The organism is Xanthomonas sp. LMG 12459, from assembly GCF_009192905.1.
Classification (GTDB): Bacteria; Pseudomonadota; Gammaproteobacteria; order Xanthomonadales; family Xanthomonadaceae; genus Xanthomonas_A; species Xanthomonas_A sontii.
This window is the reverse complement of sequence record NZ_NSGT01000014.1, coordinates 1-88,578: the sequence shown is the minus strand read 5'-3', so window position 1 is coordinate 88,578 and position 88,578 is coordinate 1. Positions and strand designations below refer to the sequence as shown.

At 69.6% G+C, this 88,578-nt stretch carries 73 protein-coding genes and 3 pseudogenes; 19 read left to right on the top strand and 57 right to left on the bottom strand.

Translation table 11 applies throughout. The annotated features are described in order from the left end of the window. Nucleotides 1-274: 274 nt before the first annotated feature. From CEK65_RS03280 to CEK65_RS03260, 5 genes are all read right to left on the bottom strand, one after another. Entirely contained in the window at nt 275-1,789 is a 1,515-nt protein-coding gene (locus tag CEK65_RS03280) for a hybrid sensor histidine kinase/response regulator (RefSeq protein ID WP_043094740.1), read from the bottom strand. A 6-nt stretch (nt 1,790-1,795) separates the two neighbouring features. Beyond that, a complete protein-coding gene (locus CEK65_RS03275) occupies nt 1,796-2,236 on the bottom strand; it encodes a response regulator (protein WP_010343137.1) in 441 nt (146 codons plus the stop codon). Beyond that, nucleotides 2,233-4,044, bottom strand: a complete 1,812-nt coding sequence (locus CEK65_RS03270) for an ATP-binding protein (protein ID WP_152180761.1) — start codon at nt 4,042-4,044, stop codon at nt 2,233-2,235. Before CEK65_RS03270 ends, CEK65_RS03275 begins: the two co-directional genes overlap by 4 nt. Nucleotides 4,045-4,243: 199 nt before the next feature. Then, complete coding sequence (locus tag CEK65_RS03265) at nt 4,244-4,588, bottom strand: hypothetical protein (RefSeq protein ID WP_226975011.1); 345 nt, start codon at nt 4,586-4,588, stop codon at nt 4,244-4,246. Between the two features lie 186 nt (nt 4,589-4,774). Beyond that, entirely contained in the window at nt 4,775-5,191 is a 417-nt protein-coding gene (locus CEK65_RS03260) for a BON domain-containing protein (RefSeq protein WP_152180760.1), read from the bottom strand. A 144-nt stretch (nt 5,192-5,335) separates the two neighbouring features. Between CEK65_RS03260 and CEK65_RS03255 the strand changes: the two genes are divergently transcribed. After that, nucleotides 5,336-6,376, top strand: coding sequence for an oxidoreductase (locus tag CEK65_RS03255; protein WP_152180759.1), 1,041 nt, complete (start codon nt 5,336-5,338; stop codon nt 6,374-6,376). Between the two features lie 10 nt (nt 6,377-6,386). On the opposite strand, the gene gnd is transcribed toward CEK65_RS03255, so the two are convergent. Continuing rightward, complete coding sequence (gene gnd, locus CEK65_RS03250; protein ID WP_148829914.1) at nt 6,387-7,331, bottom strand: phosphogluconate dehydrogenase (NAD(+)-dependent, decarboxylating); 945 nt, start codon at nt 7,329-7,331, stop codon at nt 6,387-6,389. A gap of 69 nt (nt 7,332-7,400) precedes the next feature. Beyond that, nucleotides 7,401-8,711, bottom strand: a complete 1,311-nt coding sequence (locus CEK65_RS03245) for a hypothetical protein (RefSeq protein WP_152180758.1) — start codon at nt 8,709-8,711, stop codon at nt 7,401-7,403. Nucleotides 8,712-8,895: 184 nt separating this feature from the next. Between CEK65_RS03245 and CEK65_RS03240 the strand changes: the two genes are divergently transcribed. Then, nucleotides 8,896-9,786 (top strand): TIGR01777 family oxidoreductase, encoded by an 891-nt coding sequence (locus CEK65_RS03240; RefSeq protein WP_152180757.1) that lies wholly within the window; start codon nt 8,896-8,898, stop codon nt 9,784-9,786. A 138-nt stretch (nt 9,787-9,924) separates the two neighbouring features. Here the strand turns inward: CEK65_RS03240 and CEK65_RS03235 are convergent, their stop codons facing one another. The 6 genes from CEK65_RS03235 to CEK65_RS03210 all read right to left on the bottom strand — a co-directional run bounded on the left by CEK65_RS03235 (nt 9,925) and on the right by CEK65_RS03210 (nt 15,983). Further along, nucleotides 9,925-10,293 (bottom strand): glycine zipper 2TM domain-containing protein, encoded by a 369-nt coding sequence (locus CEK65_RS03235; RefSeq protein WP_026143726.1) that lies wholly within the window; start codon nt 10,291-10,293, stop codon nt 9,925-9,927. 131 nt (nt 10,294-10,424) lie between these two features. Continuing rightward, nucleotides 10,425-11,159 (bottom strand): DUF2242 domain-containing protein, encoded by a 735-nt coding sequence (locus tag CEK65_RS03230; RefSeq protein WP_043094730.1) that lies wholly within the window; start codon nt 11,157-11,159, stop codon nt 10,425-10,427. A 124-nt stretch (nt 11,160-11,283) separates the two neighbouring features. After that, nucleotides 11,284-12,333 (bottom strand): DNA methyltransferase, encoded by a 1,050-nt coding sequence (locus CEK65_RS03225; protein ID WP_152180756.1) that lies wholly within the window; start codon nt 12,331-12,333, stop codon nt 11,284-11,286. Beyond that, nucleotides 12,326-13,432 carry a hypothetical protein gene (locus CEK65_RS03220; protein ID WP_152180755.1) on the bottom strand — a complete coding sequence of 369 codons (1,107 nt, stop codon included), beginning with the start codon at nt 13,430-13,432 and terminating at the stop codon, nt 12,326-12,328. The genes CEK65_RS03225 and CEK65_RS03220 overlap by 8 nt, the downstream gene beginning before the upstream one ends. A 9-nt stretch (nt 13,433-13,441) precedes the next feature. Continuing rightward, on the bottom strand, nt 13,442-14,866 hold the full coding sequence (locus CEK65_RS03215; RefSeq protein ID WP_152180754.1) for a nicotinate phosphoribosyltransferase: 1,425 nt from the start codon (nt 14,864-14,866) through the stop codon (nt 13,442-13,444). Between the two features lie 61 nt (nt 14,867-14,927). Beyond that, nucleotides 14,928-15,983 carry a bifunctional nicotinamide-nucleotide adenylyltransferase/Nudix hydroxylase gene (locus CEK65_RS03210; RefSeq protein ID WP_048492386.1) on the bottom strand — a complete coding sequence of 352 codons (1,056 nt, stop codon included), beginning with the start codon at nt 15,981-15,983 and terminating at the stop codon, nt 14,928-14,930. A gap of 283 nt (nt 15,984-16,266) precedes the next feature. Here CEK65_RS03210 and CEK65_RS03205 point away from each other — a divergent pair, with 283 nt between their 5' ends. Both CEK65_RS03205 and CEK65_RS03200 read left to right on the top strand, forming a co-directional pair. Further along, nucleotides 16,267-17,265: an arabinogalactan endo-1,4-beta-galactosidase gene (locus CEK65_RS03205; RefSeq protein ID WP_152180753.1), complete on the top strand. Its 999-nt coding sequence runs from the start codon at nt 16,267-16,269 to the stop codon at nt 17,263-17,265. Between the two features lie 86 nt (nt 17,266-17,351). Then, the gene (locus tag CEK65_RS03200; protein ID WP_152180752.1) at nt 17,352-18,233 is read left to right on the top strand and encodes an endonuclease/exonuclease/phosphatase family protein; all 882 of its coding nucleotides are present in this window, start codon (nt 17,352-17,354) and stop codon (nt 18,231-18,233) included. A 453-nt stretch (nt 18,234-18,686) separates the two neighbouring features. Here the strand turns inward: CEK65_RS03200 and CEK65_RS03195 are convergent, their stop codons facing one another. Then, entirely contained in the window at nt 18,687-19,586 is a 900-nt protein-coding gene (locus CEK65_RS03195; protein WP_152180751.1) for a LysR substrate-binding domain-containing protein, read from the bottom strand. A gap of 86 nt (nt 19,587-19,672) precedes the next feature. Between CEK65_RS03195 and CEK65_RS03190 the strand changes: the two genes are divergently transcribed. Beyond that, complete coding sequence (locus CEK65_RS03190) at nt 19,673-20,416, top strand: sulfite exporter TauE/SafE family protein (RefSeq protein ID WP_026144221.1); 744 nt, start codon at nt 19,673-19,675, stop codon at nt 20,414-20,416. A 188-nt stretch (nt 20,417-20,604) separates the two neighbouring features. Here the strand turns inward: CEK65_RS03190 and CEK65_RS03185 are convergent, their stop codons facing one another. The 4 genes from CEK65_RS03185 to CEK65_RS03170 form a co-directional block, all read right to left on the bottom strand. Beyond that, nucleotides 20,605-22,782: a carboxy terminal-processing peptidase gene (locus CEK65_RS03185; RefSeq protein ID WP_017908122.1), complete on the bottom strand. Its 2,178-nt coding sequence runs from the start codon at nt 22,780-22,782 to the stop codon at nt 20,605-20,607. Nucleotides 22,783-22,999: 217 nt separating this feature from the next. Then, nucleotides 23,000-24,010, bottom strand: a complete 1,011-nt coding sequence (lipA, locus tag CEK65_RS03180; protein ID WP_026144004.1) for a lipoyl synthase — start codon at nt 24,008-24,010, stop codon at nt 23,000-23,002. A 22-nt stretch (nt 24,011-24,032) separates the two neighbouring features. Next, a complete protein-coding gene (lipB, locus tag CEK65_RS03175; RefSeq protein ID WP_152180750.1) occupies nt 24,033-24,740 on the bottom strand; it encodes a lipoyl(octanoyl) transferase LipB in 708 nt (235 codons plus the stop codon). Next, entirely contained in the window at nt 24,728-25,006 is a 279-nt protein-coding gene (locus tag CEK65_RS03170) for a YbeD family protein (RefSeq protein ID WP_017908125.1), read from the bottom strand. Before CEK65_RS03170 ends, lipB begins: the two co-directional genes overlap by 13 nt. A 355-nt stretch (nt 25,007-25,361) precedes the next feature. Between CEK65_RS03170 and CEK65_RS03165 the strand changes: the two genes are divergently transcribed. Further along, a complete protein-coding gene (locus CEK65_RS03165; protein WP_152180749.1) occupies nt 25,362-26,417 on the top strand; it encodes a lipid A deacylase LpxR family protein in 1,056 nt (351 codons plus the stop codon). A gap of 157 nt (nt 26,418-26,574) precedes the next feature. Here CEK65_RS03165 and CEK65_RS03160 read toward each other — a convergent pair whose 3' ends face one another. The 14 genes from CEK65_RS03160 to CEK65_RS03095 form a co-directional block, all read right to left on the bottom strand. Beyond that, a complete protein-coding gene (locus CEK65_RS03160) occupies nt 26,575-27,786 on the bottom strand; it encodes a D-alanyl-D-alanine carboxypeptidase family protein (protein WP_017913472.1) in 1,212 nt (403 codons plus the stop codon). 149 nt (nt 27,787-27,935) lie between these two features. Beyond that, a complete protein-coding gene (locus CEK65_RS03155; RefSeq protein WP_152180748.1) occupies nt 27,936-29,420 on the bottom strand; it encodes a septal ring lytic transglycosylase RlpA family protein in 1,485 nt (494 codons plus the stop codon). Further along, nucleotides 29,417-30,553: a lytic murein transglycosylase B gene (gene mltB, locus CEK65_RS03150; RefSeq protein ID WP_152180747.1), complete on the bottom strand. Its 1,137-nt coding sequence runs from the start codon at nt 30,551-30,553 to the stop codon at nt 29,417-29,419. Before mltB ends, CEK65_RS03155 begins: the two co-directional genes overlap by 4 nt. Before the next feature lie 196 nt (nt 30,554-30,749). Further along, a complete protein-coding gene (locus CEK65_RS03145) occupies nt 30,750-32,141 on the bottom strand; it encodes an NAD-dependent succinate-semialdehyde dehydrogenase (protein WP_152180746.1) in 1,392 nt (463 codons plus the stop codon). Nucleotides 32,142-32,205: 64 nt separating this feature from the next. Further along, entirely contained in the window at nt 32,206-33,612 is a 1,407-nt protein-coding gene (locus tag CEK65_RS03140; protein WP_152180745.1) for an NAD(P)(+) transhydrogenase (Re/Si-specific) subunit beta, read from the bottom strand. A 4-nt stretch (nt 33,613-33,616) separates the two neighbouring features. Next, entirely contained in the window at nt 33,617-33,931 is a 315-nt protein-coding gene (locus tag CEK65_RS03135) for an NAD(P) transhydrogenase subunit alpha (protein WP_152180744.1), read from the bottom strand. A 3-nt stretch (nt 33,932-33,934) separates the two neighbouring features. Then, on the bottom strand, nt 33,935-35,074 hold the full coding sequence (locus CEK65_RS03130; RefSeq protein ID WP_152180743.1) for an NAD(P) transhydrogenase subunit alpha: 1,140 nt from the start codon (nt 35,072-35,074) through the stop codon (nt 33,935-33,937). Nucleotides 35,075-35,347: 273 nt separating this feature from the next. Beyond that, nucleotides 35,348-36,778 (bottom strand): glycosyl hydrolase family 28 protein, encoded by a 1,431-nt coding sequence (locus tag CEK65_RS03125; protein WP_226980459.1) that lies wholly within the window; start codon nt 36,776-36,778, stop codon nt 35,348-35,350. After that, nucleotides 36,775-38,115 carry an AcvB/VirJ family lysyl-phosphatidylglycerol hydrolase gene (locus tag CEK65_RS03120; RefSeq protein ID WP_152180742.1) on the bottom strand — a complete coding sequence of 447 codons (1,341 nt, stop codon included), beginning with the start codon at nt 38,113-38,115 and terminating at the stop codon, nt 36,775-36,777. Before CEK65_RS03120 ends, CEK65_RS03125 begins: the two co-directional genes overlap by 4 nt. Nucleotides 38,116-38,440: 325 nt before the next feature. Then, complete coding sequence (gene rodA / locus CEK65_RS03115) at nt 38,441-39,547, bottom strand: rod shape-determining protein RodA (RefSeq protein ID WP_017907587.1); 1,107 nt, start codon at nt 39,545-39,547, stop codon at nt 38,441-38,443. Then, nucleotides 39,544-41,604 (bottom strand): penicillin-binding protein 2, encoded by a 2,061-nt coding sequence (mrdA, locus tag CEK65_RS03110; RefSeq protein WP_152180741.1) that lies wholly within the window; start codon nt 41,602-41,604, stop codon nt 39,544-39,546. The genes rodA and mrdA overlap by 4 nt, the downstream gene beginning before the upstream one ends. Before the next feature lies 1 nt (nt 41,605). After that, nucleotides 41,606-42,091: a rod shape-determining protein MreD gene (mreD, locus tag CEK65_RS03105; protein ID WP_152180740.1), complete on the bottom strand. Its 486-nt coding sequence runs from the start codon at nt 42,089-42,091 to the stop codon at nt 41,606-41,608. After that, nucleotides 42,088-43,191, bottom strand: a complete 1,104-nt coding sequence (mreC, locus tag CEK65_RS03100) for a rod shape-determining protein MreC (protein ID WP_148829359.1) — start codon at nt 43,189-43,191, stop codon at nt 42,088-42,090. Before mreC ends, mreD begins: the two co-directional genes overlap by 4 nt. A 170-nt stretch (nt 43,192-43,361) precedes the next feature. Then, entirely contained in the window at nt 43,362-44,408 is a 1,047-nt protein-coding gene (locus tag CEK65_RS03095; RefSeq protein WP_010343692.1) for a rod shape-determining protein, read from the bottom strand. Between the two features lie 260 nt (nt 44,409-44,668). Between CEK65_RS03095 and CEK65_RS03090 the strand changes: the two genes are divergently transcribed. From CEK65_RS03090 to CEK65_RS03075, 4 genes are all read left to right on the top strand, one after another. Further along, nucleotides 44,669-45,601: a carbohydrate kinase family protein gene (locus CEK65_RS03090; RefSeq protein WP_017911561.1), complete on the top strand. Its 933-nt coding sequence runs from the start codon at nt 44,669-44,671 to the stop codon at nt 45,599-45,601. Between the two features lie 505 nt (nt 45,602-46,106). After that, entirely contained in the window at nt 46,107-46,619 is a 513-nt protein-coding gene (locus CEK65_RS03085) for a hypothetical protein (protein WP_152180764.1), read from the top strand. A 49-nt stretch (nt 46,620-46,668) separates the two neighbouring features. Next, nucleotides 46,669-48,414 carry an XVIPCD domain-containing protein gene (locus CEK65_RS03080; RefSeq protein ID WP_152180739.1) on the top strand — a complete coding sequence of 582 codons (1,746 nt, stop codon included), beginning with the start codon at nt 46,669-46,671 and terminating at the stop codon, nt 48,412-48,414. A 308-nt stretch (nt 48,415-48,722) separates the two neighbouring features. Continuing rightward, the gene (locus CEK65_RS03075; protein ID WP_193314676.1) at nt 48,723-50,705 is read left to right on the top strand and encodes a sigma-54-dependent Fis family transcriptional regulator; all 1,983 of its coding nucleotides are present in this window, start codon (nt 48,723-48,725) and stop codon (nt 50,703-50,705) included. A gap of 444 nt (nt 50,706-51,149) precedes the next feature. Here CEK65_RS03075 and CEK65_RS03070 read toward each other — a convergent pair whose 3' ends face one another. From CEK65_RS03070 to ubiE, 13 genes and pseudogenes are all read right to left on the bottom strand, one after another. After that, nucleotides 51,150-53,546 carry a TonB-dependent receptor gene (locus CEK65_RS03070; RefSeq protein WP_017912441.1) on the bottom strand — a complete coding sequence of 799 codons (2,397 nt, stop codon included), beginning with the start codon at nt 53,544-53,546 and terminating at the stop codon, nt 51,150-51,152. 17 nt (nt 53,547-53,563) lie between these two features. After that, nucleotides 53,564-54,673, bottom strand: coding sequence for an S-(hydroxymethyl)glutathione dehydrogenase/class III alcohol dehydrogenase (locus tag CEK65_RS03065; RefSeq protein ID WP_043094692.1), 1,110 nt, complete (start codon nt 54,671-54,673; stop codon nt 53,564-53,566). 53 nt (nt 54,674-54,726) lie between these two features. Beyond that, on the bottom strand, nt 54,727-55,746 hold the full coding sequence (locus tag CEK65_RS03060; RefSeq protein WP_152180737.1) for a beta-propeller fold lactonase family protein: 1,020 nt from the start codon (nt 55,744-55,746) through the stop codon (nt 54,727-54,729). Next, complete coding sequence (locus CEK65_RS03055) at nt 55,743-56,318, bottom strand: c-type cytochrome (RefSeq protein WP_152180736.1); 576 nt, start codon at nt 56,316-56,318, stop codon at nt 55,743-55,745. The genes CEK65_RS03060 and CEK65_RS03055 overlap by 4 nt, the downstream gene beginning before the upstream one ends. Nucleotides 56,319-56,395: 77 nt before the next feature. Continuing rightward, nucleotides 56,396-58,060: pseudogene (locus tag CEK65_RS03050) on the bottom strand (quinoprotein dehydrogenase-associated putative ABC transporter substrate-binding protein); the annotation flags it as partial. Nucleotides 58,061-58,140: 80 nt separating this feature from the next. Then, nucleotides 58,141-60,159, bottom strand: coding sequence for a methanol/ethanol family PQQ-dependent dehydrogenase (locus tag CEK65_RS03040; RefSeq protein ID WP_152180733.1), 2,019 nt, complete (start codon nt 60,157-60,159; stop codon nt 58,141-58,143). A gap of 405 nt (nt 60,160-60,564) precedes the next feature. Further along, complete coding sequence (locus CEK65_RS03035) at nt 60,565-61,203, bottom strand: HAD family hydrolase (protein ID WP_017914832.1); 639 nt, start codon at nt 61,201-61,203, stop codon at nt 60,565-60,567. Nucleotides 61,204-61,208: 5 nt separating this feature from the next. After that, on the bottom strand, nt 61,209-61,928 hold the full coding sequence (locus CEK65_RS03030; protein ID WP_017910020.1) for a hypothetical protein: 720 nt from the start codon (nt 61,926-61,928) through the stop codon (nt 61,209-61,211). After that, nucleotides 61,925-62,944, bottom strand: coding sequence for an alpha/beta fold hydrolase (locus CEK65_RS03025; RefSeq protein WP_152180732.1), 1,020 nt, complete (start codon nt 62,942-62,944; stop codon nt 61,925-61,927). Before CEK65_RS03025 ends, CEK65_RS03030 begins: the two co-directional genes overlap by 4 nt. A 33-nt stretch (nt 62,945-62,977) precedes the next feature. Beyond that, on the bottom strand, nt 62,978-63,328 hold the full coding sequence (locus CEK65_RS03020) for a cupin domain-containing protein (RefSeq protein ID WP_152180731.1): 351 nt from the start codon (nt 63,326-63,328) through the stop codon (nt 62,978-62,980). 419 nt (nt 63,329-63,747) lie between these two features. Next, nucleotides 63,748-65,688 carry a M1 family metallopeptidase gene (locus CEK65_RS03015; protein WP_152180730.1) on the bottom strand — a complete coding sequence of 647 codons (1,941 nt, stop codon included), beginning with the start codon at nt 65,686-65,688 and terminating at the stop codon, nt 63,748-63,750. 134 nt (nt 65,689-65,822) lie between these two features. Further along, a pseudogene (locus CEK65_RS21115) lies at nt 65,823-65,942 on the bottom strand (class I SAM-dependent methyltransferase); the annotation flags it as partial. A 417-nt stretch (nt 65,943-66,359) separates the two neighbouring features. Beyond that, nucleotides 66,360-67,121: a bifunctional demethylmenaquinone methyltransferase/2-methoxy-6-polyprenyl-1,4-benzoquinol methylase UbiE gene (gene ubiE, locus CEK65_RS03005; protein ID WP_017910016.1), complete on the bottom strand. Its 762-nt coding sequence runs from the start codon at nt 67,119-67,121 to the stop codon at nt 66,360-66,362. Nucleotides 67,122-67,234: 113 nt separating this feature from the next. Between ubiE and CEK65_RS03000 the strand changes: the two genes are divergently transcribed. The 3 genes from CEK65_RS03000 to CEK65_RS02990 all read left to right on the top strand — a co-directional run bounded on the left by CEK65_RS03000 (nt 67,235) and on the right by CEK65_RS02990 (nt 70,520). Continuing rightward, nucleotides 67,235-67,690, top strand: coding sequence for a nucleoside deaminase (locus tag CEK65_RS03000; protein WP_010341927.1), 456 nt, complete (start codon nt 67,235-67,237; stop codon nt 67,688-67,690). 211 nt (nt 67,691-67,901) lie between these two features. Continuing rightward, nucleotides 67,902-69,089 (top strand): heparan-alpha-glucosaminide N-acetyltransferase domain-containing protein, encoded by a 1,188-nt coding sequence (locus tag CEK65_RS02995; RefSeq protein WP_152180729.1) that lies wholly within the window; start codon nt 67,902-67,904, stop codon nt 69,087-69,089. A 66-nt stretch (nt 69,090-69,155) separates the two neighbouring features. Next, nucleotides 69,156-70,520, top strand: coding sequence for a DUF2252 family protein (locus tag CEK65_RS02990; protein WP_152180728.1), 1,365 nt, complete (start codon nt 69,156-69,158; stop codon nt 70,518-70,520). Nucleotides 70,521-71,250: 730 nt separating this feature from the next. Here CEK65_RS02990 and hslU read toward each other — a convergent pair. From hslU to CEK65_RS02940, 9 genes and pseudogenes are all read right to left on the bottom strand, one after another. Next, nucleotides 71,251-72,615 (bottom strand): ATP-dependent protease ATPase subunit HslU, encoded by a 1,365-nt coding sequence (gene hslU / locus CEK65_RS02980; RefSeq protein ID WP_152180727.1) that lies wholly within the window; start codon nt 72,613-72,615, stop codon nt 71,251-71,253. A gap of 113 nt (nt 72,616-72,728) precedes the next feature. Further along, nucleotides 72,729-73,280 carry an ATP-dependent protease subunit HslV gene (gene hslV / locus CEK65_RS02975; protein ID WP_010341232.1) on the bottom strand — a complete coding sequence of 184 codons (552 nt, stop codon included), beginning with the start codon at nt 73,278-73,280 and terminating at the stop codon, nt 72,729-72,731. Between the two features lie 48 nt (nt 73,281-73,328). Then, complete coding sequence (locus tag CEK65_RS02970; protein ID WP_152180726.1) at nt 73,329-73,538, bottom strand: DUF3079 domain-containing protein; 210 nt, start codon at nt 73,536-73,538, stop codon at nt 73,329-73,331. Between the two features lie 89 nt (nt 73,539-73,627). After that, a pseudogene (gene xerC / locus CEK65_RS02965) lies at nt 73,628-74,488 on the bottom strand (tyrosine recombinase XerC); the annotation flags it as partial. A 125-nt stretch (nt 74,489-74,613) separates the two neighbouring features. Continuing rightward, the gene (locus tag CEK65_RS02960; RefSeq protein ID WP_152180725.1) at nt 74,614-75,279 is read right to left on the bottom strand and encodes a DUF484 family protein; all 666 of its coding nucleotides are present in this window, start codon (nt 75,277-75,279) and stop codon (nt 74,614-74,616) included. Then, the gene (dapF, locus tag CEK65_RS02955) at nt 75,276-76,133 is read right to left on the bottom strand and encodes a diaminopimelate epimerase (protein ID WP_152180724.1); all 858 of its coding nucleotides are present in this window, start codon (nt 76,131-76,133) and stop codon (nt 75,276-75,278) included. Before dapF ends, CEK65_RS02960 begins: the two co-directional genes overlap by 4 nt. Then, nucleotides 76,126-76,377 (bottom strand): lipoprotein, encoded by a 252-nt coding sequence (locus CEK65_RS02950; protein WP_017914634.1) that lies wholly within the window; start codon nt 76,375-76,377, stop codon nt 76,126-76,128. Before CEK65_RS02950 ends, dapF begins: the two co-directional genes overlap by 8 nt. 61 nt (nt 76,378-76,438) lie before the next feature. Further along, complete coding sequence (locus tag CEK65_RS02945; protein ID WP_017910007.1) at nt 76,439-76,819, bottom strand: YbaN family protein; 381 nt, start codon at nt 76,817-76,819, stop codon at nt 76,439-76,441. Nucleotides 76,820-77,345: 526 nt separating this feature from the next. Continuing rightward, a complete protein-coding gene (locus CEK65_RS02940) occupies nt 77,346-79,436 on the bottom strand; it encodes a S9 family peptidase (RefSeq protein WP_193314675.1) in 2,091 nt (696 codons plus the stop codon). Between the two features lie 457 nt (nt 79,437-79,893). On the opposite strand from CEK65_RS02940, the gene CEK65_RS02935 reads away from it, so the two are divergent. Together CEK65_RS02935 and CEK65_RS02930 are read left to right on the top strand one after the other, a co-directional pair. After that, nucleotides 79,894-81,105, top strand: a complete 1,212-nt coding sequence (locus CEK65_RS02935; RefSeq protein ID WP_152180722.1) for a pyridoxal phosphate-dependent aminotransferase — start codon at nt 79,894-79,896, stop codon at nt 81,103-81,105. A gap of 39 nt (nt 81,106-81,144) precedes the next feature. Beyond that, nucleotides 81,145-81,627, top strand: a complete 483-nt coding sequence (locus CEK65_RS02930; RefSeq protein ID WP_226980457.1) for a GNAT family N-acetyltransferase — start codon at nt 81,145-81,147, stop codon at nt 81,625-81,627. 157 nt (nt 81,628-81,784) lie between these two features. On the opposite strand, the gene CEK65_RS02925 is transcribed toward CEK65_RS02930, so the two are convergent. Together CEK65_RS02925 and CEK65_RS02920 are read right to left on the bottom strand one after the other, a co-directional pair. Further along, entirely contained in the window at nt 81,785-83,890 is a 2,106-nt protein-coding gene (locus CEK65_RS02925; RefSeq protein WP_152180720.1) for a prolyl oligopeptidase family serine peptidase, read from the bottom strand. Between the two features lie 67 nt (nt 83,891-83,957). Next, the gene (locus CEK65_RS02920; RefSeq protein ID WP_017912049.1) at nt 83,958-84,257 is read right to left on the bottom strand and encodes a hypothetical protein; all 300 of its coding nucleotides are present in this window, start codon (nt 84,255-84,257) and stop codon (nt 83,958-83,960) included. A gap of 167 nt (nt 84,258-84,424) precedes the next feature. Between CEK65_RS02920 and CEK65_RS02915 the strand changes: the two genes are divergently transcribed. Further along, the gene (locus CEK65_RS02915; protein WP_223875579.1) at nt 84,425-84,970 is read left to right on the top strand and encodes a lipocalin family protein; all 546 of its coding nucleotides are present in this window, start codon (nt 84,425-84,427) and stop codon (nt 84,968-84,970) included. A 243-nt stretch (nt 84,971-85,213) separates the two neighbouring features. Next, on the top strand, nt 85,214-85,630 hold the full coding sequence (locus CEK65_RS02910; RefSeq protein ID WP_017907669.1) for a helix-turn-helix domain-containing protein: 417 nt from the start codon (nt 85,214-85,216) through the stop codon (nt 85,628-85,630). Nucleotides 85,631-85,727: 97 nt separating this feature from the next. On the opposite strand, the gene CEK65_RS02905 is transcribed toward CEK65_RS02910, so the two are convergent. Continuing rightward, a complete protein-coding gene (locus CEK65_RS02905) occupies nt 85,728-86,699 on the bottom strand; it encodes a YafY family protein (protein ID WP_010341069.1) in 972 nt (323 codons plus the stop codon). A 180-nt stretch (nt 86,700-86,879) separates the two neighbouring features. Between CEK65_RS02905 and CEK65_RS02900 the strand changes: the two genes are divergently transcribed. Continuing rightward, entirely contained in the window at nt 86,880-87,674 is a 795-nt protein-coding gene (locus tag CEK65_RS02900) for a DUF481 domain-containing protein (protein WP_152180719.1), read from the top strand. Between the two features lie 411 nt (nt 87,675-88,085). Continuing rightward, nucleotides 88,086-88,511, top strand: coding sequence for an ester cyclase (locus CEK65_RS02895; protein ID WP_152180718.1), 426 nt, complete (start codon nt 88,086-88,088; stop codon nt 88,509-88,511). Nucleotides 88,512-88,578: the final 67 nt, after the last annotated feature.

Here is an 88,578-nt window from a genome sequence, read left to right as displayed (position 1 = left end):
TGGGGAATCGGGAATGGGGGAATCGGAACAGCCGGATCGCGGAGCTTGCGCTGAGACATGATGGCCGCTGAGGCCTCAATCCGTTGCCCTTGCGTTCCAAGATGCACTTATCGGATCCGGTGAGCTTTGCCTCTCTCGGTGACTCCAGATAAACGAGTCACGTCATCGCGCAGCTTGCGCTGTAGATACGGTCGCCATGCAGCAATGAGCATCGGCTTTGGCTTTGGCTTTTGCCTTTCCCATTCCCGATTCCCCTATCCCCGTTCCCAGCGCCTCAACCACTCTCAAGGGCATGCGCCACCGCGCGGAACACGCGCTGCATTTCCAGCGGCTTGCGCAGGACGTGCACGGCGATGTCGGCGGGGAAGTGGTCGCGCTCCAGGGTGGTGCCGGTGTCCTCAAGGACGATCGCCGGGCCCTGGTAGCCCAGGTCCTGCAGCGCCAGCAGCAGGCGTACCGCCGACAGCAGGATGATGTCGCTGTCGACGATCACCAGGTCCGGCAGGCCGTGTTCCTCGACGTCGCGCAGCGCGGCGGCGCCGTCGGACGCCAACTGCGGACGGTAGCCCTGGCTGGACAGCGCATTGCCGAGCAGCGACAACCGCGTGGCCTCGCCGTCGACGAGGAGCACGCGCTGGCCCTTGCCCATCGGCAGCGACGGCTCCGGCTCGAACGACGGCACCGGCGCGCGCAGCGGGATCAGCAATTCGAAGCAAGTGCCCTGGCCCGGCGTGCTGTCCACGCCGATCCGGCCGCCGTAGCTCTCGACGATGCGCTTGCACGAGATCAGGCCCAGGCCGGTACCGTCCGGCTTGGTGGTGAAGAAGGGACTGAACAGCCGCGCCTGGGTCTCCGCATCCATGCCCATGCCGCTGTCGCGGACCAGGATGCGCACCTGCTCGCTGCCGTCGGCGCCGATCGCCGGCGCCGCCGAGAAGCTCAGCTGGCCGCCATCGGGCATGGCCTGGATGGCGTTGAGGCCGAGGTTGAGCAGGCACTGCTGCAGTTCGGTGTAGTTGGCTTCGATCGACAGCGCCGGATCGGCCACGTCCGCCTGCAGCGTCACCCGCTCCGGCAGGCTGCTCTTGAGCAGCATCTGCACCGCCTGGAACAGCTCGGCGATGCGCACCGGCTCGCTGGGCGTGCGCGAGCCGCGCACGAACGACAGCATCGACTCGGCCATCTCGTGGCCGCGCCGGCCGCACTCGGCGATGACGTCGGCCAGGTGCCGCAGTTGCGGATCGTCGCTGCGCCCGACGATCAGTTCCGGCACGATCAGCAGCGGCTGCAGGATGTTGCGCAGGTCGTGGCTGAGCCCGGCGGCGAGCAGGGCCAGGCTCTCCAGCCGCTGCGCGCGCATGAGTTCGCGCTCCACCCGCTGCCGCTCGCGCTCGGTGCGGGCCTCGCGGATCGCCCGCGCCACCGCCGACGGCAGGCGGGTCGGGTTGTGCTTGATGATGTAGTCGTTGGCGCCGTCGCGCAGCGCCTCCACCGCGGTCTCCTCGCCGATGGTGCCGGAGACGAAGATGAAGGGCACGGCGTTGCCGTCCTCGCGCACCACCCGCAGCGCCTCGTGCCCGGAGAACCCGGGCATGCTCAGGTCCGACAGCACGATGTCCGGGGCGAACTCGCCCAGCGCCTCGCGCAGGGTCGGCTCGCTTTCCACGCGGCGGAAGGTCGCCTCCAGGCCGGCGTCCAGCAACTGGTCGGACAGCAGCTCGGCATCCTCCGGCGAATCCTCGACCATGAGGATCCGGATCGGGCCAAGCCTGGGGCCGGTGGTGGGCATGCGCGCTTACTCTTTGTCCGGCGCCTGGTTGATCAGCGCCCAGAAGGTGCCCAGGGTCTTCACCGCGGTGAAGAACTGGTCCACGTCCACCGGCTTGACCACATACGCGTTCACGCCCAGGTCCCAGCTGCGGGCCAGGTCGCTTTCCTCGCGCGAGGACGACAGGATCACCACCGGCAGGCGCTTGAGCGACTCCTCGCTGCGCACCAGCTTGAGCACTTCCAGGCCGTCCATGCGCGGCATCTTGATGTCCAGCAGCAGCACCGCCGGCAGGCCTTCCTCGCGGTCGGCATAGGCGCCGCGGCGCAGCAGGTAGTCCATCGCCTCCACGCCGTCCTCGACGTGCACGATGGGATTGGCCAGACGCGCGTCGCGCAACGCATCCACCGCCATTTCGGCATCGGCGGGGCTGTCTTCGGCAAGCAGGATGGTGCGGATGGCGGTCATGCGATGAACTCGGTAGTGGGCGCTTCGGGCGCCGGGGGCAAGACGAAATGGAAGGTGGCGCCCTGGTCGGGGGCGGACTCGGCCCAGATATGGCCGCCATGGCGGGTCAGCACGCGGCGCACGCTGGCAAGGCCGATACCGGTGCCGGAATATTCGCTGGCCTTGTGCAGGCGCTGGAACACGCCGAACAGCTTGGCCGCATAGGTCATGTCGAAGCCTGCGCCATTGTCGCGCACGCTGAAGTGATGGCTTCCGTCCGGCTGCACCTGGTAGCCGACCTCGATCTGCGCGACCTCGCGCTTGGCGCTGTACTTGACCGCATTGCCGAGCAGGTTCAGCCACAGCTGGCGCATCATGTTCTCGTCGGCGACCAGGATCGGCAACGGCGCGATGCTCCATTCGATGCGATGCCCGCTGTCGCCATGGTCGGACTGGTAGTTGGCGTCGAGCACCGAACGCGTCTCCGCCACCAGCGACTGCATGTCCACCGCCTGCAGGCGCAGCGCACTGCGGCCCAGGCGCGAGTACACCAGCAGGTCGTCGATCAGCGAGGCCATGCGCCGCGCCGAGGTGCCGATCACCTCCAGGTAGTGCCGGCTCTTCTCGTCGGCGCCATCGCCCAGGTGCCGCACCAGCTTGTCGGCGAAGCCGGCCACGTGGCGCAGCGGCGCGCGCAGATCGTGCGAGACCGAGTAGCTGAACGCCTCCAGTTCGCGATTGACTTCGGACACCTGCTCGACCTTGCCCTCCAGCTGCCGGTTCAGCTCCTGGATGCGCTGTTGCGCGGTTTTCTGCAGGGTGATGTCGCTGACCGTCATCAAGACCACTTCGTCCTCGCTGTCCGGCAGCGGCATGCGCCGCGCATTCAGCAGCATGGTCCTTGGTACGCCGTCCGCGCCAAGTTGTTCGTGCTCGAAATCCCACAATTCGCGTCCGCGCAGCAGCACGTCGGCCAAGCGCTGCACGATCACCGGATCCTGCCAGACGCCGTCGCCGACGTCGGCGAGCAGCTTCGGCGGATCCGCCAGGTCCATGCCGTACAGTTCGGCGAAGGCGGTGTTGTGCATCAGCATCCGCTGCCCGTTGTCGAGCAGCACGATCGGCTCGCGCACGGTCTGCAGCACCGCCGCGGCGCGGCCGTTGGCGCGCAGCATGTGGCGCTCGGCATCCAGGCGCCGGCCGATCTGCCGTTGCAACAGCCAGATCACCAGGCCCAGCAACAACAGCTGCACCACCAGCGAGGTCCAGCTCATCATCGAGGCGAGCATGCGGCGCTGCTCGGCGTCGGCGGTCCGCTCGCTCAGCAGTTCGTCCTCGCGCCGCTGCAGCTCGGCGATCAGGCCGCGCACTGGATTGTCGGCGGTCATGTCCTGGATCAGCGCGCGGATCCGCTCCGGATCGCGGGTCTGCGCGATCCGCTCGGCGATCAGGCCGCGTCGCTCCAGCGTGCTCTGCAGGCGGCCGACGCGGATCTGCTGGTCCGGGTTGTCGCGGGTCAGCTCGGCCAGGTGCGCCAGCGTCGGCTGCATCGACTTGCGCGCCTGCTGCAGGCGCGCGGTCAGGATCGGCGACTGCACGCCGTGCGACATCGCCATTGCCGCCGACTCCATGTCGCGCATGTCCGCTTCCATCGCGTTCAAGGTGGCGGTCACTTCCTGGCTGTGGCCGACCCAGTCCGCCGCACGCAGGGTGCTGGCATTCATCTGCCGCAGCAGCAGCGAGGGCAGGATGACGATCAGGACGACGGCCAGCGCCAGCAACGGCAGCCGCCAGCGGTCCCAAGCATCGTGTTTGGCGATGGTCTGCATAGCTGGTGCGTCAAAAGAAGGAACGGCTGCGGCCATCGCGGGCGCGCATTGTCGCCCATCTTCCCCGGCAGCAGATGAATTGTTCAGCGAAAGCGCGGCACCCCGATCGCGGTACCTGCAAGGACTCTATCCCAGGCCGCGCGCACGACGACACGGGCGGCCTGCGGCCACCCGCGGGAGCGCCATGCGCGCGCCGCGCTCAGGGCCGGCGCGCCGGGGGCGGAATGGAACCGGCGGTGGCGCCGATCAGGGTCCAGGCCGGCATGCCGGCGCGGACCAGCAGGAAATCGGCGTGGCTGCGCAGGCGCCGGCGCTCGGATTGGCTCAGGCCCTGATCCAGTTCCTGCATCAGCACGGAGAACGCCGGCCAGAACCCGGTGTCGTCGTGAAACGTGGTCAACAGCATGCTCAACTGCGCTTCCAGCCGGCGCACCGCCGGCAGCAGCAGTGACGGCTGCGCGCCATGGCCGGACAACGCGGCGCCCAGCGCCTCGGCAGCCGCGGCCGCGTGCCCCGCAGCCGGGTGGGGTTGGGTCTCCAACATCGCGCGTGATCCGTTGACGAACATGAAGGCATGATGTCTGAGCGGGTGTCAATGCGACGCGAAATGCGATTTCCGTCGCGAATTTGCCCCCCAAAAAAAAACGCACCCCGCAGGGTGCGTCGCAGACCGGCTGTCGCGGGTGGGGCGCCTCGTCGCATCCCCACCCGCGGCGGCGGATCGCAATGCTTACTTCTTGGCGGCGGCGCTGACCTTCAGGTCGGCCGCATCCACCTTCTTGACCCCGTCGATCTTCTTGGCGACCGCCACGGCCTTGTCCTTCTCGGCCTTGGTCGCGACCGCGCCGGACAGCTTGACCGTCCCGTTGACGGTGTCGACCTTGATCTCGGTGCCCGACACGTTCTTGGTGGCCAGCAGATCGGCCTTCACCTTGGTGGTGATCCAGGTGTCGGTGACCGGCTCCTTGGAGTCGTGGCGAGTCGTGTCATGGGCCATGGTGTCGTGCTGCATCGTGTCCTGCTGGCCCATGGTGCCGTGCTCCTTGGCGCTGGTGGCCTGGCCGGCTGCGAACGCCTGGCCCGCGCCGAACGCGAAACCGGCCACCAGGGTGGCGCCAAGCAGGGTGCGTGCATTGATCGTCTTCATTGTGTCTTCCTCCGCTGAATGTGCGCGCAGTCTCCGCCAGGCCGTCGTACAGGCGGCGTGACCGAAGAATCGCCGCAGCGTGAATGCGCAATCCGCCCACGCAGCCCAGGCGATACTGGCGTCCCGCCGCTGCTGCCTGCGCCCATGTCCGACTTCAATCTCGCCCTGCTCGGCTTCGGCTACGTCGGCCGCACCTTCCATGCGCCGCTGATCGCACACACGCCCGGCCTGCACCTGCACACCGTGGTCTCGCGCCAGGCCGAGGCCGTGAACGCGGTCTGGCCGCAGGCGCGCGTGGTCGCCGAGGCGGCGCAGGCCTTCGCCGATCCGCAGATCGATGCGGTGGTGATCGCCACGCCCAACCAGACCCACGCGCCGTTGGCGCTGGCCGCCCTGGCCCAGGGCAAGCACGTGCTGGTGGACAAGCCATTCACCCTGGACGTGGCCGAAGCGCAACAGGTACTCGACCAGGCGCAGCGCGCCGACCGCATCGTCAGCGTGTTCCAGAACCGACGCTGGGACGGCGACTTCCTCGGCGTGCGCGCCTTGCTGGAGGCCGGCACGCTTGGCGAGATCGCCGAGTTCCATTCGCACTTCGACCGCCACCGTCCGCAGGTCGGCGACCGCTGGCGCGAGCACGCACTCCCCGGCTCTGGGCTGTGGTTCGACCTGGGGCCGCATCTGCTCGATCAGGCCCTGCAACTGTTCGGGCAGCCGCAATCGCTGCAGGCCGATCTGGCGCTGCAGCGCCCCGGCGCGCAGACCGTGGATTACGTGCATGCGGTGCTGCACTATCCGCGGCTGCGAGTGGTGCTGCATGCCGGCTCGCTGGTCGCTGCCAACGGCCTGCGCTTCGCGCTCCACGGCAGCGGCGGCAGCTACGTCAAGCACGGCCTGGACACGCAGGAAGCGCAGTTGCGCGCGGGCGTCGCGCCGGGCGCACCCGGCTGGGGCGAGGATCCCCTGCCCGGCCAATTGCGCCTGGTCGGCGCCGACGGCACGCACGCCGTCCAGACCCTGCCCGCGCCGCGTGGCGATTACCGCGACTGCTATGCGGCCTTTCGCGAGGCGATCGCAGGTCGCGCGCCTGCGCCGGTGGATGCGGCGCAGGCGCTGGCGGTGATGCGGCTGCTGGAGGCAGGCGTGCGCAGCGCCGCCTCCGGCTGCAGCGTCACGCTGGACTGAGCGCCGGGCCTCAGGCCGGGCGCGTACCGCCCGGCGCGGGCGCGTCGCCGCCCTCGTGCTTGATCGCATGGCCGCCGAACTGGTTGCGCATCGCCGCCAGCAACTTGTCGGCGAACGAATCGTCGTCGCGCGAGCGCAGCCGCTCCAGCAGCGAGAGGGTGATCACCGGCGCCGGCACGTCCAGGTCGATCGCCTCGGCCACGGTCCAGCGGCCCTCGCCGGAGTCCTGGACGAACGGCGCGATGCCGGCCAGGGTCGGATTCTCGCCCAGCGCATCGGCGCACAGGTCCAGCAGCCACGAACGCACCACGCTGCCCTGGCGCCAGACCTCGGCCACCTGGTGCAGATCCAGTGCGAATTCCTGCTTGCGCCCCATCAGCGCGAAGCCCTCGGCATAGGCCTGCATCATCCCGTACTCGATGCCGTTGTGGACCATCTTGGTGAAGTGGCCGGCACCGCTGGGGCCGACGTGTCCCCAACCGGCATCGGCGGCCGGCGCCAGGGTCGCGAACACGTCGTGCAAGCGCTGCACCGCGGCGGTGTCGCCGCCGATCATCAGGCTGTAGCCCTCGCGCAGGCCCCACACGCCGCCGCTGGTGCCGCAGTCGACATAGGCGATGCCGTGGGCAGCGAGTTCGCCGGCGCGGCGCATCGAATCCTTGTAGTAGGAATTGCCGCCGTCGATCACCACGTCGCCCTTGCCGAGCAACGGCAGCAACGCCGCCAGGGTGTCGTCGACGACCTTGCCGGCCGGCACCATCAGCCACACCGCGCGCGGTGCCGGCAGCGCCGCGATCAGCGCGGCCATGCTGTCGACCGCGTCGACCCCGCGCTGCTGCGCCGCGCTGCGCGCGGCCTCGCCCAGGTCGAAACCGACCACGCGATGCCCGCCGCGCACCAGCCGCTCGGCCATGTTGGCGCCCATCCGGCCCAAGCCTACAAGTCCCAGTTCCATGCGTCGTTCCCGGTTCGAAAAAAGGAGGGTTAGGGTCTCACGAAGCGGCGATGCCGACGTGACGCGCAGCTAAGGCACCGATGCGGCGGCAGGTGCCGGCGGCGGCGTTTGCGCACAGTCGTGCAGTTGCAGGTCGCGCCAGCGCTGGTACAGCGTGGTGTGCAGGTTATGCAGGGTCAGCTCGATCGCGAACGGCGTGCGCGGATTGCGATCCAGCAGCCGCACCACGTGATACCCGATCGGCTTGACGCCCTTGGGATGCACGTAGACCGCGAAGCCCCGGTAGAACGGATCGTCGAGCAACGCGTCGAGTTGCGCGAGCACCGCCTGCTGCGCCGGATCCAGGCGTGCGCGCAGTGCCGGGTCGCGCTCATACAGCAGGCGCTCGAAGCGTTCGCGGCCCGGGCCGCGCAGCGCCCGCGCCAGCTCCCAGATGCGGCGGTTCTGAGCGTCGTAGTAGGCGAAGCCACCGTGCGCACGCAAGGCCGTGGCGGCCTCGGCGCTGACCGCGGCGACCACGAAGTTCTCGGCCTGGTTGTTGATGTCGTCGAGGTAGCGGCGCTCGAACACGTGCACGATGTAGCCAGGCGCACCGAGGAAGGCGGCGCGGCCGCGCTGCGCGGTCCTGGCCGCCTTGCCGTCGGCGAAGAACTCGCCGGCATGCGCGCCGAGCAGGATGCTGTCGGTGTCGTGCAGGGTCAGGAAGGTGCCGATCGACAGCTCGTCGGCGCTGAACGCACGATCGAACGCCGCGTCGCCATACAGTTCGCGCTGTGTGGCCAGTTGCGCGATCTGCCGGCCGACGCCGCATTCCGAACGCACATGGCCGCTGTAGAACGCCTCGATCGCCTGCGCATTGCTGCCTGACGGGCGATAGCCGCGGCCGAAGCTGCGGAAGCGTTCCCAGCCCTGCGCCTGCGCGCCGCGCAGGCCGAAGCCGATCCAGCCAAGTTGCAGCGCCGAGAAGCGATAGCCGGGATTGTCCTGCAGGCGTGCGACAGCGCGCGTGGTGGCCGCCCCCAGTTGCAGGAAGTAGCCGCACTGCGTGGCCGGCGTGTCCAGCAAGGCACGCAAGGCCTGCTGCCGTTGCGCGTCGTTCCAGGCCGCGGGCAAGGCCGCCTGCAGATCGCCGTGCGCCTGCGCCTCGGCCAGCGAACCGCGTTCGCAGGGTGCGCCGGCGGCGATCTGCGGCTGCGCCGCGCTGGTCGTGCCGATGCGCCAACCGAGCCGCTCCAGCAGTGCGGCCAGGCAAGCCGCGCTGGCCTGGTCGGCCGGCGCCGGTGCGGCCGTGGCCGCGGCACTGGCCAGCAGCGCGGCCAGCAGCAGACCGACGCCGCGGCGAAGCCGCGGCGGGCAAGCGAACCTCGATGGTCGGATCATGGAGCGGACATCGCGAACAGGAGCTTCCGTTGGCCACGTGGCGGCGGCGCCCGCGCAGCGTGCCGCCTCGCCCGTGCAGGCGTCGCGAAACACAGCGCCGCGGCACCGACACCCCCGGCGTTCACTCTTCCGCCATGCCCGGCGCACCTACACTGCGGCTCCCTTGGCGCAAGCGATCCCCTGCATGCACGTGCTCGTTACCGGAGGCACCGGATTCATCGGCCGCGCGCTGTGCCCGGCCCTGCTCGACGCCGGGCACCGGGTCAGCGTGCTGACCCGCGACCCCGCACGCGCGGCGCGCCTGTTGCCGGCGGTGCAGGTGCTGGACGATCTGCAGCGCGCCGCACCGGCCGATGCGGTGATCAATCTCGCCGGCGAACCGCTGACCGAAGGCCGCTGGAGCGCCACCCGCAAGCGCCGCTTCCGCACCTCGCGCATCGGCACCACCCGCGACCTGCTCGACTGGATGAGCGGACTCGACGCCGCGCAGCGCCCGGGCTGCCTGATCTCCGGCTCGGCGATCGGCTACTACGGCGACCGCGGCGACGAGGTCCTGGACGAAACCAGCACGCCGGGCGACGACTTTGCCGCCCAGCTCTGCCGCGACTGGGAAGCCGAAGCGCTGCGCGCGCAGGACCTGGGCGTGCGCACCAGTCTGGTCCGCACCGGCGTGGTGCTGGGCCGCGACGGCGGCGCGCTGGCGCGGATGCTGCTGCCGTTCCGCTTCGGCATGGGCGGGCGCATGGGCGATGGCCGCCAGTGGATGAGCTGGATCCACCGCGACGATCAGGTCGGACTGCTGCTGTGGCTGCTGCAGGAAGGCGGCGAGGGCGCCTACGACGCCACCGCACCGGCGCCGGCGACCAATGCCACGTTCGCGCAGCAACTCGCCGCCACCCTGCATCGTCCGGCGCTGCTGCCGATGCCGGCGGCGGCGCTGCGCCTGGGCTTCGGCGAGATGGCCGAGCTGTTGCTGGGCAGCCAGCGCGTGCTGCCGACACGTGCGCAACGCGAGGGTTATGTGTTCCGGTATCCGGAACTGGACGCGGCGCTGCGCGATCTGCTCGCCGATTGAGCCGCCGCGGCGCCGAATCGCGCAACGTCGCAACCGGCACCGCAAAAAAACGCCCCGGCGGAGGCCTCCGCCGGGGCGTGCTGCGTCAGGCTGTCAGGTCGGCGTCAGGCACCGACCAACACGATGCAGTCGCGCGACTCAATAACGCTTGCAGACGGTCTCGACCACGCGATTGCCATTGGCCTGCTGACGCTGGCCCTGGATGTAGCGGCCGGTGGCGCCGCCGGCGACCGCGCCACCAACGGTGGCCAGCTTGCGGCCATCGCCCTTGCCGATCTGGTTGCCCAGCAGGCCGCCGATCGCCGCACCCGCCAGGGTGCCGCCGATGCGGTCGGGATCGGTGCTGTTCTTGCGCACCGCGACCTTCTTGCAGTGCACGCGGGTGCCGTCGCTGAAGCGGCGGCCGGCGTCCTCGGGACCGTAGTGACGCTGCGCTTCGGCCAGCGGCGCGGCGGCCGTGGCGATGGCGAGGACGGAAAGACACAAGGCGGATTTGAGAGTGTTCATGCTGATTGCTCCTGGGTGGCGGAGTCGATGCACAAGCACCGCGCTCTCGACGGGCGCCACCTTCTCACCGGATTCGCGAATGGTTCGTGAAGCGAAATCGGCCGCATTCAGCTTGTGTAGCAACGCCTGAATCAGTCGGCGCCGCCGGGCTCGCCGCTCGGAGGCGCGGTCGCGACGGGCGGCTGCGCCGCAGTGGCCGCCGCGGGTGCCGGCGGCGGCGTGGGCGCTGCGGCGGGCGGCGGAGTCGGCACCGTCGACGCTGCAGGTACAGGTGCGGGCGCTGCCGGCGCCGGCGCCGTCACCGCCGCGGACGGATGCGCAGACGGCTCCGGCGCCGGCTTGCTCTTGGGCAGGTACTCGCTCATCAACTGGAAGAAGCGCTTGTAGAAGTCGCCGTCCTGCACCGTGCTGCTGGCGACCCGCACCATCGAATCGTCGCTGCTGCCGATCGGCAGCGACACCGAGCCGAGCACGCCGACGCCGACGCTGGCCGAGGTGGGGCTCTTCTTCAGCGCATAGCGGTCCTGCAAGGCACTGACGAACACCCAGGATTCGTCCTGCCCATGCGCGACGCAGGACACGCGCAGTTCCAGCTGCTCATGCAACTCGTCGCTGGGCTGGAAGTTCTTGGTGCCTTCCACCGCATCGGCGGTGGCCTTGGAGACCACGTAGCCCTGGCTCAGCAGCGCGCGCCGCGCCGATTCGCAGGCCTGCGCCGGCTGCACCGGGTAGTTGCGCGAATAGGTGTTGTCGGAATTGAAGGTCTCTTTCACCAGGCCGTCCTGCTTGCGCGCGAAACAGCCGCTCAGGCCGATCGCGATCAGCGCGAGCGCGGGAATGGCGAGAACCTTGGAGGGAGCGGACATAGGCCGTTGACCGGAGAGAGGGAACCGCGGCAAAGGATAGCCGCAAGCGCGTCGGCGCGGCCTTGACGCCACCGCGGCCGCTCATCCCGCGGTTAGCGAGATGGGCAGGCTGGCCGCCACCGCGTCAGGCGGCGGCGGGTTCCAGCGCCAGGTCCACGCGCAGCAGGCCGCCGTGGCGATCGCGACGTTCGGCGCGCAGGTAATGATGGGCGTCGAGCAGTGCCAGGGTCGGCGGCACCGCCAGCGGCTCGCCCCACAGGCTCAGCAGGAAGCCACGCGCGCGCAGCCAGTCGAGCAGCCGCAGCAGCCCGTCCAGGTCGCGCGGCAGCAGCAGATCGACGTCGCCGGGCAGGCGCGGCGCCGCCGCCGGATCCGCCAGCCAGCGCGGATAGCTGCCGTACAGCGCAAAGACGAAACCGTCGGCGTGCAGCGCCTCCAGCAACTGCGCCGTACCCGCCAGGTCGATGCGCTGGCGCCGGTGCTGGAAGATCAGCGCGTACTCGTGGCTGCGGTCGCTGCGGGTGTCGCCGGGCGCCAGCGGCTGCGCGGTCTCGCGTGGGTAGCACAGCACGCGCTCGGGACAGGGCGCGAACAGGCTGCCGAGGATCCGCGCCAGGTCCCAGGCCTGCGGCACCGTGGTCGCGCCAAGCTGGACGTTCTCCACCATCGCGATGCAGAAGCCGTCCTCGCGCAGGTGGCGGCGGACTCCATGGAACACCGCGCGCAGGCCGTGCAGGTAGGCGGCGTAGTCGGCACTGGCGTAGAGCTGGTCGGGCCCCGCCGCGGCCGGCCAGGCGCAGCCGAAGTACGGGACGTTGGTCAGGCACAGGTCCACCGGCGCGGACGGCGCGCAGTACGGCAAGCCGCCGTCCAGCACCTCGGCGTGCAGGCCGAGCCGCTGCAGCCGTTCGCGCGCCAGCCGCGCACGCGCCGCGTCGATCTCCAGGCCGACGCCGTGGCGCCCTTCCAGTTCGGCCGCGAGCAAGGTGCTGCCGAAGCCGCAGAACGGATCCAGCACGCGCTCACCCGGCGCGCTGAAGTGGAGGACGAACGGACGCATCTGCCCGACCCAGCCGCAGTCGCGCGCACCCAGCGGATCGCGCTGGCGCAGGTCCTCCGGCAGGCGATGCTCGGGCGGATCCGGCAACGGCGTCCACCAGCTGCGGCTATCCATGCGGCGCCCGCCACAGCAGATCGCGGTCCGGCTGCCAGCCGGCGCACAGCCGGCCGTCGGCGAAGAACACCAGCTTGTAGATGTCGCCGCTGTCGTGGCGCGCGTGCATCGCCCCGTAGTCGGATGTCTCGAACACCACCTCCATGCCGTCAGCGGTGGCCAGGCGCAGGTTCCAGAAGTAGTAGCCCTCGGTGATCTGCAGCGGCTGCAATTCGCGCCACCACGGCGCGGCCATGCAGGCGCCGAGCACCTGCTCCACCGCGACCCGCGCCTGAGTGAGATAGCGTGCGGTGCCGCCATCGCGGTAGCCGTCGCCGAGCCGGGAGAATTCGCGGAAGATCACCGTACGTGCCCCGCAGGCGCGCGCCCAGTCCAGGTAGGCCGCGACGCCGTCGGCATCGGCGATGCCACCGTGCTGCAGGATGCACACCAGGCGCAACGGCAGCGCTTCGGCGATGCATTGCGCAGTGGCGACGAACACGTCCGCATCGGCAATCGCTTCGCCGTCGCGGAAACGCATGATCGCATCGTTCTGCGCCTGCTGCGGATGGTGCCGCGACAGCTCGATCCACGACAGACCGAAGCGCTGCAACGTCTGCAGCAAGACCTCGCCGTGGCCGCGGGCGAAACCAGCGCCGTTGCTGTACAGCACCCGCTGTTCGACCAGCAGTCCCTCGCGCTCGGCCGCGCCCAGGGTCTGCAGCAGTTCCACGAACCAGTCTTCGTCGTCGGTCATCTCCAGCCCCGACAGCGAATACGACAGCGGCAGCCCGCGCAGCTGCGCCAGCGCCTGGCGCAGCTGCGCGAAGTAGTCCGGCGGCGGCCGCAGGCTCGCCGCGGCGGTGCCGCCGGCCTGCGGCCGCAGGGTTTCCGAGCAGAAACGGCAGCGCGCCGAACACGGCCGCACCGATGCGTAGGGAGTGAAGGTCACCGGCTGCGCGACGCGGTAGTCGCGTGCGCCGATGCGCTGCTGGCGCCAGCGCGAGGCATCCGCCACGGCCGGCACCCGCCATTCCAGATGCGGGGTGCTGGCGCGCAGCGCGGCGAACAGCGGCGAGCCGCCGCTCAACGGCGGCGCGCTCGGCAGGGAGGCATGCATGGGCGCCTCCTACAGGCGCGCGGCGTTCGCGCGCTCGCGTACCTCGGCGAAGGTCCAGTCGTGCAGCAGGCGGCCGTTCTCCCACACGGTGACCATCGCATCGTCGTAGCCCGCCGGGCCGGCGACCGCCTCGGCAGAGACGGCATCGGCCGCCACCGGCTCGGTGCGGTAGCTGCCGTACTCGCGGTGCCGCAGCAGACGCATGCGGCCGCGCTTGCTGAGCTTGCCCTTGTCGGTGACCGGATCCTTGTACACGTCGATCCAGCGGCCGTCGACGCGCGCGGCCGAGCACTTCAACGCGAACTTCTGGGTGTCCCGGTCGAGCCGTTGCAGCAAGGCGCCGCCCATGCCGAAGGCCAGATTGTCGGTGGCGTAGCCGGCGCTGGTGATGCGCTCCAGGATCGCGCGGATGCTGGTCGGGTTGACCCCGTCGCCCTGGATCACCCGCACGTGGTTGAGCACCTTGTAGCCCTTGCCGTTGACGCTGTGGCCGAAGGCCTCGTCGAGCAGTTCCAGGCACTGGTGCACCACCGCCACCGGATCGCCGGAGTCCGGGCGGATCACCACGGTGGCGCCGGAGGCGATCACCTCCTCGCGCAGCGTGGTGCCCCAATGCTCGCGGATCGCGTGGAAGATGTCGTAGCTGTCCGACACCACCGCGACCACGCTGCCGGGCTTGCCGAACTGCTTGAGCATGTTGCGGTAGGCCTCGACCTCGCGCTCGCGGCCCCAACTGGTGATGGTGCTGTGCTCGGCGGCTGGGATCGAATAGCCAGCCATCGGCTCGTGGTAGTGCGCGCGCGCCAGCGACAGCCCGGACACGGTGTCGGTGCCGAGGAAGTTGACCAGGTGCGACGCACCGCCGATCGCCGCCGATTCCAGGCTGGACACGCCGCGCGCGCCGAAGTCGTGCAGCTTGAACGGCAACTGCCCGTCCGGATCGTCGCTGGTGCGCTCCAGGAACTGGCGCAGGGTCTGCTTGGCGTGCCAGCTCACCGTGGCCACGGTCACCGGGTACCAGATGCGCAGCAGCAGCGTCTCCAGGTACGACGGCACCCAGTAGGCCTGCGCGTCGGTGGACTCGATGGTCATCAGCGCGTTGTGGGTCGGCACCACGCTGCCCTCGGGCACGGCGCGGATGCGGATCGGCAACTGGCCGCCGAGGCGGTCGACGATGTCGCGCCAGCCCGCTTCGTTGAACGGCTCGCCGTGCGCGGCGAACAGGTCGCGCGCCTCGTCGATGTCGGCATGGGTGACGGGGCGGCCCAGCGCCTCCTTGAGGATCGACTGCAGACCGAAGAACACGGTGCGGTCGTAGACGCCGCCGCGCGATTCCACGTAGAAGAACGTGGCGTCGGTGCCGGGCGGGTACTGCAGCCAGTGGCTGGCCTTGTAGCTGTCGGTGTTGAGCAGCAGGTTGTTCAGGCATTGCATGACGGAAGCTCCTTCGCGTCTGGGAAAGCCGGCGGTCTGTCCGCCGGCCGGGAAGGCCGCGTCAGCCGCGGCCCAGGAAGAATTCGAGCAGGTGCAGATGGTCTTCGAACAGTTTCGGACCCATGCCCAGCACTTCGCTGACCGGCACCCAGCGCGCCTTGTCGGCGTCGTCGCCGCCGCGCACCTCGGGCAGTTCGCCGAACACGAACTCGAAGTGGAAGGCGTGGGTGATGGTGCGCCCGCGCAGGCTGCGCTCGGGGTGGTCGAACACGTGGCGGTTCTTCAGCGAGCCCTTGAGCACCGGCACCGGGATCTTCAGCCGGGTCTCCTCGCGCAGTTCGCGCAGGCAGGCGTCGAGGATGCTCTCGTGCTGGCCGACGAAGCCGCCCGGCAGCGCCCACAGGCCCTTGCCGGGGGCCGCGCGGCGGCGCACCAGCAGCACGTGCCCGGAATGCACCACCACCGCATCGGCGGTGACGAAGGTCGGCGGATACGGCGCCTCTTTCCAGGCGGCGCGGTATTGCTCGATGAACTGGTACTCGGCGAGCAGTTCGGCGTACGACGGCGAGTTCTTGCGGAACGCCTCGAGCATGTCGAACACCGGCGTCGGCACGTTGCCGCGCAGCATCAGCAGCGCGCCGTGGAAATCGATGCTGCCGGCCTCGAACAGGTAGCGGCGCAGCTCGGTCGCCGACAGCGTCTCGGTGTGCTGCACATCGACCAGCGGCCACTGCGGAAATTCGCGCAGGTAATAGCTGCTGGCGTCCTTGTCCATGCCGATCAGGCCGATCCGCGCCTCGGCGCTGCCGCCGTCGCTGCGCACCGCCTCGGCCACCGTCGCCTGCACTGCGGCGATCCACTGGCTTTCGTTGTACAGGTGGTCGCGCAGCGGCCGCAGGATCAGCCGCTCGCCGGCGCCTTCCAGCGCGGCCTGGATCATCACGCTGCGCTCGGCAACGGTCCAGGGATTGCGAATGGTGCGGGGAGTCTCGGCCGAGCCGATCAGGAAGATGAGTTTCTGACCACGCGCCAGGGCGTGGCGGGCAACGGCGGCGTGGCCGTTGTGGAAGGGCTCGAAGCGCCCGATGAACACGAGATAGTCGAACTCCATGAGCATCCCTCACGGTTGGTGGATCGCCGCGGGTCTGTCCCTTGGCGTGAGCGGAATGCTACGCCGATGCCGCATCGCGTCAAGTGACGCACCGCGCAGATTCATCGGCCATCCAGACAGCGCTTGCGGACGTCCCGACAGCACCGCTGCAGTGCAGCGCGCGTCGCCGTGGCGATCGCGCTAGCCTCGTGCGCGCCGCGGCCGCGGGGGACGGCCCGGCACGTCGCGGCGCCCACTCCTCGGGGCCGCACGACGCCCCCTTCCCTCCTCCCATCACCGCGAGAATCGCATGAACCGATCGAGCAAGCGCGTGTCCGCCTGGCTGCTGGTGTTGTTGCTCGCCTGTCTGTGTGCGCCGGCCATGGCGCAGACCTTCGCCAAGGGCGCCGATGTCAGTTGGATCGACCAGCAGGAGAGCAGCGGTCGCGTATTCCGCAACGCCTCCGGCGCCACCACCGATTTCTTCTCGCTGCTCAAGGGCACCGGGGTCAACGCGATCCGGCTGCGCGTGTGGGTCAATCCGCAGGGTGGCTGGAACGACGGTGCCGACACGTTGAACATGGCCAAGCGCGCGAAGGCGCAGGGCATGCGCATCATGATCGACTTCCACTACAGCGACAGCTGGGCCGATCCCGGCAAGCAGACCAAGCCGGCGGCCTGGAACAACCACGACTTCGCCACCCTGGTGAAGGACGTGTATTCGCACACCAGCGGCATCCTGTCCTATCTCAAGTCCAACGGCATCGACGTGAGCTGGGTGCAGGTGGGCAACGAGATCAACAGCGGCATGCTGTGGCCGGACGGCAAGACGCCCAACTTCGGCAACCTCGCGCAACTGATCAACAGCGGCTACAACGCCAGCAAGTCGGTCTACCCCAATGCCAAGGTGATCGTGCACCTGGCCAACGGCCACGACAACGCGACCTTCCGCTGGTTCTTCGACAGCCTCAAGTCGGCCGGCGGCAAGTGGGACGTGGTCGGCATGTCGCACTACCCGTCCCCCAATGCCTGGCAGAGCGCCAACACGCAGATCGCCAGCAACATGCAGGACATGGTGGCGCGCTACGGGTCGGACGTGATCGTCAGCGAGGTCGGCATGGACTGGCAGCAGGCCGCGACCACCCGTGCGATGCTCGCCGATCTGCTCAACAGGACCCGCGCACTCGGCAGCCGCGGCCTGGGCGTGTTCTATTGGGAACCCGACGCGTATCCGGGCTGGCAGGGCTACACGATGGGTGCGGTCGACAACAACGGGAAACTGACCCAGGCGCTGTCGGCGTTCAACTGATCGCCGCTCGGCAGGCGCGCCACGCGGTGGTCACCGACACCACCGCCGTGCCACCATCGCGTGCTCCGCTCCTGTCGAGATCTGCCATGTCGCTGTCGCTGTCGTCCGCGCGCAAGCTCGCGCTTCCTCTGCTGCTGGTGCTGAGCGCGTGCATCGCGCCAGCGCAGGCGCGCACGCCCGCAACGCCCGCCGCGCCGGCCCCGCTCAAGGTGATGAGCTTCAACGTCCGCGTGCCGGTCGATACCGACGGCGACAAGCGCTGGGACGTGCGCCGCAGCGCGATGGCCGCGCTGATCCGCGCGCAGCATCCGGATGTGTTCGGCACACAGGAACTGGTCCAGCGCCAGGCCGACTACCTGGCCGCGCAACTGCCGGAGTACCGCTGGTTCGGCCCCAGCCGCGACGGCAAGGACGACGGCGAACGCATGGGTGTGTTCTACGACAGCCACGCGCTGAAGCTGGTGGACTCGGGACACTTCTGGCTGTCGGACACGCCGGAGGTGATGGGCAGCATCAGCTGGGGCCATCCGCTGCCGCGCATGGTCAACTGGGGTCTGTTCGAGCGCATCGGCGATGGCCGACGCTTCTACCTGTTCGACACCCATCTGCCTTATCGCGACGAGGACGAAGCGGCGCGCGCCAAGGGCGCGGCGCTGATCGTGTCGCGGCTGAAGGCGCTGCCGGCGGACGTGCCGGTGGTGCTGACCGGCGACTTCAACACGGTGCCGGACTCGCCGACCTACCGCACCCTCACCGCCAGCCTGGCCGATGCGCGCACGCAGGTGGCGCAGCCGCGGGGCCCGGAAGCGACCTTCCACGATTTCACCGGCCATCCCGACCGGCGCATCGACTGGATCCTCTCGCGCGGGCTCAAAGCAACCGACTACGCCACGCTCGACGCGCGGCCGCAGGGCCACTGGCCGTCCGACCATTTCCCGGTGATCGCCACGTTCGCCTGGCCGCAGTGAGACGCGTGGGCCTGCGGCATGGACCGCAGGCCCGCGAACGGGAGCGGCTCCTATCTGCTCGGTATCAGCCGCGACGCGCATGACGCCAAAGGCCTTGGCGTGGCTGGCTGGCCAAGGCCACATCGAGCGCTGCAAGACAGGCAACACCTCCGGCAGGGCCAACGCAGAAGCGCATGATCCGCTCAGTTCTTCCGTCGCAATCTCGCACCGGAAAGCATCCGGCTCCGGTAGCAGTCGGGACTGAAGCCCCTCCCACAGGAAGCAACTGCGCTGACAGAGGGCCGTGCGTCCGCAGGAACAACTTCAGCCGCGGCACGCGTCACCGGGGAACAGCCGTCGCAAGCGATCCCGAACAGCGTAACAAGGCCCGCGCCCGCCAGTTAACGCTGCCTCGCTGCACCATTGCGCAAGCGCATCGTCAGAGGCGTCAGTCGTGCGCCAGCCAACGGATCCTCAGGCCGCCGGCGCCGCATGCGCGCACAGCCAATCCAGGACCTGCTGCACTGGCGGCGACGGCACCGGTGTCGGTCGCCAGACGATCGACAACTGGCGCAGCGCCCACGGCTCCTGCAGCGGCACCGCGACCAACTGCGCGCGCACGCTGACCCGCTCCAGCGCCGCCTGCGGCAGGATCGCCACGCCGGCGCCGCGCGCCAGCATGCGACACAGCGGTTCGATGCCGTGCACCTGCGCGCGGATGCGCAGCTGGCCACCGGCACGCGTGGCATGGGTCCGCAGATGCTGCTGCAGTGCGCTGTCCTCGGCCAGGCCGAGCAACTGCGCCTGCCGTACCTCCGAGAACCGCAACTGCGGCGCCTGCGCCAGCGGATGCGTGGCCGCGGCCACCAGCACCAGCCGATCCTGCCGAAACGGGCGCGCTTGCAGGTCCTGCAGATCGGCGTGATCGGCGATCACCGCTAGGTCGGCGCGTTGCTCGCGCAGCGCATCGGCCGCGGCGACGCTGCCCTGTTCGCGCAGCGCCAGATCGATGCGCGGGTGCGCCACCAGGAACTCGGCCAGCAGTTCCGGCAACCATTCCGACAGCGCCGCGGTATTGGCCAGCAGGCGCACGCTGGTCGGGTGGCCGCCGGCGTACTCGCCCAGTTCGCTGCGCATCGCCTCGGCCTGCCGCAGCAACTCCCGCGCGTGGCGCAACAGCGCGGTGCCGGCCGCGGTGAGGCCGACGCCGCGCGGGCCGCGCGCGAACAGCGCGACGCCAAGCTGCGTCTCCAGCGCGCGGATGCGTGCACTGGCGGCGGCCAGCGACAATGCTGCGCGGTCGGCGCCGGCGGTGATGCTGCCGGCTTTGGCCACCGCCAGGAACAGCCGCAGATCGGTGAAATCCAGGTGCATCGATGCTCCCGCCTTCGTCGTTGCCGAAGTCTGCCTGAAGCATTCGCGCATTGTCCGGCTGCCGCGGCGCGCCGATGCTGGATGCCATGGACACCCTCGCACCGCATCTGCTGCCGATCGCCCTGGTCTTCCTGCTCGCCGGCGGCGTCAAGGGCATGGCCGGCATGGGCCTGCCGACGGTGGCGATGGGCCTGCTGGGACTCTGGCTGACGCCGGCCGAGGCCGCGGCGCTGCTGGCGCTGCCGTCGCTGCTGACCAACCTGCAACAAGCCTGGGGCGCGGACACCGGCGCGCTGCTGCGGCGACTGTGGCCGCTGCTGGCGTGCATCGTCGCCGGCACCTGGGGCAGCGCAGGCGTCCTCGCCGACGCGGACCCGCGGCTGGCGCGCGCCGGCCTGGGCGCGTTGCTGGCGCTGTATGCCCTGCTTGGGCTGAGTCAGTGGCAGGCACGCCTGTCGTCATCGCAGGCGCGCTGGGCGGCGGCGCCCGTGGGCCTGGCGACCGGGCTGCTGACTGGCGCCACCGGTGTGTTCGTGTTGCCGGTGCTGCCCTATCTGGTGGCGCTGGATCTGCCGCGGGAGGCGCTGATGCGCGCGCTCGGCAGTTGCTTCGCCGCGGCCACGCTTGCGCTGGCCGCAGCCCTCGTCGCGCACGGGGCCTTCCCCACCCAGGCGTTGGGTCCGTCGTTGCTGGCGCTGCTGCCCACTGCCGTAGGCATGTGGCTGGGCACGCGGCTGCGCCAACGCATCTCCGCCAGCGCGTTCCGCCGCGTGTTCTTCCTGACCTTGTTGGCACTGGGCCTGCACCAGGTGTGGCAGGTGCTGGGCTAGGGCGTTTCGTCGCGACGACGCGGGATGTGGGAGCAACCTGATCGCGAAATTACCCTCCTACCGGACAAGCAGAATCCGCTTGCGCGTGGCGGAACGGATTGCGAGAGATGGCCTGACGCCGCTCCCACAAAAAAACGCGCCACCGCTGAGCGATGGCGCGTTCGGTTTTTCGACGGTAGAGCGCGGGCTCAGTCGGCCCAGCGCCCCGGGCCGGTGGACTGCGGCAGCACCTGCACCGACAGCGGGCGGTCCTTCTCCAGCAGGTTGACCGCATCGCTCAGGATCGAGGCCGATTCGCGCAGCAGCGGATCCGGACGCTTGTCGACCAGCTTCTCGCGCGCGGCGTCCTTGACGATGTCGCGCTCGTTGCCGGTCAGGCCATCGTCGCTGCTGTCGTCGGCCAGCGGATCCAGCGGCAGGCCGAGCTGCTTGCGGATCTCCTGGCGCTGCTTGCGCTGCGCGTCCTGCTTCTCACGCTCGGCGCGGCGCTCGGCCTCGTTGAGCACCACGTACTTCTTCGCCGCCTCGGTGCGGAACTGGCGCACGTCCTCTTCCCACCACTGGAATTCCTTGTCGTTGGCGATGCGCGTGGTGTGCAGCGCCTCCAGCTTGGGCAGCAGCGGCGCGAAATTGCCGTACTGGGTGTGCGGCACCGCGGCGATGCGGCTCCACGGCAGCGCGTTGTCGTAGGTGCTTTCGCCGAACTCGGTGGCATCGACGCTGGCCGGGAAGGCGATGTCCGGCACCACGCCCTTGTGCTGGGTGCTGCTGCCGCTGACGCGGAAGAACTGGGCGATGGTCAGCTTGACCTGGCCGAAGCGGTCGGTCTCGTTGGCCGGCCAGCGGTCCAGGTCGACGATGTTCTGCACCGTACCCTTGCCGAAGCTGGTCTCGCCGATGATCAGGCCGCGGCCGTAATCCTGGATGGCGCCGGCGAAGATCTCCGACGCCGAGGCCGAGCCGCGGTTGATCAGCACCGCCAGCGGGCCGTCCCAGGCCACGGCCGGGTTCTGGTCGCTGTTGACGGTGACGCGGCCGCCGGATTCGCGCACCTGCACCACCGGGCCCTGCTCGATGAACAGGCCGGTCAGCTCGATCGCCTCGTCCAGCGAACCGCCGCCGTTGTTGCGCAGGTCCAGCACCACGCCGTCGACCTTGTCGGTCTTGAAGCCGGCCAGCAGCTTGGCCACGTCGCGGGTCGCCGAGGCATAGTCCTTGGCGTTGCGGCGGCGGCCTTCGAAGTCCTGGTAGAACGCGGGCAGCTTGATCACGCCGATGCGACGGGCCGGCTCGCCGTCCTTGGCCGGCAGCTCGATGGTCTCGCCCTTGGCGGCCTGTTCGGCCAGGCGCACCTTCTGCCGGGTCAGCAGCACCTGGCGGTGCTTGCCGTCCACACCGGCTTCGGCCGGAATGTACTCCAGGCGCACCTGGGTGTCCTTGTCGCCGCGGATCTTGGCGACGACGTCGTCGATGCGCCAGCCGATCACGTCCTCGACCGGGCCGCTCTTGCCCTGGCCGACGCCGACGATGCGGTCGCCCGGCTTGAGCGTGCCGTCCAGCGCGGCCGGACCGCCCGGGATCACCTCGCGGATCACCACCAGGTCGTCCTGCTTCTGAAGCTGCGCGCCGATGCCTTCAAGCGACAGCGACATCTGCTGGTTGAAGTTCTCGGCGGTGCGCGGGGTGAAGTAGTCGGTGTGCGGATCGACCGTATTGGTGTAGGCGTTCATGAAGAACTGGAACACGTCCTCGCTCTTCAGTTCCTTCACCGAGTCGTCGAGGTTGGCGTAGCGCTTGTCCAGGGTCTTGCGGATGTCCTCCGGCTTCTTGCCGGCGAGCTTCAGCCGCAGCCAGTCGTTCATCACCGACTTGCGCCACAGCGCATCCAGTTCCTGGTCGTCCTTGGCCCACGGCGCATTCTTGCGGTCGTACTCGAACTTCTCGTCGCCGTCGAAGTTGAAGTCCTGCTTGAGCAGCTTGCGCGCGTAGGCGATGCGCTCGTCCACCCGCTGCCGGTACACGGCGAAGATCTGGAATGCCGGTTCCAGCTGGCCGGAGGCGATGTTGGCGCCGAGGTTGTTCTGGAAGCTGGCGAACTTGTCGACGTCGGCCTGGGTGAAGAACTGCTTGCTGCCGTCCAGGGTCTCCAGATACTTCTTGAAGACCTCCTTGGAGGTCGCCTCGTCGAGGGCGCGCGGCCGGTAGGCGTAGCGGCTGTCGGAGAGCAGGCCGTACACCAGCTTGGCGGTGGTGGCCTGGTCGGCGGTGGCAGCGGCCGGCAGGGCGGGCGCATCGGTACGGGCGAACAGCGCCAGCGGTGCGGTCAGCGCAAACGCCAGCAGGAAGGCGGAAGCTTTGAATTTCATCTGGGGACTCTCGGCACCAGGCCGTCAGGGGGGCAGCACATCGCGTGAGACAACACGACAGTGACGCAAGTTGCAGGCCGTGTCACCTGTTCATGAAGCAGACTAGCTGCCGGCTTGCGCAGAAATGTGAACGCTGCTGGTGCGAGCCGCGCGGACGGTCGCTTTGCGGCGACGAACGTGCGTCGTCGCGGCCATGCGCAATGCGCGCGCAGGCGGATCAGGCGGCGACGCCGGCGCCAGCCGCCTGGCGATCGGCGTGATAGGACGAACGCACCATCGGCCCGGAGGCCACGTGGCTGAAGCCCAGCGCGTTGCCGTACTCTTCCAGCGCCTTGTATTCGTCCGGCGTCCAGTAGCGCATCACCGGGTGGTGATGGGCGGTCGGCTGCAGGTACTGGCCGATGGTGACCATGTCCACGTCGTGCGCACGCAGGTCGCGCAGGGTCGCCTGCACCTGCTCCAGGGTCTCGCCCAGGCCGAGCATGATGCCGGACTTGGTGGCGATGGCCGGATGCTGCGCCTTGAACTTCTTCAGCAGGGTCAGCGACCACTGGTAGTCGGCGCCGGGACGCACGTTCGGGTACAGGTCCGGCACGGTCTCGATGTTGTGGTTGAACACGTCCGGCGGATTGGTCGCCAGGATCTCCAGCGCGCGGTCCATGCGGCCCTTGCCGCGGAAGTCCGGGGTCAGGATCTCGATGCGGGTAGTCGGCGCGGCGACGCGGATGGCGCCGATGCAGTCGGCGAAATGCTGGGCGCCGCCGTCGCGCAGGTCGTCGCGATCGACGCTGGTCACCACCACGTACTTCAGGCCCATGTCGGCGACGGTCTGCGCCAGGCTGGCCGGCTCGCCCGCATCCGGCGGCTTGGGCCGGCCGTGTGCGACATCGCAGAACGAGCAGCGGCGGGTGCAGACCTCGCCGAGGATCATGAAGGTGGCGGTGCCGTGGCCGAAGCACTCGTGGATGTTCGGGCAGCTGGCCTCTTCGCAGACGGTGACCAGGCGGTTCTCGCGCAGCTTGGCCTTGAGGGTCTGCACCGCATTGCCGGAGGGAATGCGCACGCGGATCCACGACGGTTTGCGCAGCACCGGCGCGTCGGCGAACTGCACCGGCGAGCGCGCGATCTTGTCGCCGCCCAACTGCTTGACGCCGGTCTGCAGCGGCGCGGGCGCGCTGTCGCCGGAAAGGACCTGCAAGGGAATGGAGCGTGCGCTGGGCTGGGTCATGGCGTGGTCGGCGGGCAGGCGGTCAGGCCGCGTGCGTGAGCGAAAGATCGGGCAAGGCGTCGAGCGGCTGCAGGGTCAGCCCGAACTGGCGCGCCAGTTGGGCCAGCAGGACCGGAGTGACCGCCTGCATGCCGGAGGGACCGCCCAAGTCTAGCACCGCGGTCACCTGCAGGCCCTGGTAGCCGCAGGGATTGATCCGGTGGAACGGCTCCAGGTCCATCGCCACGTTGAACGACAGGCCGTGGAAGGTGCAGCCGCGGCGCACGCGGATGCCGAGCGCGGCGACCTTGGCGTCGCCGACGTAGACGCCCGGCGCGCCCTCGCGGCGTTCGCCGAGGATGTTCCATTCGTCGAGGGTGTCGATGATCGCCTGCTCGATCCGGCACACGTAGTCGCGCACGCCGATGTGCAGCCGGCGCAGGTCCAGCAGCGGGTACACCACCAGCTGGCCGGGGCCGTGATAGGTGACCTGGCCGCCGCGATCGACCTGCAGCACCGGGATGTCGCCCGGCGCCAGCACGTGTTCCGGCTTGCCGGCCTGGCCAAGGGTGAACACCGGCTCGTGTTCGACCACCCACAGTTCGTCGGGGGTGGCCTCGTCGCGCGCATCGGTGAAGCGCTGCATCGCCCGCCACACCGGCTCGTAGGGCTGGCGGCCGAGCTGGCGCACCCGGCACGGCGGCAGCGTCAGTGCCGGCGCCACTGGCGCGTCCCCGGCTACAGCGTCCACTTCACTTCCGGGTGTTCGCGCAGCGCCTGATGCGCGGCGTCGTATTGGGCGCGGTCCACGGCACGGAAGGCGATGCGCACCGACACGTACTTGCCATTGGACGAATGCTTCCAGCTGACGCGCTCCTCCATCACCTCCACGCCGGCCGCGGCGAGCAGGCGCGGCAGTTCGGCCTCCAGGCCGGTGTTGGCGGTGCCCATGGCGCTGAGTTCGAACACGCCGGGGAACTGGAAACCGTGATCGGGGTTATCGGAAGTGATGTCCATGTCCGCATTATCGGGCCGGCGCCGGGCAAACCCAAGGCCGGCCACGGTGCGCAGACAGCGCCCCGGGATCCCGGAGCCGCGCAGCACGGAGATCCGACCGCGCGCAAGACACCGGTGCGGCGCGGTCGCGCGCCGCGGGGGTGCCCCCCCCTGCATGGGTCATTGCGCACCATCGCCTTCACGCGACAAGAGGGCGAATGGGACAGAGAAACCCAAACGGACGAATTTGTCCGCTACGGCACTTTTGCCTATCCTTCACCGCACGGGCTGCGTTCATGGTCCGGGATGGCGCCGGCATCGACTGCCTGCAGGCGGACATCGCCACTCACGCCTTTTCCGACCAGAGACGCCATCCATGCCGTCGCCCCGCCCGCTTGTTCCGCTGGCCATCGCCCTGGCCTTCGCCTCGGCCCCGGTCGCCGCCACCACGCAATGCCCACACGACACCCTGGAAGCGACCGCGCCCACGGTCAACGTCCGCGTCGACAACGACCTGTTCGGTGGCGCCGGCCAGGACCAGGGCTATACCAACGGGTTCGGCCTGATCATCGTCTCGCCGAACCTGCGCGACTACACCGACGACCCCTGCCTGCCGCGGCTGGCGCGGGCGGCGAACCGCGCCCTGACCTGGCTGCAGCCGAACAGCGACTTCACCCAGCGCAACATGACCTTCGCGGTCGGGCAAGCGCTGTTCACCCCCACCGACAAGACCCGCCGCGACCTGATCGAGGACGACCGCCCCTACGCAGGCCTGTTGCTGATGAACATCGGCTACAACGCGCGCAACGACGACCGCCTGCGTACCACCCAACTCACCCTGGGCCTGATCGGCCCGTCGGCGCAGGGCAAGCAGGTGCAGGATGCGGTGCACGCCCTGCTCGGCGACGCCAAGTTCCAGGGCTGGGACAACCAGTTGCACGACGAACCGGTGTTCCGCGTGCTGCACGAACGGCTGCGCCGCTGGTCCGGCGACGGCAGCCGCGACGGCTGGGGGTGGGACGCGATCAGCCACTGGGGCGGCGCGCTGGGTACGCTGGACACCCACGCCAATGCCGGCATGGAACTGCGCCTGGGCTGGAAGCTGCCGGACGATTTCGGCAGTTCGCCGCTGCGTCCCGCCGGCGAGAACGTCGCCCCGCCGGCCGACAGCGTCGGCAGCGGCTGGTCGGCGCACCTGTTCGTGACCACCGATGGACGCTGGGTCTTGCGCGACATCACCCTGGACGGCAACACCTTCCGCGACAGCCACAGCGTGAAGAAGCGCCCCTTCGTCGGCGACGCCGGCATCGGCCTGGCGGTGATGCGCGGCAAATGGAAGTTCGCCCTCGCCCGCTACTGGCGCACCCGCGAGTTCGATCTGCAGCGGCAGACGCCGGTGTTCGGGAGTTTTACGGTGAGTCGGAAGCTTTGAGGCTGGGAATGGGGAATGGGGAATGGGGAATGGCAAAAGCGGGCCTCCGATCTCCCCACCAAACCGGCAGGTGGCAGTACACCGCTTTACCCATTCCCGATTCCCCATTCTCCATTCCCAAGAAAAAAGCCGGCGTCAGCCGGCTTTTTTCAAACACTCATTCGGATTCCCACCACATCCAGAAGCTGTCCCACAGGCGCTTGAAGAAACCGGCCTCGTCGACCGCCTTCAGCGCCACCAGCGGGGCCTGCGCCACCACCTTGCCGTCCAGGCTCACCTTGACCATGCCGATCTGCTGGCCCTGCTTGATCGGCGCCTCGAGGGTCTTGGGCACTTCGATCGCCGGCTTCAGTTCGTTGTAGCGGCCACGCGGCACGCTGACCAGCAGCGGCTGCGCCACGCCCAGCAGCACCTGCTTCTCGGTGCCCTTCCACACGCGCTGCTGCGCGACCTGCTTGCCCGGCTCGTACAGGCTGTGGGTCTCGAAGAAGCGAAAGCCCCAGTTCAGCAGCGCCAGGCTGTCCTCGGCACGCTGCTTCTCGGAGCTGTCGCCCATCACCACCGCGATCAGGCGCTGGTCGCCGCGCTTGGCCGAGCTGAGCAGGCAGTAGCCGGCCTCGGAGGTGTGGCCGGTCTTGATGCCGTCCACGCTGGGGTCGCGCCACAGCAGCAGGTTGCGGTTGGGCTGGGTGATGTCGCCGACGCGGAATTCCTTGATCTTGTTGTACGCGTAGGTTTCCGGATAGTCGCGCACCATCGCCCGGCCCAGCAGCGCCAGATCGTAGGCGGTGGTGTAGTGGCCGTCGGCCGACAGGCCGTGGGCGTTGACGAAGTGCGAGCCGGTCATGCCGATCTTCTTCGCATACTCGTTCATCAGCGACGCAAAGGCTTCCTCGCTGCCGGCGGTGTGTTCGGCCAGCGCGATCGCCGCGTCGTTGCCGGACTGGATCGCCATGCCCTTTTCCATGTCTTCCAGGCGCGCGGTCTTGTTGACCGGGAAGCCGCTGTAGCTGCCGTCGGTGCCGGCGCCGCCCTCGCGCCAAGCGCGCTCGCTGAGCATGACCTGGTCGTCGCGGGTGATCTTGCCCAGCTTCAATTCGGCCGCGATCACGTACGAGGTCATGACCTTGGTGATGCTGGCCGGGGCCACGCGTTCGTGCTCGTTCTCGCCGGCCAGCACCTGGCCGGTGGCGTAATCCATCAGCACCCAGGACTTGGACACGGCCGGCTTGGGCGCGGGCGGGATCGCCACGGTGGCCGGAGCGGCGGCAGCGGCGGCCGGCGGCGCGGGAACCGGACCGGGCGTCTGCGCGGAAACCAGGCCGACGGCGAACGTGGCCACGGCAGCGACGGCGAAGCGGAATTTCATCTAAAACGACTCCTGGCGGGCCCGAAGGCCGATGGAAAACGCGACATTGTAGGCCGAGCCGGCGCCCGGGCAGGCGCGGCGCGGGCACGCGCGCGAACCGGCGTTAAGCCATCGGCGCGCCGACCGCCCGCCGTGGCGGGCACGCCGCCTCAATCCTTGACGATCTGCGGCCGGCCGAAGCCGAGGCCGGCGATGCGCGTGGCCAGCTCGGCGGCGCGCCCATGGTCCTCGGCCGCCACCCGCAGCCGCCACAGGGTGCGGCCACCGGAGACGATGTCGCTGATGCTGGCGCCGACGATGCCGGCCGAGGCCAACTGCGACAGCGCGCGGTTGGCGTTCTCGCGGCTGGCGAAGCTGGCCACCTGCAGCAGGATGCCGAGCGGCCCGCGCGCGCTGTCGTCCTCGCGCGGCGCGGCGCTGGCGACCGGTGCGGGAGGCGCTGCCGGCGTCGCCACTGCGACGGCCGGGGCGGCCACGGCGGCAGTAGGCGCGGCAACGGGCCTGGTCGTCGCGGTGCCGCGGGATCCGCGCACCGGGGTGCTCGCTGCGGCCACGCTGGGCGCGGGCGTGGCCGGCTTGCCGGTGGCCACGCGCACGCCGCGCGACTTCATCCACGCGTCGAAACGATCGGCATCGCCGACCCGGCCCGGCGCGTCCTGCACGCGATAGCGCCAACGCTCGCCTTCCGGCAGCGCCGCGGCCGTGGCGGTCGCCGCGGCGGCGGTAGGCGCAACGACCGCCGCCACCGTGCCGGCGCGCGCCGGCACGGTCGCGGCGGCGGCCACGCTGCCGCCGGCCGATCCGGCCGACGTCGCCGGCAGGGTCTTGACCAGGTTGTCCATGTCCGCCGCGCGCCGCACCGCCGCGGGATCGCGTGTGGCGGTGGCGGTGGACGCGCTGGCCAGCAGCGTCGCCGGGCGCCGGCCGGGAGTGCGCCGTGCCAGCAGGTCGCCGTTGTCGGCCGGGGTCAGGCCGCGCACTTCCACGCGGCCGGTGCCCTTGCCGGTGATGCCGAGCTTGACCGCCGCCGCGTAGCTCAGGTCGATCAGCCGGTCGTCGTGGAACGGGCCGCGATCGTTGATCCGCACCACCACCGATTCGCCGTTGTCCAGGTTGGTGACCAGGGCGAAGCTGGGCAGCGGCAGGGTCTTGTGCGCGGCGGTGAACGCGTACATGTCGTAGACCTCGCGGTTGGAGGTCAGCCGGCCATGGAACTTGCTGCCGTAGTACGAGGCGGTGCCGCGCTCGACGTAGCTGTGCGGATCGTCGATGACCACGTACTCGCGGCCCAGCACCATGTACGGGGAGCGGTTGCCGATCGCCGAGCGCGGCTCGTCGGTGACCAGCGGCTCGGGAATGCAGGCGACGTTGGGCACGTAGTCCGGGGTGCTGTCGCGCACGCCGGGCGCGTACAGGCCGCCGGCGGTGTAGTTGCCGCGCTTGGACGGATCTTCCTTGGCCGGCGCGTAGGGCGAGGTCGACGGACAACCGGTGGCGACGTGCGCCGGCCCCTTGCCCTCGACCCGGATGCCGGGTCCGGCGCCGCCGGCGGTCTTCTTCGGGGCGCTGCTGCAGGCGGCCAGCGCCAGCACAGCGACGACGGGAGCGATCCGGAGCAGCGCGTTCGGGTTCATGCCGGGGGTAACTCCTTGCCGGCGATGGCCTGGGACAGTTGGTAGACGGCCATCGCGTACATCTTGGAATTGTTGTAGCGGGTGATCGCGTAGTAGTTCTGGAAGCCGAGCCAGTACTGCTTGCCGGCGCTGCCGTCGAGCGTGATCGGCGTGGCGCCGCCAGCGGCTGCCGGCACCGGCGCGGTCGGCGTGTAGCCGCGCGCGGCCAGGTCGGCCAGGGTGTAGGTCGGCGTCCAGTCGGTCGGATTGAATTCCTCGGCGCCCGGGCGCAGCGTCGCCGGCACCGCGACCACGCCGTCGCGCACCCAGCCGCCCTTCTTCACGAAGTAGTTGGCGATGGACGAGAACGCGTCGTCGTAGTCGGTGAACAGATTGCGCTTGCCGTCGCCGTCGCCATCGACCGCGAACTGGCGGTAGCTGGACGGCATGAACTGGCCCAGGCCCATCGCACCGGCGTAGCTGCCGATCAGGCCGGTGATGTCCAGGTTCTCCTCGCGGGCCAGCGCGAACAGCTGGCCGAGCTCATCGCGGAAGAACAGTTCGCGGCGCACCTCGCGCTCGAGCTTGGCCGGATCGCCGCTGCGCGGATAGCGGAACGCCAGCGTGTACAGCGCATCCAGCACGCGGTAGGAGCCGGCGTTCTTGCCGTAGCTGGTTTCCACGCCGATGATCGCGACGATGACCTCGGCCGGCACGCCGGTGCGCGCCTGCACCCGCTGCAGTTCGTCGCGATGCGTGGCCAGGAACGCGCGGCCGCCATCGATGCGCGCCTGGCTGATGAACATCGGCCGGTACTCGCTCCACGGCTTGACCCGCTCGGCCGGGCGCGACATCGCCGCGACGATCGCATCCTTGAACTGGGCCTGCGCCAGGGTCGCCTCGATCTGCGCCGGATCGATGCCGTACCTGGCCGCGGTGTCGCGGACGAAGTTGGCGCGGGCGACCTCGAACGGGACCGGGGTCAGGTCCACCGGTGGCGCCTGCACCACTTCCGGCGCGGCCTCGGCCGGCGGAGCCGGACGCGGCGCAGGCGGCGGCGCGCTGGCCTGCGGCGGCGACGGAGGCGCCTTGGGCTGGGTCGCGCATGCGACTAGGCCAAGCGTGAGCAGGCAAATCAGCGAGCGTCGGATCATGCCGGCAGACTAACAGATTCAAGATGAATTTCTACCAATAACGCCATGAAACAAAAGAACTTTGCCCCAGGTCAAGTGCGCCCGCAGCATGACCTGCCGGCATGCACCGGGCACGCGCCCAGAGCCGGGCGTGGCGACGGCACAAAAAAGCCGCCGGGGTTGCCCCCGACGGCCTGGCCTGACGCGTGGCGCCCACTCAGAACGGCGCGTCGATGTCGACCACGTCGATCAGCTTGTGATTGACGAATTCCTTGATGCCCAGCCCGATCAGTTCGCGCCCGTAGCCGGAACGGCGCACGCCGCCGAACGGCAGGTCGGCCTTGACCATGGTCGGGTGGTTGACGAACACCATGCCGGTGGAGATGCGCCTGGCCACCGCCACGCCGCGCGCATCGTCGCCGGTGAACACCGAGCCGCCCAGGCCGAACGGCGAATCGTTGGCGATGCGCACCGCGTCGTCCTCGTCCCGGGCGCGAAACAGCATCGACACCGGGCCGAAGAATTCCTGGTGGTAGGCCGGGTTGTCCGGGGCGACGTCGGTGAGGAAGGTCGGCTGCACGAACGCGCCATGCACCGGCACCGGCGGCCCGACCTCGGTCGCGGTGGCGCCATGCCTGACCGCCTCGGCGATCTGCCGCTTCAGGTCGTCGGCGGCGCCTTGCGAAGACAGCGGCGCCAGCGTGGTCGCCGGATCCATCGGATCGCCGGCCCGCAGCGCCGCCACGCCGGCGCGGTAGCGCTGCAGGAATTCCTCGTACACCTCCTGCACCACGATCATGCGCTTGGACGACACGCAGACCTGCCCGCCGTTCCAGTGGCGGCCGAACACCGCCCACTTCACCGTCTTCTCCAGCGGCGCATCGTCCAGCACCACGAAGGCGTCGGCACCGCCCAGTTCCATGGTCGACTTCTTCAGCGCCTTGGCCGCCTGGGCCGCGACGATGGCGCCGGCACCTTCCGACCCGGTGAGTGCCACACCGTGCACGCGCGGGTCGTTGAGGATGGTCTCCACCTGGCCGCGGGTGGCGTAGAGATTGACGAAGGCCCCGGCCGGCAGCCCGGCTTCGGCCATCAGCGCTTGGAACTTGGCCGCGCACTGCGGCACGTTGGAGGCGTGCTTGAGCAGCACGGTGTTGCCGGCCGACAGTTGCGGGGCGATGATCCGCGCGATCTGGTAGTACGGGAAATTCCACGGTTCGATCGCCAGCAGCACGCCCAGCGGCTCGTGCACCACCATCGCCCTGCCCTCGGCCGGATCGGCCACCGGCAGATGCTCCGGCGCCAGCAAGCGCTCGGCGTTGACCGCGTAGTACTCGAAGATGTCCGCCGACAGTCGCACCTCGGCTTCGGCCTCGCCGATCAGCTTGCCCATCTCCAGCGTCAGCAGGCATGCGTACTCGCGAGTGTTGGCGCGCAGCAGCCGCGCCGCGGCATGCATCACCCTGGCGCGTTCGGCGAACGGGGCCTGCTTCCATTGCTGGAACGCGGCGTCGGCGGCATCGATCGCGGCCAGTACCTGCGCATCGGTGGCCTCCGGGAAGGTGGCGAGCAATTCGCCGGTATAGGGATTGCGGGTCGCATAGGTCATGGTGGTGTCCTCGTGGAAGGTCGAAAGCGCCGGACGCCTCGCGCCGGCGCGGGAAGCGGTTGGGTCAGGCGGCCAGCTCCTTCACCGCCTGCACCATGCGGTTGAGCACCGCGGCGGCGTCGCCGTAGACCATGTCGCAGTTGTCGCCGTAGAACAGCAGGTTCTCCACGCCGGCGTAGCCCTTGCCCTGGCCGCGCTTGATCACGTAGACCTGATGCGCCTGGTCGGCGTTGAGGATCGGCATGCCGTAGATCGGCGAGGCCTTGTCGGTGCGCGCCGCCGGGTTGACCACGTCGTTGGCGCCGATCACCAGCGCCACGTCGGTGCTGGCGAAGCTGTCGTTGATGTCCTCCATGTCGTAGATCAGGTCGTAGGGCACGCCGGCTTCGGCCAGCAGCACGTTCATGTGCCCGGGCATGCGCCCGGCGACCGGATGGATGGCGAACTTCACGTCGACGCCGGCGGCCTGCAGCAGCTTCACCAGTTCGTACAGCCGCCCTTGCGCCTGCGCCACGGCCAGGCCGTAACCGGGCACGATGATCACGCTGGAGGCGTAGCGCATCGACGTCGCCGCATCGCCCGGCTCGACCGCGGTCATGCGGCCCTGCACGTCGCCCTGCACGACCGCGGCGCCGTCGCCGAAATTGCTGAACAGCACGTTGCCCAGCGAGCGGTTCATCGCCTTGGCCATCAGCACGGTCAGCAGGGTGCCGGCCGAGCCGACCACCATGCCGGCGATCATCAGCGCCGGGTTCTGCAGGGCGAAGCCTTCCAGGCCCACCGCCAGGCCGGTGAAGGCGTTGTACAGCGAGATCACCACCGGCATGTCGGCGCCGCCGATCGGCAGCGTCATCAGCACGCCGAAGCCCAGCGCGGCGATGAAGAACGCTGGCGCCGCCCAGGCGCCGCCCGTACCGGTGACCACCAGCGCGCCCAGCACCAGCGCGGCCAGGAACACCACAGCATTGAACGCGCTCTGGCCCTTGAACCGCCATGCGGTGTCGATGCGGCCGTCGAGCTTGGCCCAGGCGATCACCGAGCCGGACAGCGAGATCGCGCCGATCAGCGCACCGAGTACGGTCACCGCCAGGTGCAGGCCGCCCTGCTGCGGCTGCCGCGCGGTCAGCGCGACCCCGGCCACGGCCGCGGCGGCGCCGCCGCCCATGCCGTTGTACAGCGCCACCATCTGCGGCATCGCGGTCACCGCGACACGGCGGCCGCTGCGCCAGGCCCAGGCACCGCCCAGCAGCAGCGCCAGCAGCGCCAGGGCCAGGTTGGTCAGCGCATGCGGACGCGCCGCGGGCTGCAGGTCGGCGAGATAGCCGAAGGCGGCGGCCACCGCCACCAGCATGCCGATCCCTGCCAGGACGATGCCGCGCAGCGCGGTCACCGGCGAGGACATGCGCTTGAGGCCGAGGATGAACAGCAACGCGGCGGCGAACCCGCTCAATTCCACCAGGAGCGAAAGCATGGCGCTACTCCTTCGCGGCCGGCGCGGCGCTGGGCTTGAACATCGCCAGCATGCGGTCGGTGACCACGTAGCCGCCGGCGGCATTGCCGGCGCCCAGCAGCACGCCGACGAAACCGATCGTCTGGCCGGCGACCGTGTCGGCATTGAACAGCGCGTGCATCGCGCCGACCACGACGATGCCGTGGACGAAGTTGGACCCGGACATCAGCGGCGTGTGCAGGATCGACGGCACCTTGCCGATCACTTCGTAGCCGGTGAACGCGGCCAGCATGAACACGTACAACGCGATCAGCCAGCTCATCGACAGATCGAGAGACATGACTCAGGACTCCTTGGTGGGAACGGGCGCGGCGGCCGGCACCGGTGGGTGGCAGAGGCGGCCGTCATGGGTGAGCGCGGTGCCGGCGACCACCGCATCGTCGAAGTCCGGCGCCAGTGCGCCGTCGCGCACCAGCAGGTCGAGCAACCCCAGCAGGTTCTTGGCGTACAGCTCGCTGGCGTGCTGGGCCAACGCCGAAGGCACGTTGCGCGGGGCGACGAGGGTGACCGGTCCGACGTCCACGGTCTGCCCCGGCACGCTGCCTTCGCAGTTGCCGCCGCTGTCGGCGGCGAGATCGACGATCACCGCGCCGGGCTTCATGCCGGCGATCTGCTCGCGGTCGATCAGGATCGGCGCGGTGCGCCCGGGCACGTTGGCGGTGGTGATGATCAGATCGGCCTGCTGGATGTGCTGGGTCAGCACCGCCGCGGCCTTGACCCGCTCCTCGGCGCTGAGTTCGCGCGCATAGCCGCCCTCGCCGCGTGCGTCGATGCCGGTGTCGACGAAGCGCGCGCCGACCGACTGCGCCTGCTCGCGGGTTTCCGGACGCACGTCGTAGCCTTCGGTGATCGCGCCAAGCCGGTGCGCGGTGGCCAGCGCCTGCAAGCCGGCCACGCCCAGGCCCATCACCAGCACGCGCGCGGCACGCAGCGAACCGACCGCGGTGGTCATCATCGGCAGGATGCGCGGCAGATGCACGGCGCCGAGCAGCGGCGCGTAGTAGCCGGCCAGTGCGGCCTGACTGGACAGCACGTCCAGCGCCTGCGCGCGGCTGATGCGCGGCACCGTCTCCATCGCGAAGGCGGTGATGCGGCGTTCGCACAGCAGCTCCAGCAGGCCGGGCAGCTTGGCCGGGTACAGCATCGCGATCAGCATGCTGCCCGGGCGCAGCGCCGCCACCGTGCGCAGCGATGGCGCCTGCACGGCCAGCAGCAGGTCCGCGCCGGCCACCACCTCTTGCGCATCGTCGAGCACGGTGGCGCCGGCATAGGCCGCATCCGGCAATCGCGAACCGCTGCCGGCACCGGCCTGCAGGCGCAATTGCGCGCCCAACTTGGCCAGCTTCGGCAGCACCGCGGGCACCATCGCCACGCGGCGCTCCTCGGCCTGTTCTTCCCTCAGGACTGCAACAGTGAACGCCATGATCGCGGCTCGCTTGGAGGACGCGTGCACTGTGCGCGCCGGCCGACGCGCGGGCATTGATCCGGATCAAGCGCGCTGCCGCATCACGCGCAAAAGAACGCGCGCGATGCCCGCAGCTAGGCGGCGGAACGCTGCGGTGTAACAGGGCGATGGCATCACGTGCGGACGATTGCAGTGCGTGGCGGGCACGCCATCAAAGCCGCAAGACGCGGGCACCGACCGCTCGCGCCACGCGGGCACGCACCGGGTGGCCGCCGGCGTTGCGCGCGCGGGCTACAGGGCCGGGAACACCGGCGCGCTGCTGCAGGCTGGAATCGACCCGGCGAGCGTGGTCGCATAGGTCGAGGCCGCGCTGCTGTCCTCGCTCAAGCGCAGGTCGGATTGGTCCACGCCGATGCGCGCATTGCTGGCATGCAGCGTGGCGACATCGGCGGCCACGTGCGCCAGCACCAGCTCGAGCGGTGTCGCGGCGCTGTAGCCCTGCACCGTACTGCCCTTGCCGGCGGGCGTGTCCTGCGCGCGCAATCCGTCGACCACGATCCCGGCGAAGGTCGGCACGCTGCCGCTGCGGCTGCCGCCGTGGTCGTGGCCGTACAGCGGCGTGATCACCAGGGGCTTGGCCACATCGAACAGGCAGGTGTTGCGGTAGAGCACGTCGCGCACCGGTCCGCCCTTGGCCAGGCCGGTCTTGATGCGCAGGCCGTTGTTGTCGGTGGCGACGATGCCGTCGGCGTCGTGGCCGACCAGGCGATTGCCGTCCACCAGCACGTTGCCGACGCCGTACATCACCTCGCTGCCGATGGAGATGCCGTGGGTGCCGTAGAAGCGCGAGTCGCGCACGGTGATGTCGGCCGAGCGCGCGGCGCTGGTCTTGATCGCGATGCCGTCGTCGCCGGCCATCACGTCGTTGTCGGCCAGGGTCGCATTGCGCACGCTGTCCAGATCCAGGCCGTCGGTGTTGGGGCTGTTGGCCGGCGCCCGGACCCGCACGCCCCACACGGTGACGCCGTCGCCGCCGTGCACGAAGACGTGGAAGTACGGCGCATTGACCAGGTTGACGTGGTAGAGCTGCAGATCGGCGACGTCCTGCGCGCGGATCAGGTCGGGCGCGTTCTGGGTCTGGCCGGCGGCCTTGGCGCTGCGCGCGAACTGCCACCAGCTGTCGCTGCCGCCGAGCATCGGCAGGTCGCCGCGGCCGTCGATAGTGCCCTGGCGGCCGGCGCCGTCGCGCACGCCCATCACCCCCAGGCTGCGCCCCTGCAGGGCGATCAGCGCGCGGCAGCCGCCGCTGCGGGCCGCGGCCTGGCCGCAGGCGTTGCGGCCGGGCACCTGGTAGTCGGCGGGCTGGCGCGAGGCGAACAGGGTCACGCCACTGTCGATCGCCAGCGTGGTGCCGCTGCGGATCGTCAACGGTCCGCTGAGGAAGGCGTTGCCGCTGCCGGCGCGCAGCAGCACCGCGCCGTGCGTACCGGCGGCGCAGCGGTCGAGCGCGGCCTGGATGCGCGCAGTGTCCGGCGCGCTGCGCTCCTGCGCGTCGGTGAAGCGGCGCTGCTGCGCCTGCAGGGTGGCATCCAGCGCCATGCACACCGGCGGCAAGTGCGGTTCGACCACATGACGGGAATCGCCGGTCGCGGCAACGCCAACGAAAGCAGCGGCGGCGAGGACGCCGCCGGACACCAGCGCGACGCGCACAGGCTTGCTCATTGCCGGAGCGCGGCGTGCGACGGCGGCAGCGTGGCGGCGGGCGACGCCGCAGCGGCCGCAGGACGCGGCTCCGGCAGCTCGGCGACCGGCAGGCGCGCGTCGGCGGACAATTGCTGCCAGCGGTCGTCGACGATCGTCGCCAGCCCGGCCGGGTGTTGATCGAAATGGTGACCGCCGTGCAACACCACCACCTCCGCTCCGCGCGCGCGCAATTGCGGGCAGAGCGTATCTTTTTCCTTGTCGCCGTACACGCACAGCAACTGCGCCGCGGGAATGCGCGCCAGTTCCGGCTGCACCGGCAGTGCGTCGTCGTCGTCGCCGAGGTTGAGCCAGCCGCGCACGCGGATCTGGAAATCGGCCTTGTGCTCCAGGCCCAGCAACGCGATCAGGCCGACCTGCTCGCGCTGCGCCGGCGGCAGCCGGTTGACCATGAACGGCAGGGTGGTGGCGCCGAAGGAATAGCCGACCAGCAGGATCTTCTGCGGACGCCAGCGCTGCTGGTAGTAGGCGATGACCCGGCTCAGGTCGGCGCTGGCCCGCGTCGGCGGCTTGGCCCGCCAGAAGTAGCGCAGGCTGTCCCAGCCGACCACGGCGATGCCGCGGCGCTGCAGCGCTTCGGCCATGCCCTTGTCGATGTCGCGCCAGCCGCCGTCGCCGGACAGCACGATGGCCAGCGGTGCGCCCGGGGTCGCCGAGGGCAGCTCGGTCAGCGGCAGATCGTCCAGCGCGCCGCCGCGGCCACGCGCATGCAGATGCGCGGCGACCCGCGCGGCCAGCGCGGCATCCACGCCGCCGTCGGCCGGCGCGGCCACGGTGTCGACAAAGCCCTGCGCTGCGGTCGCGGCGGCGGTCCCGGCACAGACCTCGGTGGGTGCCGGCGCCACGCCGATGGCGCCCCCCAGGGTCGCGGAGGGCGCCGCGCCGACGATGCGCGCGGCCAGGGTCGCGGCGGTGCCGGTGCCGGCCAGCACCGGCAGGTAGTAGCTGTCGCCGTGCAACTGCCGCTGCAGCCGCCGGCTCAGCCGTTCGGCATCGTGCCAGGCCTTGTCGCAGCCGTGGCCGCCACGGCGCAAATGCTTCAGATAGCGCTGGCCGTCGACCACCGCGACCAGCGCGCCGCTGGCGGCGATGCGCCGCGCGGCGTCCTGCCGCTGCGCCGGGCTGCCGCTGGCCAGCAGGATCACCAGCCCCTGCGGCGCCCCCTGCGGATGCACCAGGGTCGTGCGCCCGTAGCCACGGGCGTGCAGCGCCCCCGGCGGAAAGTAATAGCGCAGCAGTGCATAGCCGCTCAGGCCCAGCACCACGCTCGTCAACAGCAACACGCGCAGGAATTTCATCGACACGCATCCATCCCGGCCAACGCCGAGCCTCTGGACAACCACGGGAACGACGAGGCAGCGGCGGACGACGCAGACGGGTGGGCCGGAGCCCGGATCGGCGGATGCGCTGCGGAGGATGCCTCGGCGATGTGGGCTGGGATGGATGCGCGGGGTCGCACCTGCCTACCCGGAAGTTCCTGCACACCTGTGGGCCGGGGGGAGCGGCGCGCGTCACGTGGCATCGACGCGCATTGTGCGGATGCACGACATGCGCCGCAATAATGCCGTCACCTGCCTGCAAGGTTGCGGTTAAGCCAGGGCGCGTCGAACGCCGCGCGCTGGTTCAGTAGCCGTGCACCGGACGGTGCGCCTTCACCGCCATCACCAGGCCCAGCCCGGCCAGCAGCGACACCGCCGAGGTGCCGCCGTAGCTCATCAGCGGCATCGGCACGCCGACCACCGGCAGCAGTCCGGAGATCATGCCGCCGTTGACCAGCACGTAGACGAAGAACGCCAGGCCGGTGGCGCCGGCCAGCAGCCGCGAGAAGGTGTCGCGCGCCTGCGAGGCGATCCACAGGCAGCGCCCGATCACGATCAGGTACAGGGTCATCACCGTGGCCACGCCGATCCAGCCGAACTCCTCGCTGAGCACCGAGAACGCGAAGTCGGTGGTCTGCTCGGGAATGAAGTTCAGGTGCGACTGCGAGCCCATGCCCCAGCCCTTGCCGTGCAGGCCGCCGGAACCGATCGCGATCTTGGACTGGATGATGTTCCAGCCGGCGCCGAGCGCGTCGTTCTCCGGGTTGAGGAACATCATGATGCGGTCCTTCTGGTAGGGCCGCAGCAGCCACAGCCAGGCCACCGGCGCGGCCGCGGCGACGCCGCCGACGGCGATGCCCACCCACCACCACGGCAGGCCGGCCAGCAGCAGCACGAAGCCACCGCTGGCGGCGATCAGCACGCCGGTCCCGAAGTCCGGCTGCAGCATGATCAAGGCGGTGGGAATGCCGATGATGACCGCGCTGACCAGCACGGTCGGGATGCGCGGCGGCAGCGGCATGCGGTGCAGGTACCAGGCCACCATCATCGGCATGCTGATCTTCAGCAGCTCGGCCGGCTGCAGGTAGAACACCTTCAGGTCCAGCCACTGCCGCCCGTACTTGCCGGTGCCCAGCACGAACACCGCCAGCAGCGGCAGCATCGACAGCGCGTAGATCAGCGGGGTCCAGGCGCGCAGGCGCAGCGCCGACACCCGCGACAGGCTCCACATCGCCGCCGCACCGATGGCGAAACGCGCGCCCTGCGCCATCACCAGGTGCATGCCGCCGGCGCTCTTGAGCACCGCCAGCCCCATCGCCATCAGCGCGCCCAGCGCCAGGCACAGCGGCCAGTCCAGGGTGCGGGTGAAGCGGCCGCCGATGTCGACCAGCCAGCGCAGGAAATCCTTCATCGCTCGTCCGGAATCTCGTCGGGGATCGGCGGCGGCGCAGCCGGCAGCGGCACCGCCGCGGCGTCCACCTCGGCCTGGCCGATCAGCACCGGGCGTTCGCCGGCGGCCAGGGCGACCGCGTCGGCGGCGGCGCGCGAGCCGGGATCTTCTGCGTAGTACAGGTGGCTGCCGAACGCGGTGGCGCCGCGCAGGCTGTCCAGCGGCTCGACCCCGGGCGGCAGCCGGCCGAGCAGCCAGGCATCGAAGATCTTGCGCGCGATCGGTGCGGCGGTGCTGGCGCCGTAGCCGCCGCCTTCCACCGCGATCGCCAGGGCGATGGTCGGCCGCTCCGCCGGCGCGAAGCCCTCGAACAGCGAACGGTGGCGCAGGTGCATCGGCAGGCTGCGCGGATCGACCGCCGCCAGTCCCTTACGGCTGACCACCTGCGCGGTGCCGGTCTTGCCGGCCATCTGGTAGGGCGCGCCGACGGTGATCGAATAGCCGCTGCCGCCCGGGCGCATGGTGTCCATCATGCCTTCGCGCACCGCCTGCAGATTGCCGGGGTTGTCGCTGATCGGCTTGCTCGTGCCCGGCTGCACCGGCGCCCAGGGCTGGTCGAAGGCCTGGCGCGTGGCCATCACCAGGTGCGGCGTGCGCAGTTGCCCATCGGCGAGGCCGGCGACTCCGCGCACCAGTTGCAGCGGGGTCACCTTCCAGTCGCCCTGGCCGATGGCGATGTTGACCGTGTCGCCGGGGTACCAGGCTTCCTTGCGGCTCTTGGCCTTGTACGCCGGCGAGGGCACGATGCCGCCGGTCTCGCCGACCAGGTCGATGCCGGTGGGCACGCCGAAGCCGTAGCGGGTCATGTACTGGTCGACCTTGGTGATGCCCATGTCGATGGCCAGCTTGTAGTAGTAGGTGTTCACCGACTGCGCGATCGACTTGCGCAGGTCGGTCCAGCCGTGGCCGCCGCGGTGCGAGTCGCCCCAGCCGCGGCTGACCCCGGGCAGGTAGAACATGCCGGTGGAGAGGATCTTGTCCTCCGGGCGGCGGGTGCCGCTGTCCAGGCCGGCCAGGCCCATGAACGGCTTGATGGTGGAGCCGGGCGCCACGCCGCCCAGCACTAGGCGGTTGAACTGCGGCCGCGACGGGTCGCTGTTGAGCGCCTGGAAGTCGGCGTGGGAGATGCCGTTGACGAACAGGTTGGGGTCGTAGGACGGCAGGCTGACCATCGCCAGGATCTCGCCGGTGCGCGGATCGATGGCGATGGCCGAGCCCTGGTAGTCGCCGAACGCGGCGACCATGGCGCGCTGCAGGTCGGCGTCGATGGACAGGCGCAGGTCGGCGCCGGACTGCGCCGGCACCCGGCCGACGGTGCGGATCGCGCGGCCCTGCACGTTGGTCTCGACCTGCTCGTAGCCGACCTTGCCGCGCAGTTGCTCCTCGTAATAGCGCTCCAGCCCGGACTTGCCGATGTGGGTCAGCGCCGCGTTGCCCTCGCCCAGCGTCTCCAGGTCCTTCTCGTCGATGCGGCCGACGTAGCCGATGATGTGCGCGAACAGGTCGCCGTAGGGGTAGTGCCGGGTCAGGTAGGGTTCCAGCTCCACGCCCGGGAAGCGCCAGCGGTCCACCGCGAAGCGCGCCCGCTCCTCCTCGCTGACACGCAGCTTCAGAGTGATCGGGCGGAAGCTGCGGCTGGCCTTGCGCGCGGCCTGGAAACGCTCGATGTCTTCCGGCGACAGCGCGATGACCTTGCCCAGCTCGGCCAGCAGCGCGTCCATGTCGGCGACCTTGTCCGGGGTCACGTCGAGCCGGAACGCGGGCACGTTCTCGGCCAGCAGGCGGCCGTTGCGGTCGTAGATCATGCCGCGCCCGGGCACCACCGGCCGTGGCTTGATGCGGTTGGCGTCCGAGCGGGTGGCGTAGATGTCGTGGTCCAACACCTGCAGCTTGAAATACCAGGCGCCCAGGCCCAGCAGCGCCAGCAGCACGCACAGGAACCCCAGCGCGGCACGGCGCCGGAACTGCTCGGCCTCGGCGTGCGGGTTCTTCTGCGCGCGGCGCGGATGCAGGGCCATGCTACTTGCTCCGCCGGCCCAGCCGCAGCGCGTCCAGCAGCACGAACAGCGGCGGCCACAGCGCCATGCCCAGCAGCGGCGCCCACCAGTAGTTCCACGGCAGCGTCGGCTCGCCGACGGCCAGGTGCACCGCCGCGGCGACGATGCGGTCGTTGACCAGCAGGCCGCCGATCGCCAGCGCCTGCTGCGACATCGGGAAGAAGCGGATGCGCGCGCGGAAGCGCTGCAGGATGAAGCTCAGGATCACCAGGCGCAGCGCCTGCTCGCCCAGCACCCCGCCGTACATTAGATCGGCCAGCACCCCGACCGCGAAGGCGAAGCCCAGCCCGACCTTGTCCGGGGTCTCGATCACCCAGTACGCCACCACCAGCGCCAGCCAGTACGGCCGCAGCGGCTGCACCACCAGCGGCAACGGCATCAACCCCAGCAACAGCGCCACAATCACGCTGACCGGGAGCACCCAGCCTTTGCTGCGCAAGCGGCTCATTGGCCCGTCTCCTTTGGAGCCGGGCGGGAATCGGGATTCGGGAATCGGGAATCGGATGTCGCGCGTGCCGGCTTGGTCGGCGGCGGGGTGGTCGCGTTGCCGGACGGGTGCGCGCTCGGCGACGCAGTGACCGCAGCTCCGGCTGCGGCCGGAGCCGCGCCCTGCGCTGGCTTGGTGTCACCGCCTTGCGCTGCTCCAGCCACGGGCGAGGCGCCTTCCGCTGCCGCGGACGCCGGCTTCGCCAATTCCCGATTCCCGATTCCCCACTCCCGGCTCTTCAGCAACAACACATCCCGCCCGCGGTCCAGCTTCGCCGCCGGCTTCAGTTCGCCGACCAGGAAGGCGTGGGTGTCGTCCGGGCGCAGGGCGGAGATGGTGCCGACCGGGAAGCCGGCCGGGAAGCGGCCGCCCAGCCCGGAGGTGACGATCTCGTCGCCCACCTCGACCCCGGCGCTGAGCGGGATGTCGCGCAGTTCCAGGCTGCCGCCGCGGCCGTAGACGATCAGGCGCACGCCGTTGCGCGCCACCGTCACCGGCACCGCGTGGTCGGGGTCGGTCAGCAGCAGCACGGTGGAGTGCAGCGGGGTCACCGCGATCACTTGGCCCATCAGGCCGCCGGCGTCGATCACCGCCTGGCCGACGTGCACGCCGTCGCGGCTGCCGGCATCGAGCACCAGGCGCTGCCGGGTCGGGTCCAGGTCGATGTCCAGGATCGGCGCCAGTTGCACGTCCAGGCCGCGGCGCTCGGCCACGCCCAGCAGTTCGCGCAGCTGCGCGTTGTCCAGCGCCGCGGTCTGCAGCCGGGTCAGGCGCGCCTTGGCGATCAGCAGTTCGTTGCGCAACGCGCGGTTTTCCTTGACCAGCTGCGCGTGGCTGGCCGCGTTCTCCTGCACCTGCGACCCCAGCCGCCCGGGCAGGCCGGCCAGCGCCCAGATCGGCTGCACCAGCACCGTGGCCTGGCTGCGCAGGCGGGCCAGCCAGTCGGCCTGCGCGTCGAGCACGATCAGCACCAGCGCCAACGCCAGGTAGGCCAGCAGGCGCGGCGTGCTGGCGGATTCGCCGGGGCGGGCGGTGACGGGAGGACCGGCGTAAGGAGGCACGGGCTAAAGCCGGGAATGGGGAATCGGGAGTGGGGAATCGAACAACAACGGCGCGCTCCCGGCGCGATCGGGCCGGAGCGCAGGCAGGCGAGTGGAGAGGGAGCCGGCAGTGCGGAGGCGGAGGGGCCATTCTATTCCCCATTCCCGACTCCCCATTCCCGGCCTCACATTCACTCCGGCGCGAAGAACTCGTTGCCGTGCATGTCCACCAGTTCCAGCGCCCGGCCGCCGCCGCGGGCCACGCAGGTCAGCGGATCGTCGGCGACCTGCACGTGCAGGCCGGTTTCCTCGGAGATCAGCCGGTCCAGGTCGCGCAGCAACGCGCCGCCGCCGGTCAGCACGATGCCGCGCTCGGCGACGTCGGCGCACAGTTCCGGCGGGGTCTGCTCCAGGGCCAGCTTGACCGCCGAGACGATGCCCGACAGCGGCTCGTGCAGCGCTTCCAGCACTTCGTTGGAGTTGATCTTGATCATCTTCGGCACGCCCTCGGCGAGGTTGCGGCCGGAGATCTCCATCTCCTGCACCACCGCCTGCGGGTAGGCGCAGCCGATTTCCAGCTTGATCCGCTCGGCGGTGGCCTCGCCGATCAGCATGCCGTGGTTGCGGCGCACATAATTGGTGATCGACTCGTCGAAGCGGTCGCCGCCGATGCGCACCGACTGCGAATAGACGATGCCGTTCAGCGAAATGACCGCGACCTCGGTGGTGCCGCCGCCGATGTCGATGACCATCGAGCCGCGCGCCTCGGTGACCGGCATGCCGGCGCCGATCGCCGCGGCCATCGGCTCCTCGATCAGGTACACGTCGCGGGCGCCGGCCTCCTCGGCCGATTCCTTGATCGCGCGGCGCTCGACCTGGGTGGAGCCGGCCGGCACGCACACCAGCACGCGCGGGCTGGGGCGCAGGAAGCGCGACTTGTGCACCTTCTTGATGAAATGCTTCAGCATCGCCTCGGTGTAGGTGAAGTCGGCGATGACGCCGTCCTTCATCGGGCGGATGGTGGTGATGTGGCCCGGCGTACGGCCGAGCATCTGCTTGGCCTCGGCGCCGACCGCGGCCACCGAGCGGGTGCCGCCGATCGCCCGGTCCTGGCGCACCGCCACCACCGACGGTTCGTTCAGCACGATGCCCTGGCCACGCACGTAGATGAGGGTGTTGGCCGTGCCCAGATCGATGGACAGGTCGTTGGAGAACATGCCGCGGAGTTTCTTGAACATCGGGGGATTGGGTCCTGGGGCGCGCGCCGTCGCCAGAATGGCGAAAAAATGGGCAGAAAACGAAGTCCGCTAGCCTAACAACCCGCCTGGGAGCGGGCAAGGAAAATTCTCGCTAAAACCACGCGTTGCGTGGTATCGGCGGGACCGCGATGGATCGTGGTTCTGGCCCTGCCGGGCCGCAGCCGTTACCCTTTGCGCCGCGGCGACCCCGCCCCTCGCCCGCCTGAATGCGGGCTCATTCCTCCGCCAAGGCCTGCCCGATGTCTGCACTGATCTGTGGTTCTCTCGCTTACGACACCATCATGGTGTTCCCGGACCAGTTCAAGAACCACATCCTGCCGGACAAGGTGCACATCCTGAACGTGTCGTTCCTGGTGCCGCGGATGCGCCGCGAGTTCGGCGGCTGCGCCGGCAACATCGCCTACAACCTGCACCTGCTGGGCGGCCATCCGATCCCGATGGGCACCGTGGGCCAGGACTTCGGCCCGTACCGCGAGCATTTCCAGGCGCTGGGCATCGACCTGTCGCGGGTCAAGGTGATCGAGGAGCTATTCACCCCGCAGGCGTTCATCACCACCGACCACGACAACAACCAGATCACCGCGTTCCATCCGGGCGCGATGATGCGCAGCTACGAGAATCACGTGAAGGACGTGCCGGGCGTGACCCTGGGCCTGGTCGGCCCGGACGGGCGCGAGGGCATGATCCAGAACGCCGAGGAGTTCAGCGCCGGCGGCGTGCCGTTCATCTTCGACCCCGGCCAGGCCATGCCGCTGTTCAACGGCCCGGAGCTGCGCCAGTTCATCGAGCAGGCCGACTACGTGGTGGTCAACGACTACGAGTCCAACCTGCTGCAGGAGCGCACCGGCTGGAACGAGAAGGACATCGTCTCGCGCGTGCAGGCCTACATCACCACCCAGGGCCCCAAGGGCGCCCTGGTCCACACCCCCGAGAAGACCTACGACATCCCGCCGGCGCACGAGCGCCGCGTGGTCGACCCCACCGGCTGCGGCGACGCCTTCCGCGCCGGCCTGATCTTCGGCATCCAGCGCGGCTGCGACTGGCTGACCATCGGCCGCATGGGCAACCTGATGGGCGCCCTGAAGGTCGAGCACCCGGGCACGCAGAACCAGCGCTTCGACTTCGACGAATTCAACGACCAGTTCAAGCAGCAGTTCGGTTACGCGTTGTAGGGCTGGGGCACTTCCGGCGGAACGGCAGCGTCGACACCTGGCCATCGCGCTTGCCGGCCGCTTACCCGGCGGGCCGCCGTTCCACGACCGATTGCGACGCGGCATCCAGGCTTGCGGCGCCGATCCGGGCGGGGCTAGACTCGGCCGCCCGCGTCGATGGAATGATCGGATGGACACCGCGCCTCGCTGGACCGCCAGGATCCTGGCCACCACACCGATCCCGCGTGGACTGCTGCTCTCCCTGTGCTGCGCGGCGACCCTGTGCGCCTGCGGCAACGCCGCCCAGGCACCCGCGAGCGCGACTCCCTCCGTGCCCCCGACCGCCCCCGCGCCTGCCGCGAAAGGCCCGACGGCGCCTGCTGCGACGCACGATGCGGCGGCCGCGCAAGTGCCCCCCGGCCACTATGCCACCCAGCCCGGCTGGGGCCAGCTGACCGTGCAGCCCGATGCACGCTTCACCCTCGAAACGCAGAATGTCGATGCCGGTTGCAGCTTCAGCGGCACGCTGCACGGGACCCAGGCCGCGGTCGACGACGGCACCTGCACGCTGCAGTTCGCACCCAAGGCAGACGGCGTGGCGGTGTCCGCGACGGCCGGCGCCGAAAGCGCGTGCCGGGAGTACTGCGGCGGCAACGGCAGCTTCGCAGGCGACTATCTGAAACAGGCTGCGACCTGCACGCCTGAAGCCATGCAGCGAACGCGCAAGGCCTTCCAGGCATCCTACGATCGCAAGGACTATGCGGGTGCCGAAGCGGCGCTCGCGCCGCTCTATCGCGACTGCGTGGCGGCCCTCAGCTTCAGCGACGCCGGCGCCATCCGCAACGACTACGCGCTGACCCAGCATAAACTCGGCGACGATGCCGGATGCCGGCAGACGCTGGCGCCCTACCAGGACGACGCCAAGCGCAGCGACGACGCCATCAGCGAGGGCATGACGCCCGCCCTCGTCGACGATTACCTCCGCGTGATCCGCGCCGCACGCACCAACCTCAAGCTCTGCGGAGAAGGCAGAGGCTAACGCGAACGCAAGCGTCTACAGGGACGACACACCATCGGGGAACAGCGACATGTCCGATCTAAACACCGCCCCCACCGCGGCAACGCCGCAACTCACCGACGCGCAACTCAAGACCTTGGGCTACTTCGCCATCGGCGTGGCCTCGGAAGGCAGCCTGGGTCCCAAGAATGTGGCCTATCACCTGTCGTTCGCCGGATCGGTCGAGGGCAACACGCTCAAGCCGGTGGCCAACAGCGGCTTCAGCATCGGCACGCTGCAGACCGACCTGGGCGCACATCCGGACGTCGTCCCGACGCTGGTGGATGCCTACCAGACATGGGCCGCCCGGCAGACTCCGAGCCTGGCGCTGTCGGAAAACCAAAGAACACAGACGATCTCCGATCTGCAGCGCAATGGCGATGCCATCCGCGCGGACAACGGCCGCGCACCCGATGCAACCGTGCTCAAGAACCTCAATACCTTCCTGGCCTCCGATGCAGGCGTGCAATTCGTGCACGATCGCGACCGCACGCAGATCGACCATCTGATGCGCGAAGGCGACGGCAAGAAGGACCATGGCGGCGCGCTGCACCAATTGCGCCAGACGGAGTTGTACAAGAACGCGAGCCTGGACGACCAGGCCAAGTACGCCACCGTGCTGATGAAGCTGGAGAACCAGGCCGGCAAGAGTCAGTATCCGAAGATCCTCAAGGGCATCAACGACGGCAGCCTCGACAGCGTCGAGGACGTGGTGAACAAGGTCGACGCGCTGCTGCCGAACAAGACCAACAAGAAAGGCGAGGTGGTGCCCGACTACATCGAGAGCGGCGTCCACCACGCGCTCGCAGGTACCGAGGTGTTCAACAAGCTCCGTGCGGCGCAGCCCGGGAATCCCCTGCATGATGCTTTTGCGGCGGTTTCCGCCGACCCATTGCGCAGCCCGGTCGACCTGAAGGGCGATACCGCGCACGCGGATGCGCTGCATCAGTACAACGCGACCAAGACCCTGTTCCTGCAGAACGGCCAGTCGCCAAAACTGATCGGCGCCCTCGACCAGGACAGTGCGTTCGGCTACAACCTCAAAGGCCGGAACGGCAAGACGGTCGCGCAGTCGTCGAGCCTGTTCGGCGCGGACAACGATGTGGTCGTCTTCGATGGGAACGGTCACGGTACCGCCTTCGTCGGCGGCAAGTGGAGCGCGGTGCAGCGCGACGAGGTCAAGCGCGTCGGCAATGCCGATCAGAGCGTGGATCTTCAACTGCGCAAGGACGGCAAGAGCGAAACGCTGCTGCACGTACCGCCCCCGGCGCAGTTGCGCGAACGCAGCGAGCAGCAGCAACCGCAAACGCCTGCGCCGGATCGCGCTCCGGCGTCGGCGCCCGGCCCGAACGACGCCAGCCACCGGAATCATGCGCTGCTCGAGCAGATCCGCGAGGGCGTCAGAAGGATCGACCAGGATCTGGGCAAACCGTACGATGCGGCCAGCGAACGCCTGAGCCGTGCTGCGTTGGCCGCTTGCCGGGACAATGGCGGCCCCGGCAACGCGCCGCTGGCGTCGAACGCACTGGAACGGGCCGATCGCGTGGCGCTCACCGAGAAGGGCCATCTGGTGGTGGTCGAAGGTGAACAGCGCGACCCGGCGCAAAAGCGCGCCAGCGTGGATGTGCAAGTGGCGCTCGCCACTCCGGTGGAGCAGTCCGACCAGCGACTGCAGGCCGCGAACCAGGCGATCGACCGCGAACGGCAACTCACGCAACAGCAGGAATTGGCGCGCGAGCGGGACGCACCGAGCCGCAACGGCCCGGCACTGGCATAACCCGACTTCGGCCGGACGCATGCGGCAGCGCGCAGCGCGCCGTCTGCGTAGCGGGCGGTGCAGCACTCGATTCGCCCCGTCGCCGTTCCCCCCGCGCGACGGTGGATGCGGATGCACTACGACATGGCGCTGTCGGAGCGCGGCGTGTCCTGCACGCCCACCGACAGTCATGATGGAGCGAGGATCCCAGCGCGACCGGGGGGATCGACGGCGGGCGACGCCATCGCTTTGCTGCACTGCGGGTTGAGCCCAGGCCTGGTTTGTGCGTCACTTGCGCAAGGGCCCCTGGGGGGGACGAGAGCGCGCCCATGTCCGAGTCGACTGTCGCCAGCCTCGCGCAAGCCAAGGTCGTCGCACCATCCGCCGCCGAGGCCGACTGCGCGCCGCTGGCGCGCATGCGCCATTTCCGCCAGATCGAGTCCTTGCCGCCGGCGCTTGCACGCTCGTGGCGGCGCTGCCTCGACGAGTACGGCCTGGCCCCGGACACCCACCCCTCGCCGATGGTCCATGACGACGGTGAGTTGCGCGAGCGCCAGCAGCGGCTGGAGGCGCTGCTGCGCATCGCCAAGGTGGAGATGGAAAATCTCTACGAACAGATCGCCGGCGGCAGCTACGCGGTGGTGTTCGCCGACACCGAGGCCACGGTCCTGCACAGCGTGCAGGATCCGGCGCTGCTGCGTGCGTTCCGCGAGACCGGGCTGTTCTGTGGCGCCAGTTGGGCCGAACGCTACCAGGGCACCAACGGCATCGGCACCTGTGCGGTGGAGGGCAGTGCGCTGAGCGTGCACCGCGGCGAACACTACCTGGAGCGGCACCTGCCGTTGTCCTGCAGCGGCGCGCCGATCCTGGATCCGCAAGGCCATCTGCTGGCGGTGCTGGACGCCTCCACGCCCGACCCGCGCGACACCAAGCTGGTGCAGCGCCATACCGGCGCGCTGGTGCGCATGTCGGCAGCGCAGATCGCCCGCGCATACTTCCTGGAACAGTACCGGCATGCCTGGATCCTGCGCTTCCACAGCCGCCCGGAGTTCGCCGGGCTGCTGCACGAAGCGTTGATCGCGGTGGACAGCGATGGCCGCGTGCTCGCGGTCAACGAGGCCACGCTGGAACAGCTCGGCAAGCCCGACCGTTCCCCGCTGGTCGGGCGCGACATCGCCCAGGTGATGCAGCTGGATTTCGACACGCTGGAGCAGCGCGCGCGCAAAGACGCCAGCACGTTGTGGTCGATCCGCTGCGCCTGCCACGGCCGCCGCTTCTTCGCCCTGGCGCAGCCGCCGCGTGCGCGCAGCGCTGCCGGCCGAACGCGCGCCGCGGGCGAGGACGGCCAGGCCGCGCGCGCCAACGATCATGTCGGTTCCGATCCGCGCATGCTGCACAACCTGGACAATGCGCTGAAGCTGGCCAAGCACCGCGTGTCGATCCTGCTGTGCGGCGCCACCGGCACCGGCAAGGAAGAGTTCGCCAAGGCGGTGCACCGCAGCTCGCCCTGGGCCGATCGCCCGTTCGTGGCGGTGAACTGTGCGGCGATCCCGGAAGCGCTGATCGAGAGCGAGCTGTTCGGCTATGCGCGCGGCGCCTTCACCGATGCCGCGCGCGAAGGACGCCACGGCAAGCTGTTGCAGGCCAGCGGGGGCACCCTGTTCCTGGACGAGATCGGCGACATGCCGCTGCCGCTGCAGACGCGCCTGCTGCGGGTGCTGGAGGAACAGAGCGTGACCCCGCTGGGCAGCGACCGCGCCGTGCCGCTGGAACTGCACGTGATCAGCGCCAGCCACCGCGACCTGGCGCAGATGGTCGGCAGCGGCGGCTTCCGCGAGGACCTGTACTACCGCCTCAACGGCGTGGTGCTGCACCTGCCGCCGCTGCGCGAGCGCAGCGACAAGGCCGAACTGATCCGCACCCTGCTGCGCGAGGAGAGCGGCGAGCAGACGGTGCGCATCAGCGAGGACGCCCTGCACAAGCTGCTCAGCTATGCCTGGCCCGGCAACCTGCGGCAGCTGCGCAACGTGCTGCGTACCGCGGCGGTGCTGTGCGCCGATGGCGTCATCCGCATCCCCAACCTGCCGCAGGAAATCGTCGATGCCGACAGCGGCCCGTGCCTGCTCGGCGACGACGCGCATGCCGGCGACGGCATGCCCGGCCGCGTCGCCCTGGACAGTGCCGAGCGCAGCGTGCTGCAGCAGCAGCTCGAGCGTCACCGATGGAACGTCAGCCGCACCGCCGATGCGCTGGGCATCAGCCGCAATACCCTGTATCGCAAGCTGCGCAAGCACGGGTTGGCGACGGCTTGAGTGGCGGCGACATCGCGATTCAATGGAGTTGCTGCGCGTCGCGAATGAAGCCTCGCCTGTCGCGTCTTGCCATTCGGTAGCGGCGTGAGTGCTGTGGGGTATTGGCGTCCCAACCGTTGAGGCGGCTGGAGGACGCCGGGCTTCGATGTCGCGGCTGAAGCCGCTTCCTACGACAACCGTTTTTACGACAACGGCTTGCGGGCCGCTGAGATCGCACACTGTGGAAGGGACTTCAGTCCCGACTGCGGACGGAGCCGGAGGTTCCGTCCGAGGTCGCGGCTGACGCCGCTCCTGCAGGAAGCCCTGCGCCGGTGACCAAGCGCGGACCCAGGCAGGAGCGGCGTCAGCCGCGCCAGTCGCCCGCGCCAACTGGCGTGCAGCCGTCTTGGACACGGCGGATGGCACGCGCCGAGCGGTGCCACCACACGAACCGCAAACCGCCCGCTAGAAACGCCAGCGCAAACCGACCTGGTATTGCCGCGGGGCGCCGGGGGCGACGAAGCGCGAGGGGCCGTCCTCGACCGCAGCGTCCTGCGGGCGTGCCAGGGCGCCGCCCGGGAACAGGTCCTCGGCGATCGCCGCATACGTCTCGTAGCGGCGGTCGAACACGTTGTTGACCCGCAGGTACAACGACAGGCCTTCGGCGAGCTCCCAGGTGCCGTGCAGGTCGAGCAAGGCATAGCCGCCGGTGGACAGGTCGTGGCGCGCCGGCGCCTCGCCTTCCTCGGGGTCTTCGACCAGGCCGTCCTCGTTGCCGCTGGCCACGCGCCGCGACACCGCGCGCAAGTCGGCCCCCAGCGTCAGCTGCGCCAGCGCCTGCCAGTCCACGCCCAGCTTCAGCGTGTTGCGCGGCAGGCCGGCGATGCGCGTGCCCGGCCGCAAGGTCACCGTGCGCTCGCCGGAGAGCAGTTCGCCGGCGCTGCGGTAGGTGGCGTCCAGGTAGCTGTAGCCGGCGAACCAGCGCAGCGCGCCGTGGCTGCCGCGGTAGCTGAGGTCGGCGCCCTGATAGCGGGTGCGGTCGACGTTGTCGAAATAGCCCTGCTGGGAATTGGGTGCGCGCAGGAACAGGATGTCGTCGCGGTTGTCGGCGCGGTACAGCGAGGCGTTCAGCGTCTGCGCCGGCGTCGGGTTCCAGCGCAGGCCGAGCTCGTAGGTGCGCGAGACGATCTGCTCCAGGCGCGGGTCGGCCTGCAGCCCGGTCGGCAACCGGCACGGCTGTTCCGGGTCGGCGCAGCCGAGTTCGATCGCGGTCGGCGCGCGGCTGTTCTGCGAGGCCGAGGCGAACGCGGTGAAGCCGTCGCCCAGGCGCTGGGTGATGCCCAGCGAGGGATTGGCCTTGGCGAACACGAAGCGCTCGCGCGGCAGCACGCCGTCGTCGGCGGTGGACAGGGTGTTGGCGACGGCGACGCGGTTCCAGCGCAGCGCGGCATTGAGGTGGGTGGCCTCGCTCAGCTCCCAGGTATCGGCGGCGAACAGGCCCAGGGTGCTGCTGCGTCCGTCGACGCCGGAGAAGAACTCCCGATCCTCGTCCGGATCGGCGACCACCGAGCGATCGTCCTGCACGAACGCCTCCTGCTCGTACTGCCGGTAGCGCACGCGGTTGCGGTCGTAGGTGGCGCCGATGCTGAGCGCGTGCGCGCCGGCCTGGTGGCTGAGGTTCAGTGCCACGCCCTCGGCGTGCTGGCGCATCTGCGTGGTGTTGAGCACGCCGCTGTGCAGCGCGTCGGCATCGGCGCGCGACACCGTGCAGCCGGCGTCCAGCGGCGTGCCGTCGGCGGCGTAGCCGTCGGCGCAATCGTCGACGAACTCCTCGTAGTCGTCGTTGATGTCGCCGTTGACGGTGTCGCGCCGCCCCTGGCGGTAGTAGGCGAGCAGGTGCAGTGCGGTGCGCTCGTCGAAACGATGGTCAAACTGTCCGGTGAGCAGCGTGTTGCGGTTGCGGGTCAGGTCCGGCGAGGTGTACACCGCGGCGCGATCGGCCTCGTACAGCCCCGGCTCCGTGCCCTCGTCGGTGTAGCGATAGCTCGGCAGCAGGCCATTGCCGACCAGGCGGCTGCGCCCGTGCAGCAGCGACACGTCCCAGTCGGTGCGCTCGCCCTGCCGCCCGAACTTGCCGAACACGGTGCCCAGGCGGCCGGCGGAGGCGTCGCGCCAGCCGTTCTCGTCGAAACCGGTGGCCGCGACGAAGGCATGCAGGCCGTCGGCACCGGCGTAGCCGTAGGACGCATCCAGGCGCTTGCGCGCGCCGCTGCCCACCGACAGGTCGGCGCGCAGGCCAGGCGCGGTCAGGCCGGACTGGGTGGTGAAGGCCAGCGCGCCACCCAGCGTGTTGGGACCGAACAGCGGGTTGGAGCCCGGCATCAGCGCGACGCTGCGGATCGCCGCCTCCGGCATCATGTCCCAGCTGACGATGTCGGCGAACGGCTCGTTCATGCGCACACCGTCCAGGTACACCGACACGCCCTGCGAGGCGCCCGGCAAGGCCGAGGCACGGAAACCGCGGAAGGTCAGGTCGGTCTGGAACGGGCTGCCCTGCACCTCGTTGGTGTCCACGCCGTTCATTTCGCGCAGCAGGAAGTCGGTGAGGTTGCCGGCCTGGCTGCGTGCGATGTCGTCGGCATTGGCGGTCTGCACCGTGTACGGCAGCAGGTCGGCATCGATCAGCGTGCCGGGGATCGGCGTGGCGGTGACCTCGACCCGGTCCAGCGCGGTGATCTGCGCATCGTCGGCATTGACCGTGGTCTGCGCGTGCGCCGGTGCGGCGAGCAGGCCGATGGCGGTGGCGACGGCCAGCGCGAGCAGGCTCGGCGGCGGAGTATGCGGTCCTGGGGTGTGGGTCATGCCGGTTCCTTGAGGGCTCAGTAGAGAACGATCGATTTGATGCCGCGGCCGGCGCGCATCGCCTCGAAGCCGCGGTTGATGTGGTCCAACGGCAGGGTTTCGCTGATCAGTTCGTCGATGCGGATCTCCCCGGCCAGGTAGCGCTCGGCATAGGCCGGCAGCTCGCTGCGGCCCTTGACCCCGCCGAACGCGCTGCCGCGCCAGGCGCGGCCGGTAACCAGTTGCAGCGGCCGCGTGCTGATCTCCTGCGCGCTCGGCGCCACGCCGAGGATGATGCTTTCGCCCCAGCCCTTGTGGCAGCACTCCAGCGCCGCGCGCATCGCGCGCACGTCGCCGACGCAGGCGAAGCTGTGGTCGGCGCCGCCGTCGGTGAGGTCGACGATGACCTGCTGCACCGGCGCGCCGAAATCCTTCGGATCCAGGCAGTCGGTGGCGCCCAGCGCGCGCGCCAGCGGGAACTTGTCGCGGTTGATGTCGACCACGATGATGCGCTCGGCGCGCGCCATCACCGCGCCCTGCACCACCGACAGGCCGATGCCGCCGAGTCCGAAAACCGCCACACTCTCGCCCGGACGCACCCGCGCGGTGTTGAGCACGGCGCCGATGCCGGTGGTGACCGTGCAGCCGAGCAGGCAGGCCTTGTCCAGCGGCGCGGCCGGATGGATCCTGGCCACCGCGATCTCCGGCAGCACGGTGTACTCGGCGAAGGTGCTGGTGCCCATGTAGTGCAGCAGCGGGCGCCCGTGCAGCGAGAAGCGGCTGCTGCCGTCGGGCATCAGCCCGCGATCCTGGGTGCTTCGGATCGCCTGGCACAGGTTGGTGCGGTTGGAACGGCAGTACTTGCACACGCCGCACTCGGGCATGTACAGCGGGATCACGTGATCGCCCGGGCGCACGCTGGTGACGCCGACGCCGACCTCTTCGACCACGCCGGCGCCTTCCTGGCCCAGGATCACCGGGAATGCCGCATCGGCATCGGCACCGGACAGGGCGATGTCGTCGCCGTGGCAGATGCCGCTGGCGACCATGCGCACCAGCACTTCGCCGGCCTTGGGCGGCTGCAGATCCACCTCTTCGATGGCCAGCGGCTGGTTCGCCGCCCAGGCGACCGCGGCTCGCGTCTTCATTCCGGCTCTCCCCGCCTCCCGTCGCGGCGCCCGAGAGCGCCGCTCGCCTCAGCTCACTGCGCCACGATCACACCCCATGGCATCTCGCCCACCGCGATCTGCTTGATCTCCTTCATCGCCGCCGTGTCGATGACACTGACGCTGTTGGAACGGCCATTGGCCACGTACAACTTTTTGCCGTCCGGGCTCAGCGCCGGGTTCCAGGGCCGCTGCCCCACCGGGATCTCCGCCAACGCACGGCGCGCGGCCGGATCGATCACGCTGACCGTGCCGGCGCCATTGGACGCGTACACGCGGCTGCCGTCGCGGGCGATGGCGATGCCGGCGGTACGCTGCCCGGCCGGAATGCTGGCCACGCGCGTGCGCGCCGCCAGGTCGATCACGTCGACCACGTTGGCCGCTTCCTGCGCCACGTACGCCGTCTTGCCGTCGGGCGCGAACGCCATGCCGCGCGGATGCCCGCTGGTGGCGATGACGCCGGTGGACGCGCCGGTCTTCAGGTCGATCACGTCCAGGTCGTTGGAGCCTTCGTTGCTGGTCAGCAGCAGCGCGCCATCCGGCGTGTAGACGCAGTGTTCCGGCGCCTGCCCGCGGGTGGCGATGTGCGCGCCGATGGTGAAACTGGCCGGGTCGATCAGCATCACCTGGTTCTGCCCCTCCACGCACACCGCCAGCTGGCGGCCGTCCGGCGACGCGGCCACGCCTTCGGCGTTCTCGCCGATGTCGACGCTGCGCAGCACGCGGTCCTGCACGGTATCCAGGTCCAGCAGGCGATGGCCCTGCGCGTCGATGACGTACAGATGCCCGGGCGGCCCCGGCACCACCTGCTGCAGGCGCTTGCCGAGCTGGCCCTGCGCCGACAGCGTCCGCACCACGTGGTCGCTGCCGGTGTCGATCACCGAGATGGTGCCGCTGCGCTGGTTCGGGACGTAGGCCAGCGCCGCGGTCGCGGCCGCAGGCGCCGGCGCGGCCGCCGCCGCATCGGCCCCCGCCGTCGGCGCGGCGGTGCGCTGGCACGCAGCAGCGAACAGCGACAGCGCGACGACGGCGGACAGGCGCAACGCTTTCCTCATTGCGTGGCGCCCGCGGTCTTGTTGATGGAATGGATGAAGGCCAGCAGCTTCTCGGTATCGCCCGGCTTGAGCACCGGACCGAACGGCGGCATCTGCCCGACCACCTTCTCGTGGCCGATCCGGGTCTTGCCGTGCGCGGTCATGCCGGCGGTGCCTTCGGTGATCAGCGTACGCAAGGTGTCGTCGTCGCTGCCGTACACCCAGATGTCGTTGGTCAGCGGCGGACACATGCCGCCACCACCGGTGCCGCCGTGGCAGGCGGTGCAGCCGGCGGAGTTGAACAGCGCCTTGCCTTCGGCGACCAGCTCCGGGGTGACCTTGACCGGCGGTCCCTTCGGAATCGGCGTCACCGCCGCAGCGGGGGCCGGTGCGGCGGCAGGAGCGGCGGCGGGCGCGGTCGCCGCCGGCGCAGAGGCCGGTGCAGGCGCCGGCGCCGCAGCCGGCTCGGGTGTGGCCGCTGGCGCGGCGGGCGTCTCCTGCTTGCCGCAGGCGGCCAGCAACAGGAGCGAGGCGAACAGGGACGCGGGCAACAGCACGGAGACGGCACGACGACGGACGGAAGCAGAGCGCATGGGAGCAGAACCTTTGCGGAGTGCACGATGGGAGGAGCAGGCCGCGCGAGCGGCATGTACGGAACGGCGGAAAGCGGTCATTGCGTGCGTCGGTGCTGGGCCTCCGTCAGCAGGTGGGCGAGTTCGGCATTGCCGCGTTGCTGGGCCAGCGCCGCCGGGGTCTTGCCGTCGGCGTCGCGCGCATCGGCGCTGGCGCCGGCGGCGAGCAGGCGCCGGGCGCTGTCCTCGCGACCGGCAGCGGCAGCCAGCATCAACGGCGTGACGCCGGCGCGGTTGGCACGGTCGGCTTCGGCACCGCGCTTGAGCAGCAGATCGAGGATCTTCGGGTCGTTGCGCGCCACCGCGAACATCACCGGGGTGAAGCCGGCCGGGTTGGCACGGCGCACGCTGGCACCCGCGGTGAGCAATGCCTGTACCAGGTCGGCGTCGGCATAGGAGATCGCCAGGTCCAGCGGCGTCCAGCCGTCGGCGGACACCGCCTCGACCTTGGCGCCATGCGCCAGCAATTGCGCGGCGCTCTTGCCGTCGTTGGACCAGGCCGCCTTCATCAACGGCGTCCAGCCATTGCTGTCGCGGCTTTCGACCTTGGCACCGGCGGCCAGCAGCTCACCGACCAGCAGCGGCGCCTGGTTGCGGATCGCCTGCTGCAGCGGCGGCTCGCCGAGCAGGTTGGGCTTGTCGGCGCTGGCGCCATGCCGCAGCAGCCAGGCCACGCGCACGCCATCGCCGGCGTCCAGCGCATGCGCCAGTTCCTCGTTGGGATCGGCACCGCCGGCGATGCGCAACTGCAATTGCGCCAGCATGTCCGACGAGGCCTGCGCGCTCGGCGTATCGTCCTGGTCGTCGGGCACCGCGTAGGAGCCGTGCGAGCGCAGATCGCCGGCGACGATGCAATCGGCGCAGTCCACCAGCGGCACGTGATACTCGCGCAGGATCGCGCCGATCTTGCCGGCGCTGCGCTGCATCGCCGCGTTCAGCGCATCGCGCAGTGCCGCGTTCTTGCGCGACACCGCCCACGCCATCGAATACTCCAGCACCTCGTTGTCGATGACGTTCAACGGCACCACGCCCAGACCGCCGCGCGCGGCGTAGTAACCGGCCACCGGCCCCCAGGATTCGGCGGCATCGAGCTTGCCGGCGGCGACCTGCTCGGCGAGCTTGCCGGGATGCTCCTGCGGCGCACTGGCAGAATCGTAGAACAGGTACTGCACCTCGCCCTGCACGCCATGGTCGAACAGCGCCTGCCGCGCCGGCGAGCTCTGGAACACGCCGACCTTTAGCTTCTTCAGTGCCGGATCGTCCAGCGACGCCGGGTGCAGGTCCAGGCCCTTGCGGGTGACCAGCACGTAGGTAGAGCGATACAGCGGGCGCGTGGGCAGGCCCATCTCGAAATCGCTGTTCATGTCCATCAGCACGTCGCAGCGCCCGGCGTTGATCGTGCTGCGCGCCAGGCCGCGCTGGTAGTAGCTGCGCCATTCGTACTCCAGGCGCCGGCCCATCTCCGCGGCCACCACCTGGGCGATCTTGTTCTGGAAGCCCTCGCCTGCACGATCGGACAACGGCATGTTGCCGGGATCGGCACAGACCCGCAGCACCGGCGCATCGGCCGGCAGCGTCGTGGCGGGCGCGGCGGAGGCCGGTGCCGCCGCGGCGGGCGGGGCAGCAGGAGCGCGAGCCGTCGCGGACGACGGCTCGCGCGTACAGCCTGCGGCGACGAGTCCGAGGCTGCACAACAGCAACACGGCGCGCGCGCCCGCAGGCAGGCGCCGCGAGGCGGGTGCCATCCGGCACCCGCTCGCACCCTGGACGCGGCGCCGCCGGCTCATCGCACCGACTTGGCGGCGACCGCCGCGCTGCCACCGCCGCCGGCCGTCGTGGCGGTCGCGTTGGGGGTCGGGGTGACGGTCTTGCCGGCGCCGTCGATGCGGAAGGTGTGCACCATACCGCCCAACGGGATCTTGTCGAAGCCGTTGCTGAAGGCCAGGCCGGCCGCACCCAGCGCACCGTACGGATCGCCCGGATCCAGGCCGGCGGCGACCGGCAGGCCGATCCAGCCACCGATGCCCGAGAACACCGCCACGTACTGGTGGCCGTTGGCCTTGTAGGCGATCGGGTTGCCGATGATGCCCGAGGGCAGCTTGGTCTCCCACAGCTTCTTGCCGGTGTCCTTGTCCACCGCGCGGAACCAGCCGTCCAGCGTGCCGTAGAACACCAGCCCGCCATCGGTGACCAGGGTGCCGCTCCACACCGGGAACTTCTCCTTGATCTCCCACTTGGACTTGCCTTCGACCACGTCGAACGCCTTGACGATGCCCAACGCGCCCGGCTCGTTCGGCTTCATCAACACGTTGGCGAACACGTACGGCAGGCCCATCATGGTGTTGCCGCGCTCCTGCGGGTCCAGCTCCATGTGCCAGTTGTTGGTGCCGCAGAAGAACACCGCCGAATTGGACGGGTCCACCGAGCACGGCTGCTGGTCCTTGCCGCCCATCGCCGCCGGGAACGCCTCGACCTTGCGGCCGCGCTCCAGCGGCGAGTGCGCCGCGACCTTGACCGGACGCCCGGTCTTCATGTCGATGCGCTCGGCCCAGTTGGCCGGCACGAACTTGTTGGCGCGCAGCAGGGTGCCGTCGCGGCGGTCCAGCACATAGGCGAAGCCGTTGCGGTCGAACTGCACGACCGAGGGCACCTGCTTGCCGTCGATGGTCAGGTCGACCAGGATCGGCTCGTTGACGCCGTCGTAGTCCCATTGGTCGAACGGGGTCTTCTGGTAGCCCCACACCGCCTCGCCGGTGTCGATCTTGCGCGCGAACAGGGTCATCGACCACTTGTTGTCGTACTCGCCGGTGTCGCATTCCTTCTGCGTGGTCTTGCCGCAGCGGTACGACGGGCTCCACAGGCCCGGATTGCCGGTACCGTAGTAGACCAGCTTGAGTTTCGGGTCGTAGCTGTACCAGCCCCACGCCGCGCCGCCGCCGCGCTTCCAGCCTTCGTCGGGATAGGTCTTCTGGCCGAGGTCGCCGAGCTGGCCGTGCTGCGGATTGGCCTTGTTGAAGTCCGGGCCGAGGCAGATGTCCTTGTCGGTGCCGGTGGCCTCGCAGGACCAGGCCTGCTTGCCGTCGGCCAGCGCGTACGCGGCGACGCGCCCGCGCACGCCGAACTCGTTGCCGCTGATGCCGGCCACGACCTTGCCGTCGGCGATGATCGGGGCCATGGTGATGGTCTCGCCCTTCTCGGGATAGGCGAGCTTCTGCTTCCACACTTCCTTGCCGGTCTTGGCATCGAGCGCGATCACGTCGCCGCTGAGGCTGCCGAACACCACCTTGCCGTCGGCGTAGGACGCGCCACGGTTGACCGTGTCGCAGCAGGCCACCGCGACGGCGCGCTCGTCCTGCTGCGGGGTGTACTTCCACAGCACCTTGCCGGCGTCTTCCTGCGACAGGTCGATCGCGAACACGTTGTTCGGATAGGCGCTGACCATGTACATGGTGCCGCCCACCACCAACGGCTGGCCTTCATGGCCGCGGGTGGCGTCGGTCTTCATCTCCCACGACATCTTCAGGTTCTTGACGTTGTCGCGGTTGATCTCGGCCAGCGGGCTGTGCCGGGTCAGGCCGAAGTCGCGGCCGATGCCGCCCCAGTTGTCCGGGTTGGCGGCATTGCTGGCGAACTCGCTGTCGGTATCGGCGACCGCGGCCGGCGCGGCGGCCGGCGGCTGCTGTGCGGCGGCCGGTGCGGCCGGCGCCGAAGCCTCTTCCTGCTTCTTGCAACCCGCCAATGCCAGCGCAGTGGCCAGCGCGAGCAGCGTACAAGCCTGGGTACGACGTGAATGACTGTGCATCGTTCTACTCCCCTCGTTGAAGAGCCGCGTCACTTCACCTATCGGCGTGTGCCACGGAACCTGAAGCGTGGGTATATGCGAGCAACGTCCATGCCATCGCGGCGCTGCGATGCAACATCCCTTGAGGTACGGATCACGACGCCGGTTGTCGTCGCGGAGACGCCCACCAGCGCGGTCGAAGGCGTCTCGGAAACGTGACACTTTGTGCCACATGGTTGCATCGGGCGTGGCGCAGTGTGAGCACATGTGCCGGTGGCACACCCTGCGCCATCGCTGCGCTTGCCACACTGGCGCACACGGATGACCACGGCGGGGCGCGCGACGGGGAGTGCGCATCCGACACGCCTGCACCGATCTCGCCAAGGAGGGTGCGGCGCGCGGCGGCGGTCAGCCGCCGCGCAGCAGTCAGTGCGACTGCGGCCCGACGCGGTCCTGCCACCACGCCAGCAGCGCGGCGCAATCGGCGAAATGCAGGTCGGCCAGCGCCGGCCAGGGATTGTCCGGATGCAGCAGCACGGTGGTGGCGCCGGCATGGCGCCCGCACTGCAGGTCGTAGGCGTGGTCGCCGACCATCGCCAGCGCCTGCGGCGCCACGCCCCAGTGCTCGGCCAACTGCAGCAGGCCGCCGGGATGCGGCTTGGGCGGCGCCTCGTCGCGGCCGAGTATGGTGACGTCCTCGAACAGGTCGTCGACCTCGATCTCTTCCAGGGTCAGCTGCGCCAGCTCGCGCGCGTTGCGGGTGAGCACCGCCAGCCGGCAATCGGCCGCATGCAGGGTACGCAGCAGCGCCGGCGCGCCGTTGGCCGCGGTGGCCTCCTGGGCCAGCACGCGCTCGTGCTCCAGCAGCCAGGCGTGCTTGCTGGCGCGCTGCGCGTCCGGCAGCGCCGCCAGGTGCTGCAGGATGTCGGCCTGCGGCGGGATCTGCAGTTCGCGGCGGATCAGCGCGAAATCGTGCACGGCGCGGGTCAGGGTGCCGTCCATATCGAACACCCAGTGGCGCACCTGGCACAGCGCCTCGGCCGGCGGTGGCATGGCGGCATGCATCGCGCTCAATCCCAGCCCGGCATCTGCGCGCCGTCCAGGCCGCCGGTCTCGAACACCGCGGTGCGGGTGCCGCCGGCCTTCACCGGGAAGGTGATCTGCAGCACCGTGGTCTTGCGCGCCAGCTTCCACAGCGCCTTGTCGTCGCTGATGAACATGGCGATGGCCTCGTCGGTCTTGGGCCGCCAGGCCGCGGCCGCGTGCGGCGGCGCGTCGTCGGCCTTCAGTTCCACCTTGCAGCCGCCGGCGCAGCGGAAATCGCCGGACTGCAGCACCAGGTAGGCGCTGCGCTTCCATTCCGGATGGTCGCGGAACACCAGTTGCACCGGCTTGGGTCCGCTGCCGTCCACATCGACCTTGTCGCGGCTGTACAGCATCGCCGAACGCTGCACGCCCTTGCCGGCCGGCACCTGCGAGTACTGCCAGGCCGCCTGCATGCGCCGCAGCTCGCGCGCCGCCTCGCCCTTGGCCTTGACCTCTGCATAGCCCGGCTGGATGCGTTCGGCCGCGTCCGAGCCGGGGTACTGCTGCAGCAGCGCCGCGCCGTGGATCCGGGCCAAGTCCCAGTTGCCCGACTTCACCGCGGCGTCGTACTGCTTGGCCAGGTCGTCGGCCGCCTGCGCCTTGGCCTGCGCTTCGGCCGCGGCCTGCGCCTTGCGCTCGGCCTCGTGATCGCCGCAAGCGGCCAGGGCGACGGCGCACAGCGCGCCGAGCAGGATGCGTTTCATCGTGGGGTTCCTCGTTGGATCAGGGTGTCGATGGCCTGCGCGACCTCGGCGGGCTTCTCGACGATGGACATGTGGCCGCTGCCGTCCAGCAGTACCTGGATCGCCTGCGGCAGGCGTTGCGCGTACAGCGCCAGCGCGCTGGCGTCGATCACCGCGTCCTGCACGCAATTCAGCAGCAGCGCCGGCTGGCGGATGCGCGCGGCCTCCTCGAACGGCAGGAACGCCTCCTCGCCACGGCCGATGCGCGCCAGCACCTGCTGCTCGAAATCGGCCTCGCGGCGCCGCCAGGCCACCACCGCCGGCACCGCCCAGCGCGGGATGCGCGGCTTGGCGCGCTCGAGCAGGAACACGGTGTCGATGTAGCGCTGCAGCGATGCGGCATCGTGCACCGCGAACGGATTGTGCCCGTCCAGCACCGCCTGGCCGAAGACGTTGTCGGCGAAGCGCACGCCGGCGGCGTTGAACAGGCCGACCCGGTCGAACACCGCCGGATGGCGCGCCGCGGCCAGCGCCGCGATGCCGCCTCCCATCGAATGCCCGAGCAGCACGCATTCGCCGCCCGCACGGCGCGCGCACTGCACCGCGAACGCGGCCACGCGCTCGGCCTGCGCCACAAAGCCGTAGTCCTGCCCGGCGATGCGCTGGCTCTCGGCCCAGCCGGGCAGATCCGGGATCACCAGGTGATAGCGCGTGCCCAGCGCGCGCGCCAGCGGCAGCCAGTTCTCCTTGCTGCCGGTGAAGCCATGCACCAGCAGCAGGGTCGGCGCGGCGGGATCGGCCGCGGCGCGCACCAGATAGGTCCAGGTGTGCCCGGCGACCTGCGACTGGCGCCGCCGCAGCCCGCTGCCGCGACGCTGGCGCAGGCTCTCCAGGCGCACCAGCAGGAACGGATCGCGCGCCACCAGCAGCGCCCCGATCGGCATCGCCACGAGCGCCACGCACAGCAGCGACACCAGCAACGCCAGGGCGCCAGCCAGCAGCAGCAGCATCATCAAGACCAGGGTCGCCATCACCATGGGGACACCGGAGCGCGCAGGCCGCTCATGCGCTCACGCCACCACGTCGGCTTCGCCGAGATGGAGGGCCAGCCACACGGTCGGCTGCCCGGGATCGGTGAAGGTCACCCAATGCGGCGTATCGGCCGGGATGAACAGATGGTCGCCCGGCGCCAGCGCGACCTCGCGCTCGCACAGCGCCACCCGCGCGCTGCCCCGCAAAAGCAGCACCCATTCGTCGTGCGCCTGCACATAGGGCGTGTCCTGCGGCGTGGTCTGCCCGTGCGAGACGATGCGCTCGACGCGGCAACCGGAGCGCCGGAGCAGTTCGGTGAAGATTTCGCCACCACGGGCATCGGGCAGCGCGGCCAGCAGGGAACCGGACAGTGGATGCGCGTCGCTCATCTCAGCAGCGCCTCGACACGCGCAGGTGATTCCGCTCGCATCGGCATCGGCACTGTCCTGCCGTGGCGATGGCGCTTGCAGCGGAGAGCAGGGAGGCGGTGGCGAACGGGGTCATGCGCGCATGGACCGGGGACCATCGGGACTGCCGAGGATATCGCGAATGCGTGGCAGCAGGTCGTGCTGATCGACGGCGGTGCGTGTGGAATCCGTTAAGGCGGCACTGCACAGGCACGCGCCTCATGCCGGCGGCGCATGCGACGCCGCAGATGACGACGTCCTGCAACGCAGGCGCGGCCATGCCGCCACCATCGCACCCTCCCCGCGCGACGCGATCGTCGCAACACGCCGGCCGCACACACGCACACGGCGCCGGGAGTGCTCCCGGCGCCGTGTGCGCGGTCTTTCGCGGGCGACTTGCGTCAGTGCGCGGTGCTGCCGGCCTTGGCCTTGTCCAGCATGTCCTGCACCGACACCGTGGTGATCGGGTGGTAGCCGGGCTTGGCCTTGGCGAACACCTCTTCGGCGAAGGCGAGCCCGTCCGGCGTCTTCACCAGTTCGGCGTAGATCGGCAGGATCAGCTTGCGGCGGCCGACGCGGGCGATGAACTCGCCGGCGGCCGGGCGCGCGTCCACATAGCCGCTGCGGATCGCCAGCGGATACCAGCGCATGGCGATCTCGCCGTTGGCGGTGCCGGTGAAGTGGTAGGCGTCGTCGAGCTGCTTGAGCTGCGCCGGGGTCAGCTTCTCGCCCAGGCCGCTGAGGAAGCGCGTCCACTCCTGGGTGCTCCAGGCGTCGGTCACCTGCTTGCCCGGCAACGTGCCGCTGCCGGTCCAGGCGATGCGCGCGGTGTCGACCATGGCGAAGTTGCGCGAACGCGCCTTCTGCGCGAACGCCGGAATGCCCGGCTCGTCCAGCCACGCATTCAGTTCCTGCGCGGTCACCGCGTTCGGCTTCTTGGGCAGCAGGTGGGTCTTCAGGTACTCGACGAACTGGTCGGTGTTGGCGCTCTGGAACGCGTGGTCGTCGAACCAGCCGCGCAGGAACGGATCGAAGGTGTCGCGGCCGAAGCGCTGCTCCAGGAACTGCAGGAACCATGCGCCCTTGACGTAGGCGACCTGGCTCAGCGCCTCGTCCGGATCGCGCTCGGTCAGCGCCGGCAGCGCCAGCGCCTGGTCGGCCGGGCTCATGCCCTTCAGTTCGGCGAGCAAGTCGGTCTGGTCGATCTCGCGCTCCATCTCCGCCGCTTCGGGGCCGTACAGCGCCTCGGTGATGCGCGCCTGCACGTAGGTGGTGAACCCTTCGTTGAGCCAGATGTCCTTCCAGCTGGCGTTGGTCACCAGGTTGCCGGACCAGCTATGCGCCAGTTCATGCGCGATCAGCGACACCAGCGACTTGTCGCCGACGATCACCGTCGGGGTGGCGAAGGTCAGGCGAGGATTCTCCATGCCGCCGAACGGGAACGACGGCGGCAGCACCAGCATGTCGTAGCGACCCCAGCGGTACGGACCGTACAGCGTCTCGGCGGCCACGATCATCTTCTCGGTGTCCTCGAACTCCTTGGCCGCCTTGTCGACCATCGCCGGCTCGGCCCACACGCCCGAGCGCGCCGAGATCGGCTTGAACACCAGGTCGCCGGCGGCGATCGCCAGCAGGTAGGACGGGATCGGCTGCGGCATCTTGAAACGGTAGTCGCCGTTGCGCACCGCCTTGGGATCGTTGTCGGCGCTCATCAGCACCATCACGTCCGGACGCGAGACCACGTGCGCGCTGTAGGTGAAGCGCACGCTCGGCGTGTCCTGCAGCGGCACCCACGAACGCGCGTGGATCGCCTGCGACTGGCTGAACATGAAGGGCAGCTTCTTGCCCTCGGTCATCGACGGCTCCAGCCACTGCAGGCCCGAGGCGGTCGGCGCGGTGTGGTAGGTGATGCTGATCGTCTGCGGCTGGGTCGGCGCCTCGATGGTCAGCTTGCTGCCGTAGATCTTGTCCGCCGGCGCCAGCGCGTACTGCAGCGGCGCCTGCTGGCCCTTGCCGTCGTCGGCCTGCACCTTCTCGATGGTCAGGTCGCGGGTGTCCAGCACCAGTTGCTTGGCGCTCTTGTCCTTCCAGTCCAGCGTGTAGGTGGCGGTGCCGCCGATCTGCTTGCTGTCGAAATCCAGCTTCAGATCCAGCGCCAGATCCTTGATCACGACCTTGGACGGCTCGGCGTAGGAGGTCTCGTCGTGGCTGCGGTCGGCCGGCTTGGCCGCGGCGGGTGCCGGCTTGGCGGCAGTGGCGGCCGCATCGGGCGCGGACGCTTCACGGGAACACCCGGACGCGACCATCGCGGCCAGGGACAACAACAGGAACGGGGAACGCATGGCAGTAACCGGTTCGAGGAAAACTCGCAGTCTACCGGAAGGCCGGGATTGGGGATTCGGGAGCGGGGATTCGCAACAGCGGTGCGATGCGCGCTGACGAATCCCGAATTACCACTCTCCAATCCCGGATCCACTCAGATCTTGTCGCCCGAATGGATTGCCACGATGCCGACGGCCAGGTTCTTGTGGTGGCTACGGGCGAAGTCGGCCGCTTCCATCATCCCCTTCCGCGCGTCCTGCGGCGGATGCTTGCGCCGGCACCGTCGGACCGCGCGTCGGGACTGAAGTCCCTCCCACAAGGAGGACAACCCAGCGCCGCGATCGGTCAGCCACCGATCGCCCGCTCTTGCGATTCCCGAATCCCGACTCCCGAATCCCGGCTTTCTGTGGCAGATGCTTGCACCGGCACCGCCGGACCGCGCGTCGGGACTGAAGTACCTCCCACAAGAACAGCCCAGCGCCGCGATCGGTCAGCCACCGATCGCCCGCTTTTGCGATTCCCGAATCCCGATTCCCAATTCCCGGCTTTCTGTGGCAGATGCTGCGCCGGCATCGTCGGACCGCGCGTCGGGACTGAAGTCCCTCCCACAAGGACGACACAGCGCGACGATCAGTCAGCACCCGATCGCCCGCCTTTGCGAATCCCCAATCCCGAATCCCCAATCCCGGCTCTAAATCCTATAGCCCGAGTGGATCGCCACGATGCCGCCGGTCAGGTTCTTGTAGTGGCTGCGGGCGAAGCCGGCCTCTTCCATCATCGCCTTCAGCGCGTCCTGCGGCGGATGCTTGCGGATGCTTTCGGCCAGGTACTGGTAGCTGTCGGCGTCCTTGGCGAACAGTTGGCCCAGGCGCGGCAGCACCTTGAACGAATGGAAGTCGTACAGCGGCTTGAACCAGTCGGCGGTGACTTCGGAGAATTCCAGCACCCGCGCCTGGCCGCCGACCTTGAGCACGCGGTACATCTCGCGCAGTGCGGCGTCCTTGTCGGTGACGTTGCGCAGGCCGAAGGCGATGGTCACCAGGTCGAAGCTCTGGTCCGGGAACGGCAGCGCCTCGGCGTTGCACTGCACGTAGTCCAGGCCCGCGACCAGGCCGCGGTTGGTGAGGCGGTCGCGGCCCACCGAGAGCATGCCGGCGTTGATGTCGCCCAGCACGATCTCGCCGTCGGCACCGACCCGGTCCTTCAGCAGCGCAGCGATGTCGCCGGTGCCGCCGGCCAGGTCGAGCACGCGGTCGCCCGGCTTGACCTGCGCGGTGGCGACGAAATAGCGCTTCCAGACCCGATGGATGCCCATGCTCATCAGGTCGTTCATCAGGTCGTAGTTGCCGGCGACCGAGGTGAAGACCTCGCCGACCAGCTTCTGCTTGTCCTTGGCGGCGACATCGCGGAAGCCGAAATGGGTGGTACCGGATTTGTAGGGGGATTCGCTCATGCCGGGATTATCGCACTGCCGGCCGCTGCGTGCCGGTGAAGCGCCACACGGGATGACAGCCGCCGGCCGCCTGCGCCAGACTGCCGGCCGACTCCCTTTCCCCCGGCCATCCCATGCTGACCACGCCCGACTACCGCGCCCTGCTCGACACCGCCATCGCCGAAGCCCGCCAGGGCCTGGCCGAGGGCGGCATCCCGATCGGCGCGGCCCTGTACCACCGCGACGGCCGCCTGCTCGGCTGCGGCCACAACCGCCGCGTGCAGGAAGGCGACCCATCCGTGCACGGCGAGACCGACGCCTTCCGCAAGGCCGGCCGCCAGCGCCGCTACAAGGACACCATCATGGTCACCACCCTGGCGCCGTGCTGGTACTGCAGCGGCCTGGTGCGGCAGTTCAACATCGGCACCGTGGTGGTCGGCGAATCGGTGACCTTCCAGGGCGGCATCGACTGGCTGCGCGAGAGCGGCGTGGAGGTCATCGACCTGCACAGCCAGGAATGCATCGACCTGCTCGGCGGCTTCATCGCCGCGCACCCGGACGTGTGGAACGAGGACATCGGCGAGGACTGAGCGTCCCGCCGACGCGCCCACGGGCCGACGCCATGCCATGCCGAGCGACGCCGACCTGGCGCGCCGGCTTGCCCCGCCCGAGCCTCGCCGCCGCCGCCGCGCCGGCCCCCTTGCTCGGCCAAGCCCGAGAATCCCCGCGCCAGCAGCGGCGGTAAGGGCCCTGCTTGCCGAGTGTTATATTGTTTCAAAAAATCGACACCGATCACACCGCATGCCATCTGTTGCCCTCGCTTCGCCCGCCTCCCTCGCCGTTCCCGCGACGCCCGCCGCGCGACTGGCCTCGATCGACCTGCTGCGCGGCACGGTGATGCTGCTGATGCTGCTCGACCACGTGCGCGAGACCTTCTACCTGCACCACCCGGTCGGCGACCCGATGGAGGTGGAGGGCACGGCGCCGGCACTGTTCGTCGCGCGCACCCTCGCCCACCTGTGCGCGCCGGTGTTCGTGTTCCTCACCGGCCTGTCGGCCTGGCTGTACGCGTCCCGGCAGGCCGACGGGCGCGCGGTGGCCGCCCGCTTCCTGCTCAAGCGCGGCCTGTTCCTGATCGTGCTGGAGCTGACCCTGGTCAACCTGGCCTGGAGCGGCGCCTTCCCGCCGCAGGCGCTGTACCTGCAGGTGATCTGGGCGATCGGCCTGAGCATGCTCGCGCTGGCCGCACTGCTGTGGCTGCCGCGGCCGGCGCTGGCCCTGCTCGGCGCGGCCCTGGTCGCCGGCCACCACCTGCTGGACGCCGTGCAGGTGCAGGGCGACGGCCCGCTCGCGGCCGCCTGGGCGGTGCTGCACGACCGGCGCTGGCTGGAGTTGGGCGAGCTGCGTCTGCGCACCTCCTACCCGGTGCTACCGTGGATCGGAGTGATCGCGCTCGGCTACGCCGCCGGCCCCTGGTACGGCGCCGCCGCCGAGTCGGCGCAGCGCCAGCAGCGCCTGCTGGCCTGGGGGCTGGGCGCGCTGACCGGCTTCCACCTGCTGCGCTGGCACAACGGCTACGGCGATGCGCCCTGGCAGGCGCAGGACGACCTCGCGCATACCGCGATGAGCTTCTTCAACGTCACCAAGTACCCGCCGTCGCTGCAGTTCCTGCTGCTGACCCTGGGCGTGGGCCTGCTGTTGCTGCGCCTGTACGAGCATCCCGCCGTGGCCCGTACCCTGGCGCCGTTGGCGACGATCGGCGCGGCGCCGATGTTCTTCTACCTGCTGCACCTGTACGTGCTGAAGCTCGCCTACCTGGCCGCGCTGGCGCTGTGGGGCGCCAACCAGGGCGACCTGTTCGGCGTGGACAGCGTGGCCGCGCTGTGGGCGATCGCCGCCTTGCTGGGCCTGGCCCTGTACTGGCCCACCGCCGCGTTCGCGCGGCTGAAGGCGCGGCGCCGCGACCTGGGCTGGCTGCGCTACTTCTAGGTTCATCCGCGTGCAATGCAGGCGTGGTCGACTGCCGGTTCCTTCGTCCGCGCCTGGAGACCTGCGATGTCCACCCGCCTGCCGCAGTTGCTGCTGATCGGCCTGACCCTCGCCGCCTGCGCCGGATGCGCGACCGCGGCGAGCAAGCGCGACGCCTGGGTGGTGCAGCAGATCCACGACTACAACCATCCCTACGCCGCGCAGCGCGCCGAGCTGGATACCAAGATGGCGACCATGGCCACCGGCGCCTACGCCTTCTACCGCGGCACCGACCACATTTTCTACCAGGACATGAAAACCCTGCCGGGTTCGCTGTGGACCTCGCCGCAGACCGGCTACACCTGGCTCGGCGGCGACACCCACCTCGGCAACTTCGATGCGGCGCGCGACAGCAGCGGCAAGGCGGTGTTCAAGGTCGCCGACTTCGACGAAGGCCACCTCGGCCAGTACGTGTGGGACCTGCGCCGGCTGGCCGCGAGCATGGTCCTGGCCGGGCGCGACAACGGCCTGTCCGACAGCGACATCGGCGACGCCATCGACACCATGGTCGGCGCCTACCTGGACAAGATCGCCGATTTCCGCGGCAGCGACGCCGAAGAAAGCTTCCAGCTGAGCAAGCGCAACACCAGCGGCGCGGTGGCCAAGATCATCGACAGCGCCGACGGCAAGAGCCGCAGCAGCCTGCTGTCCAAGTACACGGTGGTCAACGGCGGCAAGCGCCAGTTCCAGAACCTGGACAACCTGGTTGCGGTGGACGCCGGCACCGCCTCGGCGGTGGCCGCGGCGATGAACGGCTACATCGGCTCGATCGCCGCGTCCAAGCGCTATGCGTCCAGCTACTACAGCATCAAGGACGTGCGCCAGAAGCTGGGCTCGGGCACCGGCAGCCTCGGCCGCCTGCGCCTGTACGTGCTGATCGAAGGCCCGAGCGCGTCGACCAGCGACGACGTGATCCTGGAGTGGAAGCAGGAAGCGGCCAGCGTGGTCGCCGTGGCCGCGCCGTCGCAGATGCCGGCCTCCACCTACGACAACAACGAGGGCGCGCGGGTGGCGCGTACCGCCAAGGCGCAGACCATCGACGCCGACGTGCTGGTCGGCTACGCCAGCGTCGACGGCACCCCGTTCTACGTGCACGAGAAATCCCCGTTCCAGCAGGATCTGGATCCGACCGCGCTGGACAGCACCGGCAAGCTCGCCACCGCCGCCACCTACCTGGGTCAGGCCCTGGCCTCGGCGCATGCGCTGGCCGACCAGGACTACGACCCGAACGTGGTGCCCTACAGCATCGACAAGCAGATCGACCAGGCGGCCAGCAGCAAGAGCGGCCTGAAATCGGAACTGCGCCAGTTCGCGTTCGACTACGCCGCGCAGGTGCAACTGGACTGGCAATCGTTCGTGGCCGCGTACAAGGCGGGCACGCCGCTGTATTGAACGCGGCGGGGGTGGCCGGAATCGCCCACGCCGTCTTGGCGCTGCAGGAAACATACCCCAGCCTGCGGCACGCTCTCCTGTCGGAGCGATTCTCGTCCCCTTTTGTGGGATCCCAGTCGCGACGAGGCCTTACCGGCAAGTCCCGTCACGACGGAAGCCGCTCCTTGTATCTGGACATGGAGCCCTGATGGCGTTATGTCTACGGTTCTTCTTTTCGTCCGACACGCAAATCTCAAGCGAAAGCAAAGGCTTTCGCCCTTACGGGCGAGTTACTTTTCTTTGCTCGCGCAAAGAAAAGGTAACCAAAAGAAGCGCTTTACCACAGCCGAAGGCTGGTCAAGCGCGCCCTGCCTCGCGCCCTCCGCGCTAACGCGCTCCGGGTCCGCGTCCATCACGGGGATCCGCGGAAGGGGCATCCTGCCCCTGCCGCGGACGGCGCACATCCCTGTGCGCCGCCCTTCGGGTGTTTCCCCGCGATGGCCGCCGCTTCGGAAGGGAACCCAGTAAGTCAAAAGCAAGGGCAAGAGCCAAAGCCAAGCGACCGCGACTCCCACACGGACTCGTGGTGATCGCTGTCCGGGCTCGATGTGGGAGGGACCTTCGTCCCCTTTTGTGGGATCAGGCACGACGGCTTCCGAGGCCAGATCGTCCGCCTACGCAGTTCGTCGTGGTTGCATGACAGTTGACTCCCACAAAGGGGAACGCATCGCGGGCGTGCGTCGACCCGGAATTACAGGATGTACCGGCTCAGATCCGGGTCCTGTACCAGCTCGCCCAGGTGCGCGTCGACATAGGCCGCGTCCACGGTGACGCTCTGCCCATCGCGGTCCGGGGCTTCGTAGCTGAGCGTGTCGAGCAGGCGCTCGAGCACGGTGTGCAGGCGCCGCGCGCCGATGTTCTCCTGGCGCTCGTTGACCAGGAACGCGATCTCCGCCAGGCGCGCGATGGCCTCGTCGGTGAAGCGCAGGCTCACGCCCTCGGTCAGCAACAGCGCTTCGTACTGCTTGGTCAGCGCCGCTTTCGGCTCGGTGAGGATGCGGATGAAGTCGTCCTTCGACAGCGCCGACAGTTCCACGCGGATCGGGAAGCGGCCCTGCAGCTCCGGGATCAGGTCGCTGGGCTTGGCGAGGTGGAACGCGCCGGAGGCGATGAACAGGATATGGTCGGTCTTGACCGTGCCGTACTTGGTGCTGACGTTGGAGCCTTCCACCAGTGGCAGCAGATCGCGCTGCACGCCTTCGCGCGACACGTCGCCGCCGGTGGCGCCGGCCTCGCTGCGCTTGGCCACCTTGTCGATCTCGTCGATGAACACGATGCCGTGCTGTTCGCAGGCCTCGATCGCCGCGGCGCGCACATCGTCCTCGTTGACCAGCTTGCCCGCCTCTTCCTCGATCAGCAGCGGCCGCGCGGCCTTGATGGTCAGCTTGCGCGACTGCGACTTGCCGCCACCGAGGTTGGAGAACATCTGCCGCAACTGCTGGCCCATTTCCTCCATGCCCGGCGGGGTCATGATGTCCATGCTGACGTTGACCGCGACATCCAGTTCGATCTCGCGCTCGTCCAGTTCGCCGGCACGCAGCATGCGCCGGAACTTGCTGCGGGTGTCGCTGTCCTGCGCCGAGGGCTCGTTGCGTGCGGCTTCCGGATCGAAGCCGATGCCGGCGCTGCGCCGCGGCAGCAACGCATCGAGGATGCGGTCTTCGGCGCGCTCCTCGGCCTGCGTGCGCACGCGGGTCTTGGCCTGCTCGCGGTACAGCTTGACCGCGGTATCTGCCAGGTCGCGCACGATCTGCTCCACGTCCTTGCCGACGTAGCCGACCTCGGTGAAGCGGGTCGCCTCGACCTTGACGAACGGCGCGTTGGCCAGCGTCGCCAGACGCCGCGCGATCTCGGTCTTGCCGACGCCGGTGGGGCCGATCATCAGGATGTTCTTCGGCATCACTTCGTTGCGCAGCGCATCGGGCAACTGCATGCGCCGCCAGCGGTTGCGCAGCGCGATCGCCACCGCGCGCTTGGCCTCGTGCTGGCCGACGATGTGGCGGTCCAGCTCCTGCACGATCTCGCGCGGGGTCATGGTGCTATGGGTATCGGTCATGGTCGGGAAATCGAAGAGGGAATCGGGAATGGAGAATCGGGAATGGGAAAGCAGGCGTCATCGGTGACGGAGACGGGAACTGCTGTTGCGATTCCCCAGTCCCCATTCCCGATTCACAGCTCTTCCACCACCACGTTGCGATTGGTGTAGATGCAGATGTCGCCGGCGATGTTCAGCGCTTCGACGGCGATGGTGCGCGCGTCCAGCGTGGTGTGGCCGAGCAGCGCGCGCGCCGCCGACAAGGCGTAGGAACCACCGGAGCCGATGGCGATGATGCCGTCCTCCGGTTCGATCACGTCGCCGGTGCCGCTGATGATCAGCGAGGTTTCCTTGTCGGCGACCGCCAGCAGCGCCTCGAGCTTGCCGAGGCGGCGCTCGGTGCGCCAATCCTTGGCCAGTTCCACCGCGGCGCGGGTCAGCTGGCCGTGCTTCTCCAGCTTGGCCTCGAACAGTTCGAACAGGGTGAACGCATCGGCGGCGGCGCCGGCGAAGCCGGCCAGCACCTGGCCCTCGCGGCCGAGCCGGCGCACCTTGCGCGCATTGCCCTTCATCACGGTGTGGCCCAGGGTCACCTGGCCATCGCCGGCCACGGCGACGCGACCATCGCGGCGCACCGACAGGATCGTGGTGGCGTGGAAAACATTGGGGTTCTGACTGGGATCCATGCGGCCTCCGGAGCGATGACTCAGGTGTGGGGGCTGGCGGCGCGCGGTTCAAGCGTCGCCGAGCCGGGCATGCGCCGGCCGTGCCGGATCGGCAGCGATACCCCACGCGACGTACCAGTCCTCGCCCTGGGTTTCGATCGGATGCAGGGTGCGCCCGGCGCCGTTGCCGCAAGCCAGGTCGTGTGCCGCGCAATCGCGATCGCAGCCCCAGCACAGCCGTTCGGGGCGGCGCGGCGCCAACGGAAAGGGGTTGGCCATCGGTGAGCCCTCGCAACGTGGGAGGACAGTGTCGTCCCGCCTTCGCCGACTCGCCTTGATCCAGAACAAGCGCGGGCGCGATGCGGCGCTCAGGACTTGCGCTTGGCCCGCGGGTGCGATGCGTCGTAGACCTTGGCCAGGTGCTGGAAGTCCAGATGCGTGTAGATCTGCGTGGTGGCGATGTCGGCATGGCCGAGCAGTTCCTGCACGCCGCGCAGGTCGCCGGAGGATTCCAGGATATGGCTGGCGAAACTGTGCCGCAGCATGTGCGGATGCACATGCTTGAACAGGCCTTGGCGCCCGGCCAGTTGCTTGATGCGGATCTGCACCGCGCGCGCGCCGATCGGCGCTCCGCCGCGCCCCGGAAATACCGGTGCCGCTGCCTCGCCCCGGCTCTCCTCGCGCCACGCCAGCAGTGCGCTGCGCGCATGCGAGCCGACCGGCACCAGCCGCTGCTTGTTGCCCTTGCCCAGCACGCTGACCATGCCGGCGACGAAATCCAGATCGCGCCAGCGCAGCGCGCACAGTTCGCTCAGGCGCAGGCCGGAGGAATAGAACAGCTCCAGCAGCGCGCGATCGCGCAGGCCCAGCGGCGCATCGGTCGGCACTTCGACCAGGCGCACCGCCTCGTCGGCGTCGAGCACCTGCGGCAGCTTGCGCGGTGCCTTCGGCGCGCGCAGTGCCGCGGCCGGGCTGGTGGCGATGTGGCCGTGCTTGAGCAGCCACGCATAGAAACTGCGGCACGCCGACAGGCGCCGCTGCAGGCTCTTGGGCGACAGCCCGCGACGGTGCTCGGCGGCGATGAAATTGCGCAGTTGCGCGGCATCCAGCGCGGCCGGTTCGCCAAGCAGGTTGGCGGCCGCCCACGCCTCCAGCGCCGCCAGGTCGCGGCGGTACGCGTCCAGGGTATGCGCGGACATGCGCCGCTCGACCTGCAGGTAGGCGAGGAACCGGGACGCGGGAGACGTGGCCTCGCTCGCGGTGACAGCAGTGCCCTGCCCGGCCTGGTGATCGGCAGCGCCGGTTCCGGCGCTGTCCCGGGTCCCGGGTCCCGGATCCCGAGTCCCGGCCCCACTCATCGCTGCAACGCCACCGCCAGCGCCTCGCCCATCATGCGCAGGAACAAGGTGCCCATGCCGGGATAGAACCGGTTCGGGTCGCGGCTGCCGACCGCGATCAGGCCCAGGCCGGGCAGCGGCAGCAGCGCGGTGGATTGCACTTCGTCCACGCGCTCGCCGTACAGCAGCGCCTGCTTTTCCGGTTGCAGGCGGCCGCAGATCGGCTCGCCGTCCTTCAGGCAATCGCGGAACGGCGCCAGCCGCGGATCGTCGGCCGCCAGCACCTGCAGCCACGGCGCCTGTTCCAGGCCAGGCAAGGGCTGCAGCAACACGATGCTGACCAGGTCGCCCTGGAAATCCTCCTGCAGCGACGCGGCCATCGCGCGCACGCTGTCGGCGGCGCTGCGCTGGCGCATCAGCGCCAGGGTCAACTGATGGGTGCGCACCGCCAGCCGCTCGTTGACCTGCGCGTTGGCGGCCAGGTCGGCCAGCCGCCGCGACAGTTCGCGGTTCTTGTCGCGCAGCACTTCCAGCTGGTAGCTGGCCAGCGACGCGGTGGGACCGTCGTCGCGCGGTACCACCAGGGTCAGCGCCAGGTCGGGAAACTGTTTGAGGAATCCGGGATGGCGCCGCAGCCACGCCGCCACCTCGTGCGCACCGAGCTTGTCCTGGCTGTCGCTCATCGGATCCATTCTCCATCGAAGACGAACGTCGCCGGCCCGGACATCACCACCGGTGCGGTGTCTTCCGGCCATTGCACGCGCAGTTCGCCGCCCGGCAGGCTGACGCGCACGTCGCGCTCCACCCGGCCGCGCTGCATCATCACCGCGGCCGCCGCGCAGGCGCCGCTGCCGCAGGCCAGGGTCTCGCCGACGCCGCGCTCGTACACGCGCAGGCGCAGGTGGCCGCGGTCGATCACCTGCACGAAGCCGACGTTGACCGAATCCGGGAACGAGGCGTGCTGCTGCAGCAACGGACCCAGGCGTTCCACCGGCGCCGCATCGACCAGGCCCACTTCCAGCACCGCGTGCGGGTTGCCCATCGACACCGCGCCGAAGCGCACGCTGCCACCCTGCAGCGGCAGCACGTATTCGTCGCGCGCACGCGGGAAGCCGACCAGCGGCACGTCCTCCGGCGCGAAGCGCGGCACGCCCATCGCCACGGCGAATTCGCCGGTGGCGCTGCGGGTGATGTGGTGACTGCCGGCGGGGCTCTCGATGACGAAATCGTCCGCGGCCGGCGCACTGCCGTCGCGCACCAGCCAGGCCGCGACGCAGCGCGCGCCGTTGCCGCATTGCCCGGCGGCGCTGCCGTCGGTGTTCCAGATGCGGTAGCTGGCGACCGCCGCGGCGTCGCGCGGCGGTTCGATGGTCAGGATCTGATCGCAGCCGACGCCGAAGTGGCGGTCGGCCAGGCGCACCGCCAGTGCGGCGTCCGGCGGCGGGGTGCCGTCGCGCAGGTCGAGCACCACGAAATCGTTGCCCGCGCCCTGCATCTTGCTGAAACGCAGGCGCGCGGCGTGGCGGGCCTCACTCATTCCCATTGGTGGGCATGGTGGTGTCGTTGGCCGGCGGGCGCTGCCCATCCACCGGCTGCGCCTGCCCGGCGGGATCGGTGGTCGCCGGCGGCGTCGCATCCGGCGCGGGCGTGGCGGGCGCGGCTTCCACCGGCACCGGCTTCTGCGGCATCACCAGCGGACCCTTGTTGCCGCAACCGGCCAGGGCCAGCAACGCAGCGGCGGAGAGAACGAGACGGATCGGAGAAGAGGACGATGTGCTCATGCGCCGAGTATAGCCACACCGGCATGAACCGGCTGTGCCGCGGTCGCGTGACGCGGCGCGCTCACGCGCGCGGCGGTTCCGGCCGCCACCACAACCATAGCGCCACCGCGCTCATGCAGCCGATCGCCAGCACCTGCACCCACAGCCGGTGCACGAACAGCAGCAGCACCAGCGCGCACGCGGCCATGGTCAGCGTCGCCATCCACTTGCCGCGGCGGCTGACCGCGCCATGCCGTTCCCAGTCGCGGATGCTGCGGCCGAAACGCGGATCGCGCAGCAGACGCCGACGCAGCCGCGGCGAACCGCGCGCGGCGGCGTAAGCGGCGATCAGCACGAACACCGTGGTCGGCAAGCCCGGCACAAAGATGCCGACGATGCCGGTCGCCAGGCTGGCATAGGCCAGCAGCCACCAGGCCCAGCGGAAACGGGAGTGCGTGCGCATGGCGCCATGATAAGCCTGCGCTGGCGCGGGCAGGTGGCGACCACCCGCCGACGCAACCGAGGTAGCCGTGCGGCAGCGGCTGTGGGAGCCGCTTCGGCCGCGATGGAAGAAGCCACCGGTGCGTCCGACTCTTTGCAGTCGGGACTGAAGTCCCTCCCACAAGGCATTGCCAAGCCGTCAGCTGCTGCATGGCATGGCGCATCCGCCATCGACCCTTCAGGTCCGACTCGGCCGCCATGCTCACTGTGGGAGCGGCTTCAGCCACGACGCGCGAAGCCACTGGTGCGTCTGATCTGATTGCAGTCGGGACTGAAGTCCCTCCCATAGCAGTGACCACGCCGCCAGCGCGACTGCCGGCTCTCGCGCGGTGATCAAGCGTTCCGCCCACCGTGGGAGCGGCTTCAGCCGCGACGGGTGAAGCCACAGGCCATCCGCCATCCAACCAAACATCGGGATGGGCCGGCCTCACGCCAGCCGCCCCACCTGCGCATCGGCCAGCCCGCAGGCCGGCCGATGCGCATGGCCCTCACTTGGTCGGCTGCTCCACGCCCAGCTGGTCCAGCATGAAGGCATAGGACTCGGCCATTTCGCGGTAGCGACGGAAGCGGCCGGACTTGCCGCCATGGCCGGCTTCCATGTTGACGCGGAACACGATCGGCTGGTTGCCGGTGTCGTTCTCGCGCAGCTTGGCCACCCACTTGGCCGGCTCCCAGTACTGCACCTGCGAATCCCACAGGCCGGTGCCGACGTACATCGCCGGATAGGCCTGGCGGGTGACGTTGTCGTAGGGCGAGTAGCTGAGCATGTAGTCGTAGTACGCCTTCTGCTCGGGATTGCCCCACTCGTCGTACTCGTTGGTGGTCAGCGGGATGCTCGGATCGAGCATGGTGGTGACCACGTCCACGAACGGCACCTGCGCCACCAGCACGCGGTAGTCCTTGGGCGCCATGTTCGCCACCGCGCCCATCAGCAGGCCGCCGGCGCTGCCGCCGGCCGCGGCGACGCGATCCGGTGCGGCGTAGCCCTGCTGCACCAGCCCGCGGGTGACGTCGATGAAGTCGGTGAAGGTGTTCTTCTTGTGCAGCAGCTTGCCCTGGTCGTACCAGTCGCGGCCCATTTCCTGGCCGCCGCGGATATGCGCGATGGCGTAGACCACGCCGCGGTCGAGCAGGCTCACCACCGGCAGGTTGAACGCCGGGTCGGTGGACATGCCGTAGCTGCCGTAGGCGTACTGGTACAGCGCGGCGCTGCCGTCCTTCTTGAAGCCCTTCCTGTAGACCAGCGACACCGGCACCTTGACCCCGTCGCGCGCGGTCACCCAGACGCGTTCGGTCTGGTACTTGCTGGCGTCGTAGCCGATCACCGGCTGCTGCTTGAGCAGCTTGCGCTCGCCGGTGCGGGTGTTGAGTTCGTAGGTGGTGGCCGGGGTGGTCAGCGAGGTGTAGCTGTAGCGCAGCCACGGCGTGTCCGGCTCGGCATTGATCGACAGGCCCATCGAATACGCCGGCTCGTCGGCCTTGACGTACTCCTCCTTGCCGTCGGCGAAGTGCAGACGGATCCGCTCCAGGCCGTCGGAGCGCTCGGCGATGGCGGTGAAGCCGTCGAACAGTTCGAAGCCGTCGATGAACACCTTTTCGTCGTAGGGCAGCCAGCTCTGCCACTGGTCGCGCGAGGTGGCGCCGTCGGGCGCGGTCATCAGCGCGTAGTTCTTGGCCTTCCAGTTGGTGCGGATCACCCAGCGGCCGTCGAAGTGATCGGCGTGGTACTCGACGTCGCGCTCGCGCGGCGCCAGCACGGTGAAGCGCTGCGGATCGGCGGCCGGCGCATAGCGCTGCTCGGAGGACACGGTGCTTTCGACGCCGATGACGATGTACTTGTCGTCGCGGGTGCGGCCCACGCCCATGTAGAAGCTGTCGTCCTTTTCCTCGTACACCAGCGCGTCCTGCGCCGCCGGAGTGCCCAGCACGTGCTTCTTGACCCGCACGGTCAGCAGCGTCTCCGGGTCGTTCTCGACGTAGAACAGGGTCTTGTTGTCGTCGGCCCAGACCACGTCCGGCGACACGCCGGGGATACGGTCGGCATAGACCTCGCCAGTGTCCAGGTTCTTGAAGCGCACCACGTACTGGCGGCGGCCGACGTCGTCCTCGGTCCAGGCCAGGATGCGATTGTCCTGACTGACCGCCGCGTCGCCGACGCTGAAATAGCCCTTGCCGGCGGCCATGGCGTTGACGTCGAGCAGGATCTCCTCCGGTGCCTCCATGCTGCCCTTGCGGCGCGCCTGGATCGGGTAGTCCTTGCCGCTCTCGTAGCGGGTGTAATACCAGTAGCCGCGCTCGCGGTACGGCACGCTGCTGTCGTCCTGCTTGATGCGGCCGACGATCTCCTCGTACAGCCGGTCTTCCAGCGGCTGCAGCGGCTTCAGCACCTGGTCGGCGTAGGCGTTCTCGGCGTTGAGATAGGCCAGCATCTGCGGGTTCTTGCGCGCGTCGTCGCGCAGCCAGTAGTAGGCGTCCTGGCGAACGGCGCCGAACGGCGCCTTGACCGCGTGCGGCTGCTTGGCCGGATGCGGCGGGGTGGCCGCGGCGGCGGAGGCGGAGGAAGCGAAGGAGGCGGTCATGAGCAGGACAAGGCTCGCTAGCAAGGGGCGGTGAGGCATCTAATGGGGCTCCGGCGGCAGTAACGCAACGGGACGCGCCGCCTTGGCCGGGCGGCGGCAGCGGGCGGGCGCCGCGCAGTGCCGGCCGAGTCTCCCTGCAACGCTGCGCCGTGGCAAGCGTGCCGAGGCAGTGCAGCCTGCGACGCAGGGCAATCGGCGGGCCGTGGTGCCGCGATGGCATCGCGGCGGGCAGCCGTGGCCAGCGAAGCCGAATGGCGCCGCATCGCACCGCACACGATCGACCGCCAGGAAAGCAACGCCAGATGCACGAGTGTGCACGGCCCCGACCTACGCCCGATTCGCCCAGGCCCAGCGCCCATCCCGGGTCGCGCCGCCACAGCCACCGCGCAATCTGCCGGACCTCGCCGACTGGACGCGGCTAACACGCTCGGGAACACGCTCCTCTATCATCGGTCGCATGGCTTCCCTTCCTGGCGACACCCTCAGCGCCTCGCCCGCCGCGCCCGGCTATAGCCGGCGCAGCCGCGAGATCGAACCCTTCCACGTCATGGCCTTGCTGGCCCGCGCCAACGAACTGGAACAGGCCGGCCACGACGTGATCCACCTGGAAATCGGCGAGCCGGACTTCACCACCGCTGCGCCGATCGTCGCCGCCGGCCAGGCCGCGCTGGCTGCCGGCCATACCCGCTACACCGCTGCGCGCGGCCTGCCGGCCCTGCGCGAGGCGCTGGCGGACTTCTACCGGCAGCGCCACGACGTCGACCTGGATCCGGCACGCATCCTGATCACCCCCGGCGGCTCCGGCGCGCTGCTGCTGGCCAGCGCGCTGCTGGTCGATCCGGGCCGCCACTGGCTGATGGCCGACCCCGGCTACCCGTGCAACCGCCACTTTCTGCGCCTGGTCGAAGGTGCCGCGCAGCTGGTGCCGGTCGGCCCGGACAGCCGCTACCAGCTGACCCCGGAGCTGCTGCAGCGGCACTGGAACGCCGACAGCGTCGGCGCGCTGGTGGCGTCGCCGGCCAACCCCACCGGCACCGTGCTGTCGCGCGCCGAACTGGCCGCGCTGTCGCAGACGCTGCACGCCCGCGGCGGGCACCTGGTGGTGGACGAGATCTACCATGGCCTGAGCTACGGCATCGACGCGCCCAGCGTGCTGGAAGTCGACGACGACGCCTACGTGCTCAACAGTTTCTCCAAGTACTTCGGCATGACCGGCTGGCGCCTCGGCTGGCTGGTGGCGCCGCGCGCGGCGGTGCCGTCGCTGGAGAAGCTGGCGCAGAACCTGTACATCAGCGCGCCCAGCATCGCCCAGCACGCGGCGCTGGCCTGCTTCCTGCCGGAAACGCTGCAGATCCTGGAAGCGCGCCGCGCCGAATTCGCGCAGCGCCGCGACTACCTGCTGCCGGCGCTGCGCGCGCTCGGCTTCCGCATCGACGTCGAGCCGGAGGGCGCGTTCTACCTGTACGCCGACGTGTCCGATTTCACCGACGACGCGCAGGCGTTCTGCGCGCACTTCCTGGAGACCGAACACGTCGCGTTCACCCCGGGCGTGGATTTCGGCCGCCATCGCGCACGCCAGCACGTGCGCATCGCCTATACCCAGAGCCTGCCGCGGCTGCAGGAGGCGGTGGCGCGGATCGCGCGCGGGCTGGGGCGCTGGGCGCGCTGAGGCGACCAGCGGCGGGGGGAGACGCGAGTGAAGCCAGCCTTGCTCATCTATCGCGAAGCCATCGAATCCGATCTGACTGCCATCTGCGCGCTCGGCGAGGAAGTGAACGCTGTCCACCATGACGCGTTTCCCCACATCTTCGCCGGCCCGGGCGAGGCGGACCGCGACGTGGCGCACTGGAAGCGCAGCATCGGCCAGGACAATGCCACCACCCTCGTCGCCGAAGCGCAGGGCGTCCTCGTCGGTTTCGTCACGGTCGGCATGGTGTCGGAATCGCACTCACTGCTGCAGCCCATGCGCTTCGGCCGGGTAGGCAGCGTGGGCATCACCCAACGCCATCGCGGCCAGGGGATCGGCCCGGCGCTGATGCAGCGTGCGCACGAGTGGGTGGCGCTGCGCGGCGGTGTCGAAATGCGCCTGAATGTCTGGGCCTTCAACACCCACGCACTGCACGTTTACGAAGAACTGGGTTATGACGTCCGTTCGCTGACCCTGGTCAAGTCGTTGGCCGACGGGGCCTGAGCACCCGCTGCGGCGGCGACCTGAGATCACCTTGAGAACGCGGACAATGCCGGCGCGATCGTGACGCGACGCATTGCGCGCAGGCTCGGCCGCTCATTGGATGGCGCGCCAGGCCAGGAGATGGTCCGCGCCCCAGCCGGGACGCGGACTACACCACTCACTTGGACAACCGCTCCCACAAGAAGCTGTACGCCAGCGCCTGCATGTGCGCCGCCTGCGCATTGTTGGCCGCGCCGCCATGACCGCCTTCGATGTTCTCGTAGTAGGTCACGTCCTTGCCGGCGTCGATCATCTTCGCCGCCATCTTCCGCGCATGGCCCGGGTGCACGCGGTCGTCGCGGGTCGAGGTCAGGAAGATCACCGGCGGATAGGTCTTCTTCGGGTCGAACAGGTGATACGGCGAGAAGGTCTGGATGAACTTCCAGTCGTCGGTGTCCGGGTTGCCGTACTCGGCCATCCACGAGGCGCCGGCCAGCAGGTGGCTGTAGCGCTTCATGTCCAGCAGCGGCACCTGCACCACCACCGCACCGAACAGCTGCGGATACTGCATCAGCATGTTGCCGGCCATCAGCCCGCCGTTGCTGCCGCCCTGCACGCCCAGGTGCTTGGCCGAGGTGATCTTGCGCGCGACCAGGTCCTGCGCCACCGCCGCCATGTCCTCGTAGGCCTTGTGCCGGTTCTGCTTCAGCGCCGCCTGGTGCCAGCGCGGACCGTACTCGCCGCCGCCGCGGATGTTGGCCAGCGCGTACACGCCACCCTGGTCGAGCCAGGCGCGGCCCAGGCTGCCGGAGTAGAACGGGGTCATCGAGATCTCGAAGCCACCGTAGGCGTACAGCAGGGTCGGCGCGCTGCCGTCGGCCTTGAGTTGCTTGGGCCGGACCAGGAAGTACGGCACCTTGGTGCCGTCCTTGGACACCGCGAAGTGCTGCTCGATCTCGTCCTTGGACGCGTCGAAGAAGCTCGGCATCGCCTTCAGCGTCTCGATGCTCTTCGGCCCGCGCTGCACGTCGGCCAGCATCAGAGTGGTCGGGGTCAGGAAGTCGGTGGAGGTCAGCCACACCTGGTCGTTCTCGTCGGCATCGACCGCATCGACGCTGGTGCTGCCGAAGGCCAGGTCGCCGACCGGGAACGCCGTGCGCGCCCACTCGCCATCGCCCGGGGTCAGCACCCACAGCCGGCTCTTGACGTCGTCGAGCACGTTCAGCACCAACCGCGACTTGGTCCAGGCGAAGGACGCCAGCGACGCGGTCTCGGTGGGCGTGAACAGCACCTGGAAGTCGCGCTTGCCGGCCATGAAGTCGTCGAACCTGGTCGCCAGCAGCGCACCGGCCGGGTAGGTCGTGCCGCCCACCGTCCACGGATCGCGCAGTTCCAGGGTCAGCCACTGGCGGTGCACGCCCTTGTTGGCCGAGTTGGGCACGTCGATCTTGGTCAGGCGGCCGTCGGCGCCGCGCAGGTACATCTCGTCGTTGTAGAAGGCCAGCGTGCGGCTGACGAAATCGCGCTCGTAGCCGGGCGTATCGTCGTGCATCGCGGCGATGTACATGTCGTCCGGCTTGCCCTCGTAGACCAGGGTGGCGCTGGTCATCGGGGTGCCGCGCTTCCACTGCTTGACGATGCGCGGGTAGCCTGAGCTGGTCAGCGAGCCGGGGCCGAAGTCGGTGTACAGGTAGACGGTGTCGGCATCGATCCAGCTCAGGCCGCCCTTGGCCTCGGGCCGGAAGAAGCCGTCCTTGATCCACTGCTTGGTGCTCAGGTCGAACTCGCGGGTGACGTCGGCGTCGGCGCCGCCGCGCGACAGCGCGATCAGGCAGCGGCGGTACTCCGGGCGCAGGCAGTTGGCGCCATGCCACACCCAGTTCTCGCCCTCGGCCTTGTTCAGCGCGTCCAGGTCCAGCACCGTCTCCCACTTCGGCTCGGGCTTGCGGTACTCGTCCAGGGTGGTGCGGCGCCACAGGCCGCGCTCGTGGGCGCGGTCCTTCCACAGGTTGTAGTAGTACGGGCCGATCTTCTGCACGGCCGGGATCTTGGCGTCGGAATCCAGCACCTCGCGGATGCCGGCCTCGCGGGCCTTGAAGGCGGGGGTCTCGGCCAGCCGCGCCTCGGTCTTGGCGTTCTGCGCCTTGACCCAGTCCAGCGCCTTGGTGCCGGTGACGTCTTCGAGCCAGGCGTAAGGGTCTTGGGGCATCGCGGTTTCCTTGGCCGCGGCGGTGCCGGCGGCGAGCAGGCCGGCGATCAGGCAGGCGTGTGCGAGTGAGGACATGTTCGGATCCGTGGAAGGACAGCGCCGCACCGTAGCACGCAGCATCGCCGCCCTCCCCTGCCGAAGGTCAGGCCGGGCGCGCGGTCCGCAGCGCCGGCCGGCGCCGCCGCGCCTGCGCCCGCGGCCTGGCCCGCCACTGCCCCCACAGACGCCGCAGCGGCGGCAGCGGGAAACGATGCAGAGCCCACCAGGCGCTCAACGGCATGCCCAGCAACCACAGCGGCCGCCAGCCCAGCCACTCGCTGTGGCCGCGCGCGGCCGGCCATACCAGGACCAGGGCCAGCCCGGCCAGGATCGCCTGGCGCAGCAGGCGGCGCAGGCCCGGGTGCGGGACGTGGGTGCGCGGGGAGGACGGAACGATCGGCATGACGGCAGCTCCTGGAAGTCGAGGCGCGCAGGTTGCCGCCGCGACATCTCAGGGGCTGCGACGCACCATTGACATGGCGCACGCGCATACTTCACCGGCGTTCGCCCTTCGCCCCGGAATCTCCTATGCGCCTGCTCTCCCTGTTCGCTTCCGTGCTGCTGCTGGGCATGGCCGTCCCGTTGCCGACGGCCCGCGCCAAGGCGCCGGACCCGGAGCAGGAACCCGCGCAGCCGCCGATCGACCTGCAGCGCTTCATGGGCCGCTGGTACGTGATCGCCCACATCCCGTACTTCGCCGAGCGCGGCCATGTCGCCAGCAGCGACGAGTACACCCTCAAGGAAGACGGCAAGATCGCGGTGCGCTACGAGTACCGCAACGGCTTCGACGAGCCGGTCAAGGAGCTCAACTCGCGCGCCACGGTCAAGGAAGGCACCGGCAACCGCCGCTGGACCACCTGGTTCTTCAGAATGGTGCCCACCAAGTACCGCATCCTGGAAGTGGCGCCGGACTATTCCTGGGCACTGATCGACTATCCCGGCCGCGACCTGGCCTGGGTGTTCGCGCGCTCGCCGAACATGAGCCACAAGCAGTACCGCGAACTGGTCGACAAGCTGGACCACCAGTACGGGGTCAACATCGACAAGCTCAAGCGCGTGGCGCAGCGCCGCGACCAGGTCGGCAAGCTCGGCTTCGAAGTGCCGAACAAGCCCTGAAGCGGTTCCCGTCGCAGCCGGCTGCGACGCGGACGACCCGATCCGCATTGCGCTGGGCCGGCGCACGCCGCGCGCCCGTGTGCCGTTCGGGCCACATCAGGCCCCTTACTGCGACCATCCAACGCCGCCACGCCGCCGCACCGGGCATGGTCTGCACCGGCACCACGATCATCCTTCGCTCAGCGAAGCACCCGGCGCGGCCCGTATGATCGGGGCGCCCTCCCCCACAGACAGGTGCACCGCTTGGCCAGCGTCCTCTCCGAACCTCTCGACGAAGCACCGCGCGGCTGCGCGGACGCGACCCAGCTGCGCGGCCAGGTATTCGCGCAGAACTGCCCGTCCCGGGCCGTGCTCAGCCACGTCACCAGCCGCTGGGGCGTGCTGGTGCTGGTCGCCCTGCGCAAGGGCACCCATCGCTTCGGCGATCTGCGCCGCAGCCTGGAAGGGGTCAGCGAAAAGATGCTGTCGCAGACCCTGCAGGCGCTGGAAGCGGACGGCCTGGTGCAGCGCACCGCCTACCCGGTGGTGCCGCCGCACGTGGAGTACGACCTGACCCCGCTCGGCGAGGAAGCCGCGGCGCATGTGCACGCGCTGGTGGACTGGATCGAGCGCAACATCGGCGTGATCCTCGGCGGCGGCGCGCCGCTGGATGCGGCGTAGGCGTCGACCTTCAGGCTGCGACACGCACTGGCGGTAAAGCGGCGGTCGCGGCTGGAGCCGCTCCGACGCGGGCTATCGCAGCGCGCACGGCGACGCCTCAGTCGTCGCTGTAGTTGCTCAGCGCCAGCGACAGCAGCGCCTTGGCCTGCTCGCGCAGCGAGCGCGGCTCGACAATCTCCGCATCCGAGCCGTAGTGCAGCACGTCCATCAGCAGTTCGCGCGAGACGCTGTAGGGCACCTTCAGTTCGTAGCGGCCATCGGCCAGGAACCGGCCCTGCTGCTTGGAATGCCAGTGCTCGTCGGCGACCCAGCGCGCGGCCTTGGGGCTGAACACGATGGTGGCCCAGCCCTTGGGCGCGCCGGAGAAGATGCCGTAGCTGGCCGCCAGCTGCGAATCCAGCTCGGCGTCGGCCACGTCCTGCGCCGGCTGGTCGAGCAGGCGCGCGTGGTTGATGCGATCCACCGCGAAGCTGCGCACCGCGTCGCGGCCATGGTCCCAGGCGTCCAGGTACCAGTTGTCGCGGTAGTGGGTGATGCGCTGCGGCGACACCGTGCGCTTGGTCGATTCGTCGGTGGAGCGGGCGCGGTAGTCGAAGGACAGGCGCTTGCGCTCCAGCACCGCCGAGGCGACGGTGCGGAAACTGGCTTCGTCGAGCTTGCGGCCGCGGTGCGGGATCACCCGCACCCGCTCCACCGGCCAATGGGTCGCCCCGGCCTGGGCGGCGAGCAGGCTTTCGATGCGCTGCTGCAGCGGCGCCAGCACCGAGGACAGCACCCCGCCGCCGGTCCGCGCCAGCAATTGCTGCGAGGCCAGCAGCGCGTGCAGTTCCTCCGAACTCAGCCACAGCCCGGGCAGCTCGAAACGGTCGCTCTCCCCGGACTCGTAGCGGAAGCCGGCCTCGCCGTCGCCCTCCACCGGCGCCATCAGCGCATCGCGCAGGAAGGCCAGATCGCGGTAGACGGTGGCGCGGGAGCAGCCCAGTTCGTCCTGCAGCCGCGCCACCGTCACCGGGTAGCGTGCGGACTTGAGCAGGCGGTGCAGTGCGTTGATGCGTTCGTAGCGGTCCATGGCCCCGATTATGTCTGAGTCGACGGCGGAAAACGCCTGCCTGGCGCGGCGGCCGGCTGCGCGCCCGAACCGTCGATGAAGCCGGCGCCCGGGGCCGGCCAGGGTGTCATGTGGATCCGGTATGATGAAATCGTTTCCATTTCGTTAGCCGAAGGCTGCGTCCTCATCCCCGGAGAAGCCATGTCCCGCCGTGCCACCCTCGTATCCGCCATCGCTTTGTTGCTGCTGAGCACGTCCCCGGCCTGGGCCGCCGACGTCGCCACCTCACCGACAGCCACGGACCCGGCCAGTTCGCCGTGGAGCGGATCGGGCGAACTGGGCTTCGCCTCCTCGCACGGCAACAGCACCAACGAAAGCCTCAACGGCCGGCTCAAGGGCCAGTACGTGGACGGCGACTGGATCCACAGCCTGGACCTGCTCGCCCTGCACGCCAGCGCCGAGTACACCGACACCAATCCGGACGGCACCACCACGCGCAAGCGCCAGACCACCTCCAACCGCTACACCGGCAGCGCCGGCAGCGCGCTGCAGCTCGGCGAGCACCGCCAGCTGACCGCCTCGCTGCGCTACGAGCGCGACGACTTCGCCACCTACGACCGCCTGGCGACGATCGGCATCGGCTACGGCACCCGGATCATGGACGGCGACCGCCGCAGCATCGACGTGCAGATCGGTCCCGGCGTGCGCCGCGCCCACGACGTTGTCGAGGACCGCACCGAAACCGGCCTGATCGGCCGCGGCCTGGTCGACTTCAAGTACGGCCTGACCAGCAACACCGAACTGGGCAACACCCTGCTGGTCGAATCCGGCGCGTACAACACCTTCGCGCAGAACGACCTGGGCATCTCGGTGAGCATGAACGAGCGCCTGGCGCTGAAGGCCGGCTGGCAGGCGCGCTACAACAGCGACGTCAGCGACGACAAGAAGAAGACCGATACCTTGACCACGATGAACCTGGTCTACAAGTTCAAGTGAGCCGGGATTGGGGAGTCGGGATTGGGGATTGGTAAAAGCCGGGTTCCTGGGTCGGTGTGATGGACGGCGGCCTGTGGCGGTGCCGGTCGCCGCATGGTGTCGCCACCATCGACGCACGACACCGCGTTGTGCCGCCGCGTTCCGGCACGGCAATGGCACGATCAGGATGCTTGTCGGGTGCCGAGATCCACTCCAAGACACCCCAAGGGCGCAAGGCGTGACGGTCCCGTTGCTCGACCGTCCTCCTGGAGGAAGGCTCATCGGGAACAGGTCTGACTGATCGGGAAGCTCTATCCGATCACGCTTCTTTGAAGGATGCTTGGCCGGGAAATCAGCACCATCCCGCGACCATCCCTCGACCTTTGATAGGTGCAGTATCGCTGCTGGTAGTTGTCCGGAACGGAGGCGTTCATGACCATATCCGATATCAAGACCGTGGTTCGCCGGTTCAACAAGGAGGTCATCGAAGACGGGGACCGCGCCGCATTCGAGGCACTGATGGCCCCGGGGTTCGTCAACCGATCCGCGCCGCCTGGCACTCCTGCAGGAGGCGAGAGCATGTGGAGCACCTTCCACGACGTTCTCCGGCCCGCATTGGCCGGGTTGACGGTGACCATTCACGACCAGGTCGCCGAGGGCGACAAGGTAACGACCCGCAAGACCGTGTCGGGCAGGCACACAGGGACCTTGTTCGGGGTGGAACCCACGGGAAGGCCGGTCAGCATCGAGGTGATCGACATCGTGCGGGTCGAGAACGGCCGCTATGTCGAGCACTGGGGGATCAACAACCTGCCGACCGTGCTCGCTGGCTTGCGGCGCGACGAGTCCGCGCCGTAGATACCGTCTCACCCCCTAGCAGGCAAGGCCCCTTTTCGGATCGAACGCCGTGCCCGATTTGAGAACG

Coding starts and splice junctions, on each gene's coding strand:
- CEK65_RS03265 (WP_226975011.1), bottom strand. CDS start 4,588: ATGTTGGAGACCCAACCCCACCCGGCTGCGGGGCACGCGGCCGCGGCT.
- CEK65_RS03025 (WP_152180732.1), bottom strand. CDS start 62,944: ATGGTGATGGCGACCCTGGTCTTGATGATGCTGCTGCTGCTGGCTGGC.
- hslU (WP_152180727.1), bottom strand. CDS start 72,615: ATGACCGATACCCATAGCACCATGACCCCGCGCGAGATCGTGCAGGAG.
- CEK65_RS03065 (WP_043094692.1), bottom strand. CDS start 54,673: ATGAAGACGCGAGCCGCGGTCGCCTGGGCGGCGAACCAGCCGCTGGCC.
- rodA (WP_017907587.1), bottom strand. CDS start 39,547: ATGAAGGATTTCCTGCGCTGGCTGGTCGACATCGGCGGCCGCTTCACC.
- CEK65_RS03190 (WP_026144221.1), top strand. CDS start 19,673: ATGGACACCCTCGCACCGCATCTGCTGCCGATCGCCCTGGTCTTCCTG.
- CEK65_RS03130 (WP_152180743.1), bottom strand. CDS start 35,074: ATGGCGTTCACTGTTGCAGTCCTGAGGGAAGAACAGGCCGAGGAGCGC.
- CEK65_RS03240 (WP_152180757.1), top strand. CDS start 8,896: ATGCACGTGCTCGTTACCGGAGGCACCGGATTCATCGGCCGCGCGCTG.
- CEK65_RS03205 (WP_152180753.1), top strand. CDS start 16,267: ATGAACCGATCGAGCAAGCGCGTGTCCGCCTGGCTGCTGGTGTTGTTG.
- CEK65_RS03275 (WP_010343137.1), bottom strand. CDS start 2,236: ATGACCGCCATCCGCACCATCCTGCTTGCCGAAGACAGCCCCGCCGAT.
- CEK65_RS02995 (WP_152180729.1), top strand. CDS start 67,902: ATGCCATCTGTTGCCCTCGCTTCGCCCGCCTCCCTCGCCGTTCCCGCG.
- CEK65_RS02990 (WP_152180728.1), top strand. CDS start 69,156: ATGTCCACCCGCCTGCCGCAGTTGCTGCTGATCGGCCTGACCCTCGCC.
- CEK65_RS03020 (WP_152180731.1), bottom strand. CDS start 63,328: ATGAGCGACGCGCATCCACTGTCCGGTTCCCTGCTGGCCGCGCTGCCC.
- CEK65_RS02895 (WP_152180718.1), top strand. CDS start 88,086: ATGACCATATCCGATATCAAGACCGTGGTTCGCCGGTTCAACAAGGAG.
- CEK65_RS03165 (WP_152180749.1), top strand. CDS start 25,362: ATGCCGTCGCCCCGCCCGCTTGTTCCGCTGGCCATCGCCCTGGCCTTC.
- CEK65_RS03070 (WP_017912441.1), bottom strand. CDS start 53,546: ATGACCCACACCCCAGGACCGCATACTCCGCCGCCGAGCCTGCTCGCG.
- CEK65_RS03035 (WP_017914832.1), bottom strand. CDS start 61,203: ATGCATGCCGCCATGCCACCGCCGGCCGAGGCGCTGTGCCAGGTGCGC.
- CEK65_RS02925 (WP_152180720.1), bottom strand. CDS start 83,890: ATGTCCTCACTCGCACACGCCTGCCTGATCGCCGGCCTGCTCGCCGCC.
- mltB (WP_152180747.1), bottom strand. CDS start 30,553: ATGATCCGACGCTCGCTGATTTGCCTGCTCACGCTTGGCCTAGTCGCA.
- CEK65_RS03225 (WP_152180756.1), bottom strand. CDS start 12,333: ATGGATAGCCGCAGCTGGTGGACGCCGTTGCCGGATCCGCCCGAGCAT.
- CEK65_RS02905 (WP_010341069.1), bottom strand. CDS start 86,699: ATGGACCGCTACGAACGCATCAACGCACTGCACCGCCTGCTCAAGTCC.
- CEK65_RS03185 (WP_017908122.1), bottom strand. CDS start 22,782: ATGAAATTCAAAGCTTCCGCCTTCCTGCTGGCGTTTGCGCTGACCGCA.
- CEK65_RS03015 (WP_152180730.1), bottom strand. CDS start 65,688: ATGCGTTCCCCGTTCCTGTTGTTGTCCCTGGCCGCGATGGTCGCGTCC.
- CEK65_RS03235 (WP_026143726.1), bottom strand. CDS start 10,293: ATGAACACTCTCAAATCCGCCTTGTGTCTTTCCGTCCTCGCCATCGCC.
- mrdA (WP_152180741.1), bottom strand. CDS start 41,604: ATGGCCCTGCATCCGCGCCGCGCGCAGAAGAACCCGCACGCCGAGGCC.
- CEK65_RS03255 (WP_152180759.1), top strand. CDS start 5,336: ATGTCCGACTTCAATCTCGCCCTGCTCGGCTTCGGCTACGTCGGCCGC.
- CEK65_RS03120 (WP_152180742.1), bottom strand. CDS start 38,115: ATGAAATTCCTGCGCGTGTTGCTGTTGACGAGCGTGGTGCTGGGCCTG.
- CEK65_RS03280 (WP_043094740.1), bottom strand. CDS start 1,789: ATGCCCACCACCGGCCCCAGGCTTGGCCCGATCCGGATCCTCATGGTC.
- mreD (WP_152180740.1), bottom strand. CDS start 42,091: ATGAGCCGCTTGCGCAGCAAAGGCTGGGTGCTCCCGGTCAGCGTGATT.
- lipA (WP_026144004.1), bottom strand. CDS start 24,010: ATGACCCAGCCCAGCGCACGCTCCATTCCCTTGCAGGTCCTTTCCGGC.
- CEK65_RS03220 (WP_152180755.1), bottom strand. CDS start 13,432: ATGCATGCCTCCCTGCCGAGCGCGCCGCCGTTGAGCGGCGGCTCGCCG.
- CEK65_RS03080 (WP_152180739.1), top strand. CDS start 46,669: ATGTCCGATCTAAACACCGCCCCCACCGCGGCAACGCCGCAACTCACC.
- CEK65_RS03040 (WP_152180733.1), bottom strand. CDS start 60,159: ATGCACAGTCATTCACGTCGTACCCAGGCTTGTACGCTGCTCGCGCTG.
- CEK65_RS02900 (WP_152180719.1), top strand. CDS start 86,880: ATGTCCCGCCGTGCCACCCTCGTATCCGCCATCGCTTTGTTGCTGCTG.
- CEK65_RS03160 (WP_017913472.1), bottom strand. CDS start 27,786: ATGAAATTCCGCTTCGCCGTCGCTGCCGTGGCCACGTTCGCCGTCGGC.
- CEK65_RS03000 (WP_010341927.1), top strand. CDS start 67,235: ATGCTGACCACGCCCGACTACCGCGCCCTGCTCGACACCGCCATCGCC.
- CEK65_RS03260 (WP_152180760.1), bottom strand. CDS start 5,191: ATGAAGACGATCAATGCACGCACCCTGCTTGGCGCCACCCTGGTGGCC.
- CEK65_RS03125 (WP_226980459.1), bottom strand. CDS start 36,778: ATGAGCAAGCCTGTGCGCGTCGCGCTGGTGTCCGGCGGCGTCCTCGCC.
- CEK65_RS03270 (WP_152180761.1), bottom strand. CDS start 4,044: ATGCAGACCATCGCCAAACACGATGCTTGGGACCGCTGGCGGCTGCCG.
- CEK65_RS02960 (WP_152180725.1), bottom strand. CDS start 75,279: ATGAGCGACAGCCAGGACAAGCTCGGTGCGCACGAGGTGGCGGCGTGG.
- CEK65_RS03230 (WP_043094730.1), bottom strand. CDS start 11,159: ATGTCCGCTCCCTCCAAGGTTCTCGCCATTCCCGCGCTCGCGCTGATC.
- CEK65_RS02935 (WP_152180722.1), top strand. CDS start 79,894: ATGGCTTCCCTTCCTGGCGACACCCTCAGCGCCTCGCCCGCCGCGCCC.
- CEK65_RS02970 (WP_152180726.1), bottom strand. CDS start 73,538: ATGGCCAACCCCTTTCCGTTGGCGCCGCGCCGCCCCGAACGGCTGTGC.
- CEK65_RS03155 (WP_152180748.1), bottom strand. CDS start 29,420: ATGAACCCGAACGCGCTGCTCCGGATCGCTCCCGTCGTCGCTGTGCTG.
- CEK65_RS03075 (WP_193314676.1), top strand. CDS start 48,723: ATGTCCGAGTCGACTGTCGCCAGCCTCGCGCAAGCCAAGGTCGTCGCA.
- CEK65_RS03170 (WP_017908125.1), bottom strand. CDS start 25,006: ATGGACATCACTTCCGATAACCCCGATCACGGTTTCCAGTTCCCCGGC.
- CEK65_RS03200 (WP_152180752.1), top strand. CDS start 17,352: ATGTCGCTGTCGCTGTCGTCCGCGCGCAAGCTCGCGCTTCCTCTGCTG.
- CEK65_RS03195 (WP_152180751.1), bottom strand. CDS start 19,586: ATGCACCTGGATTTCACCGATCTGCGGCTGTTCCTGGCGGTGGCCAAA.
- CEK65_RS03145 (WP_152180746.1), bottom strand. CDS start 32,141: ATGACCTATGCGACCCGCAATCCCTATACCGGCGAATTGCTCGCCACC.
- CEK65_RS02945 (WP_017910007.1), bottom strand. CDS start 76,819: ATGCGCACGCACTCCCGTTTCCGCTGGGCCTGGTGGCTGCTGGCCTAT.
- hslV (WP_010341232.1), bottom strand. CDS start 73,280: ATGGATCCCAGTCAGAACCCCAATGTTTTCCACGCCACCACGATCCTG.
- CEK65_RS03135 (WP_152180744.1), bottom strand. CDS start 33,931: ATGTCTCTCGATCTGTCGATGAGCTGGCTGATCGCGTTGTACGTGTTC.
- CEK65_RS03210 (WP_048492386.1), bottom strand. CDS start 15,983: ATGCTCATGGAGTTCGACTATCTCGTGTTCATCGGGCGCTTCGAGCCC.
- CEK65_RS02920 (WP_017912049.1), bottom strand. CDS start 84,257: ATGCCGATCGTTCCGTCCTCCCCGCGCACCCACGTCCCGCACCCGGGC.
- CEK65_RS02915 (WP_223875579.1), top strand. CDS start 84,425: ATGGCCGTCCCGTTGCCGACGGCCCGCGCCAAGGCGCCGGACCCGGAG.
- CEK65_RS03140 (WP_152180745.1), bottom strand. CDS start 33,612: ATGCTTTCGCTCCTGGTGGAATTGAGCGGGTTCGCCGCCGCGTTGCTG.
- ubiE (WP_017910016.1), bottom strand. CDS start 67,121: ATGAGCGAATCCCCCTACAAATCCGGTACCACCCATTTCGGCTTCCGC.
- CEK65_RS03030 (WP_017910020.1), bottom strand. CDS start 61,928: ATGAAACGCATCCTGCTCGGCGCGCTGTGCGCCGTCGCCCTGGCCGCT.
- gnd (WP_148829914.1), bottom strand. CDS start 7,331: ATGGAACTGGGACTTGTAGGCTTGGGCCGGATGGGCGCCAACATGGCC.
- CEK65_RS03055 (WP_152180736.1), bottom strand. CDS start 56,318: ATGCGCTCTGCTTCCGTCCGTCGTCGTGCCGTCTCCGTGCTGTTGCCC.
- CEK65_RS03245 (WP_152180758.1), bottom strand. CDS start 8,711: ATGATCCGACCATCGAGGTTCGCTTGCCCGCCGCGGCTTCGCCGCGGC.
- CEK65_RS02950 (WP_017914634.1), bottom strand. CDS start 76,377: ATGAGCACATCGTCCTCTTCTCCGATCCGTCTCGTTCTCTCCGCCGCT.
- dapF (WP_152180724.1), bottom strand. CDS start 76,133: ATGAGTGAGGCCCGCCACGCCGCGCGCCTGCGTTTCAGCAAGATGCAG.
- CEK65_RS03095 (WP_010343692.1), bottom strand. CDS start 44,408: ATGTTCAAGAAACTCCGCGGCATGTTCTCCAACGACCTGTCCATCGAT.
- CEK65_RS03215 (WP_152180754.1), bottom strand. CDS start 14,866: ATGCAATGCCTGAACAACCTGCTGCTCAACACCGACAGCTACAAGGCC.
- CEK65_RS03090 (WP_017911561.1), top strand. CDS start 44,669: ATGTCTGCACTGATCTGTGGTTCTCTCGCTTACGACACCATCATGGTG.
- CEK65_RS03060 (WP_152180737.1), bottom strand. CDS start 55,746: ATGAGGAAAGCGTTGCGCCTGTCCGCCGTCGTCGCGCTGTCGCTGTTC.
- CEK65_RS02940 (WP_193314675.1), bottom strand. CDS start 79,436: ATGACCGCCTCCTTCGCTTCCTCCGCCTCCGCCGCCGCGGCCACCCCG.